Origin of the sequence: Devosia ginsengisoli, from assembly GCF_024707105.1 — a bacterium.
Classification (GTDB): Bacteria; Pseudomonadota; Alphaproteobacteria; order Rhizobiales; family Devosiaceae; genus Devosia; species Devosia ginsengisoli_A.
In genome coordinates, this window is record NZ_JANQAJ010000013.1 from 225,476 (window position 1) to 340,150 (window position 114,675).

Below are 114,675 nucleotides of genomic sequence, written 5' to 3' on the forward strand. Positions count from 1 at the left end.
ACCGAACTGGTGCGCCGTTTCCGGCAGTCGCCCAAGCCCATGTATTACCGGCCGCCCTTCCTCCTCGAGAAATGGGCCGAATACAAGCTGATCAACGGCATCGTGGAAGATTGCGATGTCGACCCGCTGGGCTTCGGCGCCTGGGGCTTCGAGGCGCTGCTGCATGACCGGCTGCCGCGCTACCAGGCGCTGGCTGATAATTTCGGCTATGTGGTCGAAGCATCGGACCTGGCCACGGTCCGCGACGGCGACGAATTCATCGATCTCATGGCCGCCGCGATCGAGCAGCGAATGCGTTAGCGCGGGCTCCGCTGGAGACGCGCACCGCCTGAATCGCTTTTCGATCAAACTCGTTCAAGAGGCTGATATGCCTATCCGAATTCCCGACAATCTGCCTGCCCGCAAGACCCTCGAAGACGAGGGCGTCTATGTGATGGATTCCGCGCGCGCCGCAAGGCAGGACATCCGCCCGCTCGAAATCGGCCTGCTCAACCTGATGCCCAACAAGGAGCGCACCGAAACCCAGTTCACCCGCCTCATCGGCTCGACGCCCCTGCAGGTGGACCTGACGCTGGTGCGCGTGACCGAGCACCAGTCCAAGAATACGTCCGAAGACTATCTGCGAACCTTCTACAAGACCTGGGAAGAGGTGCGGGAGAAGAAGTTCGACGGCTTCATCGTCACCGGCGCGCCCATCGCCAACATTCCCTTCGAGGAGGTGCGCTACTGGCCCGAAATGCTCGAAATCATGGATTGGACGCAGACCAATGTGCACCACACCATGTTCATCTGCTGGGGCGCGCAGGCGGCCTTGCACCACTTCCATGGCGCCAGTCGCTACCGCATGGCCGAAAAGGCCTTCGGCGTGTTCCGCCACAAGGTGATCAACCCGCGCTCACCCTTCCTGCGCGGCTTCTCGGACAGCCCGATGATCCCCGTGTCGCGCTACAACGACATCGACCGGACCACCCTCGGGCCGGATCTCGATGTGCTGATCGACAATGCCGACATCGGCGTCTGCATGCTGGGCGATGAAAAGCACCGCGCCGTGCATTTCCTCAACCACCTGGAATATGACAACCGCTCGCTGGCCGACGAATTCGAGCGCGACCAGAAGGCGGGGCTGGACACGCCGCCACCGCTCAACCTCTTTCCCAATGGCGACACATCGGCCACGCCGGAAAACCGCTGGCGCAGCCATGCCCATCTGCTGTTCCAGAACTGGATCAACGAGATCTACCAGACCACGCCATATGAGATGGACAGGATCGGCACTGGCGTCTGACCCGGTCGGGCTCCGCCACGGCGGAGCCCAAACGCTTGAACCGCCGCCACAAATCCCTATCTTGCGCAGGGACAAGTGAGACAAAAGCGTGCCCCAGCCACCCACGACCATCGTCGACGAACTGGGCATTGCCCTGTCCAACCTGGCCGATGCCGCCACGGGCGCCTTTACCCCGACATTGCGGCTGGGCGTGACCGGCCTCAGCCGGGCCGGCAAGACCATCTTCATCACCGCCTTGGTGCATAACCTGCTGACTGGCGGCCGCCTGCCCGGCTTCGCGCCGCTGGCCGAAGGCCGCTTCATCGGTGCGCGGCTCGCCGAATATCCCGACGCCACCATTCCCCGCTTTGCCTATGAGCAGCATCTGGACGCGTTGACCGGCAGGGTGCCGACCTGGCCGGAAAGCACGCGGCGGATTTCTCAGTTGCGCGTGGTGCTGAAATTCCAGTCCAAACACTGGTATTCCGGCATGACCGGCCCTTCCACTGTCAATCTCGACATTGTCGACTATCCCGGCGAATGGCTGCTCGACCTGCCTTTGCTGGGCCTGAGCTTTGCCGAATGGAGCGCCGAGGCGCTGGACCGCGCCGACCGCCCCGGCTCCGGCAAGGAGGCCGGACCGTTCCTCGACCTGCTTGAAAGCATCGATCCGCTCAAGGAGGCCAACGATCCCGACGCGGAGAAGCTGGCCACCGCTTTTACTGACTATCTGCGCAAGAGCCGGGAACATCAGGCGCTCTCGACCCTGCCGCCCGGCCGTTTCCTCCTGCCCGGGGACCTGGAGGGTTCGCCCGCACTGACCTTTGCCCCGCTACCACCGCAGCGGCAGGCCATTCGCGGCAACAGCCTCTACGCCATGCTGGAGCATCGCTACGAGGCCTACAAGGACCGCGTGGTCCGCCCCTTCTTCCGCGACCACTTTGCCCGGCTGGACCGACAGATCGTGCTGGTGGACGCGCTGCGGGCGCTCAATGCCGGCCCGACGGCCGTGGCGGACCTGGAGACCGCGCTGACGGCTGTGCTCGGCTGCTTCCGGCAGGGCGAGACCAATCCCCTGCTGCGGCCCTTCGTGCGCAAGATCGACCGGATATTGTTCGCGGCCACCAAGGCCGACCATGTGCATCACACCAGCCATGACCGGCTGGAAGCCATTCTCAATCGCCTCGTGGCCAATGCCGGCAAGCGCGCGCGCTTTGCCGGGGCCGAGGTCAAATCCATCGCCATGGCCGGCATTCGCGCTACGCGCGAGGGCACGATCAGCGAAGGTGGTGAAACGCTGCCGACCATTATCGGCACGCCGATGAAAGGCGAGGTGCTTGATGGCACCACCTATGACGGCAAGACGGAAATCGCCTTGTTTCCCGGTGACTTACCGGAACGGCCGGATTCATTGTTCGAAGACGGCACGCCCGTCGCGCTCAACTTCCTGCGCTTCACCCCGCCGCAGAAGCTCGACCGCAACGCCAATGGCGACGTGGTGCTGCCCCATATCCGCTTCGACCGCGCGCTCGACTATCTGGTGGGAGACTGGCTCGCATGAAACGTCCCGTCGCGCGCCCGACCGCGCAGGCTGCTGATACGCCCGAGCTCATCCGCGCGCCCCGGGCCTTCGCCCCGGCCAAGGTCGAGATAGCAGAGCCGGAATTCGACACGACACCGGATGAAACGCTGATCGCGTCCACGCCCCGCCGCATGGGCTGGGTCGGCCGGCTGGCCTGGACCGCCGGCGGCATATTGGTCTCGGCTGGGCTGGGCCTCGCTGCCGACCGGCTGATCCGCGATCTCTTCGCCGCCAATGAATGGCTTGGCTGGCTCGGGCTCGGCGTGCTGGGCGTGTTCCTCATCGCCGTGCTGGCGCTGGCCGCCCGCGAAGTTTTCGCGCTGCGCCGCCTGCGGGTGCTCGATGCGCTGAAGCGCGATGCGGCGCAGGCGACCGCCGACAACGACGGACATAAGGCGAAGCGGGTCGTCGACAGTCTTGAGGGCATCTATGCCGGCCGGCCCGACCTGGCGCGGGCGCGGCAGGGCGTGGCCGACAACCTGCCCCATATGTTCGATGGCCACGAGATGATCGCGCTGGCCGAACGGAGCCTGATGGCGCCGCTCGATGCGCGGGCGAAAGTGCTGACCGCTGCGTCGGCACGGCGCGTGGCGCTGGTGACCACGGTGTCGCCCCGCGCGCTCGTCGATATCGCCTTCGTCATCTATGAGAGCATCCGCCTCGCCGGGGCCATTGCGGCGCTCTACGGAGCCCGTCCAGGCCTGTTCGGCTTCTGGCGGCTCACTGGCGCCATCCTGGCCCATCTGGCCGTCACCGGTGGCCTGGTGCTGACCGACGGTGTGGTGGAACAACTGGTAGGCCAGGGGCTGGCGGCCAAACTCTCCGCCCGGCTGGGCGAGGGCGTGGTCAATGGATTGATGACGGTGCGCGTCGGCATCGCCGCCATGCGCGTGGTCCGCCCCCTGCCCTTCGAGACGCAGAAACAGCCCATGGTGCGGGACTTCATCCCCGAACTGACCAACGTCACTGCTGCTCAGGCAAAAAGTCCTCAGTAGACCTCATGGTGAGCCTGTCGGACCACGAGGTCGTGGCAGGATTTGGTGCGCCCGACCTCGTGGTTCGACGGGCTCACCATGAGGTCTCAGGATCGTCAGTCCTTGGCGGCGCTCGGTGCCAGGGTGACCTTGAGCCCATCGATCGCATCGCTGCACAGAATCTGGCAGCAGAGCCGGGAGTTGGAGCGGACATCGCCGACGCTGTCGAGCATGTCTTCTTCCTCGTCGCTGGGCGCGCCAACCACGTCCAGCCACTCCTTGTCGACATAGACATGGCAGGTGGCGCAGCTCATGGCACCACCGCATTCGGCCTTGATGTTGAGGCCCCAGTCGCGAATGACCTCCATGACGCGCCAGCCCTCGAGCCCTTCGAGCTCGTGGTTTTCGCCGGCCTGGTCTGTGACATGGATGATCATGGGCAGCTTCTCAATATCAGGCAACGCCGAGCTTTTTCTGCAGCTTGGTGGAGCTGGTCGTATACTGGAACACCACCCGCTCGTCCGGCGAAACGATCTTCTTGGCAGCCTGGGCCATCAGCGCCGCTTCATGGAAGCCGGAGAGGATGAGCTTGAGCTTGCCGGGGTAATAGTTGATGTCGCCAATGGCGAAGATGCCCGGCACCGAGGTTTCGAACTTCTCGGTGTCGACGACAATCGTATTGTCGTTGAGTTCGAGCCCCCAATCGGCCACCGGACCCAGCTTCATGGTGAGGCCGAAGAAGGGCAGCAAACGCGTTGCGGGCACGGAGAGATCGCCGGCATCGGTGGTCAGGTGCACGTGGTTGATCTGGCCATTCTCGCCGTCGAGCTTGGCGATCTGGCCGGTGAGGAAGTTGATCTTCCCCTCGCCCACCAGCTCCTGCATCTTGTTGACCGAGGCCGGGGCCGCCTTGAACACGGCGCGGCGGTGGACCAGGGTCAGCGAGCGGACGATGGGCTGGAGATTGAGGGTCCAGTCGAGCGCGGAATCCCCGCCCCCGACGATGACCACATCCTGGCCGCGGAAATCGTCCATCTTGCGGACGGAATAGAAAACCGATGTGTTTTCAAACGCTTCGATGCCATCCACCGGCGGGCGCTTGGGCTGGAACGAGCCGCCACCGGCCGCGATCACCACGACCTTGGCATGGAACACCTCGTCGGCATCGGTCGACAGCTTGAACGAGCCGTCCGCCTGCTTTTCGATGGTGTTGATCATGCGGTTGAAGTGGAATTCCGGTGCAAACGGCGCAATCTGGGCCATCAGATTTTCGGTCAGTTGCTGGCCGGTGACCACGGGGAAGCCGGGAATGTCGTAGATGGGCTTTTCGGGATAAAGCTCGGCGCACTGGCCGCCGGGGCGATCCAGAATGTCGATGAAATGACATTTGAGATCGAGCAATCCGAGTTCGAAAGCCGCGAACAGCCCGCAAGGGCCCGCGCCGATCACAACGACATCGGTGGTGATTTCAGTGGTCATTTCGTCTCAAAGTCCGTTTTCACCGGGACGTCAAGGGTCCCGGGTAATATGAGTAACGCGATCCACTTACCTCAGTGGACGCGTCGAAGGAAGGGGCGAGTGCCGACGGGGACTTCCGCGGTGCCGACCGGCTGATAGAACAGCGCCACCTCGGGCAGCCGGTCCTCGATGAGCGCCTGGCGGGTCGGCTCGTGCGTGACCACGAAAGCGGTGAAGCCGCAGCGCCGCATCAGCGGAATCTGGTCCTGCAACACGTCACCAACGGCCCTGATTTCGTTAACGTACTGGTAACGTTGAGCGAGCAGACGCGCGGAAGAATAGCCGCGCCCATCGGTGAAGGCGGGGAACTTGATGGCGATCGAGGCAAAGCGCCCGACATCGGCTTCCACATCCTCGATCCGGTCGCCCGGCGACACCAGCAGACCCAGCGGATGCGGGTTGGCGAGAAAGGCGTCGCGGTTGGCCAGGAAGACCGGCAGCGGGACATGGGTGTAGCTGGCCGTGGCCGGATCGCTCCCCTCGGTCCATTCATGGAACGGGTCAGCCATGAAGGCGCCGTTCTTCCACAGCGTATGGCGGGTCGCGGCAGTCATCGGCGAGGCGATCGCTCCGTTGAAATCGAAATGGATGCCGCACTCTTTCTTGTTGAGGCCGCGCCACCGTCCGGCGCGCGGGTCCTCGCCCTCGGCAACAACCGAGGTGCAGGGCGCGCAACCGATCGACTTGTAGCCCTTAGCGAACAGCGGATGCTCGGGCAAGCCGTGGTCGATCTTGTACTGGTTGACATCGGCGTCGGAGAAATAGGCCAGCGGATTGACCTTGATGCGATCGTCGCTGGTCAGTTCGAAATGCGGCAGCACGCCGCGTTCCTTGGTCTGGAAACGCTTGCGCCCGGTGACCCAGCCGCCGAACTGCTCGGTGATCGGCTCCAGCGGCTCGGTCTTGCGGATATGGCAGCAGGAATCCGGATCGGTTTCCCAGAGGTCGCCATTGGGATCGAAGCGCTTCACATCCTCCACGGCAGGCCGGATGGCATGGACGTTGATGAGACCGAGATGCTTCTTGAGCGTCTCGACATAGTCGAGCGTCTCGGGGAAGTGCTTGCCGGTTTCGAGGAAATAGACCGGCATGGACGGATCGACCTGCGCCACCAGATGCAGCAGCACGGCGGAATCGGCGCCAAAGGACGAAACGATGGCGAGGTCGCCCGGCAGCACGTCGCTGATGGCATAGCGCAGCACGCCCAGCGCATCCATGTCGTCGAACATGCCGTTGAGAGCGACGATGCCCAGCGCGCGCAGCTTGTCATGCGCGGGCTGAGCAGGGGCGAGCTTAGGCAGCGCCATAAAGGGCCTCCTTGAAGGGGGCTTCGCCGAGGCGACGATAGGCCTCGATGAAGGTTTCCTCGGCGCTGGTACGGCGGGCGATATAGGTATCGACCAGGGTCTCGATGGCGCCGGGCACATTCTCGGCTTCGAAACCGGGCCCGATGATCTTGCCCACCGAAGCGTTCTCGGTGGCGTCGCCCCCAGGGTGATCTGGTAAAGCTCGCCGCCCTTCTTCTCCACGCCCAGAATGCCGATATGGCCGACATGATGGTGGCCGCAGGCATTGATGCAGCCGGAAATCTTGATCTTGAGATCGCCGATTTCGGCCTGGCGCTGGGGCTCGGCGAATTTGCGCGAGATTTCCTGCGCGATCGGGATCGAGCGGGCATTGGCCAGGGCGCAGAAATCGAGGCCCGGGCAGCAGATCATGTCGGTGATGAGCCCGGTATTGCCCTCGGCCAGGCCAGCCGCCACCAGCGCGTCATAGACCACGCGCAAGTCGGCAATGGCGACATGGGGCAGGACCAGGTTCTGTTCATGGGTAACGCGCAATTCGTCGAACGAATAGCGCTCGGCCAGATCGGCGACGACATCCATCTGCACATCGGTCGCATCGCCCGGTGCGCCGCCGACCGGCTTGAGCGAAATGGTGACCGAGGCGTAGCCAGGCTGGCGATGCGAATTGATATTGTTGTCGAGCCAGCGGCCATAGGCCGGGTCGATGATGGATTCGTAGGCCACATCGATCTTCGTGGCCGTCTGGACCTTGAAATCCGGCGCCGCGAAATAGGTGGTGATGCGATCGACTTCCTCGGCCGGCAGGGTCAGAACGCCACCGCGCACCTGGGCGAACTCGTTTTCCACCTGGCCCTTGATGGTCTCAAGGCCCTCTTCGTGGACGAGGATCTTGATGCGCGCCTTGAACTTGTTGTCGCGGCGACCATAGCGGTTGTAAACGCGCATGATGGATTCGAGATAGGCGAGCAGATGCTCGTTGGGCACGAAGCTGTTGATCAGCTTGCCGACAATCGGCGTGCGCCCCAACCCGCCGCCGACCCAGACTTCCCAGCCGATATCGCCGGCAGCATTGGCCACGGCCTGCAGGCCGATATCGTGGAAGCGGATGGCCGCCCGGTCATTGGGCGACCCGCTCATCGCAATCTTGAACTTGCGCGGCAGATAGCTGAATTCTGGATGCAGGCTCGACCATTGCCGGATGATCTCGGCCACCGGACGGGGGTCGATGATCTCGTCGGCGGCAGCGCCGGCGAACTGGTCGGTCGTCGTATTGCGGATGCAATTGCCCGACGTCTGGATCGCATGCATTTCCACCGAGCCCAGCTCACGCAGGATCTCGGGCACGTCCTTGAGCTTGGGCCAGTTGAACTGGATGTTCTGGCGCGTGGTGAAGTGGCCATAGCCGCGATCATAGGTGCGGGCGATGTGGGCCAGCTTGCGCAACTGGCGCGACGACAGCGTGCCATAGGGCACGGCAATGCGCAGCATATAGGCATGCAACTGCAGGTAGAGCCCGTTCATCAGGCGCAGCGGGCGGAACTGATCTTCCGACAGCTCGCCCGACAGACGCCGGTTCACCTGGTCGGAAAATTGCGCGGTGCGGCCAGCAACGAAGGCCGCGTCGAATTCGTCATATCGATACATGACCGTCCTCACCCAGGCGCTGGCGCTCATAGACCTGGCCATTCAAGGTCAGCGGCGCGGTGGGGCCGGCCGCCCTTATGCGTTCGCGCAGGCGCTTGGGCACGATCCTGTCGCCGTCATGGGACACATCCTCGATCTCGAGGCTGACAATGCGGCCACCGGCCTTGGTGGCGGCCAGCGCGGCATCGCGCTCCGCGGTCTCGTCCTTCGAAAAGAGGCGCGCAGCCTGCAAGTCCTCGACCCAGCGATTGTTGGCGTCGAGATAGACCGTGCCGCCCGATATCAGTTCGTTGCCTGTCAGAATTTCCATGTCGTCACGCTACCCTGAAGCTCTGTCCGGCCAATCGGGCAGCGTCTGCCCAGTCGCCGGCCGCAACCGCTTCGCCTACGAAAATGATTGCCGGACCGTCGCTGAACGCAACCTGACCGGCCGAAAGGGCACCCAGCGTGCCCGCATAAGTGGATTTGTCGGCCCGGCCGGCATTGACCACGATGCCGACAGGCAAGCTCGGTGCCGCGCCATGCGCGACCAGCCTGGCGGCGACATCCGATGCGATGGACTTGCCCATATAGAGCGCCAGCGTGAGGCCCGACTGCGCCAGCGCGGCCCAATGGCTGAGTTCACCATCGTCGGCGCCATGGGCGGTGGCCATGATGAAGCCTGATGACACCTTGCGCAGGGTGACCGGCGTGGCGGTATCGGCGGCAGCGGCCAGGGCGGCGCTGATGCCCGGCACGATCTGCCAGGCGATGCCCGCCTTGCGCAGGGCGGCGATTTCCTCGCCGGCGCGGCCGAAGATCATCGGATCGCCCGACTTGAGGCGGGCGACGCGCTTGCCCTGCCGCGCCAGCCGCACGATCAGCGTATTGATCTGCGCCTGCGAAAAGCTGTGATGGCCCTTGGCCTTGCCGACATCGATACGCTCGGCATCGCGCCGGCCCATGTCGATGACGACTGATGGCACCAACTGGTCATGCACGATGACATCGGCTTCCTGCAGCAGCCGCTGGGCGCGCAGGGTGAGCAGGTCTTCCGAACCGGGGCCGGCGCCGATCAGCCAGACCACGCCCTGCCCTTCGGCACGGGCATGCGCGGCCAGCAGGGTTTCGGCAGCCTCGAGCCCCTGCCCCCTGATATCGGCGGCTTCCACTTCGGGCGAGGTCACCAGCGCTTCATAGAAGCGGCGGCGGGCCGGACCATCGTGAATCAGCTTCTCAGCCGCGTGGCGCAAGCCCCCGGCGAGCCTGGCGATTTTCCCGATGCGCGGCGACAGCATGGCCTCGATGCGGGCACGCACCAGCCGGGCCAGCACCGGCGCATCGCCTTCGGTGGAGATGGCGACGGTCAACGGGGCGCGGTCGACGATCGAGGGCGTGTAGAAATCGCATTCGGCCGGCACATCGACCACATTGAGCGGAATGCCACGCGCCCGCGCCTCGGCCTTGGCCAGTTCGGCATCGGGGCCTTCTTCGGCGACGAAGAGCAAGGCCGCATTCTCGAGATCACCGGGCACGAAGGCGCGCTCAATCACCTCGACGGCGAAGGCGCTGAAATCGGCCTGGATGTGGCGGGAAATAATGACTACCGAAGCAGTCGTCTTAGTTACCAATCGGACCTTGTTGAGGGCTTCATCACCACCGCCGAGGATGACGATGCGCTGACCCAGTACTTTGTAGCTCAACGGAAATGTGTTGAGTTGACCCATTGGAACCCTGATTGTGCGTAGCAGGAAAATAATCCAAACCAGCCCATCGCGGCAAGACGTTGAAATTCAATAGCTTTTTTATTTCCCTGTGAAGGGCCGGCGTGGAATGCCTCGCATGCCTTTGGCGCATAGAAGCTAAATGAATCTTCGCGCGGGGAAGCGGGAGAAATTTTCGCTCGCCCATGGCGTGCCCGAATGCCTCTAGCCCTGGCGGCTCGGCACGTGGACGACCAGCCCGTCCAGCTCGTCCTTGACCTTGATCTGGCAGGAGAGGCGGCTCTGAGCTTTCACGTCGAAGGCGAAATCGAGCATGTCTTCTTCCATCACAGACGGGCCGCCGACCGTTTCGGTCCAGGCGTCGTCGACATAGACGTGGCAGGTGGCACAGGTGCAGGCGCCGCCGCATTCGGCGACAATGCCGGGAATGCCATTCATGATGGCTGTTTCCATCACCGTGGCGCCGTTTTCGCCCTCTGTCTCGATGCGTTCGCCGTCCTGCTGGACGAATGTGATCTTGGTCATGGTGTCTTCGGGCTTGCTGATTGCATCGTATATAGGCGATGGGCGGGGATTTAAAAAGCCATAGCTTGGAAAAGCTCTAGAGCCCGAGCAAGCCTTCCAGGTAATGCCGCTCGATGCCGAACAGCGCCTTGGTTTCGGCGATCTGCCTGAGCACGGCTTCGCGATCCCGCCCTGCCCGCCCGTCCTTTTCGGCGACAACAAGATTGTTCTTGGGCGTGTGAGCGTCCGAGACGAATTCGAACACCTTGACCCGGTAGCCGCTGAGTTCGAGTAACAGGGCACGCAAAGTGTCGGTGACCATTTCCGCCTGGCGCTCGAGGAAGATGCCGTGGCGCAGCAGGACGCCGAGTTCGGCGGCCGGCTTGCCGGCTTCCATCTGGCGACGGATTTGCTTGTGGCAGCAGGGGGCGACGGCGATCAGCGCGGCACCCGCCTTGATGCCCTGATAGATGGCGTCGTCGGTGGCGGTGTCGCAGGCATGGAGCGCAATGACGGCATCGGCGCCAGCGGCGTCATAGTCGAGGATGGTGCCGGGGACGAAGCTGAGGCCGCTAAAGCCCGAAGCGGCGGCGGTGGCATTGCCGTCGGCCACCAGCTTGTCGCGCAGTTCGACGCCGATGATGTCGGCGGGGCGGTTAGCGACAGTGGCGAGGTAGTCGTAGAGAGCGAAATCGAGATAGCCCTTGCCGGCGCCCATATCGATTATGCGAGGCTTGTCGGCCTTGATGGCTTGAATCAATGGCGCGAAAATCTCGACCATCTTGTTGATTTGCCTGAACTTGTCCTGCGCGTCATTGCGGACCTGTCCGTCCTTGCCTGTGATGCCGAGGGCATGGAGCCAGGGCTTGTTCGTCTCGCCCAGCGGACGATTCTTGGCGCGGTCATGGGTGGTCGGGGGCGCGGCGCGGCCCGCCACTTCGCTGCGCTTGAGGCGGACCTTGTCGCCATTGCGCTCGAAGGTGAGGTCGAATTCGGTGGTGGCGAGGCGGGCGCTGCGGAATTCGTCGCGCAGGGCAGTGCGCAGATTGCCCAGGGCTTCGGGCTGGATTTGGTTCTTGATGATGTCGCGCGTCTTGTAGTGGAAGGTGAAGCTGAACTTCTCCACTCCCTTGGCGACGATCTTCTTGACGTCGATAGTCTTGAGGTCGGCTTCGCTGCCGTGATAGCCGCCGAGCCGGAGGCCGACCAGCGTATTGCCGGCAAAGGCTACCTTCACGGCGCCCAGGAATTCCTCGATGCGCTCGGTACTCAATGCCGTTCCTTGGTGGTGAGGAAGCGGATATTGGGGAAATCCTGCTTGGCGCGATCGGCCCACCAGGCGTTTTGCGCGAGGAAGACCGGCGCGCCGGTGCGATCCTCGGCCATGTTCATCTTCTGGGCGGTGATGAAGCGGTCGAGTTCCTTGGGATCGTCGCTCTCGATCCAGCGGGCCACTTCGTAGTTGAGGCTCTCGAAGGTGATCGGCACGCCATATTCCTTGGCGACGCGGCTGGACAGCACTTCGAGCTGGAGCTGGCCGACCACGCCCACGATCCAGTCGGCGCCGACCGTGCGGCGGAACACCTGGGTGACCCCCTCCTCGGAGAGGTCGCTGAGGGCCTTGGCCATCTGCTTGGTCTTCATGTGATCGGTGAGGCGGACGCGGCGGATGATTTCCGGGGCGAAATTGGGAATGCCGGTGACGTTGATGGTGGCGCCTTCGGTGAGCGTATCGCCCACCGACAGCGTGCCGTGATTGGGGATGCCGACAATGTCGCCGGCCACGGCCTGCTCGGCCAGCTCGCGGTCATTGCCGAAGAAGAACATGGGATTGGATACCGCCATATCCTTGCCGGAGCGGACATTCTTGAGGCGCATGCCACGGGTGAAGGTGCCCGAGCACAGGCGGACGAAGGCGATACGGTCGCGGTGGTTGGCGTCCATATTCGCCTGCACCTTGAACACGAAGCCGGTGACCTTTTTCTCGCTCGGCTCGATCGGCGCGGGAATGGCCGGCTGCGGACGCGGCTCGGGACCCCATTCACCCAGGGTGCGGAGCAATTCGGCGACGCCAATGCCCTTGAGGGCCGAGCCGAACAGGACCGGGCTCAGATGGCCGGCATGGAAGGTTTCGAGATCGAAGGGCGGCAGCATGGCCGTGGCCATTTCGAGGGTTTCGAGCGCCACCATGAAGACGGGGTCATCGACCAGTGTCTCGTTGTCGAGCAGGTCTTCGATGGCATTGTATTCGGCGACGGGCTTGCCCTGCGGGCTGAGCACGCGCTTTTCGAACAGGTCGAGATAACCGTGGAAATCGACACCCTGCCCGATGGGCCAGAGGACGGGGGTAAGGTCGAGCGCCAGCTTGCCCTGGATTTCATCGATCAGGTCGAGCGGGGCCAGGCCCTCGCGGTCCACCTTGTTGATGAAGGTGATGATGGGAATGTCGCGCAACCGGCAGACTTCGAACAGCTTCTGCGTCTGGCTCTCGATGCCCTTGGCCGCGTCGATGACCATGATGGCCGCGTCGACGGCGGTGAGGGTGCGATAGGTGTCCTCGGAAAAATCCGAGTGACCGGGCGTATCGAGCAGGTTGAGCGTCAGCCCGTCATATTCGAAGGTCATCACCGACGAGGTGATGGAAATGCCGCGCTGCTGCTCCATTTCCATCCAGTCCGAACGGGTCGAGCGCACGCCCGACTTGCCACGCACCGCACCGGCCGACTGGATGGCGCCCGCGGCGGCCAGCAGGCGTTCGGTCAGCGTCGTCTTGCCGGCGTCCGGGTGCGAAATGATCGCAAAGGTGCGGCGGGTGCGGAACGGCTCGGCATTGGGCCGGGGCGAAACCTCGGCGGCGGAGGACAAGGACATGGATTCTGCTGGACTGTTGGGGCTGCGGCAAGGGCGCAGCACGTCAATATTGGGGCGCTCTATATGCTTTGACAACCGCCCGGTCAAACCACCCCGCCGTGACGGCTGCCCTGACATTGCGCCTCGATACGGGCCGCGGTAACCTGACGCCGCAATCACCGCCGAGGTCGATCGTGCATCAGGTAGAGCACCGCCACGACGTTCATCCACTGGTCCAGTCGGTGACCCACAGCGTGTTCACCATGGCTGGGGTGGTGGAATTCCTGCCCGATCACTGCTGGGACATCACCTTCATCCGCAATCGGCAGGGCACGTTCGTGCTGCGCACCGGGCTGACCACGCGCCCCGTACACTTCGACGTGGAGCCGGGCGACGAGAACTTCGCCATCGCCTTCAAGCCTTTTGCCTATATGCCGCTCATGCCGGGCGAATTGATGCGCGACGAAGGCGTGGTGCTCGACATGGCTGGCCCCGATCGCTTCATGCTGGGAGTGCAGAGCTTTGAAATTCCGCGGCTGGATAATGTCGAGGATTTCGTGCGGCGCCTGATCGGGACCGAGGCGGTGGAAACCAACCGCCTGGTGGCCTCGGTGGTGTCGGGCCATCCCGATGCGGCGACCGAGCGCACCTTGCAGCGACATTTCCTCAAGACGACAGGCATGACGCTCAAGACTTATGGGCAGATTGCACGGGCACGGCGCGCCCTGACGGAACTGGCCGGGGGAATGCCGGCAGCCGAGGTCGCTTACGCCCTCGGCTATGCGGACCAGCCGCATCTCATTCGCTCGCTGCGCACCTTCATGGGCACGACGCCCGGACAGGTTGCCCGGGCGCCGCAAGGCGATTTCAGCGCAACTGGCTGAAGAAGGACTGCATATCCGCCACCAGCGCTTCGGAGGCATCAGCGGCGGCGAAGTGCCCGCCGCTCTCCATTTCGGTCCACTGCACGATATTGCTGAAGGAGCGTTCGGCAAAGGTGCGGACGGAGCGGAAGTCGTTGGCGAAGGAGGCGACAGCCGTCGGAACGGCGGTGGGGATTTCACGGTAGCCGCCGCCAGTCTGCGCGCCTTCGAGGAAGAAATTGCCCTGCCCGCTGCCCGAGGCCGTGAACCAGAAGATGGCGGTATTGGTCAGGAACAGTTCGCGGTCGAAACTGGTTGCCGCTTCGCCTTCGAAGCCGAAGAACAGTTCGGCATTCCAGGCCAATTGGGCCACCGGGGAATCCACCAGGCCATAGGCCAGCGTGCCGGGGCGTTTGGACTGGATATCGGCATAGCCATTGTATTTCTGGAATTTTTCCAGGTTGGCGAAGCCGGCCAGTTCGAACGGGCTGAGCGTATCCATTTCGCCCGGTGCGCCGGACGGGAAGGCGAAGACCTGTTGCAGGTGGACGCCGATCAGGCCTTCCGGATTGAGAATGGCCAATTCGCGTGACACCAGTGCGCCGGCATCGCCGCCCTGGGCGCCGTAGCTGGCATAGCCGAGACGCTTCATCAGCACATCCCAGGCGGCGGCGGTCCGCACCGGCTCCCAGCCAGGACCGGCCAGCGGCGTCGAGAAGCCGTAGCCGGGCAGCGAGGGGATGACGAGGTGGAATGCCTGCGCGCCGGGCTTGCCATGAGCCTTGGGGTCGGTCAGCGGCCCGATGACGGGCAGGTATTCGACGAAGCTCGACGGCCAGCCATGGGTCAGCACCAGGGGGATCGCATCGGGCTCGGGCGAGCGGACATGCAGGAAATGGATGGTCTGGCCATCGATCTCGGTCAGGAATTGCGGATAGGCGTTGAGGCGGGTCTCCCAGGCGCGCCAGTCATAGCTATTGAGCCACTGTTCGGCCAGTTCGCGGATGAAGTGGACGGGCTGGCCGTGGCTCCAGTCGCGGGAAAAACTATCGGGAAACCGGGCATTGCGCAGGCGCTGGTGCAGGTCATCAAGCTGGGCGGCGTCGATGGCGATCTTGAACGGGGTGATGTCGGTCATTTGTCGGTCCTCGCTGTGCTGGCTTCGACCTCCGAAGCCCTGCCCCGGTTGTAGGAAAAGGGGGCGCGGCGGGATTGAAGATTTCCGACAAACGGGGGGCGGTGGGGCCACGCCCTCGTGGTTCGAGGCGCTGAAGAAGCGCACCTCACCATGAGGGCTACTTTTAGCTCGATGTTCCAGTAGCCCTCATGGTGAGGCGCGAGCTCTTGCGAGCCTCGAACCACGAGGGCGTGCCACCAGGGTCAGGCCAGAATGGGCGCCCCAAAACCCACCACATCTGACACGCGGCGGAAACCGGCGAAGACCGCGCCGCCCCTTGCTGCCAGTTCGCGCTCGCACAGGGCGAGCAAGGCGGCGCCATCGCCCGCCGCCGCCGTGGCCATGGCAGCGGAGAGCTGGTCCGCCAGGGCAGCATCGACTGCGCGCAGGCGGCGTGGCAGCCATTTGCCGGCACCGGACCAGTGGCCTCGCCCCCAAAGCATGAGGTCGACCAGTTTGGGATAAAGCGTGACGGCGATGGCCAGCATCTCTTCCCGGTCGCGATAGCCCCGCAGGTCGTCGGCCAGGTCGGACACCTGATAGAGCAAAAATTCCAGCCGTTCCCCATTCAGCGGCGCCGGACCGGCCTTGAGCAGGCTGGCGGCCCTGGCCCTGAGCGCCGCCGCCCCTTTGACATGTGCGCCCACGATCCGGCCTTCGACGACCATGTTGATCATGACGGGTCGGCCATTTTCGACATCGCGCCCAAGAAACACGTCGAGCGTTGCCGGGTCCTGCACGAAGGCCTCGACCGGAAAGCCTTCCTCCACGAAGGATTCCCGCCAGGCGCGCTCCAGCCGGGGATAGATGACCACCATGTCGATATCGGAACCGATGGTGCCCTGCCCGCGCATGATCGAGCCGGCGACGAAGGCAAAATGCGCGCCGGCGAAGCGCGTTTCCAATGCATGGGCAGCGACAGCCAAAGCCTGGTTGGCAAGGATGCCCGGATGATATTGGTTCATCTGATATGTCCTGGTAGGCGGACATGCGGGCATTAAAAAACCCCGCTCGTGTCCGGCGGGGTTGTTGACGTCAGTCCTGATCGAAAATCAGATCACACGATGCCATTCCCCCGCAAGGCGGTGGTGGTGCGCATAATGGACATCATGTGGTTCGCGATCATGGCCGGACCCTAGCGAGGGTGCCTGCCGCGGTCAATGCCGGTTCAGGCCGGCTCGTTGCTCAGCATGCGCGCGATAAAGGTGCGGACTTCCTCGATGGCCATGCCCAGATCGGCAATGCGCTCGGGGGTCAGCGGGCGTCCGGCCTGCATTTCGACCTCGGCCGCCTTGGCGAGGTCGGCAATGGTCCAGGCGCCGACGCCACTGGCCGCGCCCTTGATGGAATGGAGGTTGATCGCCAGGTCATCGTAGCTGGCAGCCAGTTCGAGGCGCTCGAAATAGGTTTCGACCGTGGTGTCGAAGAGACGAAGGATTTCGTATTCGAGATGCTCGTCGCCCAGGCACTGCTTGGCCAGATGCACCAGGTCGATGGGACGCATGGGCCGGACATGGGAAGCCTGTTCGAGCTTTTCGACCGCTGCTGATCGCTGCGCCATTCTGGCGGCTCCTTAACTGGTGCGGCGACGCGCCCCGGGGACAATGCCGCATTGAGTGAAGGTAGAGCGGGCGGGTGAACAGGTGATTAAGGAGACCGTTTGGAAACTCTGCTCCAGCGGCCATCTGACGCGATATTCTGCGCTTCCGCTGCTCACGTACCTAACCTACGCTGTGCTCCGGTTCTCGAAAATCACGCCAGTTGACTCGCCGGAGCGAGTTTCCGAAACGGTCTCCAAGCCACATCTTCGCCTTTGTTTGGCGGTTCTGATGGCCGCGCTTCATCCCCAGAAAATTAACCTTTGGGTAAGAAAGCGTTCGGTTTGGTTCAAATTGAATGTATTACTGGGCTTTGAACCAGCGCGCGGCGGCGAGGGTTGAGGGACGATGCGGGGCATTTGCATCGAATTGCTTCCATTTGACGATGCCACCGGAAACGGGTGCAGAGTCATAACAACTCCCATGGTCCGCCTTGTTGCTGTGAAGCCGACGCGAGAGTTGTAAAGAGTATGGCGAAGAATCCGACCCCCCAAAACGATCCCGCCGCACTGGCCTTTTCGGCCGTCGAAGACGCCCTCAAGGAATCGGTGTTCAGCCTCGACAGCGCACCCCAGCAGCCGGAAAAGAAGCCGGCGGACAGCGCGCGTTCGGAACGCCTGCGCGCCGCCGACAAGATCGCCCAGCAGGCCGGCAGCGTGGCCAATGACGATCGCTTCCCGACCTCGAAAATCCTCTACAACCTGCAGAACCGCTCCTCGTCCGCCCCGACCTGGATCGCGCTGGTGCTGTCCATCGTGTGGCTGGCCGTGGCCGGCGTCGTCGCCTGGCTGCGCTATGGCCCGCAAATGGCCGATTTCAGCCGCTTCATCGGCACGATCGACTTTGTCGGCCTGCTCGCCATCATGGTGCTGCCGGTGCTCGGCTTCTTTGCCGTCGCCACCCTGTTCCGCCGCGCGCAGGACCTGCGCAACGCTGCCTCGTCCATCACCCAGGCCGCCATTCGCCTGGCCGAGCCCGAAGTCACCGCCGCCGACAAGGTCGCTTCGGTGGGCCAGGCCGTGCGCCGCGAAGTCAATGCGCTGGGCGACGGGCTGGAACGCGCGCTGAGCCGCGCCGGCGAGCTCGAAGTGATGATCCACAACGAGGTCACCGCGCTCGAACGCACCTATTCGGACAATGAATCGCGCATGCGCGCGCTGATCGCCGAACTGGCCAGCCAGCGCGAAAGCGTGCTCACCAATACCGAGCGCGTGCGCGAAGCCATTACCGAGAGCCATACCGGCCTGGTGTTCGACCTCGACATGATCAGCCAGCGCATCGCCGGCACGATCGTGGAAAGCGGCGGCAACCTGACCCGCGCGCTCGAAACGGCCGGCAATACGCTGACCAACAGCTTCGGCGAGCGCACCGAGAATTTCGTGTCGCTGGTGGACAATCGCACCACCGACTTCATCTCCTCGCTGGACAATAGCGCCAGCCGGCTGTCGCTGACCTTCGAGGATCAGACCGGCGCCATGGCCCGCGCGCTCGACGAACGCGCGGCCGAGCTCAATGCAGGCGTCGAAAGCCGCATCTCGTCGCTGACCGACGCGCTCGATGCCCATTCGGTATCGATCGCCAGCGCCATCGACTCGCGCACGCAGCAGATCGAACAGCGCACCGCCGCGCTGACCGGCTCGTTCGAGGAACGCACGCAGTCCATCACCGGCCTGCTGGAAAGCCGTACGACCGAGCTGGCCAATGCGCTCGACGAACGCACCGGGGCCTTGTCGCACCTGTTGACCGATGGCGGCGCCACCCTGCTCGAGCAGTTGCGCGAACGCGGCCATGAAGTGACCGGCGGTCTCGACATGATCGGCCAGCGCATTGCCGAGGACATTTCGTCCCGCTCGCGCGAAGCCGAAGTGCTGCTCAACGCGCTGACCCGTCAGCTCGATGAATCGGTGTCCATCCAGCTCAACGCCATGGACAGCCGCCTGCAATCGGCGGTGATCGAGATCAATGGCGCGCTGGACGATACGTCGGAACGCGCCCGCATCACGCTGGCCACGGCCGGCCAGGATCTCGCTGAGCCAGTTCGATGCCCGCCTCAACGAAATCGCCGCCATCCTCGATACGCGCCTGCACACGCTGGACAATGTCATCGGCGACAAGGGCGACAGCCTGATCGCGCGCCTCGACGAACAGGGCACCAGCTTTGCTGCCCGCGCCAATGTGCTGGAAATGGCGCTCAACGAGGAGAGCGGCCGCTTCAACGATGTCGTGGCCGAACGCACCCGCGAAATGGGCGAAGTGCTCGGCGCGCGCACCAAGGCGATCACCGAAAGCCTCACCAACCGCACCCGCGAAATCTCGGACTCGCTGGAAGGCCATGCCGGCATCATCGCCGAAGCGCTGGACGGCCGCACCAAGGAAGTGGACGAGCTGCTCGCCGCCCGCACCACCGAGATGAGCGAAGCCATCCGCGCGCGCAGCGAGGAACTGGGCGAGACGCTGACCGGCAGCACCACCGCCTTCGACCAGGCCATTGCCGGCCGCACCCAGCGCCTGGCCGATACGCTGACCGAAAAGACCACCGCCCTGTCGCTCGAACTCGACAGCCGCACCGGCACGCTGGCCAGCCAGCTCGACGAGCGCACCACGTCGCTGGTGAGCCAGATCGAGGAACGCACCACCGCCCTGACCGGCGAACTCGACAGAAGCGGCACCGAACTGCGTGGCGCGCTCGACAGTGGCACCCAGCAGTTGGCCCAGGCGGTCGGCACCCGGACCCAGCAGCTTTCCGAAGCTTTGGGCAGCCGCACCCAGGCGCTCAGCGACACGCTGGCCACCCATACCGCCTCGATCGGCGAAACCATCGGCCTGCGCACCACCGAACTGGCCGACACCATCGCCCAGCAGGGCGAGGAAGCCCGCGCCAAGATCGACGGTTCGCTGCGCACCGCCACCGACGCAATGGGCGAGCGCGTGACCACCATGTCGGCGCTGATCACCGACAAAGTCGCCGAGCTCAACAGCAATCTCGGCGAGGGCCTCGACAGCGCCATCGCCCGCATTTCCGATGCCGAGCACGGCGTCGCCGCCCGCATCGACGCGGCCAGTGCCACGGTCAGCGAAAGCGCCCGCCAGGCGGCCGAACTCATCGAGACCGGTGTCACCTCGGCACGCCAGGCCATCGGCGAGATGGTCGACCAGCGCCTGGGCACCCTGCCCGAGGCCATCACCGCCCGCGCCGATATCACGGCAGAGCGCCTCGCCGCGCTCAATGCCTCGATCAATACCTCGATCACCCAGTCCATGGCCGATCTCGAAGCCGGCGCCGACCGGATCGAGGAAACCATCGCCACCCGCATCACCGCGGCGACGCAGAACATCTCGACCGACATCACCAATACCGCCAACCGCATGGACAGCGCCGTGCGCACCGCGCTGGAGCAGATCCGCGTGGCGGCCGGCGATATCGACCAGTTGCTCACGGTCAAGGCGGTGGGCGCGGTCGATACGATCGAGACCCGCCTCAGCGACATCAACCGCTCGGTGGAAGAGCATACCAGCGCCTTTGCCGCCCTGGTCAGCGAGAAGTCCGACCAGTTGCAGGGCGCCCTCAACAATCACGGCAACCTGCTGCGCGACGCACTGGGCGAGAATGCCCGCGAAGCCGAGGCCATCATGGCCGTTTCGACCTCGCGCATCCTCACCGATGTCACCCTCGGCGCTCGGCAAGCTCAACGATTCCAACCTGCTGCTGCAGCGCGTGCTGGATGCCTCCACCGCCAACCTGGCGAATCTGGAAACATCCGTCGCCCAGCAGACCTCGACCTATTCGACGACCGTCCGCGAGGCCATCGGCCAGACCGAACAGGCCGGCGCCATGGTCAGCCAGCATGTCAACGCCCTGCAGGCCACCATTCGCGGCATGGTCGATGAATTCTCGACCGTGCTCGGCCGGCTGGATGCGGAAGCGGCCAACATGTCCCAGGCCTCCAACGCACTGGCACTCACCAGCGACGATGCCCTGCAGACACTGGAAGAGCGCCGCACCGCCATGGATTCGCTGGCCCAGAGCTTCGCCTCGCGCGCCGACGACATCGATGGCCGCATGCGTCTCTTCGCCCAGTCGATCGCCGATACGGTCAACGATACCGAACGCCGCCTGATTGGTGCCCGCCGCGCCATGGACGAAGCCCTGACCGCCACATCAGGCACCATTGCCGAAACGATCAAGGCCTCGACCGACAGCGTCACCGACGCGCTCTATGCCACCAATGAGCGCTTCACCTCGACGCTGGAAAGCAATGCCGGTCAGGTCGACCAGGCCGTGCAGCGCGCCGCCGATGCCGCCGCCGCCGCGCTCAACCAGACCGCCTCGTCGGTCCGGCTGGCGCTCAGCGACCAGGCCGCGCAGGTCAACCACGCGCTCGAGGACAATGCCGGCAAGGTCGGTGACATCCTCGTCACGACCACCAGCACACTGGCCGACACGATCGCCGACAGCTCGCTGTCGGTCCGTGCTGCCATCGACCAGACCACCGGCACGTTCCGCCAGGCGCTGGACGCCACCGCGGGCGACGTCACCAGCCGCCTGGGCGAATTCCGCGGCGCCGCCGATGCCGAAGGTCGCCGTGCCAATGCCGCCCTGCAGCAGGCCCAGCAGATGATGGTCGCCGAAATGCAGCGCGCCATCGAGGAGGCCACGGCACGCTTCAGCGATACGGCCCGCGCCATGCGCGAAACCGCCCGCGAAGTGGGCAGTGAGCTGGAAGCGACCCGCGCCGAGCTGGCGCGCGGTGTCAACGAGCTGCCCGAGGAAACCCGCGCCAGCGCCGCTGCCATGCGCCGCGTCGTGGCCGAGCAGATCGAGGCGCTGAGCGAACTCAACGCCATCGTGCGCAGCCAGCCGGCCACGCATGACCTCAACGATCGCCGCCCGGCGCGCCCTGCCCCGCGTGCGGAAATCCGCCATGAGGCACCGGCCTACCAGCCGCCGCGCCAGCCCGAACCGTCGCGCGAAATCTATGAGGAGCCGGCGCAACAGGCGACTGTCCTAGTCGATCCGATCCGCCCGGCCGCGCCGGTGCGCCGCCCCGAGCCGCAGCCGGTTGCCGAGCCCGAACCGGAAGCCCCGGTCGCCACCACCGACAATGGCGGTTGGCTGCGCGACGTGCTGCGCAACGCCACGGCCACGCAGCAGAGCACCCAGCCGCAGCAGCAGAGCGGGCTATCGGGCCTGACCGACGAAATCGCCCGCTCGATCGACGATGGCGCGCTGGCCGATGCCTGGGCCCGCTACCAGGCCGGGGAATCCAACGTGTTCTCGCGTCGCATCTACACGCTGGCCGGCCAGGGCACCTATGACGAAGTGCGCAAGAAGCTGCAGCGCGACCCCGAATTCGCCCGCACCGCGCAGGCCTATATGGGCGAGTTCGAGCAGTTGCTGAAGCGCGCCGCCGCCGGCGCCCATCCGGCCGCCGAGACGCGCGAATACCTGCTGAGCGACCGCGGCAAGGTCTATACGACCCTGGCCCATGCGAGTGGCCGGCTGAACTGAGGATTTGACCAGAATTGAAGACGGCCCCGGGAAACCGGGGCCGTCTTTGCTTGTGGTGCTGGTGCCAAAACTCCCACCTCACCATGAGGCCACGCGGGGCACAGCGACACCCCAACGCGGATCATGCCACGGTCAGATATCGGCATCCATTGTGCGGGAGATGGGTCGGTAGCGCACCCGCACCGTGGATGTGGTGTCGCTGTCCTCGGCGAGTGGCGTGAGGCGGATCGGGGCGCCATCTGGCTTGCTGTAGAGCCGGATGCCGTCACCGAGCAGGACGGGCGCGATGTGCAGGTCGATCTCATCGATGAGCCCGAGGCCGAGAAGCTGGGCGCCGATGTTCGGGGAGAACACCATGATGTCCTTGCCAGCCGCGGCGGCTAGCGCCAGTTGCACGACCTCGGCGGGTTCGCGATGCAGGAACGTCACATTCTCAACAGGCTCGGCATCTTCGGGGTGATGCGTAAGAACGAAGATCGGGCCGCGCCATGCACCACCCCAGGGACTATGGCCCCCCGGAGAGTCCCAGCCGTCGCGTCCTGCGATGATCGCGCCGGTTCGTTCGATGTATCCCTGGATCACACCCGGCTCCGCGCGATATCCACCGGTCCGCATCCAGCCCATATCGTGGTTGCGCCCTGCGACAAATCCATCCAACGACATCATGAAGTTCCACAGCACTCTTCCGTGCCGTTCCTCGTTCTGCCCGATAGCCATGCCAGTTCCCTACCAATGGTGAATTGCAACTGGTTGCAGTGTACGCCCAACCAGTTGTAACCTACAAGTGGTCTACACCCGCGTGAAGGAATGTATCTGTGGAGCAGCGCTCTGGATGTCCGATCAACCTGTCGTTGGAGGTGTTCGGGGACAAATGGTCGTTGATCGTGATCCGGGACATGATGTTCGGCAACCGGCGGCACTTCAACGTGCTGTTGGCAAACTCCAATGAGGGCATCGCCTCCAATATCCTGGTGAGTCGGCTGCAGCGCCTCGTTGAGCTGGGCATGATTACGCGCACACCCGATCCCAGTCACAAGCAAAAGGTTCTGTACAGCCTTGCCGAACCGGCGATCCAACTCGTTCCCGTGCTCGCGCATCTCGGCGCCTGGGGCCGGCGTCACCTCCCGGCGAGTCGGGAACTGTCAGTCCGCGCCGAACTTCTTGAGCGCGGTGGACCTGCCTTCTGGGACCGTTTCATGGATGAACTGCGCGAGCAGCATCTGGGCATCCCTCGACCAGAGGGAATACGATCGGCCTTCGACGAACTACACGAAGCCTACCAAACCGAACTTGCGCGGATGAACGAGCCATCTGCCTGAAACAACAGCCGGGCCGGGATGGCGCGATCGAAGCCAATGAACGACCGAAACGGGAAAAGGGCTCGGCAGGGTGAACCAGCGCGAATTGAAAAAAGGCCAGTATGATCCGAGGCCTTTCAATCGGGTTGGAGAGCGCTACGGAGTGAGGAAGGCCGTTGCGACCTCGGTGAGGAGCGGCGACTGGATCAGGTTGTAATGCGTGGTGTTGGGGATGATGGCGAGTTGGCTGGCGGGGCGCTGGGAGCCGTCGAAGCCGGCATCGCGCTGGCCGCCGCCGAGCAGCTTCCAGAATTCGACCATATGCTCGGGCCGGATCGAGTCCGCGTCGGCGAAGACCAGCAGGATCGGGGCCGTGATGGTCTTGATGTCCTCGGTCCAGTCGTGTTCGGGCTGGTTCATCTCGCCGGTCTTGCGCATCATCGTCTCCCAGTTGACAGCGGGATAGAGCTGCGCGAGCGGCGAGGCTGCGATCTGCTTGCCGATCTCGGCGGCCATATCAGGCATCTGCGCGAAGGCCTGCCGGGCCTCGGGATAGTCGCCATCGGTGCTGAAGGCGACGGAGACCGACACCAGCTTCTCGACCAGCTCCTTGTGCCGGATGGCGACCTGCAGCGCGACGGCGGCGCCGAGCGAATAGCCCATGACGCGCGCTTTGCCGATGCCGAGGTGCTGGAGCACGGCAGCGACGTCGTCGGCCATCGCCTCGGTGGACCAGGGCCCTTCGCTGTCCGAGCTGAAGCCGTGGCCGCGCAGGTGAATGGCGATCACCTTGTGGGTCTTCGCCATCGCGGCGAGTGGCGTGCCGAAGGTTTGAGACGGGTCGACGCCGCCATGCAGCAGTACCAGCGGCGGACCGTCGCCATGGATTTCGTAGTAGATTTCGGCGGCGCCGACCGGGACCTTGCCCGTGCTGCTGGTTGTGCTCATCGGATTGTCTCCTGCGGTTTGGGCAATGACGGGCGCTGCAACAAGAGCCGCAGCGGCAAAGGCGAGGGTTACGAGAGTGCGCCGCAGCACGATGGTTCCTCCTGAAATCAGTACGTCGCGAGGTGCCGCTCGAGCTTGTCGAAGGCCTGGTTGGTGCCCTGGAAGAAGCCGCCGTTGACGGCGACGGCGAGGTCCGCGGCGCTGTCGAACACGGCGCGCATGGTGAAAATGGTTTCGTTGCCGAGCGCTTCGAAGGTGAGAGTGGCGAGATAGGTCGGTGGCAGGTTGCCGCGCCGGACCGCCTCGGGCGAGCGCAGAGGCCGGTAAATGATGCGCTCGGGCGCAAGGATCTCGACGAAGTGGTAGCGCACGGGATGCTCGGTGCCGTCGGGCCTCCGCATGGTGACGTGCCACTCGCCGCCGGCGCGGAATTCGAGCTTGGTGATATCGGAGGTGAAGGTCTCGGGCCCCCACCACTGGGCGAGCAGGTAGGGATCCTCGAAGGTGCGCCAGACGAGGCTGCGCGGCGCCTTGAGGCGGCGCGTTATGACGAGTTCGCGCTGTTCCAGCGGATCGTGAGCCATGGCGCGCCTCAATTCTTCCTGGCCGTTGGATCGGCCGCCTGCAGGCGCTCGAGCAGCCCGTCGAGCCGGTTGAGGCTCGTATCCCAGAATCTCGAAAACTCCTCGATCCAGCTGACGGCCTCGCGCAGCGGCTGCGCCTCGAGCCGGCAGGGCCGGAGCTGGGCGTTGCGGCCACGGCTGATGAGGCCCGCGCCTTCCAGGACCTTGAGATGCTTGCAGACCGCCGGGATGCTCATCTCGAACGGCGCCGCGAGCTCCTTGACCGACGCTTCCCCATCCATCAGCCGCATAAGGATGGCCCGGCGGGTGGGATCGGCGATAGCCGAGAGGGTGAGGCTGAGCTGGTCGGGCTGCACGTCCGCTCCTAACTAATCGGTTAGCTAACTTATTGGTTAGATACGGTAGCCAAGAAAGTGTGTCAAGAAAGGTGAGGTCTCACAGGCTGTCGTCGCGCGGCGGCCGGAAGTGGGCATTGGAGTATTGAAGCCTGCGACAGCATCGGGTCGAAAGCTGCCTCGGGCTGCCCTACCCCACCAGCGACTTCGGCGGGCGGAGCTTCAGGGACAGTAGCACGCAGCCGACGGCCAGCAGCGAGGTGACGGTGGAGTAGAAGAAGGCGTAAGCCGCAAAATGCTCCACCAATACGCCAAAGATGACCAGCGCCAGCATGGCCATGGCCATGTTGAGCATATTGGCGAAGCCCTGTGCCTCGGCGGCATTGGCCTCGTTGGTCCAGTTGGCGATGAAGTGCACGACACCGAAATAGCCCATGCCGAAGCTGAAGGCGTGGAGGAGCTGCGTGAAGAACAGCACTTCCACCGGCGGATTGAACGCCATGATGGTGAAACGCACCAGGCCGGCCAAAGCCGCCACCAGGATCATATTGCGAGCCGTGACCCGTCCGCCGAAGCGCCGCCAGGCAAACATGAGGATGGCTTCGCCCACCGCCGCTATGCCCAGCAGCGGCCCGAGGAAATAGCTCGGAATGCCGTTTTCGTGCCAGAGCAGCGCGCCGAAACTGCCGATCACCGAATTGCTGGAATTGACCAGTGCGAAGGCCAGCAGCGGCAGCACGAACCAGAGCTTGAGGGAATCCTTGAGCCGGCTGGGTTGCTGGGCGAGATTTGCCGGATCGGTATTGGCCAGTGTCGGCTTGGGCGACGGCGCACGAAAGCGCGGCAGCAGATAGGCCAGCGCCGCCCGCACCCCGACGGTGATGACATAGAGACCGACAAAGGCACCTGATCCCAACAGGTTCAGGAACAGGCCGAGCCCGCCCGCGGCGAAGACATAGCCCACCGTGGCCCAGGCCCGGACGACGCCGAAATCGGTGCCGTTGCGGCGCGTCATGCGCACGGTGGCCGCATCGATGACCGGCGCGACCAGGCCATTTGAGGTGGCGCACAGCGCCCAGACCAGCAGGATGCCCCAGAATTCGGAAACGAAGAACAGCGGCAGCGGCGCCAGTGCCGAAGCCAGCGAGATGACGATCAGCGCCGTACGCCAGTCATCGGCCTTGTCGGCAACGCGGCCAACGATGATGTTGAGCAGCAGCAGGCAGAAGGTGGGCAGCGCGTTGATGATGCCGATCTGGTCGGCGGGAATGCCGTGCTCGCTGAGCCAGATGCCGAGAAAGACCGACGCCACGCCGCCCGGAATATAGACGGTGAACTGGTATAGCGAGGCGCGCAGCTCGGGACTGGCCGAGCGCGAAAATGCCGAAAACATGGAAAACCGACTCCGGGCAAATCAGCGCCCGGAACCCTTGGTGCCTCGCATCGGCGGGCAACGCAAGCGGCTTGTTGCCGCTTTACTGTTATCCGGCTTGGGCCAGCCGCTGCAGCCCGGCGCGGAGCGGTTCGAGGCCCGCGAAAAACTGCGCCGCACTGGCCGCCCAGGTGAAACGCTCGCCATGGGCGCGGGCATCGGTCCGATCCAGCGTGAGGGCGCGGGCGACGGCGATATTGAGGTTTTCATCGAGCGCGCCGGCCTTGGGATCATCAAGCACATCGCGCGGGCCGGTGACCGGAAAGGCCGCGACGGGTGTGCCGGAGGCCAGCGCCTCGGTGATGACATTGCCGAATGTATCGGTGTGGCTGGGAAAGACCAGCACATCGGCGCTGCGGTAAAGCTCACCCAGTTCCTCGCCATGGCGATAGCCGAGGAAGACGGCGTCGGGATAGGCTTTCTGCAGGCGGGCACGATCGGGGCCGTCGCCAACCACGATCCTGGTGCCGGCAATGTCGAGATCGAGAAACGCCTCGACATTCTTTTCGGCAGCGACGCGCCCGACATAGAGCAGGTGCGGTCCGGGCAGATCGGCGAACAGCGTCTTGGGGCCGGGCCGGAAGCGGGTGCCGTCGACACCCCGGCTCCACAGCATCAGCCGGTCGAAGCCGCGCGCCAGGAGATCGTCGTGCAGTGAAGGAGTCGGGACCATGGTCCGGGCGGCCGCGGCGTGGAACCAGCGCAGATAGCCATAGCTCCATTCCTGCGGCACCGGCACGCGCATGGCCACATATTCGGGAAAGCGGGTATGGAAGCTGGTGGTGAAACCGAGGCGATGATTGAGGCAATATTGCCGCGCCAGCAGGCCCAGCGGCCCTTCGGTGGCGATGTGGATATGGTCCGGCGCGGCGGCCTCGATCTGCCGCGACACCGCGCCCAGGCTCGCCAGCGAAATCCGCACTTCGGGATAGGACGGCACCGGCAGCGTCCAGAACCGCTCGGGCGTGAGAAAGGCTATGTCATGCCCCGCCTCGGCCAGCTCGCGGGCGATGCTTTCGAGCGTACGCACCACGCCATTGATCTGCGGCCGCCAGGCGTCGGTGACGATGAGGATGCGGCGAGAGGGAATTCCGATGAATGAATGGGGCACGGCAGCACCGCGACAAGGTTCGACTGCGCAGCAGGCTCGCCTGAGTCCAAGTCGGTGGCGTGAACGGAGCGTGACGGTTGGCTGACAGCGCCGCGTGTTCTTTAGGCTGTCTGTGGCTCCCGTCACCCCACCCTCAATCCCTCCCCATCAAGGGGAGGGAGGCGCATGGGCGAAGTTTGAGCTTGAGCACACGCTGGTTGCAGAGCTAGCTCGCGGCGCGGCGGAGGCGGAACTTGCGGGGTTCGCCGGCGACCATTTCGGTCCACTTGACCAGCTCGAACGCACCATCGACATTCTCGACGATGGCGGTGCAGCTCTCCACCCAGTCGCCGGTATTGATATAGTGGATGCCCAGGCGATCATGCATGTCGGCAAAGTGGATATGGCCGCAGATGACGCCGTCGACGCCCGATTCCTTGGCCTCGTGCACCAGCGCTTCCTCGAAGCGGCCGATGACCGAGACGGCATTCTTGACCTTCTGCTTGGCCCAGGCGCTGAGCGACCAATATTGCAGCCCCAGCCGGCGCCGCACCCAGTTGATGGCGATATTGACGCGCAGGGCGGCGTTATAGGCCCAGTCGCCGACATGGGCGAGCCACTTGGCATTCATCACCACCACGTCGAACTGGTCGCCATGAATGACGAGATAGGTCTTGCCGCAAGCCGAGGTGTGGACGGTGCGGTCGACGAATTCGACCTCACCGAAATAAGTGCCGAGATATTCGCGCAGGAACTCGTCGTGATTGCCCGGCAGATAGACGACGCGCGTGCCGGCATTGGCCTTGTCGAGCAGGATCTGCACCAGCACATTATATTCGCCGGGCCAGTGCCAGGACTTGGCCAGACGCCAGCCATCGAGGATATCGCCGACCAGGTAGATGGTCTCGGCATCATGCGCGCGCAGGAATTCGATGAGCTGCCCAACCCGGATCGGCTTCATGCCCAGATGGACGTCTGAAATGAACATCGCCCGGACCTGTCGGACTTCGCGATCATCCGTCATCAAGCAACGACTCCTGCTTCGTGGGGGCGCACTTTATCCGCGGATGAAGCAGGTGGAAACCGTTGGCGGAGAGAAGGTGGGGAAAGCGGAGGACACGCCTTCGTGTCACCGCTTTCAGCGTATCCGGCCTTTCAGCGCCACGATCCGCGCATGGCTCTGCTCGATCCGCGCCGCGAAAGCCGGGTCGGCTTCGGCCTCGGCGAGCAGGATATCGAGGATTTCCTGGCCCAGGCTCGCGCGGTAATCGGCGGTATTGGAGAACAGCAGCACATCCGTGCCGGCGCGGACGGCCTGGATCACGGTCTGCTCGAGCGTGAAATGATCGCGGATGGCGCCCATTTCGAGATCGTCGCTGATGACGACGCCATCATAGCCCAGCTCGTCGCGCAGCACGCCAGTGATCCATTGCGGCGAAAGCGAAGCGGGCGTCTGGGTGCCTGTATCGGCATAATCGGCGTGGTAGAGGTGGCCTACCATGACCATGTCGACCAGACCATCCGCTATCAGGGCGCGATAGGGATCGAGCTCGGCCTGCTGCCAGGTCTGGGTAATGTCCACAAAGCCCTCGTGGCTGTCAGCGGTGGACGATCCGTGGCCAGGGAAATGCTTGAGTACGGTGAGCAGGCCCGCGGCATGATGCGCCCTGACAAAGGCCGCGTCATATTCGGCCACCACGGCCGGATCCGCGCTGAAGGCGCGGCCAAATCTGGCGATGACCTGGTTGTTCGGGTTGAGATTGACGTCGGCGATGGGACCGAAATTGACGGTGAAACCGAGTTCGGCGATCGAAGCGGCCATTTCGGCATAGACCGCCTCGGCCTCCTGCGGAGAATCGGCGGCGGCGATGGCGGCGGCATTGGGGATTTCCTTGAAGCCGACATCCCTGGTCAGCCGCTCGACCGCCCCACCCTCCTGATCGAGGGTGATGAAGGGCGGCAGGTCGGGCGACGCGGCGCGGAAGGCGGCATTCATCGCCGCGACGGCATCGAGGCTCCGGACATTGACCTTGAGCAGCATGACGCCACCCAGCCGGCCGGCCGCAATCTCATCGCGCAGGCCGGCAACGGGCGCATCGTCGACATCGTCGCCCTGGAAACCGACGACGATCATCTGGCCGGCCATCTGTTCGAGCGTGGCGGCATGCGCCCAGGCAGGCAGCAGCAGCGGAAGCAGAACGGCGGCGAGGCGGAAAAACGGGGTCACGAGGATGGTCCGGGCAAGAATCACTGCTGCGACCTTGATCGGCAAATGCCGCCGAATCAATGGCGGCGCCGGCCGCGTCAATACCATACTCACCCCTCATTTAGGGGGTGCGGAGCCGGGGGCAGGCATGCCAATCTGGCATTGGTGACCTGGCGCATGGGCCGTTTTCAACCTTCAGCCCATGAAGCCGTTGCCTGTGATCGGGCGGGGATCTTGGGTTCCCCGCCCGTGATTTTTTGAAGGTTTGGGCACGATCCGTTGGCTAGGCGGGCGGCCCTTGTCATTTTGAACGGCCACATCGGTGCGTGTGGCTCACCCCACCCTCAATCCCTCCCCATCAAGGGGAGGGCGGCGCCAGATCGACCTTCAAGGATCATCTCGAATATCTTCCCGCCCAAGGAGCGAGCTTCCCTCCCCCTTGTGGGGAGGGAATGAGGGTGGGGGTATTTGGCCTGGATGCGGCTCCCGGAACCTAGCGGTTCTGGCGGTTCTCGATCAGGTCGTTGACCACGGCCGGATCGGCGAGCGTGGAGGTGTCGCCCAGCGAGCCGAAGTCGTTCTCGGCCACCTTGCGCAGGATGCGGCGCATGATCTTGCCGGAACGGGTCTTGGGCAGGCCCGGCGCCCACTGGATCAGGTCCGGCGTGGCAATGGGGCCGATTTCCTTACGGACCCAGGTCTTGAGCTCGGCCTTGAGGGCCTCGTCGCTGGCTTCGCCGGCCATCAGGGTGACATAGCAATAGATGCCCTGCCCCTTGACGTCGTGCGGATAGCCCACCACTGCGGCCTCGGAGACCTTGGGGTGGCTGACCAGCGCGCTTTCCACCTCGGCCGTGCCGAGGCGGTGGCCCGAGACGTTGAGCACGTCATCGACGCGGCCGGTGATCCAGTAATAGCCATCCTCGTCGCGGCGGCAGCCGTCGCCGGTGAAGTAATAGCCCTTGTACTGGGTGAAGTAGGTCTCGACGAACCTTTTGTGGTCGCCATAGACGCTGCGCATCTGGCCCGGCCAACTGTCCTTGATGGCCAGCACGCCCTCGGCCTTGGTCTCTTCCTGCACCACGCCTTCGGGCGACAGGACGACCGGCTGCACACCGAAGAAGGGCACGGTAGCCGAACCGGGCTTGGTGGCAATGGCGCCGGGGAATGGCGCGATCATGTGGCCGCCGGTTTCGGTCTGCCACCAAGCATCGACGATCTCGCACCGGCCCTTGCCGACATGTTCGTGATACCAGCGCCAGGCTTCCGGGTTGATGGGCTCGCCCACCGTACCTAGGAGGCGCAATGTCGGCATGTCGTATTTGTCGGCAAACTCGGCCCCTGCCCCCATCAGCGCACGGATCGCGGTGGGCGCGGTGTGGAACACGTTGACCTTGTGCTTTTCCACCACCTGCCAGAAGCGCGAGGCGTCCGGATAGCTCGGAATGCCCTCGAACATCAGCGTGGTGGCGCCATTGGCCAGCGGGCCATAGACGATATAGGTGTGGCCGGTGACCCAGCCCACATCGGCCGTGCACCAGAACACTTCGCCATCGCGATAGTCGAAGCTCAGTTCGTGGGTTAGCGAGCCCCAGAGCAGGTAGCCGCCGGTGGTATGCAGCACGCCCTTGGGCTTGCCGGTGGAACCGGACGTATAGAGGATGAACAGCGGGTCTTCGGCGCTCATCGGCTCGGGCGGGCAGTTCGCATCCACCTTGGCCACTTCGTCGTGATACCAGACGTCGCGGCCCTCGACCATGTTCACCGGATTGCCGGTGACCTTGACCACGATGACGCGGTCGACGCCGCTGACCTTGGCCAGCGCATCATCGACATTCTTCTTGAGCGGCACGGTCTTGCCGCCACGGCGGCCTTCATCGGCCGTCAGGATGATGCTGGAACCGCAGTCGGAGACGCGGCCGGCAATCGAATCCGGCGAGAAGCCGCCAAAGATCACCGAGTGAACGGCACCGATGCGCGAACAGGCCAGCATGGCCACCGCGGTATCGATGATCATCGGCATATAGATGGTGACGCGGTCGCCCTTCCTGACGCCATTGGCCTTGAGCACATTGGCGAAACGGCAGACCCGGTCATGCAGCTCGCGATAGGTCACCTTGCTGTCGGTGCCGGGCGAGTCGCCTTCCCAGATGATGGCGGTCTGGTCGCCACGATCAGCCAGATGCCGGTCGAGACAGTTGTAGGAGACATTGAGAATGCCGTCCTCGAACCATTTGATCGAAATATCCGGATAGGCAAAGCTGGTATTCTTGATCCTGGTCGGGAATTTCACCCAATCAAGGCGCTTGGCCTGCTCCGCCCAGAACCCGTTGGGGTCGCTGATCGAGCGCGCATACATCTCGTCATACTGGGCCTTGGTGGTCCGGGTGCGTGCGATCGCGGCCGCACTTGGCTGGAATACGAGCTGCTCGCTCATACTATCCTCCCTTGTCTCTCCCTGACCCCGTTCTAATGACCCACCCCGCCCCCGGCAAGGCCTTGACTCTGCGACTTAATGGGTAGCGCACAGACTACCGCCCATTAACTGCATCCGGCCTAGGATGCTTCCGCGCCGGTCGGGTTTTGCCGGGACCGGACGCAAAGGGAGTGCCATCATGGCCGAGATGACCATTCGGGCCGCCGGGCCGGCCGATATCGACCTGGTCCACCGCGAACTGATGGACGTGATCGCCACGTCCCCATATTACAGCGACCGCTTCAAGGCCCACGAAATGGGCCGGCTGAACAAGAATTTCCTGCGCACCCTGCTGGCGCTCGACCCCTGGCACATCATGATCATGTGCGCTGACGGCGAGGCGGGCGGCGCCATGGTTTCCGGTCCCGAATGCGGCGCCATCTTCCGCTATTGGGGCTGGGTCTTTCCCAGCCATCGCCAGACCAAGCTGGGCATGTTCGCCATGCGCGCCTTCGACGAGCACTGGGACAATGGCCGCTTCCACAAGGCCTATACATTCGTGCGGCCGGAAAACGAGGTCACGCGCCTGCTGCTCAAGCGCTATGGCTACAAGGAAACCTGCCTGCTCGAAAAGCACATCTTCGGGCAGGATTACCTGCTGATCGAAAAGCCCTATACCAAGGTCACAGACGATTATGACAGCGGCGCCAATATCGGCCGGCTCGGCCTGCTGAAGCGGAAACTGGGACTGGCAGGCTAACCTGGTGCTTTGAAAGTAGACCTCATCCTGAGCTTGTCGAAGGACGAGGTCGTGGCAAGCAAGCCTCCACTCGCCCGACCTCGTGGTTCGACAAGCTCACCATGAGGTCTCTATTCCGCCGGCACGGCCGCGGCGCGGCGGGCGCGGAACCACTGCATAATCGAGACATCGAGTTTGGCGGTGCGCAAAGCCACCCACCACAGCCCCACCGACCAGATGGTGATGGCTATGATGGCCGAAAGTGCCGCGCCCATCAGCCCGAACGAGGGCACCAGCAGCCAGTTGCACAGCACCAGCGTGACCACGCCCATGCCCACCGAAGGCAGGCTGGCATAGGGGCGGTCGTGAATGGACAGGACCAGCGAGGCCGGCCCCATGACCGATCGCACGACCAGCGCCAGCGACAGCACCGCCAGCGGCGCAGCACCGGCCGAAAAACTCGGGCCGAACAGCATCAGCGCGAACGGCCCGGCAACGGCTATGCCGGCGAACAGCACGACCGAAATGATGCTGGCGACGAAATTGGCATCACCCACCTTGCGCTTGAACGCCTCGCGGTCCGCATTGGCCTCGCTTTCGAACATGTCGGGCAGCGTGACCGCATAGACGGCCGAGACGGCGAAGGAGGTCAGCGCGAAAATACGGGTGCAGATGCCGAAGATCGCCAGTTCCTCGCGGCTGAGGGCATGGCTCAGCAGCAGCAGGTCGATATCGAAGAAGAAATCCGTGGCCAGCGAGATCAGCACCCATGGCAGGGCGAAACGCCACCAGCGCGCGGCCTCGACCGGGCGTTGCGGGGCCGTATCGGGAATGCGGTTCAGCGAGGTCACGACGAAGGCGAAATGCACCAGCGCGATCACCACATAGCCGGCCGCCACGAGCCACAGCATCGCCGAAAAGCCTTCCACCGGCACGGCGAAGCCCATGGTGACAAGGAAGGCGGCGATGACGACGATGGGACGGAACATCGTATCGGCGAAAAAGCCGGCAAACGGCCGCTTGAGCCCGACCAACAGCGCGCCGTTGACATAGACCATGGCCGTGGCGAAGGCGAGCAAAGCCACCGGAATGAAATGGTCGGCCAGCACGCTGCCGCCCTGTCCCAGCATGTCCAGCAGCGGATGGCCCAGCAGCAGGATCAGTGCGAGCGTGGCGACGACATGGCCATAGGCGCGGGCAATGAAGGTGATGAACTGCCGGCGCTCACCGCGCGCCCGGTATTCGGCGGCGAAATAGGTGCCGACGGTGTGGAAGCCCAGCGGCATGACCACGGCGATCAGGTTCACCGTGGCGATGATGAGCAGATATTCCCCAAGCAGCTCGGGGCCCCAGATCCGCGCGATCAGCGCCTGGACCAGGAAGATGAGCCCGGCGCCCGCCAGCCGTGCGCCGAAAATGACTGATGACTGCGATGCAAGGCGGCGATGCAGGCTCATTCCCCCGCCTCGTCGCGCCCCGGTCTGGTCTGGGTCGCCTTGGTCTTGGGATTGCGCCAGCCATCGACGGTACGGCGCACGGCGTGGAGCGCGTCGCGAAGGGCAAAGGCGCCGGTGCCGAGCAGCAGGGCCAATGGCCGGCTGGCATAGTTGGCGACAGGGGGCACGGGCTGAATGACGCCGGCCTCGCCCACCATGCCCTTCTTGAACTGGTGCAGGCCCTGGAACCCGTCGGTGCCACCCAGGTCGTACCAGGTGGCCCTGGTATTGTCGCGCAGCCAGCGGATGACGTGCCAGTGCATGAAATAGCCGGCGCGCAGGGGCAGCGCCTTGTCGTTGGTGGCGCCATAGAGATAGACGGCCCGGTCGCCCGCCTTGAAGATCAGCGCGCCGGCGACCAGTTCGCCCTCGTGGCGCACGAAGAACAGTTCGGGCCGCAAAGCCGGCACGTCGACGGCCATGAGCGCCGGCACGGTTTCATAGGCCGAGTGGTCGGCGAACTGCTTGCGGTCGGTCATGGCGGCATAGAGCGTGTCGAAATCGGCGATGCGCGCGGGGTCGGCATGTTCGAAGCTGAGCCCGGCCTTTTCCGACTTGTTGAGCTGGCGCCGCCAGGTCTGGTTGAAGCTCTTGCGCTGTTCTTCGTCGCTGAGGCGCAGGTTGACGATATAGCGCGCGGGAAAGCCCAGTTCGGACCCGCGCTTGAAGCCGCGCGCCACTAGCCGCTCATATTCGCGATTGACCGGATGGATCGACGCGCGCGGCAGCACCGACAGCATCTGGCCGCGCTCATGGGCATATTCGGCCACCATGGCCTCGACCATGCCGGCATGAATGGCATCGGCATCGGGGCGCGAAACGTCCTTCAGCATCGGGGCCCATTTCGAGACGGCGATGCGCGCCAGCCCGAGCGGAAGCGACTGCACCATGATCAGCGCGCCGCCGACGACTTCGCCATCGAGCAGGAACAGCATGGGCTCCTGCTTGACCGAGGGCCAGCGCGTCGCCGCGAAAGCATGCATCTGCTCCTGGCAGACCTCGTCGAATCCGGCAATGGTCCGGTCCCACTCGGCGCCATCGACAATGCGGGTCTGCAGCCGGCGCACGGCAATGCCGCTGGTGCGCTCCGCCTTATGGCTGGCGTCGGATGCCAGCCGATCAGCGATAAAGGACATTGTGGCTACTTCCCGCTCATATGACTTGAGCGGAAAGCTAGACCTGGCAGGTGAGCAAATCCCTATTGCGGCACGACAAATGCCGCAAACCTCGCTCCGTGGTTACCAAAGGCTAATGGGCAACCGCAGCAGCAGCACCGACGGCATGCGGCGTATAGACGAAGGGAATTTCCGGGATGGCGACGAAGGCGCCAAGCCCTTCGAGCGTCATGCGGAGGGCCACGAACAGGATGATCAGCAGGCCGACCCAGGCGATCCAGCGATGCTTGTGCAGCAGGCCGGCGATGAAAGTGGCGGCAACGCCCATCATCACCACCGACAGCGCCAGACCGATGATCAGCGCCTCGAAATGGTGCTGCGCCGCGCCGGCCACGGCCAGCACGTTGTCGAGCGACATGGAAACGTCGGCAATGATGATCTGGATGACGGCCTGGCGCAGGGTCTTGCGTGGCGCCTTGCCGGCCACCGTGCCATCGGCGTTCTTGTCGGTATCTTCGAGCGCTTCCTGCGCCTCGTGCTCGTCGGCCTGCGAAACGGTAAGCTCGCGGAACATCTTCCAGCACACATAGAGCAGCAGCACGCCGCCGGCGATGAGCAGCCCGCCGCCGAGCGAGAGAAGCTGGGTGGTGATGAGCGCGAAGAAGATGCGCAGCAGCGTCGCCGCGAGAATGCCGATGAGGATCGCCTTGCGGCGCACGTCCGAGGCAAGCCCCGCTGCGGCCAGGCCGATCACGACAGCATTGTCGCCAGCCAGAACCAGGTCGATAAGAATGACCTGAACGAGCGAGCTCAGGAAACTCGGGTCAATGCCGAACATGGGTGGGATATCCTCAGGCGGGTAAGCAATGATCCGCCTATACCCCCTCACCCGGGACTGCAAGCGAAACACGACAGGGACCGACCAAAGTCTGAGGATTCCGGCCAAAGGCGCACGATGCCGACAGGTTGATGACAGACAGATACGGCTTCAGGGCGTTATGTGCGTGCCGTTCGCGTCGAAGCTGGCCAGGTAATCGATAAGGGTGTCGATCTCGGCGCGGTCGGTCATGCCGGCAAACGCCATGCTGGTGCCGGGCAGGAAATGCTTCGGCAGCTTGAGAAAGCGCGTCAGGGTTTGACGGTTCCACTCCACCCCGCTGTCCCGCGCCGCCAGCATGGCCTGCGAATAATTGTAATCGTCGAGGCTCCCCAACGGACGCCCCACGACACCGTTGAGCCGTGGCCCGACCTTGTTGACGGCATCTTCGCCGATCGCATGGCAGGCCAGGCATTTGTTGAACACCGAAGGCGCTTCCTGCGCCACCACAGGCATGACCATGAGGCACAGAGCCGAAACCAGCAGGAACCGCATTGTCCCCTCCCGTCCACGACGAGTGGTCAATGTGCCGTAAATCGCGGGAATTGGCGATAGGCAAACCGAAGCGGGCCTGCCTGCAAACCATGCTTATGAATGAGGAACTTTGGTGGGCGAGCACGGATTCGAACCGTGGACCCGACGATTAAGAGTCGTCTGCTCTACCAGCTGAGCTACTCGCCCCAATGCCGGAGCTTCCAAAGTGGCGCCTCTCTAGCAAAGTGATTCCGTGCTGTCCAGCACCCGCCAGCACTTTCCTTGCATGGATTGTCACGAGAGTGTCACGGGCGGCAGACCCGTTGAGGAGCCGGTGGCGCCGGCGGAAATCCGGCCAGCGCCACGGATGGATCAATCGAAATTGGCCTGGCGCTCGCGGAAACTTGCGAAATCCAGAACATTGCTGGGCCTGGATGCCGGCTCCTGCCGGGTTTCATCCATGAGGGTGATGGTCCGTTCGATGATATAGCGCAACTGACGCGAGCGACTGTCAACGCCCTGCAGGATCGTCGCGGCGCGCTGCAGGTGATCTCGGGCGAGAACGTAGGTGGGCGGCATGGCACGAAGCTCCTTTGAGGAATCAGATTTTTGGGAGCGCCAGGGAGGTGACGCGAGCCAAAGGTGCGCGCGCATGCCTTCCTCAAACTTGCCAGAACGCCCGGCTTTTGATTCAAAAACGACCGATTGCGCAGCCTGCCGGAGAGGCCTTGTTTCCGTAGGCATGGAGCGTCGCGAGCACTGGGGGCGGCCTGTGTAAAAACCTGCCCCAATTCCGTCGCGATTGGCGAAGCGGCCCGAAAGCGGCAGAATCAGGGCGGAATTTGCGGGCCTGGCCAGAGAATCGCGTGCGCGTTTGAATCGCTTTCCGGCAGGTCGAGGGCTTGGCTAGGATGGCCCGGCCAAGAACAGCGAGTCGCAGCCCGTGCCCCGTCCAACCCTGTCGCCCATTGCCGCCGGCCTCGACGAAACCGTGCCCTTTGTCGGCCCCGAGGCCATCGTCCGGCAAAGCGGCGTGCCGCTGCGCGCGAGAATCGGCGCCAATGAAAGCCAGTTCGGTCCCGCCCCTTCCGTTCTCGCCGCCATGGCGGCGGCGGCCCGCGAGAGCTGGCATTACGGGGACCCGGAAAACCACGATCTGCGCGCCGCCATAGCCGACCATCTCGGCATTGCCTTCGCCAATGTGATGCCCGGCGAGGGCGTGGACGCGATCCTGGGCATGGCCGTGCGCCTGTTCGCGGCACCCGGCAGCACGGTGGTCACCTCGCTGGGCGGCTATCCCACCTTCAACTACCACATCCACGGCTATGGCGCGCAGATGCATACCGTGCCCTATATCGGGGACCGCGAGGATATCGACGGCCTGGCCCGTGCCGCGCGAGAGACGCAGGCGGCGATGGTGTATCTTGCCAATCCCGATAATCCGATGGGTAGCTGGTGGGACGCCGCCTCGGTAGAGCGGTTCATATCAGCCGTACCCGACACAACGATGATCGTGCTCGACGAGGCCTATGGCGAATTCGCGCCATCAGGCACGCTGCCACCGCTCGACATGGAGCGGCCGAACCTGCTGCGCATGCGCACCTTTTCCAAGGCCTATGGCCTGGCTGGTGCCCGCGTCGGCTACGTCTTCGGCGAAGCGCGCAACATTTCGGCCTTCAACCGCATCCGCAACCATTTCGGCATCAGCAATGTGGCGCAGGCGGCTGGCATCGCGGCACTGGCCGATGGCGCCTTCCTGCAGCAGTCGCTGGCCGAAATCCGGCGCTCGCTGGACGATACTGCCGCCATCGTGCGGCGGCACGGATTGATGCCGCTGCCGACGGCGACCAATTTCGTGGCAGTCGATTGCGGCCGCGACGGTCCCTACGCACAGGCCATTCTCGATGGCTTGGCGGCGCGGGGCGTCTTCGTGCGCAAGCCGGTGGTGGCGGGACTCAATCGCTGCATCAGGATCAGCGCCGGAACCGATGCCGACCGGGCCTTGCTCGACCAGGCGCTGGGCGAGGTGGTGGCGGAGTTGGCCCGGTAGCCCCCATGATGAGCCTGTCGAACCATGAGGCGTGGCACGATGGCTCCACTCGCTCGACCTCGTGGTTCGACAAGCTCACCATGAAGTCAATTCCCATCGCGCCGACGTTCTCAAAACAGATCGACCGTCGCCAGCAATCCCATATGGTTGGAGCCGAAGGCTTCGGGCGTCGGTGCGATCTCGCGGATCAGGGCGGGGCCGCGGGTGAACATATTGTCTATCGGCACGCCCAGCGGCGCGATCTCGACGGGCCAGGTGGCGGGGTAGCCTGATGGTGGCACCAGGGCCAGGTCGCTGGCAAAAGCAGCGATCTGCGCCGACCAGGCAGCGGCATTGAAATCGCCCGCCAGTAGCACCGGGCCTTCGATGGCGCCGATGACCGCCCGGGCCTGGTGCAGTTCAAACACGGCGACATTGTCGAAATAGGGCTTGGTCAGGTGCAGGGCGACGATGGTGACGGGCCGCCCTTCGATGATTGTCGCCGCGGTCAGCAACCGGCGGCGGTTGAGACCCTCGAGCCGCAATATCCTCGTATCGGCCAGCGGTGTGCGCGAAAAGATCGCCACGTCGCATACAGCCAGCGTGTCGCAGCCCAGCCGATAGGGGTAGCGGGCGGCAACGGCATCCAGCCCTGTCGCGCCGAGACCGGATGTCTCCATCAGCACCAGAATGTCGGCATCGCTGTCGACGACGAATGTCGCGGCGTCGGCCCTGCGCCGGTTGTCCTTGAGGATGTTGAAGCTGAGCGCGCGGAAACTGGCCTGCGGCGCATCGTTCTCCAGCGGCGCGCGGCGCTGCTGCTGACCCAGCACGATGGCGGCCCCCTGGGCCAGGCTGAGGCCAACCAGCCCGACCATGACAAGCGCCCGCAGCCGGGCCCCGGCCAGCGCCAGCCCCAGGGGCAGGAGCAGCAGCGCCCCGCCAATATGGAAGCGCAGCGTGCTCAGCAATTCCTGCCCCGGCACGCCGAAATCGACGCTGACGGCAAATAGGAGCAGCGCCGCCACAACGGACAGGCCGGTCAGCAGACCACGGATTTCCGACGCTATGTTCAGACCGACGCCCCCCGGTTCGACAGACCAGTGGTGACCCAGTCGGCCGACACATGCAAGCCCGGCGCGAGACCGGCCCGCTCAGATCAGCTTGCGCATCTGGATGCAGTCGCTGGCAATATCTGCGAGTTCGCTCTCGTCCCACACATGCCGATGCCAGCCGGTGGCTTCGTAATAGCCAACGGCCGGCCTTGCGGCATTGACCAGCAACACTGTCGCGCCGAAGGCTCGCGCCCTGTCCTCGACCATCCGGCCGAGCACGCGCCCATGGCCCTTGCCCTGCTCCGCGGCCGTGATGGCCACAAGCCGGAATATCGCCATGCCGTCGCCGCGGATATCGAGGCGCGTCGTGCCCAGCGGGTGACCGTCATTCTTGAGCAGGTAGGGGTACATGCCGGGCAGGCGCTCGCCCGGATAGTCGGGGTCATAGACGCCGTGCCGGCCGCGCGCCTCGAACAGCTCCTGCCGGCGGATGGCGTGATAGGCCGCCCAATCTTCCGGCGCGACCACGTCGATGAGTTCGTATCCCATCATCGTCCTCCCTGCCCCGGCCACGATGGGTCGGGGCACGAAGCGCGTGTCGATGTCAGCCGGCCATGGCGCCTTGAGCCGAAGCGCCGCGATCGATGAGCAGGCGGTTATAGGCGTTGAGATAGGCGCGGGCCGAAGCCACCAGCGTATCGGGCTCGGCGGCATTGCCCGAAACAATGCGGCCGTTCATTTCGAGGCGCACATGGGCGCTGGCCTGCGCATCGGTGCCGCCGGTGACGCCATCGACGGCATAGAGCACCAGATGCGGCTCCTGGCCCACACCTGCCTTGATGGCGTTGAAGATGGCATCGACCGAGCCGGTGCCCTCATAGACCACGCTGGTTTCCTCGCCATCGATGGAGAGCGTCATGGTGCATTTGTGGTTGCCGCCGGTCTTGGAGACGACTTCCATGTCGACCAGCCGAATGCGGTCACCCACCGAGCCGACCTCGTCATCGACCAAAGCCACGATATCGGCGTCATAGACGTGCTTCTTGCGATCAGCGAGGTCCTTGAAACGCACGAAGGCTTCCTGGAAGGCATTGTCGCCAAGCTCGTAGCCCAGTTCCCTCAACTTGTCCTTGAAGGCGGCACGGCCCGAATGCTTGCCCATGACCAGGGTGGTTTCCTTGATGCCGACACTGGCCGGGGTCATGATCTCGTAGGTCTCGGCATTCTTGAGCATGCCGTCCTGATGGATGCCGCTTTCATGCGCGAAGGCATTCTTGCCGACGATGGCCTTGTTGTACTGCACCGGGAAATTCGCCGCCGCGGAGACGACCTTGCTGGCGCGGGCCAGATGGGTGCTCTCGATCTCGGTGTGATAGGGCATGGCGTCGCCGCGGGTGCGCAGGGCCATGACGATCTCTTCGAGCGCGGCATTGCCGGCGCGCTCGCCCAGCCCGTTGATGGTGCATTCCACCTGCCGCGCACCGCCACGCACGGCGGCCAGCGAATTGGCAACGGCCAGGCCCAGATCGTTGTGACAATGGGCCGAGAAGATCGCCTTGTCGGCGCCGGGCACCATGGTGACGATGTCGCGGAACATCTTCTCATGCTCGTCGGGCACGGCATAGCCGACCGTATCGGGCAGGTTGATCGTGGTGGCGCCGGCCTTGATGGCGGTCTCGACGCAGCGCTTCAAAAATTCCAGCGGCGTGCGGGTGGCGTCCATGGCCGACCATTCCACATCGTCGATGAGATTGCGCGCCTGCGTCACGGTGCGGGCGATGATCTCGATCACCTCGTCCTCGGTTTTCTTCATCTGGTGGGCCAGATGAATCGGCGAGGTGGAGACGAACGTGTGGATGCGGCCGCGGCGGGCATGGCGCACGGCCTCGCCGGCCCGGTCGATATCGGCAGTGATGGCGCGGGCGAGACCGGCGACAGTGGAGCGCTTGACCTGCTTGGCCACCGCGACGACGGCTTCGAAATCGCCATTGGAGGCAATGGGGAAGCCGGCCTCGATGATGTCGACGCCCATATCGTCGAGCGTTTCGGCGACCTGCAGCTTTTCTTCCAGCGTCATGGTGGCGCCGGGCGATTGTTCGCCATCGCGCAAGGTGGTGTCGAAGATGAAAACGCGGTCTTTATTGGTGTCGGAAGCGGCGGACATTTCTTCTCAAAATCCTATCGGGCGGCCCAGAGTCAGAGCTCTGCAGGCCGGACATTGACTGTGCGGCTTATGGCGTTATCCCCTGACGACCCGCTCGTTCGAGCTGCCGGTGATCAGGGGCTGATAAGAAGGAGAAGAAGCGCAGCAGGCAGCAAAAGCAGGCCGGCAGCCAGCATCAGGACGCGAGCGCGTTCCTGGCGTTGGGCGACGGCGATGGCAATTGCGCGCTTGCGCTGCATGGGTTCAGTTCCGATTTGCCGGCAAGAATGCGCGAAACTGCATCGCCGTGCAAGCCCAAGCTGCGGTAGATATTGATTTTTCGCTGTGAGACTTGCGTCTAATTGAATGCAAACACAGCCGAAAGCACGGTCGCGGCCAGAGCAATGCCCGCAACCCGCCCGGCGATACCTGCCATGCGCCCCGCCTCGGCGTCGCCACCATGCGCCTTCCTGAGGTTGATGCCACCGACAATCGTGGCACCCAGCAGCACCAGCACCAGGGCCATCTTGATGCCGAACCAGGTCATGCTGGGCGCCGAGAAGTCCCACTTGAGCCAGAACAGCAGGATGCCGGTGATGATGAGCCCGCCCAGGGCGCCGCGAGCGGCACGGGAAATACGGGTGACAATGTCGAACAGCGCCTCGCGCGTCGGGCCTTCGGCCGTGGCGAGCTTGCCACCGATGATCGGCATCGCCACCGAACTCGCCCCGCCGCCGACCAGCGCCAGCAGATGAACCCAGAACAGAAGATTGACCAGAATATCCATGCTGCCGCCTCAACGCAGTTGCCCGAGGACAATAGCAGTTTTGCCGGTGCGGGTCACGTCGCGGCGGCAGCGGACCGTACCCACCGCCTAGTCGTCGAGATCGAGCACGCCTTCACCCACGATGACGGCGTCCCCGCCGATGCCGCCATGGACCAGCACGTCATTATCCTTGCGGAGCTGGATGGTGATGCGGCAGGGGCGGCCCATTTCATGGCCCTGGCGCAGGGTGAAATCCGCCGACCCGGTCGCCAGGTTGGCATGTTCCGCCAACAGCCCAATCAGCGCGGCCGCCGCCGAGCCCGTGCCGGGATCCTCGCCGATATCCATGCCGAACATGCGCGCCGCCAGGTCATTGTCGGGTTCGTCCGGAGTCAGCGTGAACACATAGGCCGAGTGATGGTCGTGGCTGAAAACGTTGTTCCAGAGCCCCTGATTGACCTTGATCTTGCGCAAGACACCGACATCGCGCACCGGCACCATATGAAAGGTGACGCCGGCGGAGAACACGGCCGGTTCATAGACATCGCAGCCGATATCCTCGACCTCGATGCCCAAGGCCTGGGCCATGCCGAGCCTGTCGGTGAGCGATGCAATGCGCGACGGCAGGCGCGGCAGTGCAAAGCGGGCCTCGCCGGAGCGCTTGTCGGTCTTTTCGAACAGGGCGGTGATGAGACCGACCTTTTCCTCCAGCCGCACGGCGCTGACCTTGTTCTGCAGGCCCAGCACCACGGCGGCGCCTACCGTCGGATGGCCGGCAAAAGGCAGTTCGGCGTGCGGCGTGAAGATGCGGATGGCCGCGGTGTTGCGCTCGGCCTTGGGCTTGAGGATGAAGACCGTCTCGCTGAGATTGAACTCGCGGGCAATGGCCTGCATCTCGCCATCGAGGAGCCCGTCGGCCTTGAGGACCACGGCGAGCTGGTTGCCCTTGAGCCGCTCGCGCGTAAAGACGTCCAGCAGCAGATAATTGAGCTTCACTACGGCCCCTATTCTGCCGGCAGGGCGTAAACCGCCCGGTCGAGCCCCAGATGATCGCAGAGCGCGGCGACCGCGACGCCATGATCGCTGCGACCGGGCAGCCCCGAAATGGTGAGGCACCCGATGATGCCGGCGCCCTTGACGCGAATGGGGAAGCCGCCGCCGGCAATGACATAGTCCGCCGGGTCGGCACCCGATTGCGGGCTGAACGGCGCTTCACCCCGCTCCAGCACCAGCCGGTAGCTGGCGCGCTGGAAACGGCGCACGGAATTGATCTTGCGGCGCACCCATTCGGCATTGTCGGCGCTGGTGCCCGATGTGGCGGCAAAGAACATCTGCCGGTCCCAGGTGCGGATATCGACCACCAGCGACAGGCCTTCGGCCAAAGCGCGATCGCGAATGGCGCTGCCCAGCTTGAAGGCAACCTTCTCGTCGAATTCGGCAAGCACGAGCTCCTGCTCCTGCTTCTTGACGAGGGCGATATCTTCGGCGGCGGCCATGGTCAGGTGTCCTTGCTACGAGATTGTCGGGAAACGACGGGTCCGGTTCTAGACCAAGTTTTCCCGGCGAAGAAGTAATGATTCAGGTCGCGAAAATCCTGCCCGCAAAGTAGGCCTCGGCCACCGCCACAGCATAGGGCACGGCGCCTGCCGCTTCGGCCTCGGCATGCGAGCGGATGGCGACGATATCGGCGAGTTCCCGATGCTCCTGCCGGTCGAGATTGGCGCGGATGCGGGCGACAAGCCATTCGGCCGGGTCGGCAAAGCGGAATATCCGGCCGAAGGACAGCCGCGGCCCGTCGAACACAATGACCATCCCGCCCGCTACAGCTTCGTCGGTGCGCAGGCCGGTTTCCTCTTCCAGCTCCAGCGCGAGGCAGCGCGCTACATCGACCCGGCCGTCGGGCAATACGTCGCGCGGCTCGAGCGAGCCGCCGGGCGGATAGACCCGGCCGGCATTGGCCGTCTGGCCACCCATGACGCCGTAGATCAGCGCATTGTCGCTGCTGACGATCAGCGCCCAGCCGAAGGCATGGCAGATGCCGATCCCGGGAAAGCCCTGCTGGCGCCACAGCATGAAGGCCGAATAGGCATCCTCCCGCGCCTCGGCGCGGAACACCCCGCCCTCGACGCCGGGCATGCCGCCACCGGGCGCCGAGAGGCCCAGGATACGGCCATCCCACAGATGCGGATTGGCTTTGGTGGCATCGCGCCAGTAATCGGCCACGGCCGCGCGCTGGCTCTCGCTCAGCGGCCACAGGCCGGGCACGCTGACAATGTCGATCTGGGTGACCGGAACGATGCGCATGGGCTGAAACACAGCGGCCGGGGTTTCCCCCGGCCGCTGCATGTCTCTGCTAGTTCTTGGCCTTGTCGACCAGCGCGCCGGCCTTGATCCAGGGCATCATGTCGCGCAGCTTGGCGCCGATTTCCTCGATCGGGTGCTCGTCGGCCAGGCGACGGGTCGCCTTGAAGCGCGAACCACCAGCCTTGTGCTCCTGCATCCATTCGGAAGTGAACTTGCCCGACTGGATGTCGTGCAGCACCTTCTTCATCTCGGCCTTGGTCTCCGAGGTGATGATGCGCGGGCCGGTGACATATTCGCCCCACTCGGCGGTGTTGGAGATCGAGTAGTTCATGTTGGCGATGCCGCCCTGGTAGATCAGGTCGACGATCAGCTTCACTTCGTGCAGGCACTCGAAATAAGCCATTTCGGGCGCATAGCCGGCTTCCACCAGCGTCTCGAAGCCGGCGCGGATCAGTTCCACGAGGCCACCGCACAGCACGGCCTGCTCGCCGAACAGGTCGGTTTCGCATTCCTCGCGGAAATTGGTCTCGATGACGCCCGAACGGCCGCCGCCGACGCCTGAAGCATAGGCCAGCGCGATATCATGGGCATTGCCCGACGCGTCCTGGTGCACGGCGATCAGGCACGGCACGCCGCCACCCTTCTGGTATTCGCCGCGCACGGTGTGGCCCGGGCCCTTCGGCGCGATCATGATCACGTCGACGGTCGACTTGGGTTCGATCAGGTTGAAATGCACGTTGAGGCCATGAGCGAAAGCCAGCGCGGCACCGTCGCGGATGTTGGGCTCGATATGCTGCTTGTAGATATCGGCCTGCAGCTCGTCGGGAGTCAGCATCATGATGACGTCGGCCCACTTGGCGGCATCGGCAACCGACATCACCTTGAGGCCTTCGCCCTCGGCCTTCTTGGCCGAAGCCGAACCCGGGCGCAGCGCCACGGCAATATCCTTCACGCCGCTATCGCGCAGGTTCAGCGTATGGGCATGGCCCTGCGAACCGTAGCCGACGATCGCGACCTTCTTGGATTTGATGATGTTGAGATCGGCATCCCGATCGTAATAGACGCGCATGGGTATCTCCCTGGAAATGCAGTTTATGGGTTGGCTTTCGCCCCATAGAGGGCAAAGAACTGGTCGGTGGCGGCCTTCACATCGGCTTCGATATTGGCCACGACATTGGTCTGGGTCAGCGCCTTGTCACCCAGCAGCAGGCGGATCTGCACGTCGCGGACGACCAGACCGAAAAAGGTGCGATAGGCATCTTCGCTGGAATCGAAGCGCAGCAGGCGCGCATCGCGCCCGGCTTCGAGAATGGGCTTGAGCCGGCGGCGAATGGCCAGCGGGCCGTTTTCCAGCACGATGATGCCCAGGCTGTCCTTTTCCTGGGCGGCATGGGTCACGGCCGTGCGGTTGAGCGTGATGGAGACTTCGCCGGTGATGACTGTCAGCAGGTCACGGGCGAACTGCTCGATGGAAAGGCGTAGCGCCTTGGCATTGAGGTGGGAGCGATCGACCACCGGCATGCGCACCTTGGCCGCCTGCCACTGCACCGTGGCGGTGAGCAGCCCGTCGCGGTCGCCGAACCACTTGTAGAGGGTTTCCTTGGAGCACGAGGCGCGCCGCGCCACGGCCGTCATGGTCAGACCATCGCCATTTTCGACGAGCAGGTCCAGCGCCGCCGTCAGCACAGCCTGCTGGCGCGGTGTGAACGTCTCTTCGTTGACCTTGATGGTCAATGCCATGGCTTGGTCCCCACACGGCCGAGTGGTTTCGGCCAATTCTCGTGCAGGCGTACCGTACGGTACGGTTCGATGCAAGCCCTATTTGTGCGGGAATAACCCGGCGGTGGGCTATCGTTTGAAGTTTTCGGCGAAGAAGGCCAGCGCGGCCGCCCGCATGCGGGGCGTTTCCTGGTGGCCAATGCCGGGTTCACTGACCTTTTGCAGCATGCCGGGCGCATTGGCATAGGCCGGCTCCAGTTCGGCCCAGGCCCGGCTGACGGCTGCCGGCGGTGTCAGGCTGTCGGCCTCGCCGAGGCAGATCAGTTGCGGGCGCGGCGCGATGAGGGCGGCGATGCGGCCGCCATCGGCTTCATTCAACAGGCCCGGCACGGTGAGGTAGATACCGTGGCCGTCATGCGCGCCAAGTTCGATCATGGTGCGGAAATCGGCGAAGCAGCAGAGATGCGCCACCGCCGCGATGCGCTCGTCCATGGCGGCCAGCCAGTAGCTGAGCACGCAGCCCATGGAGATGCCGAAGGCGCCGATGCGCGCCGGGTCGACGTCCTCGCGACCCGCGAGGTAGGTCAGGGCGGCGGAGTGGTCGGACAGCATCTGCCCGAACAGCGACTTGCCACGCCAGAGCAAGGCCTTGGCGGCAAAACTTTCGCTGACCGTGGCGCGCTCGCCGAAGACCGACATATCGATGCAAAGCGTCACATAGCCGGCACGGGCAAAGACCGGACCAAGCGGATCGAGCAGGTATTCGCGACCATCGAGCAACTCGCTGGCGCCAATGGCGTAGCCGCCGCCATGCGAGTGGCCATAGAGGATGGCCGGCAGGCGGCGGGAATTGTCGGCCGGCCTGGTCAGGATGCCGCGTACATCCTCGTCGCCCAGTTGCAGGCGCAGGTGTTCGATCACATAGCCGTCCATGGGCTCGATGCGGCGCGACAGCAGCGAAACACCCGGCTCAGCGAGGCCGATGAGTTCACGGAAGCGGCTGCGGGTGATCGCCATGCCTATGCCCTCCCCGCTTCCGCATCATTGCGGGCGCCGACCCACCGATTGAAGCGGGCCAGCGCCAGGCCGAAGCCGATCAGCAGCAACCCGCCACCCAGGATCGACAGCGGCTGGGCGCCCAAGGCCATGAACCACTGCGTGAAGAAGTGGATGGCGCCGAACACGGCCACGGAATTGACCACCCAGCGGCGATTGGCAAACACCGCCCAGGTGCCAAAGGCCAGCAGCGCAATGGCCCAGGCCACCGAGAAATAGACGCCCGGCCAACCCAGCAGGTCATCGCCAAACAGCGAGCCGATGAAAAAAGCGGCGTTGACCAGCAGGATTGCCGTGCGCATGGCGATGATGGCCAACCGCTCATAGGCCGGAGCGAGACGCAGCGACAGCAGATAGAGGGCCAGAACCAGCGCCGACAGGGCCAGGATGGCAACGGCGAGGTAATGCGTCGGTGTCCACAGATCGACATCGATGGTGATCGTAGCAGCAAAGGCGAGGACGGCCAAAGCCGCCAACAGGCCGGAGGTTGCCAGCACGGCCGCGACGGCCGTGGCAGCGGTCAACGCAATCCGCACCCACAGATGTTCGCCGAAGAGACCGCCCACGCCACCCAGCAGCGCCAGCGCGCCGATAACCATGACGATCTGCGCGAATACGGACCAGCGCGTCACGCCTGCGAGGCGCAGCCAGAACCCGGCCGCGAACAGCACGGCGCCTAGCGCGATGGCCGTTTCCAGTGTCGGCACCAGCACGCCGACACCGGTCGCCACGGCCGCGGCGCCAAGCGCGAACAGCACATTGCTGCCCAGCTCGCCCGTGTCCTTGGCGGCAAAGCCCTTGAGCCGTTCGGCCTCGGCCGCACTCAGCTTGCCTTCGGCCACCAGGGCGTCGAGGTCGAGCGTGATCTTCATACCGGTCTCTCCATCCGAGCCGGACCCTAGCCTGCGACGCGGCGGCGGGAAAGACCGCTTGCATGCGCCAGCCGCAACCTAGCATCACTTCATCGGCACTTGCCGATGAAGTACGAACAGGGCATTTATGCAGCGCTATTCAGACCAACCAAGAGCCGTTCATGTCCAAGCTGTTCTCCCCCGCCACCCTGCGCGGCCTTACCCTGCGCAACCGCACGGTCGTCGCTCCCATGTGCCAGTATTCGGCGCAGGACGGCTTTGCCAATGACTGGCATTTCGTCCATCTCGGGCGTTTTGCGCTGGGTGGTTTCGGGCTGGTCATGCTGGAGGCGACCGGCGTGCTTCCGGAGGGTCGCATCAGCTATGGCGATCTCGGCCTGTGGAAGGACGAGCAGATCGCCCCGCTCGAGCGCATCGTCACCTTCCTGCATAGCCAGGGCGCGGCAGCCGGCATCCAACTGGCCCATGCAGGCCGCAAGGCTTCGACGGCGATTGCCTGGCGCAATGGCTTCGACGAAACCGAGGAAGAAAAGGCGGCATTGCATTTCGAGAGCTGGACGCCCGTCGCGCCCAGCGCCCTGATCCATGCCGAGGACAAGGGCTTCACGAGGCCCGAAGCGCTGGATGAGGCCGGCATTCGCAACATCATCGACGCCTTCGTCGCGGCGGCGAAGCGTGCCGACCGGGCCGGCTTCGATACCGTCGAAATCCACGCCGCGCATGGCTACCTGCTCAACCAGTTCCTCTCCCCGCTCGCCAACAAGCGCACCGATCGCTACGGCGGCAGCCGGGAAAACCGCATGCGCCTGCTGCTGGAAGTGACCGAGGCCGTCCGCGCCGTCTGGCCGGAAGAAAAGCCGCTGCTGGTGCGTCTGTCGGTCAGCGACTGGCACCCCGATGGCTGGCAGGTGGAAGACAGCGTCGCGCTGACAAGCGAACTCAAGGCGCGCGGCGTGGACGCCATCGACGCTTCGAGCGGCGGCTTCGAAGGCGCAGTCATTCCGGCGGCGGCCGATTACCAGGTGCCCTTTGCGACCGCCATCCGCAATGAAGGCGGTCTGCCCTGCATGGCGGTGGGCCTGCTGGGCGATGCCCGGCGCGCCGAGGAGATCATCGCCAATGGCGAGGCCGACTTCATCGCCCTGGCCCGCGGCGCGCTGGATGATCCCAACTGGCCGGTACATGCCCGCCACGAACTGGGCGCCAGCGACTATGATCTGTGGCCCAAACAGACCAATCGCGTGCGCGAGCGCGACCGCTCGCTGCGCCAGCGCAGCTTCGCCGCATCCTGATCGCCGGGAATTTCCGCCAAACAACCTTCGCGGCAACGCAAATTTGCCGCGATTACCCGGCCACTCTTGTCCATCGTCAACGCCGTCACCAGATGAGCGTGAACAGGGAGAAGTTCGATGGACACCAAGGCCGCAATCCTCGCCCTCATGAGCGTCTGGGGCATCGGCACCTGTGCCACCCTGCCCGCCAATGCGCAGGACGTTGACGACGCCACCGAAGACGTAGTCGACAATGTCGGCGACAGCGAAAACCCGCTGCTCAACAAGGTCTGGGTCCGTACGGACGCCGATCCGTCCCTGCCCGGCCCCATGCAGATCTTTCTCGGCGACGGCACGCTGGTGAGCGACAGTTGCTGGGAAACCTATCGGCTGTCCAAATGGCAGCAGGTCTCCGACAGCGCTATCAGTTGGGACGAGGACGGCATGACCATCAATGCCGATATTGCCAGCCTCAGCGACACCGAACTGGTGCTGAGCCTCAAGCTGGGCAGCGACGTACAGGAACAGCATTTCACCGTGGCGGAAGTGCCCTATGTCTGCCCGGATATGGTGAAGTAAGCGGCCTAGACCCTAAACCCGTGGGCCCCTTTTCAGGCCCAATTTCTTCAGCGGCGACAAGAGCGACCCGGCCACCAATGCGGCCAGGAACTGTGGCGCCGGGGGTATGCGCGCGATGAACGACACGAAGAGATCGCGGATCACCGGCAGCGTCTTGCTGTCCGACTGGTAGAAGGGCGTGAACATCGCGCTCATCAGTTGATAGAGCCGCACATGCCAGCACCGCAGCCGCGCGTAGTGGGCCAGTGCCGCCTTGAGATCGTCGGGGTGCTTCTGCAGCCCGAGATACAGCGCCCGCGCATCGAGCAAGGCCATATTCGCCCCTTGCCCCAGTTGTGGGCTGGTCGAATGGGCGCTGTCGCCCACAAAGGCCAGGCCCCGGGCCACCGGCACAGGCATCGTATAATGCGCGTAGCGCGCCAGCGTCAGGTCGGAGAATTCCGCGATATTGTCGAGATAGACCGCGGTTTCCGGCCACTCCGCCAGAACCGCCTTCTTCCAGGCGACGATACCCTTGGCCTTGACCGCCTCGAAATCCTCGACCGGCAGGCTCCAGAAGAAAGCCGCAAGGTCCTCGCCGCCTGGTGCCGCCTTGCCAATAGGCAACACGCCCACCATGACGCTGGCCGCCCGATAGCGCTGCAGCAAGGCTGTCGCGTCAAAGTTTTCGCCGCGCCAGGGCAGGCTGGCCCAGACGGCGCCAAAGCGCAAAGTGCGACTGCGCCCAGGCTTGTCCGACAGCGATTTCAGCGGCGACCCCGCCCCCAGGCAATCGACCACCAGATCAAATGCCTCGGTCTCGCGCCCGTCGGCAAGCATCAGGCTGCGCCGGCCATCCTCCGCGTCGCGCGCGGCCATGACACCACACCCGACCCGGATGGCAATGCCGGCCGCGAGCACCGCTTCATGCAGCACATGGAACAGGGCCGCCCGATGAATGCCAAGGCCTCGCCCGGCTTTGGGCAGCGCGCCATAACGGACGTCGAGCACCACGCGCCGGCCCTGACCTTCGGTGCCGCAGAGCCGATCGATCGGGGTGCCCAGCGCGCGGGTCGCTTCGAACAGCCCCAGATCGTGCAACACGGCCTGTCCGGTGGGTTGCAGGATGATGCCCGAACCAATCGGTCGCGGTTCGGCAAAGCGTTCCAGAACGACGACGCGATGACCAAGCCTTTGCAGATAAAGTGCCGTGGCCAGCCCTGCGGGGCCCGCACCGCACACTGCGATGTCCAGTGCTGCCGCCAAACCCTAAAGCACCACCTGCGTCCCGATCTCCACCACGCGCCCGGTCGGAATGTGGAAATATTCCGTCGCGTCGCTGGCATTGCGGGCCAGCCGCGTGAACAGCCGGTCCTGCCAGTAGCGCAGCGGGCTGCCCGATTTCGGGCCGGGCTTCAGCGAACGGCGGGACAGGAAGAACGAGGTCGACATGATGTCGAACTTCCAGCCCAGCTTGCGACCCAGGGCCAAGGCCTTGGGAAGGTTAGGGCTTTCCATATAGCCGAAGGTCACGACCACACGGCTGAACAGCTCGTTATAGGCGTCGATGGTGACCTTCTCGTCATCGGGCACACGCGGCGAGGCCGAGGTGCGGACGGTCAGGATCACATTCTGCTCGTGAAGTACCTTGTAGTGTTTGAGGCTGTGTAGCAGCGCGGTAGGCGCGCCCTCGATATCGCTGGTGAGGAACACCGCGGTGCCCGGCACCAGGGTCGGCTTTTTCTTGGCCAGGTTATCGACCAGGAACTGCAGCGGTACCTCGTCGCGGCGGGTCTTTTCCGACAGCCGCTGCCGCCCGGCCATCCAGCTCCACATGACCAGCGCCACCATGGCGGCGACCACCGCCGGCACCCAGCCGCCCTGGAACAGCTTGGCGGCATTGGCAATGAAGAAACCGCCATCGATGATGGCGAAGACCACGCCGAAGGCGATGACGGCGGCCGGATGCCACTTCCAGTTGCGCCACATCACTACCACAAGCAGCATCAGCGTCATGACCATGACGCCGGACACGGCGATGCCGTAGGCATGCGACAATTCGCTGGAGCTGCCGAAGGCCAGCACCAGCAGCAGCACGCCGACCATCAGCATGGTGTTGATCTGCGGCATGTAGATCTGCCCGCTCTGCGTCTCGGACGTGTGCAGCACCATCATGCGCGGCAGCATGTTGAGCGCGATGGCCTGCTGGGCGAGGCTATAGGTGCCCGAAATCACCGCCTGGCTGGCAATGATCGTGGCCGCCGTCGCCAGCGCCACGAAGGGCCCCAGGGCCCAGTCCGGCTGCATTTCGAAGAAGGGGCTCTGCACATTCTCGATCCCCGCTTCGAGCACGAAGGCCCCCTGCCCGAAATAGTTGAGCAGCAGGCAGGGAAACACCAGCGCGAACCACACGATGACGATCGGCTTGCGACCGAAATGCCCGAGATCGACATAAAGCGCCTCGGCACCGGTCACCGCCAGGAAGATGGCGCCGAACACGACGAAGGCAAGGCCGATATGGGTGGTGACGAATTCGATACCCAGCCACGGATTGAGCGCCCACAGCACCCCCGGATAGGCGATGATATGGACCAACCCGGAAAAGCCGAGCACCAGGAACCACAGCCCGGTCACCGGCCCGAAGATGATCGACACCTTGGCCGTGCCGAAGCGCTGCACGAAGAACACGCCGACAATGATGACCAGCGTGATCGGCACCACCCAGCGTGCCATGCCCGGCGCGACCAGTTGTACGCCCTCCACCGCCGAGAGCACCGAAATGGCCGGCGTGATGATGGCGTCGCCGAAGAACATGGCCGCGCCCATCACGCCCATCACGGTGATCCAGACCGGCGGATTGGTGAAGGTCTTGCGCGCCAGCGCCATCAGCGACAGCGTGCCGCCTTCGCCATTATTGTCGGCGCGGGTGACGAAAAACACGTATTTGACCGCCACGGTCAGCGTCAGCGCCCAGACGATCAATGAGAGCAGGCCCAGGATTTCGCTGTCGCTCGACGTAACGCCGGGGCGGACATTCATCGCCTGGCGGAAGGCATAGATCGGGCTGGTCCCGATATCGCCATAGACGACGCCGAGCGCGCCCATCAGCAATATGGGAAGATCTTTGCGGGAATGGGAGTGGCTGGTGAGGTCGCTCGCATCGACGCCGGCGGGGGAACCGCCAGCTGCGTTCGTCTGCGTCATGAACCTTGTGCTCTCTTGGTCAAAGGCGGGCGCCGCTATACACCGCCCCATCGTCACACACAACACGCTCCCCCAACAATGGTTCAAAACCAGCAGGGGCCGCCCCTCGCGGAGCGACCCCTGCCGGTAAACGAAGATATGGAGGTCTTCGTAAGGCTTATTCGGCGGCCTGGGCGGTGACGGCCTCGCCTTCGCGGGCGGCCTTGGTGGCGGCGCCCCACCAGACGAGCTGGTCGAGCATGTCCTTGGCCGAGTTGCCGATCGAGGCTTCGATATCGGTCAGCGTCTTGGTGCCACCGAAACCGGGATGCACGGCCATGAAGTCGGCGCCGGCGATATGCACGGCCGAACGGGTCGAAACCATCTGCAGCTCGACACCGATGGTGCGCAGGTTTTCGATGGCGCGGGCACCGCCAACCGAACCGTAACCGACGGCGCCGAACACCTTCTTGTTCCAGTTGGTATAGGCCTGGTCGATGGCGTTCTTCAGCGCGCCGGTGATGGCGCGGTTATATTCGGCAGTGACGAAGATATAGCCGTCGAATTCGCTGATCTTGTTCTGCCACTTGATGGCATTCTCGTTGACCGACGGGACCCAGGCATTGGAGGCCATCTCGTCGAAGAACGGCAGGTCGAAGTCGCGGATATCGACGATCTCGGCGTCGATCTCGGGACGTTCATTGGCCTTGTCGAGGATCCACTTCGCCGGAATCTCACCAAAGCGGGTCGGGCGGGTGGACGAAATAATAACGGCAATCTTGAGTTTGGACATTGGAAGCCCTCCTTGGTAACAAATCGTAACTGAGGCGATATATGTGCCTTAGTGGATTCGTCACAAGGAGGCACTTTGTTGTGGCGCGGAGACACCGGGCTGCCTAGGGAACATTTGTGTAAGTATTGGAGATAGCTGGATTTTCTCCGCCTTATGGCGGCAATCGATCCCTCGCTCATCACCATAGGCACCGCTCGCTGACGGAGCGTTCGACATACGACAACAATCGCATGGGCACCCCCATGAATCCGGGTTGGCGACCGCCGGACGGCGGCCTAAGCCAACCGCGGGGCATATTCATCGGAGGGATATCATGAAGACGGCTTCGGCAGCCTTGGCGCTGACCATCATGGCCATGGGCACGATCGACGCGGCAGCGCTGGATCGCCGCGTGCGCATCAACAACAACACATCCTACGACATCGTCGAGTTCTATGCATCAAACCAGGGATCGCGCTCATGGGAAGAGGACATCCTGGGCCGCAGCATCCTGCCGTCAGGCCATAGCGTCGTCATCAACATCGATGACGGCACCGGCTACTGCAAATACGACTTCCTGGCCGTCTTCGAGGACGGCGAGGAACTGGTCAAATACGGCAACAATGTCTGCGAGTTGAGCCAGTTCAACTACACAGACTAGGCCGGGCGGCGCTGGCCCGCGCCAGCGCCCCTCCCCTAGCTTCCCAATACGGCCCGATATTGCCGCACCGCCTCGGCGAAGCCCACCAACAGCGCATCGGCCGTGAGTCCATGGCCGATGGACACCTCGTCCACACCAGGCACGGCCGACTGGAATGCCGGCAGGTTGGTCAGCGTCAGGTCATGCCCGGCATTGACCCCGAGCCCGGCGGCCCTGGCCGCCTGCGCCGTATGCGCCAGGGCAGCCAGCTCACGCACGGCGCGGTCGGGATCGTCGTAGCAACCGCCATAGGGCCCGGTATAGAGCTCGATACGGTCGGCGCCCGTCGCCCGTGCCGCCGCAACGCCCTCGGTGCCCGCATCGGGATCGCAGAACAGCGATATGCGCCGATTCGGCGCCTTGAGGCGCTGCACCACCGCGGTGAGGAAATTGCCCTTGCCGCGGAAATCCCAGCCATGGTCGGAGGTCGCCTGCGCCGGATCGTCCGGCACCAGCGTCACCTGCTGCGGGTTCACCTGATCGATCAGGGTGAAGAAATCCTCGCTCGGATAGCCCTCGATATTGAATTCGGCTTCGGGATATTCGGAGCGCAGCAATGCGGCGAGATCGAACACGTCGCTGCGCCTTATATGCCGCTCATCGGGGCGCGGATGCACGGTCACGCCGCTGGCACCGGCATCGAGCACCACCCGCGCCAGGCCAACCACGCTCGGCCATGGCAGGTCACGCCGGTTGCGGAGCTGGGCGACGGCATTGAGATTGACGGAAAGAAGGGGCATGGGCGGGCCTGCACGAAATTTCGTGCAGGCTTACACTATGGCGGGGCCGGTGCCCAATCGAACCTTGTGATAGGACCGATCAGGCTGGCCGATTACATGCCCTGCTGTCCGCGCGAGATGGCGGCAAGGCCGGTACGCACCACCTCGACCAGGCCGAGCGGCTGCATCAGGCCAATGAAGCTGTCGATCTTGCCGGGCTTGCCGGTGACTTCGAAGACGAAGCTCTCGACCGTGGCATCGACGATCTGGGCGCGGAAGGCGTCGGCCAGCCGCAGCGTTTCGGCGCGGTGATCGCCCGAGCCGGCCACCTTGATCAGTGCCAGCTCGCGTTCCAGTGAAGCGCCTTCCGTGGTCAGGTCATGCACCTTGTGGACCGGCACGAGGCGCTCGAGCTGCAGCTTGATCTGCACCAGCGTGCGTGGCGTGGCGGTAACGACAACGGTGATGCGACTAAGTCGCCTTCCGTGTTCGGTCTCACTGACGGTCAGGCTTTCGATATTGTAGCCACGGGCCGAGAACAGGCCCACGACGCGGGCCAGGATACCCGGCTCGTTATCGACCAGCACCGAAAGGGTGTGCCGCTCGATTTCCTGGGTTTCCTTGGTGATGAAATAGGCCGAGCCGGTCGGCTGCAGATGTGCGTTCATGTGCTTTTCTCCTCTGCAGCGCCCTAGACGAGCGCCCTTCCCTTCTCGTCAATGATGTCGCCGATATTGGCCGTATCGGGCAGGATGATCTCGTTATGCGGCTTGCCTGACGGGATCATCGGCAGGCAGTTCTCGTCCTTCTCGACCAGCACGTCGAACAGGACCGGGCCGTCATAGTCGAGCATTTCGGCAATCGCGGCGTCGAGTTCGGCCGGATTGTCGCAACGGATGCCCTTGCCACCATAAGCCTCGGCCAGCTTGACGAAGTCGGGCAGCGATTCCGAATAGGAATGGGCGTAGCGGCTGCCATGCAGCAGGTCCTGCCACTGGCGGACCATGCCCATGCGCTCGTTGTTGAGGATGAAGATCTTGATCGGCAGGCGGTACTGCACCGCCGTCGACAGCTCCTGCATCGTCATCTGCACCGAGGCTTCGCCGGCAATGTCGATCACCAGCGCATCGGGATGGGCAACCTGCACGCCGACCGCGGCCGGCAGGCCATAGCCCATCGTGCCCAGGCCGCCGGAGGTCATCCAGTGGTTCGGCTTGTCGAAGTGGAAATGCTGGGCCGCCCACATCTGATGCTGGCCGACCTCGGTGGTGATGAACACTTCCTTGCTCTGCTTCTTCGTCGCCTCATAGAGCCGCTGGATAGCGTATTGCGGCTTGATGACAGTGTCGGAATTCTTGAAATTGAACGAACCGACATCGCGCCACTTCTGGATCTGCTTCCACCACGGCGCGATGGCCTCGCTGCGCGGCTGGTTGGTCTTGCTGCGCCACACGCGGACCATTTCGGACAGCACGCGCTCGCAATCGCCGATCACAGGCAGATCGACATGCACGACCTTGTTGATCGAGCTGGGATCGATATCGACATGGATCTTGCGGCTGTTGGGCGAGAAGGCATCGACCCGACCGGTAATGCGGTCATCGAACCGCGCGCCGATATTGATCATCACGTCGCAATCATGCATCGCGAGGTTAGCTTCGTAACTGCCATGCATGCCCAGCATGCCCAGCCATTGCGGATTGGACGCCGGGAAAGCGCCGAGCCCCATCAGCGTGGACGTCACCGGAAAGCCGGTCAGCTCGGCCAGTTCGCGCAGATGTTCGGAGGCCTGCGGCCCGGCATTGATGACGCCGCCGCCGGTATAGAAGATCGGCCGCTCGGCCTTGAGCATGAGGTCGACTGCGGCCTCGATGGCATCAGCGTCGCCATCCATCTGCGGGCGGTAGCTCTGGTGGCGCAGGGTCTCGAGATCGGGCTTGTAATAGTCGCCGAGCGCGAACTGGATATCCTTGGGAATATCGACGACAACAGGGCCGGGGCGACCCGTCGTGGCGATGAGGAAGGCCTCATGCATGATGCGCGGCAGGTCTTCGACCCGCTTCACCAGGTAATTGTACTTGGTGCAGGAACGGGTGATGCCGACCGTGTCGCATTCCTGGAAGCCATCGGTGCCGATCAGCGTGGTCGGCACCTGCGCGGTGATGCAGACCAGCGGGATGGAATCCATCAGCGCGTCGGTGAGGCCGGTGACTGCATTGGTTGCGCCGGGGCCGGAGGTGACCAGAACGACGCCCGGCTTGCCGGTGGAGCGCGCATAGCCTTCGGCCATGTGGGTCGCGCCCTGCTCATGCCGCACCAGGATATGCTGCACCGCATCCTGCTGGAACATCGCGTCATAGATCGGCAGGGCCGCGCCGCCCGGATAGCCGAAGATATGTTCGACTCCCTGGTCGGCGAGCGCCTGGATCACCATTTCCGCGCCGGTCATTTTTTCGGCCATCGTCAATTCCTTCCTAAAGTCCGGCCCAGTCTCGTAGCGGCGAAAACCGGGCAATAAAAAAGGCCCCATCGGGACCTGTTTTCAGCGCACCAGCTATCGCGCGGGGTTTTACCCCACGTTGCCGATGCGCCTACCTACTACGAGAATGAGTGCCCGCACGGGACCTCTCCATGAAACTTGCGGTCGCATTGATAGGTGCAATGCCGCGAAGGTGTCAATGGGCCTGCCGCAGATTGTCGGATTGCCGCTCCGCTCTGAACCAAAAACCGTGGAGGAGCATTCCGTCTATGCGCAAAACAGGTGGCCATTGCATCAGACAATGCTATTGGCGCGGGATATGGTTTCATGACGGTTTGATGACAGATGGCCAAGAGCGTCCTCGACAAGGATTTGCAGCGGGTTTCCGGGCTGGAAGACGCCACCCAGGACCTGTCCCGCGCGCTGGCGACGCCCGGCATTGCCCTGGTCTTCCTGCTGCTGGCAGCAGTCTGGGCCAGCTATGCCGTGGCCGATGGGCCGATGAGCTATCTCGTGGTCATCGCCGCGGCCATAGCCGGCTACATGGCGCTCAATGTCGGCGCCAATGACGTTGCCAACAATATGGGGCCGGCCGTCGGCTCCAAGGCCCTCACCATGGGCGGCGCGCTGCTCATCGCCGCCATATTCGAGGCGGCCGGGGCGCTGCTGGCCGGTGGCGACGTGGTCAATACCGTGGCGCGGGACCTGTTGATCGGCGATGCCATTCCCCCGGCCCAGTTCGTATTGCTGATGATGGCGGCGCTGCTGGCTTCGGCGCTCTGGGTCAACCTGGCGACCTATATCGGCGCCCCGGTCTCCACCACCCATGCCGTGGTGGGTGGTGTCGTCGGCGCCGGCGTCGCCGCGTCGGGAATCGGCAGCGTGGCATGGCCGGTCATTGGCACCATCGCAGCAAGCTGGGTTATCTCCCCCGTCATGGGCGGCTTCTTTGCCGCACTATTGCTGCTGCTGATCAAGCACACCATTACCGACCGCATCGACAAGGTGTCCGCCGCACGGATCTGGGTGCCGATCATCGTCGCCGGTATGACCGGCATTTTCGCCATGTATATCGCCACCAAGGGCCTGAGCCGAATCTGGAGTCCCGAACTGTCGGTCGTGCTGGTGCTGGGCGTCGGCTTTGCCGCCCTGGGCTGGATCGGCGCCATGCCGCTGGTTCGCCTGCAGTCCATCGGCATGGAAAACCGCAAGAAACACGTATCGACCCTGTTCCGCCTGCCGCTGGTGGTTGCGGCGGCCTTGCTGTCCTTCGCCCATGGCGCCAACGACGTGGCCAATGCCATCGGCCCTTTCGCCGCCATCGTGACCACGCTCCAGTCCGGGCAGATGGAAGCCTCGGGTCTGGCCCTGCCCTTCTGGGTATTGGCCATCGGCGCCATTGGCATTTCGCTGGGCCTGGCGCTGTTCGGACCCCGCCTGATCCGCACCGTGGGCGAGCAGATCACCAAGCTCAACGAAATCCGCGCCTATTGCGTGGCCCTGTCGGCCGCGGTGACGGTGCTCGTGGCCTCGGCCCTGGGTCTGCCGGTCTCATCGACCCATATCGCCGTGGGCGGCATTTTCGGGGTCGGCTTCCTGCGTGAATATTATTCCCGCCGCGATCTCGATTTCGCGGCCGTTCCCATCCACGCCAAGCATGTCGATCCGGCCGCGCTGAATGCCACGCCCGAAGACGCCCTGTCGCGCGAGCGCAAGAGCGAGCGGCGCAAGCTGGTGCGCCGGCAGCACGTGACCGGCATCGCCGCGGCCTGGATCATCACCGTGCCAGCCTCGGCCGTACTGGCCGCCATACTGTTCTGGATCCTCGATCTGGTGATCGGCTAGCGCGTCGGAGCTAGGCTGACGGCGCCTGCGACGGGCCGCCCTGAGAGTCCCGGCGCAATTGCGTCTGCAGCTTCACCGCCAGGCGCGACAGGGCGCTGTCATTGAGCAGCCGCCGCGCCTCGGGCAGCACGGCCCAATGGCGCAGGCGCTGGTCCATTTCCTTCCAGGTGTCGAGCTGGGTCTCCACAAGCAGCGGATAGAGATCGACATCGACCAGGCTCGACCCGTCGACACTGGCGCTCGACCGGTAGCTGCCGACCGGCTTGGTGCCGATCTGGCCGTTGACGCCGGCTTCCTCGAGCGCTTCCAGCGCCGCGCTCTCCCAGGGCGTCATGCCCGGCTCGATATCCCCCTTGGGAAAAATCCAGCGACCGGTACGCCGCGAGGTGATCAGCAGGAAGACCACGCGCCCCTCGACGATGGAATAGGGCAGCGCGCCGGACTGCCGCTGGCCGGGCATGGTTTCCACCTTCGGACTCCAGTGGCTCAGGAATTCGCGCAGCATGGCACTCTCCATCGGATCGACGGCCCGGACAGTCGCATAACGGGCCTGCTTCTGTCGATGCACCGGCCAGCAAAAAGGGCCCCGTAGGGCCCTTCGAAAAACACGACGCCGGCGATTACGGCAGCAGGGTCAGGTTGGTGGCCGAAATCTTGCCGTCGCGGCCGGTTTCGAGCTCATAGGTCACCTTGTCGCCTTCATAGAGGCCCTGCAGGCCCGAGCGCTGGACGGCGGAAATGTGGACGAACGCGTCCTTCTCGCCATTCTCGGGCGAGATGAAACCGTAGCCCTTGGTGGTGTTGAAGAATTTGACGGTACCAGTGATGGTAGCCATGAACTTGTCCTCGCGAGTGGACGCCGCCGAGGCGGCTAAGGGTTGAAAACGGGCTATTCTGGCCCGGCCTAAACGATTCACAGATCAGGAGGTAGCCAAGTTCCCGGCCTCTCCGCCGGTCGATCAGATAGCGCTGCAAGATGTGTCGTCACCAAAAAATATGTCGGCTATCTGTCAGAAATTCAAGGCGTTTCACTGGTCGATGAAAAGCCCCCGATCCAGGAGGGACTCCGGATCGAGGGCCCTGGCGCCCTAGGGCGCGTGCAGCATGGGGCGATGCTGCAACTTCTGTTAGCCGCGCGGGCAGGTGTCGCGATAGCGGCTGCCATCGGCACGTTCGTAGATGCAGATATTGTTGCTGCCGGATACACGGCCGAGCACATTGCCTGCTGCTGCGCCGGCCACGGCGCCAACGCCAGCCCCTACCAGTGTGCCAACCGCGCTACCGCCGGTAACGCCGGCGCCAACCACGGCGCCGCCAAGGCCGCCAACGACAGCCCCCTGTTGAGTGGTGGTGCAAGCGGCAAGCGACAGGCAGGTTGCGGCGATGATCAGGAATTTGTGCATGGGAAACCCTCCAAAAACTATCGAGGGCAAGAATGCGGCACACCGGCATTTGGTTCCGGCTTCATTTTAACTAATTGTGATCGGCTCCGTTCCAGGCCAATCCAGCCACCACGATGGCGAGCCAGCCGCCGATCATACCGAGGCCACCGAGCGGCGCCGCGCCGGGGAACAGGCCATGCCCGAGCCATTCGCGCATGCCGAGATCGCCGATAAAGATAATCGTGCCCGCCGCCAGCAATGCCGCCGCGATGGCAAGCAGCCGGCCCCGCCCCGCCAGCCCCAGGGCCAGCAGTGCCGGGCCATGCGCCAGCCCGATAGCGGCAATGGCGCCCAGGTTCCGCGAATCGCCATGCGACGCTGCCGCCGCGGCCATCACCCCCATCGCACCGATGAGCCCGGCCAGAGCCAGGGTCAGCCGCCGCATTGCCTCATGTCGTCCGCGCATTTCCGGGTCTCTCCGCCTGCCCCTCTTCCGCTACCGGGTGGTTTCCTCTAGAGCAATCCCCCGCGAGTAGGACATTGAGATGAACGAACCAGCCACGGTTGCGTCCGGCGCAGCCGACGCCAGCCTTTCCAGTTCAGCCAGTTGGGGTGCCGAGCTGCGCGCCACCTTCGCGCTGGCCTGGCCGCTGGTCATCGCGCAACTGGCACAGAATGCGCTGACGGCAACCGACGTCATCATGCTGGGCTGGCTCGGCCCGACCCATCTCGCCGCCGGCACGCTGGCGACCACGTTCCTCATGCCGTTCCTGGTCTGCGGCATCGGCATCGTTGGCGCCGTGGCGCCACTGGTGGCCCAGGCGCGCGGCGCACGAGACATCAAGGCCGTGCGTCGCGTCGTGCGGCAGGGCATGTGGGCAGCCATCCTGCTGGCCGCGCTGTTCACGCCCATCCTGCTGCAGATCCGTCCCATCTATGCCGCGCTCGGGCAGGACCCCACGATCACGCTGATGGCCGAGCAATACATCCAGGTGGGTGTGTGGATGCTGTTTCCGGCGCTCACCATCATCGCACTGCGCTCCCTGCTGTCGGCTTTCGACGCGACGCGCATCATCCTGCTCGTCACCGTCGGCGGCGTGTTGTTCAACGCCGTTGCCAATTACGGGCTGATCTTTGGCCATTTCGGCCTTCCGCGCCTCGAATTGCGCGGCGCCGCCATCGCGACCGTACTGGCCAATATCGTCATGTTCGGGCTGATGCTGGCCTATGTGCTGCGCCAGCGCCGCTTCAAGCGCTTCTATGTGCTGATGCGCTTCTGGAAGCCGGATTGGCCGCGCTTCCGCGAAATCTTCCGCATCGGCACGCCCATCGGGCTGACCGTGCTGGCCGAGGTCGGCCTCTTCACCGCCGCGGCACTGCTGATGGGCCTGCTCGGCACCGACGAAGTCGCCGCCCACGCCATTGCCCTGCAATGCGCCTCCATGGCCTTCATGGTGCCCCTGGGGCTGGGCATTGCTGCCACCGTCCGCACCGGCATGGCCTATGGCCGGGGTGACCCAGAGGGCATCCGCAAGGCCGGCTGGACCGCCTTTGCGCTGGGCACGTCCTTCATGGCTGTTTCCTGCGTGCTGTTCCTCACGCTGGGCCCGTCCATCGTCTCGCTGTTCCTCGACCCGCGCGTTCCGGAAAATGCCAATGCGCTGGCGCTGGCCGCCACCTTCCTGGCCGTAGCCGGCCTGTTCCAGCTCGTCGATGGCGCCCAGGTTGTCGCCGCCCATGCGCTGCGCGGCCTGAGCGACACCAAGGTCCCGATGGTCTTCGCTATTCTGGGCTATTGGGCCATCGGCCTGCCCACCGCCTGGCTGTTCGGCTTCGTCATCGGCTGGCGCGGCGTCGGCATCTGGCTCGGCCTGGCTGCCGGTCTCGCCGCCGTGGCCGTGGTGCTGGTCACCCGCTTTGCCATGCGCGAACGGCTGGGCCTGCTGCGCCCGCGCTAGATTTTGCGCCGCGGCCAATCGCCGAAGCGGTTGCGGAACCACGTCCGCTGCCTCTTGGCATATTGCTGGGTAGCGATGGTCGCCCGCGCGATTGCCTCGTCGCGCCCCAACATACCATCGAGCCAGTCGCCGATCTCGCGCACGCCAATGGCCTTCATGACAGGCAGCGACGGATCGAGGTCGAGCGCGCGCAGCGCCTTCACCTCCTCCACCGCCCCGCCATCGAACATCGCTTCAAAACGCCGCGCGATCCGCTCGCGCAGCACGTCGCGATCTGGGTCCAGCACCAGGCGTTCGATATCGACGCCCTCGAGCAGCCCCGCCTGCGGCGCATCCTGGAAGCTGGACAGCACCCGTCCCGTGGCTCGCTTCACAGCCAGGGCGCGGATCAACCGCTGCGGATCGGCGACCTTGAGCCGTTCGGCGGTCACGGGATCCTCGCGTTGCAGCAAGGCCAGCCGCTGCTCGCCATCCAGCGCTTGAATCTCTTGTTGAACTTGAAGCGCCAGTGCCGCCGGGACTTCCGGAATATCGGCGAATCCGTTTAGCAGCGCATCGAAGTAAAGCCCCGTACCACCAACGAAAATCAACAGCCGCGCCGGATCGCTCGCCGCGATGGTCGCGCGCACCGCGCCAAGCCACTGCCCGGTCGAAAACCGTGTCGCCGCCGGCACCGTGCCATAGAGCCGATGCTCGGCCAGCGCCATTTCTCCGTCGCTCGGTCGGGCCGTCACCACAGCCAGCGTGTCATAGACCTGCATGGCATCGGCATTGACCACGATACCGTCCTGCTGCTGGGCCATGGCGAGCGCCAGCGCCGACTTGCCGCTGGCAGTCGGACCCGCTATCAGGACGACGCGCCTGCGACCGCTCACGCATTCCTCCAAAAAGTAGACCTCATGCCGGTTCTCTGCCTCATCGCCGATCCCGCCGATTCCGAACTAGATCCGGCGCTGGCCGCTGCCGTGGTGAAGCAAACCGGCGGCGAACTCAACTGGCTCAATCATTCCATTGCCTGCGAGATCATCGAGCCGAAGTCAACCGATGCGCTGGCCATTGCCCGCGAGATCATCGGCACTATCAGGGTCGATGCCGCGCTGGTTCCGACGGACAATCGCCGCAAGCAGATCCTCGTCGCCGACATGGATTCGACCATGATCAACGAGGAATGCATCGACGAACTCGCCGCCGCCCTCGGCATCAAGGACCAGGTGGCCGCCATCACCGACCGCGCCATGCGCGGCGAGCTCGATTTCGGCCAGGCGCTCGACACGCGCGTCGCGTTGCTCAAGGGGCTGGAGCGCAAGGTGATCGAGGAAATCCGCCGCGAGCAGATCACGCTGGCGCCGGGCGGGCGCGCGCTGATCCAGACCATGAAGGAATATGGCGCCTATACCTCGCTGGTTTCGGGCGGCTTCACCTTCTTTGCCGACTATTTCGCCAAGCGCATCGGCTTTCATGAAGCCATCGCCAATGTGCTCGAATTCGATGGCGACCGCCTGACCGGCACGGTGGCCAAGCCCATCGTCGACAAGAACACCAAGCGCGAGCGCCTGACGGCCCTGGCCGCCGAACGCAATCTGCCGCTCAGCCAGACCATCGCGGTGGGCGATGGCGCCAACGACCTCGACATGATCCGTATCGCCGGGTTCGGGGTGGCCCTGCATGCCAAGCCCGCCGTCGCCGCCGAGGCCGGTATCCGCATCGACCACGGCGACCTGACCGCCCTGCTCTACCTGCAGGGCTATAGCGACGAAGACATCGTGCGCTAACACTTCCTTCGGCCAACAAAAAGCCGGCGCATTGCTGCGCCAGCTTTTGCATTTCCGGTGAGACGCCTACTGGGCTGGTGCCGCAGCAGGCTCCTCGGCAGGGGTCGGGACTTCGGTTCCGATCGTCGGGGTCAGTTCGGAACCGTCTTCCAGCGTGACGCTGGGAATGGTGGTTTCCTCAATGCCCAGGCCATCCAGCGCCGGTTCGTTGGTCGGCGGTGCGGTGATCGGCGCCGCCGTCGGCTGGATCGGCGTGGCCAGGTCTGTATTGGCCGCCGGCAATTCACCATTGGAGCCGAAATAGCGGAAGAACTCGCTATCGGGAGACAGGATCATGGTCGTGCCGGTGTTCACCAACGCGTTGCGATAGGATTCCATCGAGCGATAGAACTCGAAGAATTCCTGATCCTGGCCATAGGCGGCTGCGAACAGCCGGTTGCGCTCCGCATCGCCCGTACCACGGATGATTTCCGCATCGCGCGTCGCCGCGGCCACGATTTCAACCGCCTGACGATCGGCAATAGCCCGCAGGCTCTGTGCCTGTTCCTGACCGCGGGCGCGCAGCAGCGCCGCTTCGGCCAGGCGTTCGGCGCGCATACGCTCGAAGGTGGTTGCCGAAACATCGGCGTCGAGATCTGTGCGCAGGATACGCACGTCCACCACGTCGATACCGAGATTGGCGAGATCGGGGCGGATAAGGTCGCGCGTTTCCTCCATCATCTGCCCGCGTTGATCGGACAGGGCGGCACTGAATTCACGCAGACCGTAAACCTGACGCAGAGCCGCATCGAGGCTGGCGCCGATACGGGCTTCCGCAACCGAAAGCTGGCCCGTGGCACGCTCACGGAACAGGCGCGGGTCGGAAATGCGGTAGGTCAGGAACGCATCCACCTGGTAGAAGGCGTTGCCCGACACCTGCACGCGCATATTGGCGATATCGTAGCGCAGCAGGCGATCTTCGATCACCTGAACCGTGTCGACGAAATCCGTCGGAATCTTGAAATAGATGCCCGGTTCGGTGCGGACGTCGGTGATCTGGCCAAAGCGCATGACGATGGCCTGGTCGCGCTCGTTGACCACGTAGATCGACGAGAAAAACACATAGAGGGCGGCGAGGATGACAACGCCAATGATGATCAGACGATTGTTCATGGCTTAGTTCCCCGTCGTCGTGTTGGTCGTGGCGCCGGGCCGCAGTTCAGGCAGCGGCAGATAGGGGATTACCCCCTGGCCACCGGCTCCGGTTTCCACCAGCACCTTTTCCGAACTGCTCATCACCTGCTCCATGGTCTCGAGGAACAGGCGCTTGCGCGTCACTTCGGGGGCGTTGACATATTCGGCATAGATGGCGTTGAAGCGCTCGGATTCACCGGTCGCTTCCTGCACCACGCGGTTGGTATAGGCGGCGGCTTCTTCACGCAGGGCCGCGGCACGCCCGCGGGCATCGCCCAACAGGGTATTGGCGTAGGATCGCGCCTCTTCCTGCAGGCGCGTTTCGTCCTGCCGGGCACGCTGCACTTCATTGAAGGCGTCGATGACTTCAGACGGCGGACCGGCATTCTCGATCAGGATCTGCGTCACGTTCACGCCCAGACCATAACTGTCGAGCGTCGTGCGGATGATCCGCAGCACTTCCTCGGAAATACCGCTACGGTCGTCACTATAGATGTCCTGGGCCGGACGACGACCGACCACTTCACGCATGGCGCTTTCAGCAGCGAAGCGGACCATCGATTCCTGATCGCGGACGTTGAACAGATATTCCTGCGGATTGTCGATCGCCCAGAACACCGAGAATTGCACATTCACGATATTCTGGTCGCCCGAGAGCATCAGTCCATCGCTTGCGGCCTGCGACTGGCGCGAACCGTTGGCAGTGGCCGTTCCGATCTGGGTCTGATTAAGCGTGGTCGTCACGCGTTCGACGGTGTCGACCGGCCACAACAGGAAATGCAGGCCCGGGCCGGCAAGCTCCGGCTTGGGCTTGCCGAAACGCAGTTCGACGCCAACTTCCTGCGGCGCCACGGTATAGACCGAATTGGCGCCCCAAAAGGCGAGCACGGCGAGAATGCCGCCGATAATGGCCCAGCGGCCACCGGGAATCCCGCCCTTGAACTGGTCGCGACCGCGGTTGAGAATGTCCTCGAGATTGGGCGTATTGCCGCCACCCGGACGCCGTGGGCCACCGCCGCCACCACCGGGCGCCTGCCCCCAGGGGCCGCCATTATTATTGCGGCCACCCCCGCCTCCGTTACTCTCCCACGGCATCGCGTCCCTTTCGGATAATTTCGTTTCGTTGACGACTTATATAGGCAAGGGCTTCAACCGATCAATGCGCGCTGTCCTGTCGTCGCTCGTACACTTTGACGCGGTGGTCTAAAAAAGGGTCGGGTGATCCACCAACGCATCATCGTCAGCAGGTTGGCTTTCTATAAATTCCGACCATTCTTCTAGACGGTCAATTATATGGGAACTCGTTGGCATGAATTCTTCCTTAGACCTCATCCGATGTTCAAATTTTCGTCGGGCGTAATGGGTTATTCGAAAAGAAAAATCATCGTGTTCCCCGGATGGAAACTCTCTCTCTTCACGAGTCCGCCACTCCGACGGTAGAAAAGTATAATCAAATTTGGCATCGCCATTCATATGTCCAGTATATACGTCAGTAAGCCAAAATTGATTTATATATTTTTGAAACTCTCCGAAAATTACCTCGCCACCAATTATAAAAAATTCCGGCTGAAGCGTAAATATAGAATGGACATCAGCTAGAAGAAGCGCCGTTTCTGGATCTTTTGCCCACTTAACATTCGCGTAATCATCAAAAATCTGTCGCGACAAAACAATATTAAGTCGATTTGGCAGCGGACGACCAAGCGACTCAAACGTGCGGCGCCCCATGATGACTGCGTGCCCCGCAGTCAATTTCTTGAAATGCTGTAAATCTGTGCGAAGGTGCCATGGAAGCGTATTGTCCACGCCGATAATGTGGTCTGGATGGCTCCGTGCAACGATGGACGTCGCTGAGGGCATCTTCACGCGTGGTGGAGTGGGCATGGACAACCTAGCAGATGGGCAAGACTGAAGTTCGCCGGTTCATCGCAGACCCGGCCTTGGGTCACAAGACACAATAACCGGTTAATTCGAACCGAGGAGTAGCAGTGCGTCACCATCGACCCGCACCTTGGTCCATTCGTCCTGCATCACCCCGCCCTGCGCCTTGTAGAATTCGATGCTGGGCTCGTTCCAGTCGAGCACCCACCATTCGAACCGTCCCAGCCCCTCGGCCACGCAGCGCCGAGCCAGATTGACCAGCAACGCCTTGCCGATCCCCTTGCCCCGCATGGATGGATCGACGAACAGGTCCTCCAGCCAGATGCCATGCCGGCCCTGGAAGGTGGAATAGGTATAGAACCACAGCGTGAAGCCGACCGGCTTACCCTCCCATTCGGCGATCTCGCAGAACACCTTGGGCGCGGACCCGAACAGGTCACGCAGGATATCGGCCTCGGTCGCCTCGGCCTCATGGCTCAGCTTTTCATATTCGGCCAGCGCGGCGATGAAATGGACAATGAGCGCAGCATCGGCTGCGGTGGCCGGACGGATAGTGAGTTGGTCGGTCATCAATTCGTCGGCTGCCGCTCGAGGATCAGGATATTCAGCTCCTCTTGCGGCCAGAAGTCTTCCTTGACCATCTCGAACGTGGTCGGGCCGGTCTTCTTGACACCTTCCCCGCAGAACGAGACGAGGTTGTCGGTACTGCCCTTGTCGACCACGAGGCGGAACTTGCCGATGGCGCCCCCGCTCCAATTGCCGCCAGTGGTGAGAATGTAGGAAATCCAGCTCTCGTAGAATGGCGCCGACCACGGCTCGTCCGGGTTGGCCAGCGTCTTGCGGACGGCTGCCAGGAAGCTCTCGTCGGTGCAATATTTGGCTGCATATTCGGCCGCCGGATCGTAGCCCTCATAAGGCTCGCCGAGGAAGCTGACGCCCACCGTGCCGCCGACGCTGGGCTTGTAGCGATGCTCGACCGTCACGGTCTCGCCCGCCGGAAACAGCCCTTCCCAGGTATAGGTCGCCTTGTAGGTCCAGGCCGGCCAGTAATGCTTTTCCCAGCCTTCGCCGGCGTCATATTCGTCAGGCGCCACCAGGCCGAGATGCAGCAGGCGCTGGGTCGTCTCGTCATCCAGCGCATCGGTCGCGTCGCTGGCCTCGCTGGTGATCGGCACCAGCGGCAGGCCGAGCTGCTTGATCATCTTGGTGCGATCGACGCCGAAGGCATAGGCATATTCATGCAGTTCCGTCTCGACATGCTTGCCGTCGAGCGTCGTCTCGAACTGGAAAAGGTTATCGTCCGGCCCCACTGGAAAAGCCACCGGCGACCAGAAATCGGGCACGATATCGGGCATCGGGAAGGCGACGAGAATATTCTGGTCGGCATCGCCATCATTGCGGAACTGATAGACGACGCGGATTTCATCCTTCGAGATGAACAGCTCCTCGCTCTCCATCACGATGTCCTGGTTGGTGATGAATTCGAGCCCGCCAGTGGTCAGCACCGCCGACGTGTCATTGGCCAGTGCTGGACCGGCAGCCAGCAATGCACCGCAAAGCAGCAGAAACCTCATCCCGTCCTCCCGATATCCGCGCCATTGCTTAGCACGGCGTCAGCCACTGCGTCCAAGATACTGAAACCACTTGCGCTCCAGCGCCGCATCGAGGTCGATGCCATTCTTGTGGGCGAACAGCAGCAGCGTAGCCAGCACGTCCGCAGCCTCGTCCTCCAGCGCCTGGCGGATGGACGGCGCATCGGCACCCTTCGTCCGCCCACGTCCGGTGGTCCTGAGATATTCGGCCGTGAGCTCGCCGACTTCTTCCTGCAATTTGAGCAGATACCAGTCGTCGTCACGCGCTATGGCATTGCGTGACGCATAAGTATCCGAGACTTCGACCACCAAGGGCGTCAGGTCGGCCAGCCTGCGGCTCAAACCGAAACCTCGGCCTTGATATGGGGATGGGGATCGTAGCCCTCGAAGGCAAAATCCTCGAACACGAAATCCTCGAGCCGCGTCACATCGGGATTGATCTTCAGTACCGGCAGCGCCCGCGGCTCGCGCGTCAGTTGCAGCCGCGCCTGTTCGAAATGGTTCGAATAGAGATGCACGTCGCCGAAGGTGTGGACGAAGTCGCCGACGCCCAGCCCTGTCACCTGCGCCACCATATGCGTCAGCAGGGCATAGGAGGCGATGTTGAACGGCACGCCCAGGAACGTATCGGCCGAGCGCTGGTAGAGCTGGCAGCTCAATTTGCCATTGGCGACATAGAACTGGAACAGGCAGTGGCAGGGCGGCAGCGCCATCTCGTCCACCTCGGCCGGGTTCCAGGCCGAAACGATGTGCCGGCGCAGATCCGGCTTGGTGCGGATACTCTCGATCACATTGGCGATCTGGTCGATCTTCCGTCCGTCCGGCGCCGGCCAGCTCCGCCATTGCGAGCCATAGACCGGCCCGAGGTCGCCATTCTCATCGGCCCATTCGTCCCAGATCTTGACGCCGCGCTCCTGCAGCCAGCGCACATTGGTCTCGCCACGAATGAACCACAGCAGCTCATATATGATGGATTTGAGATGCAGCTTCTTGGTGGTCAGCAGCGGAAAACCTGCATTGAGGTCGAACCGCATCTGATAGCCGAACAGCGAACGCGTGCCGGTGCCGGTGCGGTCGGCCTTGTCGGCGCCGTGTTCCAGAATGTCGGAGAGGAGTTTGAGATAGGGCTGCATACCCCCAGTCTAGTCGATTCGTCCTTCCTCGCCTTGTCGGCAAATGCAGCTTTCCCACGAGGGGAAAACGTCCCGTAGCCGCAGGTAATAGAATACCACCATCAGCCCTGACATTCGGTGTCAGGATGTCCTGCTATCCAGTGCCGCCAACACCAAGGAGAACGATCATGCCCATTGAACACATCAGTCCCGATGGAATGTACAAAAGCCCCGTTTTCTCGCAGGGCATCATCCTGCCACCCGGCGCAAGGCTGTTGCTGATCGCGGGCCAGAACGGCGTCAACGCCAAGGGCGAGATCGTCGGCAAGGGCGATGTCGTGGCGCAGACGAGGCAGGCGCTGGACAATCTGCAAATGGTGCTGGCTGCCGCCGGCGGGCGGCTCGAAGACCTGGTCAAGACCACCATCATCATGCAGCAGGATATCGACCTCGGCGCCGCCTTCGGCGTGTGGATGGGCGTGTGGGGCCAGCGCCCCAATCCGCCGACCGTGACGGGCTTCCGCGTGCCCGGCCTCGCCAATCCCGATTTCCTCATCGAGATCGAGGCGCAGGCGGTGCTGCCGTGAGCCCGGTGCTGCGGCCGCTGCGCAAGCGCGAGGACATGCCCGATTTCGTCCAGAAGGCGCTCGACGAGCGCGGGTTGCGCGACGCCTATGATGCCCGCCCGCCCTATCAGCGCAATGACTACCTGCTCTGGATCAACAAGGTGAAGCGCGAGGACACCAAGCAGAAGCACCTGGCCCAGATGCTCGATGAGCTTGAGGCCGGCGGCGTCTATATGGGCATGAAATGGAACGGCTGAGGCCTAGCACCAGCCCTCCTTGTACCCCCGCCAGTGATGCGCAAGCCCTTCGGCCACCATTGTATCGCCGATCGACTGGCCGCCCCGCACCACCACGCGCAGCTTGCGGCCATAGACATCTTCATCGCGATCGGCAAGTTGCAGCTCGAATGATCCAGCGCTGAGCAGCTCGCGCAGCCGCGTGGTCGCACGCCTGCCAAGAGCCGCCTCGGCGGCGCAAGCCGGCGAACTCACCTCCGGCGTATTGATGTCGGCAATGCGTATCTTGACCCCGGCGAGCCAGAACGTATCGCCATCCACCACGCAGTCGATACGAACGCTGCCGGCACAAACGGCGAAGGTTTGCGGTACGGCTACGACATTGCTGCTCGCCGGTGGATTGAGCAGCCTTGCCAGGTCCTGCTCCGGAAGTGCCCCCAGCAGCGCTCCACCCAATCCGCCGACCACCAGAAAAGCCGGAACGAGAATCCAGTTCGACAGCGCGCGGCGCCCGCCTGCTTTCGTCACCAGGCGCAGCGATGTTCTTGATGCCATGGCCCCCTCCCATCACGTGGATGGCAGGATGGCTGGCAAGCGTTAAGTCGGGTTCAACACGCAGGGGACAATACGCGGTCACCGCGCGCGCGTGATTTGCATCCCGCCCCGACCGCGCCTATATAGAACCTGCTCGCAAGAGCTATGGCGATAAACGGTCATCGTAATAAACCTTTCGGACCCGGGGGCAGTACCCGGCGCCTCCACCATCTACCCCACGAGGGGGCAGCCAATGGGGGCGAAACAGGATCGACGAGGGCGTAAAAGGTGTGCTTTTGCTCGGTGAGGTACCACCGTTATCGGTCCAAAACTTATAGTTGCTAATGACAACCATAAGGCTCCGGTCGCTCTCGCCGCGTAAGCGGTGCTAGCACTGGGAATTTAAGTCCTCCGCTCCTAGCCGGGCGACAGGCGGGGTCCGCAGGCACCTGGCAACAGAAGCCTGCACCTTCCCCTTCATTCTCTGCATCGCGCTGTGCCTTTGTTCTTGAATTCTCGTGGAACGTGAGGCTGATATGGGCCGTTCGGGATTCTATCCCCTGTAACTGAAAGGTAGCCGATGGCCGAAGACCACATGCGATACGACATTCTCGCCCAGGAAGCCCTGCGCGGCGTCGTGCGCAAGGTGCTGGCCGAGGTCGCCAAGACCGGCCTGCCCGGCGAGCATCACTTCTTCATTTCCTTCGTCACCCGCGCGCCGGGCGTGCGCCTGAGCGAGAAACTGCTCGGCCAGTACGACAAGGAAATGACCATCGTCATCCAGAACCAGTATTGGGACCTCAAGGTCAACGAGACCGGTTTCGAGGTTGGCCTCAGCTTTGACGGCATTCCCGAAACGCTGGTGGTCCCCTTCTCGGCGGTCAAGGGGTTCTTTGATCCCTCCGTCCAGTTCGGCCTGCAATTCGATCCGGCAACCGCGCCGGGCGCCGCAGCGGTCGAAGCCGACGCGGATGCCGAAGTGGAAGCCACCGCCGAAGCCGGTGCGGTCGAAGCGGGCGAGGAAAAGCCCGGCGAAAAGGTCGTCAGCCTCGACGCCTTCCGCAAGAAGCCCTGACACGGTCCTTGATGGACAAACGTTCCCTGTCCATCGCTGGCCATCGAACCTCCATCGCGCTGGAGCCCGAATTCTGGGCAGCGCTTGATGCCATGGCCGCCGAAAAATCCCAGACCATGGCAAGCCTGATCCGCGATATCGACGAGGTCAGGCAAACGGCCAACCTCTCCTCGGCCGTAAGGCTGGCCGTGCTGCGCTGGTATCAGGACAAGGCCGCAGCCGGTTAGCCGAGTAGCCCTCATGGTGAGCTTGTCGAACCATGAGGCTTTCTAAAACAGCGGCTGGTTGACGCCCGACCCCAGGGGCCGGTTCACCGGAGGTGGCAGGCCCAGATCCAGTGGCCCTTGCGGCGGCGGCAGGGTTTCGATCGACGGTCTGGTCTGCGGCGGCTGTTGCTGTTCCAGCCGCCTTGCCTCTTCTTCCGCCGCCTGTCGCGCGGCCTCCTCGGCCGCAAGCCGGGCAGCCTCCTCGGCAGCTCGGCGGCGCTGCTCCTCGATCAGCCGGTTGCGCTCCTCGGCAGCGGCGCGCTGCCGCTCGGCATCTTCGGCCCGCAGGACTTCGAGGCGCTCCACTTCCATTTCATTGGCCCGCACCAGCACCGCGGCGACCATCTCGCCCAGGTCCAGCGTCACCACTGGCGCCAGCAGCGTCCCGGCCAGCCGCGTGATGATGCGCGACGTATCGGGGCCGACCAGGCCGCTGCTGTCAGCGAAGTCGCGCGGCGTCATGACGAAGCTGCCATTGAGCCCCAGATCGGCGAGCGTCAGGTTGAGATCGCCCGCCAGTCCGGCGCCCTCGCCATTGACGATGACATTGGCCAGCCGCACCACGCCGCCGGCAATGGAGAAAGCGCCGGTGGCCTGGGGCGCGGTGAATGGCCCCTGCCCCAGCGCCAGCCCCATAATGGTGCTCATCGCATCGGGCTCCATTTCGAGCACGTTTTCGAGCCCGGCCACGGTCGCATAAACCTCGGGCGACAATTGCTGCACCGCAAGGCCGCTCAGCGTGACATTGCCTTCGCCCGCCATGACGCTCATCAGCTCGGCGAGGCTCGCGCCCGTTGCCTCGAACCGTACCCCGCCATCGAGCAGCCCGCCCAGCATGTGGGCAACGGCCGGAGGGGCGACCATGTCACTCGGCACCGCCGCCACCGTCATGCGGCCGCTGACGGTCTTGTCGACCAGCGGGCCTGCGCAGCAGATGGTCATGTCGAGGCCAAGCGTTCCGAGATCGGCCACCGCCTCGAACCGCGCCAGCCGCGTGCGGGTCTCGTCCCAGCTCAACTCGAAGCTGGTCCTGCCCAGCCGCTCCTCGCCGCCAGCCGCCAGCGCGCCGGCCGTCACCGAAACCGTACCCCGCGTCTGCCGCGCCTGGTCGCCCAGCGTAATCGGTCCCTCCGGCCAGCTATCGCTGCCACCGACCAGTGCCGCCGGCCCGAACAGCGTCACGGCAAGGCCTTCGACCGATACCAGGTCCACCGCGATCTCGCCCGATACCGCGGCCGTGCTGCCCGTGCGCGATAGCGAGAGCGCTCCGCTGAAGTCGGTTTCCCCCGACGTCCCGCTGATCTCGCTCAATCGGGCCAGCCGCTCGCCCTCGAAATGCAATTGCGCGCTGCCCTCAGCCATGGGCAGGGTCAGGCCCCGCGCGCCCACGATCCGGGCCAGCCCGCCGGCATTGTCCAGGGCAATGTCCAGCCGCCCCGTCCCCTGGATTTCGCCATTGTCCAGCGACACCAGATTGCCGGCATAGCTGATGCTCTCGTCGCCCAGGCTGGCGGTGATATTGCTGTCGAGGCTGTTATTCGGCGTGCCCTGCAGGCTCAGGCTGACAAGCATGGAGCCATCCCCGGCAAAGAGCGGCGCATCGCCGAACCCGATCTGGCGGGTCAGCCCCGCAATATCGGTGGATTCAAGCCCCCCCCGTCACCCGTAGCCGCGCCGTGGCCAGCGCCCCGATGCCGCCACTGAGCTCGGCCCGCAGATTGAGGTCGCCGGCGCCCAGCGACCCCGCCAGCGTCACCGTCTGGCCGCCATCGATCAGCTCGCCGATATCGACCAGCAGGTCCGCCGGAGCCGAGGCGGCGAGAAATCCGCGCCAGCTTTGCGGCACATTCAGCAGGTCGTAAAACCCCCGCAGGGCCGGCGCATCGCTGCCATCCACCCGCACCATGCCCGACCCCGACACATCGGGCTCGGCGACCGTTCCGCCCGCCGTCAGCGTCGCGTCCACGCCCACGCCGCCCCAATTCTCGGCCGAAAGCCGCGAGAAGCTGACTTCGCCGCTGCGCCACTGTCCCTCCGCCACCAGCCCGGTACCGTCGAGCCCGAGAACCCGCGCATTCTTGCCGGTCAGCGAGAAACTGCCATAGGGGAAGCTGATGCCGAAGGCCGGCTCGGCCGCGATATCGGGCAATAGCGCGCCCACCAGCGCGCTGCCCCTCTGCCCCAGCTCATCGAAATGCGCCACCAGGTCGAGCCGCTTTTCGTCGCCGAAGCCGAGACGGATTTCCACGCCATGGGTGCGCCCCGCAAGCGTCAACACACCATTGACGAGGCCGAAGGCGTCCCCGGCCAGCATGACGCGACCGGTGAGCGCACCGGGTTCGTTGAACAGCACATTGTCGTCGCCCGGCTTGCGCCAGAGCGCGGCCAGCCCATCAAGGCGATTGCTCGCCAGCGAAACGTCACCGGCAAAGGCCGGCCGCTCGCTTTCGCGGGTCAGTTGCCCGCTGGCCCGCAATTCGGTATCGCCCGGCAGTTGCGCGATGAATTGCTCGATGGTCCAGCCCGCCCCATCGGTGCGCGCATCCATGCGCACATTGCGCAGCGCAAAGCCACGCAGGCTCACCTCGGCCAGGTCGATCCCCACACGCCCGGCCATGGGCGGGATGAGCGGCGCCGGCAGTTCCGACAACAACCGCACCGCCTCATAGGGCAATATGGATGCGTCCTCCTTGGCGTCGCGCGGCGGCAGCGAGAAGACGCCGCCCGAAATCACCGCGTCGAAGCTTCTGACATCGCCGAGCTGGATGCTGGCCGCACCGGTCAGCCGCGTACTGGCCCGGTTCTCGTCCGGTCGCAAGGTATAGCCGGACAGCACGACCCGGTCGGTGGACGCGGTAACCTTGCTTTCCAGCACCAGGTCGCCGCGAATATCGGTCGCGACATCGGTGGCCTCCGGCTTCTGGCGATAGACCATGTCGCCGTCGAATTTCGGCGCCATGCCGGGCTCCAGCAGCCCTTCCAGCGAGAAGGAGAAACCCGCCGATTGCGGCTGCAGGAACAGGGAAACCCGCGCCTTGCCGGCATCATCGACCAGGCTCGAATTGAACCGGACGCCATAGGACTGGTCGCGATAGGACCCATTGCCCTGGAACGAGAATGGGCCGCTGAACCCACCAAGACGCAGCTCGCCGGTGACATCGCTGGCAACGAACGTCTCGCCGGAACGGCGATCCATCAGGCGCACCGTGGCATCGACTACGCTGGTCTGCCCGAGCCCGACCCCGCCAGTGCCTGCAGCCAGCGCCACGCCACTGCCGAAAAAGCCGCTCTCATCCACGGTGAAATCGATCACCGGCTGGCGCAGCACGAGGCTGGTGACGTTGTAGTTGTCGCGCAGGAAATCCATCAGCGCGAACTCGGCTTCGACGCTGTCTACCGTCGCCGCCGGTTCCTCGGGCGAGCCCACCAGCACATCGGAAAACCGCAGCCGGGGCTGCGGCAGCAGCGTGAAGTCGATCTCGCCGCGCACCGTGACCGGCGTGCCGAGGACGTCAGTCGCCAGCTCTTCCATCCGCCCGCGATAATCGCTCCAGCGGATGAAATGCGGCGCGATGAAAGCGCCGGCCAGCACGATGATCGCCAGCAGGCCGACGACGATGTAGATGCGATTGAGCACTGTGCGTGACTATCCGATTTCCCGCGGCAGAGTGTAGGCAAGCCGGCTCCCGGCGCAACCCCGCCATTGCCGCGATACAGAGCAGATTTGTCGCGCCCAAAACGAAGCGGCCGGACCTTTCGGCCCGGCCACTCTCATTGCTGTGGCAACGCCTTAGAGCGCGCCGATGGACCAGAAGAAGGTTTCGCCCGACGAGTCGTCGACGCCATCATTGTCGGTGATCACGAAGCCGTTGCCGGCGGCGTCGACCGCGAAGCTCTCGACCTTGTCGACCACATAGCCGTTGTTGGCGGCGAGGTCGGGCACGAGGTCACGCACCAGTTCCTTGCTGACGGTGGGCAAATCGCCGCCCAGTTCGGCCGGAACCAGCTCGCTTACCGGCACGCGGTAGAGCGCCTTGAGCTTGGCATTGCCGGCGATCTGGTTGTCGCGTTCGATGATATAGGCGTAGTCGCCGTGGACGGTGATTTCGCTGAGCCCGACCCAGCCGCCTTCCGGCGCGGCTTCGAGCGGGTAGCGCACCGCGCCCCATTCCTCGGTGTCGGTATTGTAGGAAACCAGCTTCACGAAGCCCTTTTCGTCATCCTTCCACTCGCGCTGGATGGCGATCCACAGCGTGTCGCCGATCTTGGCCACGCCTTCCGAACCCGAACGGGTTTCGCCGGCCAGCAGGGCCGCCGGATAGGCGATCTCGTCTTCGATCTCACCATCGGCATTGACGTGGAACAGGGCATGCGGGGTCAGCACAGCGGTGTCGCCCTCCGAAGCCAGCCAGAAGCCGCCTTCGCCATCCAGCGTGATGCCTTCGAGATCGAGTTTCTGGGCAGGGACGCCATTGCGGGTCACCACGGTCTTCTTGACGATGCGGGCCGGCTTGGCGGTCGCGTCGATCTCGTAGATATAGGCTTCGCTGAAGGCGCTGTCGCTGACGGCATAGAGGATGCCCGGCTTTTCGGCATCGCCCACGGCGCCCGAAAGTGCGGCCCAGCCGATCGGCTTACCGTCGGCATCGAGGTCCGACATGATCTGGGGATAGGCCGGCTCGCCTTCGCTGAGCTCGAAGATCATGACATGGGCACCGGCCAGCCCGTCGGGGCTGAGGTCGGTTTCATTGGCGGTCACGTAGAGATTGCGCGACGGAATGGCCAGCGCACCCTCCGGGCCAAGGCCCGACGGGATCGACTGCCAGTATTCCGGCACATCGCCGGTATCCTTGTAGATCGCGACCAGCGAGGACCGTTCCTGGTTGACGAAGATGAACTTCGTCTCGCCGAACGTGCCCACTTCCATGCCTTCGGGCTCGATACCCTTGGCGTCCGAACGGCCTTCTGGATAATGGCCGAGCTGGGCGGCGATATATTCCATCGACGGGCCGCTCTCATAGAGTTCGGTGCCATCCTTGTGGAAGATGGTGAAACCACGCGAGCCGCCTTCATAGTCGCCTTCATTGGCGATGATGATGCGGTTCTCGTCGAGCCACTGCACGGCATCGGGCTCGCGCTTGCGGCCCGGCTGGTTCTCGGTGAAGCTAAGGCGACCATCGTCGGTGGCGTCGATGCCTTCGAGATCGACCGTACCGGCGCTGAAATCATTGATGATTTCACCGGTTTCGCCGTTGAGGATGACGATGTGGTTGTTTTCCTGCAGCGTCACGGCCAGTTCGTTGAGGCTGTTGAAATCGGTATATTCCGGCTCGGCATCCTCACCGGCAAAGTCGGCCACGCCGGCCAGTTCGGTGACGCGCATCGTGCCGCAATCGACCGTGCCGTCGGCCACGTCGAAGAAGGTGATATTGCCGCTCGGCAGTTGCGGGATCACGCCGTCATTGAACTCTTCATTGCGCTGGTTTTCCATCGAGATGGCGATCAGCGAGGCGTCGGCATTCTTGGCAATGGCGTCGGGCTGCCCGCCGAGATCGCAGGTGATCTCGATGGTCTTGCTGGCAATGTCGATGACCGAAAGATAGCCTGATGGCGCGGTGAAATCCTCGGTCGTATCCGACGTCACCAGCGCCTTGTCGCCGATAACGGTGACCGAGGTCGGGCCGCCATCCAGCGCCACGAAGCCTGCGGCCTTGGGAGCGGTCGGGTCGGTGATATCGACAAAGCCGATGCCGCCCAGCAGGGCGTTGGAATAGACCAGCACCATGCCGTCTTCGGTGGCGGTGATGATTTCGGCCGAGTTCTCGACGCCGGCTTCGGCGTCGGGATTGTTCAGTGCCACCGGGAAGCTGGCAATGCGGTTGAAATATTCGGCCGCGGCGACCGAAGCTGTCGTGGCCAGCAATGCGGCGGTGATCGCAACCAGATGTCTTGGCTTAAGCATGATGGAGCCCCTGTTGGAATAGGCTCCGCATAGGGCGGCGGAAAGACAGCGCCGTGACACAGCCATGACGTATCGGTGACAGTGCGCCGTTCTATACACCCGGCCCGCCAGACCCTATATTGCCAACGAGAACAAAATAAGATTCGTCAATCCCCGCGCTGCGTCTGCCGGCCCCGGCACGCGGCGATGGAAAGGCCCCTAATGCCCGGTGTACCCCACCCAATCGACCGCCCCTCGTCGGGGCCGATCACCAGCCAGTTCGGCCGGCAGCAATCGCCTGATTATCTCAAGGGCCTCAATGAGGAACAGCGCGAGGCGGTGCTGACCGTTGACGGGCCGCTGCTGGTGCTGGCTGGCGCCGGTACGGGCAAGACGCGTGTCCTGACCACCCGCATTGCCCATATCCTCACCACCAAGCGCGCCTGGCCGTCCGAAATCCTGTCGGTGACCTTCACCAACAAGGCAGCGCGCGAGATGAAGGAACGCATCGGCCATCTGGTCGGCGCAGGCGTCGAGGGCATGCCCTGGCTTGGCACGTTCCACTCGATCGGTGCCCGCATCCTGCGCCGCCATGCCGAACTGGTCGGCCTCAAGTCCGATTTCACCATTCTCGATACCGACGACCAGATCCGCCTTATCAAGCAATTGCTCGATGTCGAGAATATCGACGAGAAACGCTGGCCGGCCCGCCAGTTCGCCGGGATGATGGATACCTGGAAGAACAAGGGCCTGCTGCCCAAGGACATTTCCCCGGCCGAGAGCGGGTCCTATGCCAATGGCCGCGGCGCCAGGCTCTATGCCGACTACCAGGCGCGGCTCAAGGTGCTCAACGCCGCAGATTTCGGCGACCTGCTGCTCGAAAACATCCGGCTGTTCAAGGAATATCCGGATGTGCTGGCCGACTATCATCGGCGCTTCAAATACATGCTGGTCGACGAATACCAGGACAGCAACACCGCTCAATATCTCTGGCTGCGGCTGCTGGCGCAGGGCAAGCCGGCCAGCGAGGCCAATATCTGCGTCGTGGGCGACGACGACCAGTCCATCTATGGCTGGCGCGGCGCCGAGGTCGACAACATCCTGCGCTTCGAGAAGGATTTTCCCGGCGCCAGGGTCATCAAGCTGGAACGCAATTATCGCTCGACCTCCAACATCCTCAAGGCCGCTTCCACGCTGATCGCCTTCAATGAGGGCCGGCTGGGCAAGACGTTGCAGACCGATGTGGGCGAAGAGGGCGAGCCGGTTTCGGTGACCTCCGTCTGGGACAGCGAGGAGGAAGCCCGCACCATTGGCGACGAGATCGAAAACTATCAGCGCCAGGGCGAAGACCTCAATTCCATGGCCATCCTGGTCCGCGCCTCATTCCAGATGCGCGAATTCGAGGAACGCTTCATCACGCTGGGGCTGAACTATCGCGTCATCGGCGGCCCGCGCTTCTATGAGCGCAAGGAAATCCGCGACGCCATCGCCTATCTGCGCGTGGTGTCCAACCCGTCCGATGGTTTGAGCTTCGAGCGTATCGTCAATACGCCCAAGCGCGGGCTGGGCGACAGCACGGTGCAGTTGCTGCACAACGCGTCACGCTCGGCCAATGTGTCGCTGCTGGCAGCCACGCGCATGCTGCTCGAAACCGAGGAGCTCAAGCCCAAGCAGCGCACGACGCTGCGCGAGCTGGTCGGCCAGTTCGACAATTGGTCGGCGCGGCTCAATGCCATTCCGCATTACGAATTGGCCGAACAGATTCTCGACGAAAGCGGCTATACCGCCATGTGGCAGGCCGACAAATCGCCGGATTCGCCTGGACGGCTGGAAAACCTCAAGGAACTCGTGCGCTCCATGGAGGAATTCGAGACGCTGGGCGGGTTCCTGGAACACATTTCGCTGGTCATGGACCGCGACACGGCCGAAGCCGAGGACGCCGTTTCGATCATGACGCTGCATTCGGCCAAGGGGCTGGAATTCAACACGGTTTTCCTGCCCGGCTGGGAGGAAGGCCTGTTCCCCAGCCAGCGCACCATGGACGAAAGCGGTCGCGCCGGGCTCGAGGAGGAACGGCGGCTGGCCTATGTCGGCATCACTCGCGGCCGCAAGCGCGTGCGACTGTCGGTGGCGCAGAACCGCCGCATCCACGGCCTCTGGCAATCGGCCATTCCCAGCCGCTTCCTCGATGAGTTGCCGGCCGATGCCGTCGAGGTCACCGATACCGGCTCATCTTATGGCGGCTACGGCTATGGCGGCGGCGCCACCAGCAGGTTCAACAAGGCCGATCCGTTCGAAAGCGTCTACGAAACGCCCGGCTGGCAGCGCGCTCGCGCCCAGCAGTCGAGCCGCAAGAGCGCCGGTCCCCTGACCATCGACGGCGACCTCGTCGCCCGCTCGGTGGACCTGGGCAATGACCGCTCCGCCTTCGGGCTGGGCGAGCGGGTGTTTCACCTGAAATTCGGCTACGGCGCCATCGCCGAAATCGAGGGCAACAAGCTGACCATCGATTTCGAGAAGGCGGGGCGCAAGAAGGTGCTGGAGAGCTTCATCAAGAAGGGGTGAGGCTCCCCGCTACCCCCGCCACGATGTCATCCCGGCGAAGGCCGGGATCCATCCCGAGATGACAGCCTGTCAATGATCGAAGGAACGAACCACCTTGCGGCTGTGGCTCGATCTCAGGATGGATCCCGGCCTTCGCCGGGATGACACGGCGGTTGCGGCACCCCGGTGCCCCACGACTCGGCTTACCGCTACGGAAACCGCTTCCCGATCTCCGCCACATAGGCCTGGGCCAGCTTCTCGAATGTCGCCGCATCCAGCGCGACCGCCTGCCCCACCGCAATCCCCGCCACGGCCTTGTCGGCCTTGTATTTGATCGTCTTGTTCTCCTTGAGCACCCCGTCATGTTCCATGATGGAATCGCTCAGCATCCGCACCTCGTTGAGCGGGTTGCCGTCCTTGCCTTCGGCGCCGCGCATGCGGTGCATGAAGTGGTGGTCGAGGGCGAGCAGCATGGAATTGAAATAGCCCGGCGCAAAACCGGCCAAAGCCGCTTCCGCCTTGGGATTGCCCTTCACCGCCGCCGCGAGCGCGGCATAGGCGGCGAGTTGTTCCTCCACCTTGGCGGCGGTGAGTTGCACATAGACTTCCGGGTAGCTGGTGACGGCGAGCACGGTGAAACATCCTTTGTCTGCAGCCGGAAACCCGGCCTTCGCTCCATGTCGGCCAGCTTTCCCGCACTTCGACATTTTTGGCCAAAGATTTCTGCACCGGCCTTTTGTGCGGACGCATGGCGGCTTATCTCTTGGCCCAGCACAGCAGGAGAGACCGCATGATCATCTCGACCACGCCTACGCTCGAAGGCCGCCCGGTGCGGGAGTATCTCGGCATCGTCACCGGCGAGGTGATCGTCGGCGCCAATATTTTCAAGGACCTGTTTGCCGGCATCCGCGACATCGTCGGCGGCCGGGCCGGCGCCTATGAGGGCGCCCTGCGCGATGCCCGCCGCCAGGCCTATGAGGAACTGCGCTACGAGGCCGAACGCATGGGCGCCGATGCCGTGGTCGGCGTCGATCTTGATTATGAAGTCGTCGGCCAGGGCGGCTCCATGCTGATGGTTTCGATCTCGGGGACCGCGGTGAAGCTGTAGGTTTTTGTTGGGATACCCCCTCCTGGCCTCCCCCTGACAGGGGGAGGAACAGACCGGGTGTTTGGCACTATTTTGTCCAACCCCACTGTGCGGCTCCTCCCCCTATCAGGGGGAGGTTGGGAGGGGGTATCCGCTTACCTAGAGCCCCACGCCGCCGAGCGGCTCGGTCTCGAATCGCTCGCCGAAGCCGGCGATCAGCGGCCGGGCCTGCGCGATGGTGGCCTGTACCTGGGGCAATTGCAGCGAGCCGGCATGGCTTTCCTTGCTGTCCCAGGCCTCGGTGATCCAGAGTCCATCCTCGTTATCAGGGTCGCGCGCGATGATGTAGCTCAGGCAACCGGGCATGGCGCCGACATTTTCCAGCAGGATCGCCAGCAAGTCCTCGCGCTTGCCCGGCGCCGCCAACATCTTCCCGATCAAGCCATACATCCCTGTCCTCCACCGAATCTACACCACTCCGCCAGCGCGGGGATAAGTCAGATTGACCTCGCAGCGGACATGGCGCAACTAAGCGTCAAATCCTGTCAGGAGAGTGCCATGCAAGTCGATCAGCTTTCCTCCCCTCCCCCTCACCAAGGACCAGGCTTATGCCCTGGTCGATGCCGTGATGGAGCGGGACGACCTGGCGCTGACTGCCTCGGCGCATGAGAATGAAGAAACCGGCGAATGGATTTTCGAGGCCACCTGCGACAGCCCGCCCGATATTGATTCCTTTGTTGAACTGGCCCGGCAAGCCCTTGGCGGCACTGTGGAATTTTCGGTGGTGCCTATCGACCCTGATATCAACTGGGTGGCCAAGTCGCTGGAAGGCCTGGCGCCGGTCATTGCCGGCGGCTTCTATGTCTATGGCAGCCACGAGACCGGGCAGGTTCCCGGCGGGCTGACGCCGATGAAAATCGATGCGGCACAAGCCTTTGGCACGGGTCACCACGAAACCACGACCGGATGCCTCGAAGCCATCGATAAGGTGCTCAAGCGCCGCCGGCCCCGCCATATGCTCGATGTCGGCACCGGCACCGGGGTTCTCGCCATCGCTTTGGCCAAGCGCACGCGGACCGCTGTGATCGCCAGTGATATCGACCCGGTTTCGGTGACCACCACCATCGAGAACGCGGCGCAGAACGGGGTCGGCAAGCTGATCGTCGCGCTGGAGGCAACCGGGGTAAACCATTCCACCATCATCCGAAATGCGCCCTATGACCTGATCGTGGCCAATATCCTCGCCGGTCCGCTGGCCGCTTTGGCCCCCGCCATCGGGCGCATCGCCGGCAAGGGAGCGACGATCATCCTGTCGGGCATTCTGGAGCATCAGGCGCGCGGCGTGATCAACGCCTATGCCCGCCAGGGCATGGTGCTGAACCAGAAATTGCAGCGCAAGGACTGGACCACGCTGATCCTGGAAATGCCGTAACGCGAAGGCCGAATGCGTTAGCAGACTGTTAGCATCGACGAAGCCGACGTGTGAATCGAACAGCGGTAGAACGAGGCGGCGTCGAAGCTCAAAAGCCCTCATGGTGAGCTTGTCGAACCAGGAGGGCGGGCGAGTGGAGCTATCGTGCCACGCCCTCGTGGTTCGACACGCTCACCATGAGGGCTGCTGGGGGCCCGAACATATCTCAGAAAAGCAAAATCCCCGAAGCGGGCTCCGGGGATCGACAGATCGTCAGCAATAAACTGCAGCGCCTTACGGGCGCTTGGTGAATGCGCCGATCAGCTGGTGCTGCATGCGGTAGCTGACCTGGCGGCTCGATTCACGACCGCGGGCGTCAATGACGGACCCCAGGGCCTTGCGGAAATCGTTCTTGCTCTCGGTCATCTCAGTCTCCATGCACTCATGACGATGGTCTGTTGCCATCGTCGTGATCCATTTAGCCTCACGCGTAAGGTTTGGTTAGGCCCTCTGGGTCAGACCAGCCCTGCGAAACGCGCAAGTCCCGTTACTGCTTCGTTAATTTTTCGTTCAGCTTGCCGTAGTCGCGCTCATAGCGCGCCACATACTGGCGGGCCTGGCGCTCGCGGCCAGCGATCAATGCGTCGAAAGCCCGGCTCAGGAAATTCTTGTCGCGTTCCATCTTCGCTCTCCTTCGTTCAGAGACTAAGGTAGGTCGAAGCTGGCGATTTACTACGCCCCAAACTTCACGACAGCCATGACCGGAACGCAACCCGGCCCAAGGATACACCATGACAGCCCAAAGTTTTCCGCCCGCCAAATTCCAGAGTTTCGAGGAAAAGGCCGACAAGAAAACGGTGGCGCCCCGTCTCGCCGCCCTGCGCCAGGCGATGGCAAAGGCGGGCGTCGATGCCTTCCTGATTCCGCGCGCCGATGCCCATCGCGGCGAGTCCGTTCCGGCCTCGGATGCCCGGCTGGCCTATATTACGGGGTTTACCGGCTCGGCCGGACTGGCGGTGGTGGGGGCGAAGAAAGCGGGTCTGTTCGTCGATAGCCGCTATACGCTCCAGGCGCCCGCCCAGACCGATACCAGTAAGGTCAAGGTGCATGAATGGCTGCTGGGCGGCATTTCGCCTGACGTGGCCAACTATGTGCCCAAAGGCGGGAGTATTGCATATGACGCATGGCTCCATACGCCTGCCGAGATCCGGGACCTGGTCGCCAAGCTGGAGGGACGGGCAAAGCTCGTGCCCGGCCCCAACCTGGTGGACGCCATCTGGGCCGACCGCCCTGCTCCGCCGGTTTCGCCGATCGAATTTCTCGGCCACAACCGCGCCGGCCAGACTGCGCCGGACAAGATCGCTGAAATCCAGCAATCCATTGCCGGTGACCAGGCCGATGCCGTGGTGCTGACCCTGCCGGAATCGATCTGCTGGCTGCTCAACATGCGCGGCCGCGACGTACCCAATACGCCCTTTGTGCTGGGCTTCGCCGTGGTGCCGAAAAAGGGCCAGCCGACGCTCTATCTCGATCCGGCCAAGATCACCGACGAGCTGAAGGCTGCATTGGCAGGCGTGGCGAAAGTGGCAAGTCGCAAGACCCTGCCCGTCGCCTTGGCGCGGCTGGGCAAGGCTGGCAAGGCAGTGATGATCGATCCTGCCACTGCCCCCGAGGCCATCGTGGCGGCGCTGAAGGAGGCCGGGGCCAGGCTGGTGGAAAAGCGCGATCCGGTGCTGCTGCCCAAATCGCGCAAGAACCAGGCCGAACTGTCCGGCATGCGCGAGGCCCATCTGCTCGATGGCGTAGCGCTGGCCAAATTCCTCGCCTGGTTCGACAGTGCCGCGCCCAAGGGCGGACTGACCGAAATCGGCATCGTCACCGCGCTCGAAGCCTTCCGTCGCGAGGAGGAAACCTGCGTCGATGCCAGCTTCGACACCATTTCCGGCGCCGGGCCGAACGGGGCCATCGTGCATTACCGGGTGACCGGCAAGACCGACCGTGTGCTCAATCCCGGCGAACTGATGCTGGTGGATAGCGGCGCGCAATATCTGTCGGGCACGACCGACATTACCCGCACCCTCTCGACCGGCAAGCCCAGCGACGAGGAACGCGACCGCTATACGCGCGTGCTCAAGGGCATGATCGCCATATCCATGACGCGCTTTCCCAAGGGCACGACCGGGGCACAGATCGATGTGCTGGCACGGCAATTCCTGTGGCAGGCCGGCCTGACCTATAATCACGGCACCGGGCATGGCGTGGGCGCCTATCTCGGCGTGCATGAGGGGCCGGTGGGCATTTCCCCGCGCTACACGACGCCGTTCGAGGTGGGGAATGTGATCTCCAACGAGCCGGGCTATTACAAGGCCGGCGCCTACGGCATCCGCACCGAGAACCTGATCACCGTGGTGGAGAGCCCGGAATTCCCCGGCTATCTGGAATTCGAGACGCTGACCCTGGCGCCGATCGACAAGAGGCTGATCCGCAAGTTGCTGCTATCGGAGGCAGAGCGGGCATGGCTGGATGCGTATCACCACCGGGTGTGGAAAGAGATCGGGCCGCGGGTGAAGGGCAAGGTGAAGGACTGGCTGAAGGAGGCGACTGGGGCGCTGTGAGGGGCGCCTAGACTAGCTGGCTGAAATTGCGCTGGTGCTTATCGCCCCACCCCACCCTCGGTCCCTCCCCATCAAGGGGAGGGAGGCGCCAGCACAGAGACCAGTGTTCATCGTCTCCCTCCCCCTTGTGGGGAGGGATTAAGGGTGGGGGTGGGCCACCCACTCAGGAGCTAGGGCGCCCCTCAATACCCCGCAGCCGCCTCGGCGAAAATCTCGGTCAGCCGATATTGATTGTCCGGATTGGTTGAAACCACATCGTCGATCTTCCAGCCGCCGTCTTCCAGCACCAGCTCATAGCTCAGCGCACGGGGCTCGCCGAAATTGCGGAAGGTCACGTCGACCGAAGCATAGTCGCCGGCAATGCCGGGAGCGCCAATGACAAGCTCCGTAATGTCGTAATCCTGCCCGTCGATATAGGGATCGAAGCTGATGGCGCCCATTTCGCCTTCGCCGGCCAGCTCGACATCGTTGTCGTAGAGCGCCTGCAGGGCTCGCGAGCGGAACTGGCTCTCGTCCTCGGAGAAGGTGTCGCTGAAATAGGGTTCGTAAAAGGCTTCGAGCAGCGCCTGCGGCGTCTCATAGGGCTGTGCGGCGGCAAGGCCGGTCAGGGCCAGGAACATTCCGGTGGCGAAAGCGGCTAGGCGCATCGAGAACTCCGAGGATCAGTTGAACCAGAGGGCAAAGCCCGGCCAATTGTCGCCGAAAACGCGGTTGGCGTCGGCAAACGCATCGGCATCGGCGATGGGGCCTTCCTTGAGATAGGGCAGCGCGCCGAGGCCGGTGAACAGCATGACCAGGTCAGTCTCGGTGGCCGTCTCGAAATAGGCCTTGAGATCAAAACCCTGCTTGAAGCGCCAATGCGGCAGCAGCAATTCGCCATTGAGGATCTCGTCGAGCCTGTCGAGCGTGGCCAGCCAGGCAGCGACGGTTTCTTCTGTCACCGGCGTATCGGGCACCAGCGAGGTCTGGTGCGGGCCGGGGACCAGCTCCTTGTCATCGTCGGTCTCGGCCAGGATCAGCTCCCAGTTCTTGCGCGACAGGGCGGTGATGGACAGCAGGCGCTCGCGCACCCCCGCCAGCCGCGCCGCATCGGTGACCGGGAAATCGGCTGTGTGGATGGCCGCGATGATGTCGGCGATGAAGGTGTCGCTATCGGGGTCCATGAACAGCGTGCCGCCGCGCGAATAATCCTGCATGGGCAGATCGGCTTCGGGGAAGACCCGGTGCAGATAGGCGTCGTAGAATTGCGAGAAATCATGCGCCAGCAGCAGCTCGGCCGGGGTCGAGATAATGGTGCTGTAGCCGGCCAGCCAGATGGCATCGGCATTATCGAAGCCGATGGTCAGGTCCGGGGCCGCAGTATCGGGCTTGGTCTTGCTCTTGCCTGATGGAGGCGGGCCATCGGGCGCGGGAATATCGGTGAATTCACCGAGCGGGCCGAGCAGCGACGCCAGCGTCTCGCCTGGCTCGGCCGTGCCATTGCCGTCAAGATCGATGCGCACTTTGAGCGGATCGATGGGAATGACGAAGCCCGTGCCCATATCGGCCATTTCGAAATGGCCGCGCGCCACGTCGAGCAGGCTGGTGAATTCCTCGAGGATGTCACGCAGGCCCTGATAGGTCAGCGGCTCCGGATCGGGATTGGCCGGGCGCGCGGGGGCATCGAGCCCCATGCCGAACAGCATGGCCATGGCCGGAGAATTGGGCGCGGTGGCGCCATGGCGGTAAAGCGCCTGGGCCGTACGCTCATAGGCGGTGACCAGATCGAGCATGCCGAGCGCAAAGCAGGCATCGGCATTGTATTCGTCGCAGCGTTGCAGGGCGAGGTCGCCGATCTCAGCCAGCGTGCCGTCATAGAGGCGCTGGGCGAGCTGGTCGCCGACTTCGCTGGCGGAGGCCGCAGCCGGCAACATCATGGCGGCCATGGCGACCGCAGAAAAACCCCTCATCACACTCTCCCTCGTGACGTCTCGGTAACGCTATTTGCCGACGCGTACGAACCACTCGTCTTCGCTGATGACCTCGACGCCAAGCGCTTCGGCCGTTTTCAGCTTGGAGCCGGCGCCGGGACCGGCGATCAGGATATCGGTTTTCGCCGATACCGAGCCCGCCACCTTGGCGCCAAGCCGTTCGGCCATAGCCTTGGCTTCCGATCGTGTCATTTTTTCGAGGGAGCCGGTGAAGACCACAGTCTTGCCGGCCACGACGCTGTCGGCCGAGACATTGACGATATAGGGCTTGGGGTGGACCTGGGCCAGGAGGGCATCGAGCACGTCGTCATTGCGCTGGTTGCCGAAGAAACCGACCAGCGCCTCGATGACCGTGCCGCCAATGCCATCGACGGAGGGGAAGACGCTTTTGGGGTCTTCGGCGGCGGCGGTTTCCTTGCCCACCTTGATCAGCTCATCCATCGTGCCGAAGGTGCGCGCCAGGGCGGCGGCCGTGGTCTCCCCGATATGGCGGATGCCCAGCGCAAAGATGAAGCGGTCGAGCTCGGGCTCGCGGCGGGCGTCGATGGCGGCGAAGAGCTTGTCGAGCCCTTCGTAGTTGCGGTCTTCGACGGCGCGGACATTCTTGCGCACCTTGCCCGAGGCAGCTTCGCGGATTTTCGCCTGTTCCTCGCGGCGCTCGGCCAAAGCCTGCTGCACGGCGGGGCGGCGTTCATGCAGGGTGAAGATGTCGGCAGCGGTGCGCACCAGACCCTTGGAAAAGAACAGCTCGATATTTTCCGCGCCCAGCCCCTCGATATCGAGCGCGCCGCGCGACACGAAATGGCGCAGGCCTTCCACCGCCTGGGCCGGGCAGATCAGCTCGCCGGTGCAGCGGCGGCGGGAATCCTCCTTGCCGGTCTTCTCGTTGAGCTCGCGCGTGGCGGGCGAGCCGCAGACCGGGCAGGTATGCGGGAACTGGTAGGGCACGGCATCGGCGGGGCGCTTTTCCAGCACCACGCGGACGATCTGGGGAATGACATCCCCTGCCCGCTGGATGACCACGGTATCGCCGATGCGGATATCGATGGGTTCGTCGCCGCGGATCGGCAGGCCATTGCTGTCGATGCCGGCAATATAGTCCTCGTTGTGGAGCGTGACATTTTCCACCACCACGCCACCCACCGTCACCGGCTCCAGCCGCGCCACCGGCGCCAGCGTGCCTGTACGGCCGACCTGGATATCGATGCGCCTGACCGTGGTCGTCGCCTGCTCCGCCGGGAATTTATGGGCCACGGCCCAGCGCGGCTCGCCGGTGACGAAACCCCAGCGGCGCTGCAATTCGAGCTGGTCGACCTTGTAGACGACGCCATCGATATCGTAGCCCAGCGAGGAGCGCTGCTCCTCGATCAGCTTGTACTGGGCGATGAGTTCATCCACCGACTTCGCCCGCACCATCAGCGGGCTGACCTGGAAGCCCCACTCGGCGAATTTCTGCACCGCGTCATACTGGGTCGGTGCCGGGTCCTCTGACGTAAAACCCCAAGCATAGGCGAAGAAGCGCAAATTGCGGCTGGCGGTGATGGACGGCTCCTTCTGGCGCAGCGAGCCGGCCGCGGTATTGCGCGGATTGACGTAATCCTGCCCGCCGGCCGCGGCCGAGCGGGCCTTGAGCGCCTGGAATTCGGCATAGGTCATATAGACCTCGCCGCGGATTTCGATGGTCTGCGGCCAGCCCGAGCCGGCCAGACGCTCGGGAATATCCTTGATGGTGCGCAGATTGGCCGTGATGTCCTCGCCGACGGCGCCGTCGCCGCGCGTGGCGCCCTGCACGAAGACGCCGTTCTCGTAGCGCAGGGAGGCCGAGAGCCCGTCGATCTTGGGCTCGGCGGTGAAGGCGATTTCCAGCCCCTCGTCGCGCTGGAAGAAGCGCCGGCCGCGCTCGATGAAATCAACCACATCCTCATCGGTATAGGCCTTGGCGAGGCTGAGCATGGGCACGGCATGGCGCACCTTGGCAAAGCCTTCGGCCGGCGGCGCACCGACCGACATGGAGGGACTGTCCTCGCGTACCAGATGGGGGAAGGCTTCCTCGATGGCGTCGTTGCGGCGGCGCATCGCGTCGTAGGCCGCATCGGTGATCTCAGGCGCGTCCTTTTGGTGATAGGCGATATCGGCCTCGGCAATGGCCGCGGCCAGCCGCGCCAGTTCGGCATCGGCTTCCGGCTCGGTGAGATCGTCGACGGGTTTTTGGGACAGGTCGGTCATTGGAATACTCGGCGGCGATTATTGTTTCTGGCGAAGAGGATACCCCCTCCCAACCTCCCCCTGATAGGGGAGGAATCCGGCTGGCGGGTGTGGCGCGATAGTGCCACAAGCTCGATCGGCTCCTCCCCCTATCAGGGGGAGGTTGGGAGGGGGTATCCCCTACCCGACTTCGCTCAGCAATTTGCTCGCCGCCGCCCGGGCTTCATCCGTCACCTTCGCGCCGGCCAGCATGCGCGCGACTTCCTCCTGCCGCGCAGATACGTCCAGCGGCTTCACATGCGTGCGCATGAAGGCGCCTTCGCTGACGGCCTGTTTCTCGATCAGCAGGTGTCTTTGCGCCCGCGCGGCCACTTGCGGGGCGTGGGTGACGGCGAGGACCTGCACCTTGCCGGCCAGCCGGGACAGGCGGCGGCCGATGGCATCGGCCACGGCGCCACCGACGCCGGTGTCGATTTCGTCGAAGATCAGCACCGGGGCCGAGCCGCGATCGGCCAGCACCACCTTGAGGGCGAGCAGGAACCGGCTGAGCTCGCCGCCCGAGGCGACCTTGAGCAAGGGGCCGGCGGCGGTGCCGGGATTGGTCTGCACATGGAAGGCGATCTGGTCGAAGCCGGAAGCGGCAATGCGCGCCTTGTCGATCTGGTGATCGACGATGAATCGGGCCGAACCAAGCTTGAGGTCGGGCAATTCCACGCCCACCGCCTTGCCGAGGGCGGCAGCGGCCTTGGCGCGGCCGGCGCTAAGGGTTTCGGCCAGCTTGCGATAGGTTTCCAGCGCTTGGGCTTCCGCCGCCTCGAGGGCGGCCAGTCGGGTTTCCCCGCTTTGCAATGTGTCCAGATCGGCGCTGTATTTTTCCAGCACCTCGCTCAGCCCGTCGCAACTGGTCTGGTGCTTGCGGGCGGCAGCGCGCAGGGCGAAGAGACGTTCCTCGACGCTTTCCAGCTCGGCCGGGTCATAGGCCATTTCGCGCTTGAGGTCTTCGAGCGCATCGCTGGTGCGATCGAGCGCCACCAGGGAGGCGTCGAGCGTATCGACGATGGGCTGGAACAGGGCCTGCCCGCCATCGATCTTGCGCATCAGGCGGCGCATCAGGCTGGCCAGAGCCGGCGTGGGCGCCGATGGGCCATTGAGCATCTCGTCGATTTCCACCACATCGGAGGCGGAGCGCTCGACCTGCTGCAGATGCTGACGACGCTCGGCCAGCTCTTCTTCCTCGCCCGCGACCGGCCTGAGCTTTGACAGCTCCTCCACGGCGTGGCGGGCATAGTCTTCCGCGGCCAGTGCCTGGGCCACCAGGGCCTTCTGCGCCACCACGGCATCCTGCGCATCGCTGAGGTCCTGCCAGGCGTCGCTCACCTTGGCTGCGGCGGCATCGAGCTCACCGAAGGCGTCGAGCGCCGCGCGATGGGTGGCGACGTCGACCAGGGCCCGGTCATCATGCTGACCGTGGATTTCGACGATCTGGCTGCCGACCTTCTGCAACAGGGCGGCGGAGACCGGCTGGTCGTTGATAAAGGCGCGGGTGCGGCCATCGGCAAACTGCACGCGGCGCAGGATGACATCCTCGTCGTCGGGAATGGCATTGTCGCGCAGGGCGGCGCGCGCCGGATGGTCGGCGGCCAGTTGCAGCACGGCGACCACCTGCCCGCTCTCCTGCCCGCTGCGCACCAGCGAGGCATCGCCCCTGCCCCCCAGCGCCAGCGTGAGCGCGTCGAGCAGAATGGATTTGCCGGCACCGGTCTCGCCGGTGAGGACCGTCATGCCGCCATCGAGCGCCAGGTCGAGCTGGTCGATGAGGACGATGTTGCGAACCGAAAGCGCGTTCAGCATGCGCGGACTATTCCCGGACTTCGATCAACCAACGTGGATGGACATCATTTACCACCACTGCATCATTCCCGCGAAGGCGGGAATCCACCTTATCCGCGGGGAAGAATGGCTTCCCGCCTTCGCGGGAATGACACAGCAGATGGAAGTCTCCCAAAAACGAACCGGGGCGCATATTAGCGCCCCGGAACAAACTAGCAACAAATTCCTTCGGAACCGTTAGTTCCGCAGGCCCGCCATCCAACTACCGCTGTTCACGGCAGGGGCCAGGCCCTGCTTGGCCAGCAGGTCATAGGCCTGCTTGTACCAGGTGCTGGACGGGTAATTGTGGCCCAGCACGGCGGCGGCGGTCGCCGCCTCGTTGGTCAGGCCGAGCAGCAGGTAACCCTCGGTCAGGCGGAACAGAGCTTCCTCGACATGGGTCGAGGTCTGCCAGGTTTCCACCACGACGCGGAAGCGGTTGATGGCGGCGGTATATTGGCCATTGCCGAGATAGTAGCGGCCGACCGACATTTCCTTGCCGGCGAGCTGGTCGAAGGCGACGAGCAGCTTTTCGCGCGCATCCTCGGCATATTCGGACCTGGGATAGTTTGAAATCACCAGATTGTAGGTCTCGATCGCATCGGCCGAGAGCTGCTGGTCTCGGGTGATATCCTTGATCTGGGCGAAGTATGAATTGCCCTTGAGATAGAGCACATAGGCCGCATCGGGCTTGTTGGCATAGAGCGCCATATAGCGGTCGGCAGCCAGGATGGCCTCGTCGAGCTTGCCGCTGCGATAATTGGCATAGACCTGCATCAACTTGGACTTTTCCACCAGCGGGTCACGCGGATGCTGGCGGTCGAGCGTTTCCAGCGACTTGATGGCCGTGGCGTAATACTGGCGATCCATATCGTCCAGCGCCTTCTGATACAGCGAGGCGGCCGGAATGATCGGCTCTTCCTTGATCTTTTGCGGACCGAACATGCTGCAGCCGGCCAGCATTGCGGCGAGCAGGGCAACCGTGAGGAACCGGGCGGCCCGGCCGGTGAGACCACCAATAGCGTCAACTGTCACGAACTGCCCCGTCCTTATAACGAAAACCGCTTGCCTGCGGCGTAGTTAGCAAATGGATCAAAACTGTGGCGCCGCGCGCCGGTCCCATCGGGATCAGCGTACGGACCGCAGGTAATGATTGACCGCCAACCCCTCGGGCTGATCATCGAACGCCTCGAATTCGAGCGGCAGGTCCTCGGCCTCGACTATCTCATAATTGGCTTCGCTGGAAAAGAGACCGGTCAACACATGCGCGTTGAGCGCGTGCCCGCCCTTGTAGGAGCGGAAACGGCCCCAGATCGGCAGGCCGCCGAGCGACAGATCGCCGATGGCGTCGAGCAGCTTGTGGCGCACGAATTCGTCTTCATAGCGCAGCCCGCCCGGATTGAGGATGCGGTCCTCATGCACGGTGATGGAATTGTCGAGGCTGGAGCCGAGCGCATAGCCGGCCTGGCGCAGGATCTTGGCATCGCGCACGAAGCCGAAGGTGCGGGCGCTGGACACGTCTTCGTAGTAGCGGCGCGGCGTCCAGTCGAAAATCATGCGCTGGCGGCCGATGACCTTGGAGTCGAAATCGATCTCGAGGTCGAGCGCGCGGCCGTTATAGGGCTCGAGCGCGGCAAAGGCGTCGTTGTTGCGCACGGTGACCGCACGCATGATCTTGAGGAACTTGCGCTGCGCCGGCTGGATTTCGAGGCCGACCTGCAGAATCGCTTCGGCAAAGGGCCGCGCGCTGCCATCCAGAATCGGACATTCGCCGCCATCGAGGGTAATGAGCGCGTTATCGACGCCCATGCCTGATAGCGCCGACATGACATGCTCCACCGTGGCGACGCTGACGCTATCGCCCAGATCGAGCGTAGTGCAGAGCGTGGTGCGGGTGACACGCGAAAAATGCACGGGAACCGGGGCTGTCGTGGTGCCATCGCTCTTGACGCGGCAGATGGTGATTCCGGTATCGGGAGCGCCTGGGCTGATGGTCAGGGTCACCGGCTGGGCACTATGCACGCCATATCCGGAAAAGCTGGTCGCGGCCGCGACTGTACGCTGGCGCGTGGACAATTTGTTCATACGCGAAATAACTCCGACCCCAAGCCCGAACGCCCGAAAACTGTGTTAGCCAAAAAAAAACTCGGCGCGAAAGCCGCGCCGAGCAATGTTCTCCGGAATTTACGAACCGCCTGTTAACCGTGCTTGCGCAGGAAGGCCGGAATTTCCAGGCTGTCCTTCTGCGGTGCCGGCGCCGGCTGGCGGCCATGGGCATCGAGATTGCCACGGGCACCCTCGACGGCGGGGGCAACCCGCGAAGTCCTTGCGCCACCTGCCTCAATGGCGCTGCGCGCAGCGGCGTCGTCGGCGGCTGAATAGGGCACTTCCTCACGAGCTGGCGCCTGCGGCTGGCCCAGGTTGAGACCCACATTGGAGGCCAGTTTCTTGAACAGCGCGCGTGCGTTGCGCGGCTCGGAATCGTGACGTTCCTGTTGCTCCTGTGACCGCCTCGCAACAGCAGGCAGTTCCTCGGTGCGCGGCATGCGGCGCTGACCCTCGGGGCGAGCGGCGTGGGACGGCACATAGACGCTGGGCACCGGCTCGTCGGCCATGGCGGGCGCATCGTCGGCTTCCTGCACGCTCTCGGCGGCCGGGATATAGGGCTCGACGAAAACGCCATCGTCTTCCATGTCATAGGGCGCGGGCGCCGGAGCGGACATGCTGAAGGCTTCGGCCACGGCGGCCTCGACCTGATGTTCGATGGCCTGCGCCGGAGCGGGCGTCGCCAGGGCGGCGCGCTCGGCGGAAACACGGGTCGGCTCGACCGGCACATGGCGGCGCACTTCGAGCGGCGTGCGCGAAGCATGCGGCTTGGCCGGCTCCAGCGCCTGGACCATGGTGGCATCGGTGCCGGTGGCGACGACCGAGACGCGCAGCGTGCCGGTCAGGCTCGGATCGTAGGTCGCGCCCAGGATGATATTGCAATCGGTGTCGACTTCCTCGCGGATGCGGCTGGCTGCCTCGTCGACTTCGTACAGCGTCAGGTCCGGACCGCCAGTGATGGAGATCAGCAGGCCCCGCGCCCCCTGCATCGACACATCGTCGAGCAGCGGATTGGCAATGGCGGCTTCGGCGGCGTGGCGGGCACGATCTTCGCCCGAAGCCTCGCCGGTCCCCATCATCGCCTTGCCCATGCCGCGCATCACGGCGCGCACGTCGGCGAAGTCGAGGTTGATCAGGCCTTCCTTGACCATCAGATCGGTGATGCAGGCGACGCCCGAGAACAGCACCTGGTCGGCCATGGCGAAGGCATCGGCGAAGGTGGTCTTCTCGTTGGCGACGCGGAACAGGTTCTGGTTGGGGATGACGATCAGCGTATCGACATGGCGATGCAGCTCATCGATCCCGTCTTCGGCCAGGCGGGCGCGGCGATTGCCTTCGAAATTGAACGGCTTGGTGACAACGCCAACCGTGAGGATCCCCTGCTCGCGGGCCGCGCGGGCCACGACCGGCGCCGCGCCGGTCCCGGTGCCGCCGCCCATGCCGGCGGTGATGAACACCATATGCGAACCGCTGAGGTGATCATTGATCTCGTCCCAGCTTTCCTCGGCCGCCGCACGACCCACTTCAGGGTGCGAACCGGCACCCAGGCCTTCGGTAACACCGACGCCGAGCTGGATGATCCGCTGCGCCTTGGACAAGGCCAGAGCCTGGGCATCGGTATTGGCGACGACGAAATCGACACCGTCGAGCCCGGATTCAATCATGTTGTTGACGGCATTGCCGCCGGCGCCGCCCGTGCCGAACACGGTAATGCGGGGCTTGAGTTCCTGGATATCCGGGATGGTGAGGTTGATCGTCATGGAAGGCCCCATAGTGGCGTGATTGGTAAAGATTTACCCTCCCAAACGTTAACCGGCCCCTAACAATTGTCTCACCGGTGTTAACGTGAACGCAATTTGCGACACTCCCCGGTTACGCATTGAGGGTCCGTTAACCACGCGAAAAACCCCGACAAGCCCTGTTGACACCGTGTATATAACCATTTAGCAATATAACATATTGGTTCTGGACAAAGGCTCCGGCGCCTATCGAGGAGAATGAAAAATGACCAAGATCATGCCCTGCCTGTGGTTCGACAACCGCATCGACGACGCCATCAAGTTCTATACCGAGACCTTCAAGAGCGCGAAGGTGCACGACGTGGTGCGCCAGGACCCCAAGGGGCCGGCCTTTACCGCCGTGATCGAGCTGGAAGGACAGAAGTTCCTGCTGCTCAATGGCGGGCCGCAGTTCAAGTTCAACGAGGCGGTGAGCTTTTCCATCGACTGCGCCGACCAGGAAGAGGTTGACTATTTCTGGAACAAGTTCGTCGGCGAAGGCGGCGAGGAAAGCATGTGCGGCTGGTGCAAGGACCGCTTCGGCCTCTCCTGGCAGGTGGTGCCCAAGCAGATGTTCGATACCGTCTATGGCAAGGACCCTGTAGGCGCCAACCGCGCCATGCAGGCCATGCTGCAGATGCGCAAGCTTGATGTCGCCCAGTTGCAGAAGGCCTATGCGGGCGGTTGATCCTCTCGTCCGCGAGAGGGATGTTCAGTCTGTGGCTCCCGTCACCCCACCCTCATTCTCTCCCCATCAAGGGGAGGGAGGCGCCAGCTCCGATGCCCGTGTTCATCGTCTCCCTCCCCCTTGTGGGGAGGGATCAAGGGCGGGGGTGGCCACACGCACCGGACTGGCGGAAAGATCCTAGTTCACTTGCGAGGTAGAGGTGGCACGCCCCCTCCTTCCCGCCGCTACAGCCAGCCGCGCCGCTTGAAATAGAGGAAGGGCAGCACGGCCGAAGCAACCATCAGCCCCAGCGAAAAGGGATATCCGAAGTCCCAGTGCAGTTCGGGCATGATATCGAAGTTCATGCCATAGACCGAGCCGATCAGCGTCGGCGGCAGCAGCACCACCGCCACGACCGAGAAAATCTTGATGATCTGGTTCTGCTCCAGGTTGATCAGCCCCAGCGTGGCATCGAGCAGGAAATTGATCTTGGTGGAGAGCGTGCGGGCATGCTCGCCCAGCGACAGCGCATCGCGCTGGATCAGCTTGGACAATTGCCTTGCCTCGCGCGCCGCCTTGGTTGTCCCCTCATTGGAGGCGCCGTGATAGGCGGTGAGCCGGGACACGCTGACCAGGCTTTCCTGCACCATGGTCAACAGCTCGGCCTTGCCGCCGATCTGTTCGATGATGGAGCGCAGGTCCTGCTGGAATTTCTCGGCGGTCGAGCTTTTCTTTCGGAACACGTCGCGGGAAATCTGGTCGATTTCATTGCCCAGCCGCTCCAGCGCATCGGCGGTGCGGTCGGTCATCGCTTCGAGCAGGCCCAGGAACACTTCGGCCCCGCTCTTGCAGGCCACGCTTTTCGGCTTCACCGCCCGCATCGCATAGGCTGCGAACGGCCGGGGATCGGCAAAGCGCACGCTGACCAGCGTATTGCCCTTGAGAATGAAGGTGATGGCTGTCTTGATCGGGTCTTCGGTATCGAGTCCCGATAGCGCCGTCATGGTCATGAACTCCGCGCCGTCCTCGGTATAGAGGCGCGAGGATAGCTCGATTTCCTCCATCTCGGCCTTGGTGGGGATTTCGATGGCCAGGAGGTTGTTGACCAGCGCTTCTTCCTCCGGCGTGGGATGGAGCAGGTCCAGCCACACCAGATTGGTGGCGCTGCTCAATTCCGCAGCGGGAACTTCAACGAGCCGGGCAAGGGTATTCTGATAGCTGCGCAGCATGGGCAAACTCCTGAGGCATAGACCGCACGCGGCCGCCTCACAGGGTTGCCGTCAGTGTCGGGGGGGCAGCGAAAATGGGCGACGTCGAACTTCGACTGTCGGGATTCATGGTGTTTCTCGATTTTTGATACGGCCGGGCCGTCAACACGCCTCTGTTGCGCCGAGCGCCTGCCGGTGTCAACCGCTAGAGCATCGCGCAGAAAAGTGGGAACCGGTTTTCGGCAAAAGGCGATGCAACAACAAAGGATAGAGCGGCACTTTTGCGTTCGACAGAACGCACGCCGCTCTAGAAGCTTGTGCGCAGCCAGTTGCCGACGCGGGCGAAATAGCCGTCGGTGCCGGTGAGTTTGCGGCTGCCGCGCGGCTCGGCATATTCCTGGGCGCAGACCTGCGGATAGATCAGCATGCCGGCGACGCTGGCAAAGGCAGCGCCCTTGGCCATTTCGGGCAGGCCGGCAATGCCCATGGGGCGGCCATTGCGCACATTGCGGGCCAGGATACGCCGGGCGACTTCCGGCAGGCCGGTCATTTCACTGGCGCCGCCCGTCAGCACGAAGCGGCGGCCGCAGACATCCATCATGCCGGTGGCCTGCATGCGGTCGCGGATGGCGGTGAGGATTTCCTCGATGCGCGGGCGCATGATGCGGGTCAGCACCGACCGGGCCACCTGCCCCGGTGCCTCGTCATGGCTGGCGCCGACCGGCTGGATGGGGATCAGGTCGCGTTCATCGGCCTGGCCGGGCAGCACCGAGCCGTAGAAGGTCTTGAGGCGTTCGGCATCGGCCACGCTGACCGAGAGCTGGCGGGCAATATCGAGCGTCAGGTGGTGGCCGCCAATGGCGATGGCATCGGCATAGACCAGATGGCCGTCGTTGAAGACGGACACGGTGGTCGTCGCGCCGCCGAAGTCGATGCAGGCCACGCCGAGCTGGGCTTCGTCATCGACCAAAACGGCCAGGCCCGAGGCATAGGGCGTGGCGATCAGCGCTTCGATCTGCAGGTGGCAGCGATGCAGCACCAGTTCGAGATTGCGCATGGCCAGGGTTTCCGAGCTGACCACGGCGACATCGACGCCGAGCTTGTCGCCGACCATGCCCTTGGGGTCGCGAATGCCCTTCTGGCCGTCGATCGCGTAACCGATCGGTAACGCGTGAATGATGGAGCGCTCCGGCCGCACCGAGCGCTCGTTGACGGCGCGCAGCACGCGATGGATATCGCCCTTTTCCACTTCCTGCCCGTCGAGCGAGACGGCGGCGGAGAAGGTCTCCGAGCCAAGACGCCCGGCGGTGACGTTGACGATGACGGTTTCGAGCGTCAGCCCCGCCGCGCGCTCGGCCATGCCGACCACGGAGCGGATGGCCTGCTCGGCCTTTTCGATATCGGTGACGACGCCGCTCTTGACCCCGGAGGACGGGCCATAGCCAAAGCCGATCACCTCGGCCTGGTGCGAGCGCCCGCGCAGCGCCTTGCCCTCGGCGCGCGGGGTGAGGCGCGCGATGACGCAGCAGATCTTGGTGGAGCCGATATCCAGCACGGCAACCAGCGTGGTCTTGCCGGGCTGGACAGGGCGAAGCCGGGAGGTCATGGCGTCGGTCATCATTGCGGAAGTGTCGTCGGTTGGGGAAACGTGGTCGATGGCAGGTTGCGCGGCGGCAGCGGATAGGGCTGGGCCGACCGGGCGCGTTCGGCAATGGCGGCCTTGCGCGCCTTTTTCCTCGGCCGCCAGTTCCTCGTCGGTCTTGGTGGGACGCACGGCAACCAGCGTATCGACGCGCATGTCGATGACGGTCACGTCGCGGTCGAGCAACTGGTATCTGGCCTGGTAGGATTCCAGGTTCCGCAATGCGCGGGCGACGCCCAGTTCGGGCAATTGCACGCGCAGGCCGGTATCGTAGATCAGGTCCCAGCGGCGGTCGGCAATGCGCGACAGCGCCACCAGCCCATCCTGCAGCGCCGGATGCTGGTCGAGCGCGCGGATCATCACCATGGCATCGTCATTGGCGCCGTCGCCCACCACCAGCGGCAGGTCGCTATAGGCGCCATGATCCTCGCCGATCTGTTCGCCCGCGCCATCGACCAGGAAAGTGATGCCATCGACCCGCCAGCGGGCGACCGGTAGCTTTTCGGTTACCGTTACGATGACGTCGCCGGGATAGGTCTTGCGCACGGTGACGCCGGCAACGGCTGGCAATTCGGCGATGCGCTGGCGAGCGGCTTCGACATCGAAGCTGACCGTGGAGGTATGCGGCTCGATGCCGAGCGCGTCGAAAATGGCCTGTTCGCTGGTGAGCGTCTGGCCGGAAATGGAAATCTCGCCGATGGCAAGGCCCGCAGCGGCGAACCGACCCTGCGCCACATCGCCCAGCGCGATGGCGCCGATGCCGATGGGCTCGCGCAGTTCATAAATGGCGATGGCGGCGCTCAGCAGGGCCGCAACGGCCACGCCGCGCATGATGGCCTTGCGATGCAGCACCCAGGCGCGGCCGAGATTGTTGGCGAGCTTGCGCCGGGGCGAGCGGACAGGAACAGGCAATGCGCGGGGATCGACCACCCTTGCGCCGGCGAGAAAGGTCTCGCTCTTTACCTGTTGCAACTCGCGTCCTCCACCATCCAGGCGACCAGCTCTTCGTAGGAATGCCCGGCATGCACAGCCTGCTCGGGCACCAGCGACGTCTCGGTCATGCCCGGCTGGGTATTGATCTCAAGACAGACCAGTTCCCCGTCGGGACCGGCAGCGTCGTTGTAGCGGAAGTCACACCGCGTCACGCCCCGGCAACCGAGAGCCGCATGCGCGGCAAGGCTTAGCTTTTGCACTTTGTCGTAAATTTTAGGTTGAAGCTGCGCCGGAATAATGTGGACCGATCCGCCTTTAGCGTATTTGGCCTCATAATTGTAAAAGCTCAGATCGGTGACGATCTCGGTGACGCCAAGCGCCACGTCGCCCATCACGGCGCAGGTCAGCTCCCGGCCGGGAATGTAGCGCTCGACCATGATCTCTTCGCCGCAATTCCAGTCTTCGCGCAGGATTTCCTGCGGCGGATGGCTGGTGCCTGTCTTGACGATGAACACGCCGAAACTGGAGCCCTCGGCAATCGGCTTGATGACATAGGGCGGCGCCATGACATGGCTGCGCGCCGCTTCGGGCCGCGACACGATGACGTGATCGGTCACCGGAATGCCGGCGGCCTTGAGCATGATCTTGGCCTGGTGCTTGTCCATGGCCAGCGCCGAGGCCAGCACGCCCGAATGGGTATAGGGGATTTCCAGCAGTTCCAGCACGCCCTGGATCATGCCGCTTTCCCCGAACGGACCATGCAGCGCGTTGAAGGCGACATCGGGCTTGAGCTCGAGCAGGACATTGGCGATGTCACGCCCGACATCGACCTCGGTCACCCGGTAGCCGGCGCGGCGCAGGGCCGACGCGCACTGCGCCCCGCTGCTGAGCGAAACCGGCCGCTCATTGGACCACCCGCCCATGAGGACGGCGACATGCTTGGTCATGGAGAGGTCCTTGCATTTGGGCTGCGGAAAGAACCCCCACCCTCACTCCCTCCCCCTTGTGGGGAGGGAGTGAGGGTGGGGGTGATGCCGCAGTCAGCCACGATCATACCGGGTCTTTACCAATCAGCGCGCCAAGCTCGCCCGGCAGGGAAGCGGCCCATTGGGTGATGTTGCCGGCGCCCAGACACACGACATAATCGCCATCCTCGGCGCGGCCGGCGATGAGCCGGGCCAGGTCTTCCGGCTTGTCGAGCACGCGGGCATCGCGGTGGCCCAGGGCGATGATGCGATGCACCAGTTCCTCATGGGTCACCCCGGCAATGGGCTGCTCGCCGGCGGCATAGATCGGCGCCACGATGACCGTATCGGCATCGTTGAAGCAGGCGGCGAAATCGTCGAACAGGTCGTGCAGGCGGCTATAGCGATGCGGCTGCACCACTGCGATGACGTCGCGCCTGGTCGACTGGCGCGCCGCGCGCAGGGCCGAGGCGATTTCGACTGGGTGATGGCCGTAATCGTCGATAATGGTGATGCCGCCCACTTCGCCGGTCTTGGTGAAGCGGCGTTTGACGCCCGAAAAGCCCTTGAGCCCCTTGCGGATGGCATCGGCCGGCACACGCAGCTGGTCGGCCACGGCGATGGCGGCGGTGGCATTGAGCGCATTATGCTCGCCCGGCATGGGCAGTTCGAGCCCGTCGATGCGCAACTGCGTCTGGCGGATGCGGTCGCGGATTTCGACGGCGAAATGGCTGATGCCATTGACGGTGTTGAGTTCGACCAGCCGCACGTCGGCCTGCGGATTGGTGCCATAGGTGATGACGCGGCGATCCTGGATTTCGCCGACCAGCGCCTGCACCACGGGATGGTCGAGGCACATCACGGCAAAGCCGTAGAAGGGGACATTTTCCACGAACTGGCGGAAGGCGCGCTTGACGCCCTCGAAGTCGTGATAGTGGTCGAGATGTTCGGGGTCGATATTGGTGATCACCGCCACGTCGGCGGGCAGCTTGACGAAAGTGCCGTCGCTCTCGTCGGCCTCTACCACCATCCAGTCGCCGCCGCCCAGCCGCGCATTGGTGCCATAGGCATTGATGATGCCGCCATTGATGACGGTGGGGTCGAGTTCGCCTGCATCGAGCAGGGTGGCGACCAGCGTCGTCGTGGTGGTCTTGCCATGCGTACCGCCAATGGCGATGGCATTCTTGAAGCGCATGATCTCGGCCAGCATCTCGGCGCGGCGCACCACCGGCAAAGCGCGGGCGCGGGCCGCCATCAGCTCGGGATTATCCTTCTTGATGGCCGAGGAGATCACCACGACTTCGGCTTCACCCAGATTGTCGGCCGACTGGCCGATATGGATGGTGATGCCCATGTCGCGCAGGCGCTGCACATTGGGATTGGCCGCAGCATCCGAGCCCTGCACGATATAGCCCTGATTGTGCAGGATTTCGGCAATGCCGCTCATGCCGATGCCGCCAATGCCGACAAAATGCACCGGGCCGAGGGTTTCCGGCATGTTCATGAGCGTGGGTCCACTTCGATATTCTTGCCGGAAAGCATCTCGGCCAGGTCTGCCAGCTTCTCGACGGCGCGCGGCTGGCCCAGCGCGCGGGCCGCATCGGCGGCCTGGGTGAGCGTCGCGGGGTCGGTGAGCAGCGTCGTCAGGCGAGTGGCAAGCGATTGCGGTGAAAGCGTGGCCTGCTCGGCGATCCAGCCGCCGCCGGCCGCCTCCACCACCAGCGCATTGTTTTTCTGATCGGCATCGAGCGAGCCGGGCAGCGGGATCAGGATGGACGGGCGACCCAGCACGGTGAGCTCGGCAATGGTCGAGGCGCCCGACCGGCCGATGACCAGATGGCTGCCGGCAATGCGCTCGGGCAGGTCGGTGAAGAAGGCCGCCAGCTCGACATTGATCTTGGCCTGCCGATAGGTCTCGGCCACGCGATCGAGGTCATCGGCCCGGCATTGCTGCACGATGCGCAGCCGGGGCCGCAGGCTGTCGGGCAGCAGCGCCATGGCGGGCGGCACGATTTCGCTCACGGCCCTGGCCCCCTGGCTGCCGCCGAAGATCACCAGCCTGATCGGGCCATCCGCCGTCAGCGGGGGATATGGCGTGGTGGCCACGGCGCGCACCCTGTCGCGCACCGGATTGCCGGTCACGACCTTTTCAAGGTTCAGCGTATCGGCAAAGCGGGTTTCCGAAAAGCTCATGGCCAGCATGTCGGCAAACCGGCCCAGCGCCCGGTTGGCCCGGCCCATGACGGCATTCTGCTCGTGCAATATGCCGGGAATACCGAGCAGGCTCGCCGCCACGAAGGGCGGGAAAGTGGGATAGCCGCCAAAGCCGATCACCGCATCGGGCTTGATCCGGTTCAGCTTGCCGAAGGCCACGGCAATACCGCGCAGGATGCGGAAGCCGCCCGTGACGAATTTGAACGGGTTACGCAGCGAGGGCGTGGCCGAAGGCACGATGTGAACCTGGCTGGCCGGAAAATCGCCGCCATAGCTCGCCACCCGATGGTCGGTCATCAACTCGACCTTGTGGCCGCGCCGGATCAGCTCCTGCGCCAGTGCCATGGCCGGGAAGAGATGCCCGCCCGTGCCGCCTGCCATGAGAACGAAAGTCTTCATTCGGCAGGCGCCAGCGGCGCCACGGCGCTCTTGTAGCTGGGCAGGCCGGTGGCCATGCGCTCCTCGGGCTTGGTGCGGGTAAAGGCCAGCATCAGCCCCATGCCGAAGGCAATGGCGATCATCGAGGTGCCGCCATAGGAAACGAAGGGCAGCGTCATGCCCTTGGGCGGGATGAGGTTGAGATTCACGGCCAGGTTGATACCCGATTGCATGGCGAACTGGATCGCCAGGGTCGAGGCGGCCAGGCGCGCGAACAGGCTCGTCTGCCTTTGCGCCCCCATCATGGCGCGCAGCACGATGAAGGCGATCAGCGCCACCAGCACGAGGCAGAACAGGATACCGAATTCGCCGGCCGCAGCCGAGAAGACATAGTCGGCATGGGCGTCGGGGATGAGCTTCTTGGCGATGGATTCACCCGGACCACGACCGAACCAGCCGCCTTCGAGCAGCGACTGCAGGGCGCGGTCGATCTGGTAGGTATTGCCGCCCCCTTCCGGGTTGAGGAAGGTATCGATGCGGCGCGACACGTGCGGAAACAACGCATAGGCGCCGAACAGCAGCGCCCCGGCGGCACCGGCCAGCCCGAAAATGATGAACCAGGAAATGCCTGACAGGAACAGCAGCACGGCATAGGTGCCGAGCACCAGCGCCGTCTGCCCGATATCGGGCTGCAGCAACAATCCCCCGACAATGGCACCCATGATCAGCGTGGCGATGATCTTGCCCGGCACGTTCTTGTGGATCATCGATTCCGCGAATAGCCACGCGCCCAGCACGGCAAAGGCCGGTTTGACGAATTCGGACGGCTGCAGGGACTGGCCGGCAAAGGAAATCCAGCGCCGCGCGCCCTTGACCTCGGTGCCGAAGCGCAAGGTCGCCCAGAGCAGCAGCAGGCTGACGGCAAGCGTCACCAGCGCCCAGATGCGCGCCTGGCGGTGGCTGAGAAAGGAGGTGACGATCATCACGCCCAGCGCGGGCACGCAGAACATGGCGTGGCGGATGATGAAATGCCACGGCGACAGGCCGAGGCGCTCGGCCACCGGTGGGCTGGCGGCGAAGCTCAGCACCATGCCGCAGGTCATCAGCAGGATCAGCGCCCCCAGCAGTTCCCGGTCTATCGACCACCACCACTCCGCCAGAGGCGTCTTTTCGGCACGGGAAAACATCATGGGAAAGCCGGCTACTCGATACAAATCGATTTGAATTGTAGCAGGCGGTTGGTTACCGATTTCCGAATCGGAAATGCATTTTGCGAAACAGAACGGCCCCGCGCGAAGGCGGGGCCGTCCAGGCAGGAGGACTGCCGATCAGTAGACGTAGACGGTCAGGCGCGAACCGGAGCGATCGACGCCCAGAACCCGGTTGGCACCATAGCTGGTGCGGCTGAGGGCCGCCGCCACGAGCGCATCGGACTGCACGGCATATTGCAGCTGATCGAACTTCTGCTGGCTACGCAGCATCTGCGCCAGTTGCTGGCGATCGGTCGGGCAGAGCTGCACCGGGACGATCTCGATGTTGGAGGCCCGGTTCCAGCCCGAGAACGAGGTGCGCTCGAACAGCGTCCACGCCTGGTTGGGGTTGAAGCCGGTGCAGTTTACGCCGCCGCCGGTGCTGGCCACGGCCGTTCCGCCGCCGCCGTTACCGCCATTGCCGTTTCCACCGTTACCGCCGTTTCCACCGTTGCCGCCGCCGCCGCCATTGCCGCCGCCGCCGCCGCCATTGCCGCCGCCGCCACCGTTGCCGCCGCCGCCATTGTCACCGCCACCGCCATTGCCACCGCCGCCACCGCCACCGCCGCCGACATTGATATCGACGCCGACCAGGCCATTGCTGCCGCCGACATTGACATTGGCATCAACCGCGCCGCCGACATTGGCATTCACGTCGAGCAGGCCATTGCTGCCGCCACTGCTGACATTGGCCGTGACCAGGCCATTACCGCCCGAGCTGGGCAGCACATTGGCGTCGAGGATATTGCCGCCCCCGCCACCGAGCCCGAGATTGACGACACCGGAATTGCCGGCCTCGCCGCTACCCAGAGTGATGAGGGCTCCGCTATCGCTATCGCCGAGGATGCCCAACAGGCTTTGCGCCGCCGCCGGCTGCGCAAATACACTCGCCGCAAGCATCACCGCGGCCAGGCTCGTAAGAACGTTGCGTCGCATAATTTTTTCCTCCGAAAACTTAAGTACCAGACAAGAACTAATTACGTCATGGCATAAGCCGTCGCACTCCGAACAAGCACACAAAGTTGCGCACCCATACATAGACTCACGTCCGACTCATCGCTCAAAACGATTTCATAAAATCGACTCTATGCAAGTAAATCTAGACTGTAAGATTATACTTTAGTGTTATTCAATAATTGATATTATTTTAGTATCCGATCGGAACAAAACCCCCGTACGGCAAGGCGCAGGGGTCGAGCGGCCCGGAAATGGGGGGATTGCGGTGGGCTACAGGCCGGCCTTGCAACCCGTCTCTTCCCCGACGGGGGAAGCGGCAGACGTGGCAATGGGCGTGCAAACAGAAACGCCGCCCCCTCAGGAGGGAGCGGCGTCTGGTTGGTTTCGCGCCTTATCGGCGCCCGCCGATGCGGCTCAGCGTAGCTTCAGCGAGCTCAGCCCGATCAGCGCCAGCACGAAGGAGATGATCCAGAACCGGATCACCACCTGGCTCTCGGTCCAGCCGAGATGCTCGAAATGGTGGTGGATCGGCGCCATGCGGAACACCCGTTTTCCGGTGAGGCGGAACGAGGCGACCTGGACAATGACCGAGACAGTCTCAAGCACGAACAGGCCCCCGATAATGGCCAGCACGATTTCATGCTTGGTAATGACGGCGATGGAGCCCAGGGCGCCGCCCAAAGCCAACGAGCCGGTATCGCCCATGAAGATCTGCGCCGGAGGCGCGTTGAACCACAGGAAACCGAGCCCGGCCCCGATCAGCGCGCCGCAGACCACCGACAGCTCGGCCGTGCCGGGCACGTAGTTGAGGAACAGGTAGTCCGAGAAGGTGACGCTGCCCACGAGATAGGCGATCAGCGCGAAACAGGCGGCCGCCACCATGACCGGCACGATGGCCAGGCCATCGAGGCCATCGGTGAGGTTGACCGAATTGCCCGCCGCCACCACGACGAAGCCGCCGAACAGGATGTAGAAATAGCCCAGGTTGAGGGCCAGGTCCTTGACGAAGGGGAAGAGCAGCGAGGTGCCATAGGCGCCCTGCGCCAGTTGCGAAGTGGCAAAGGCGGCGATGCAGCCGATCAGCGCTTCGAGCAGCAGGCGCTGCTTGCTGCCGAAGCCGGCATGGCTCATGCGCTTGACCTTGAGATAGTCGTCATAGAAGCCGATGGCGCCGAAGCCGATGGTGACGAACAGCACCACCCACACATAGCCATTGCCCAGATTGGCCCAGAGGAGCGTGGAAATCACCGCGCCCGACAGGATCATCAGTCCGCCCATGGTGGGCGTGCCCTTCTTGGTCAGCAGATGGGTCTGCGGGCCGTCTTCGCGGATCGGCTGGCCCCGGCCCTGCTTGAGGCGCAGCATGGCGATCATGCCCGGCCCGAACAGGAACACGAAGAACAGGGCGGTGATCACCGCCCCGGCGGTGCGGAAGGTGATGTAGCGGAAGACATTGAAGGCCGTGAGCGCGTCACCCAACTGGCCGAGAAAGTACAACATGAAACGAAGGGTCCTCGTTGGGTGGGATCAGGTGTCTTCGAACCGTTTACGGACCTTGTCGACAATGCCCGCCAGCCCCACGCCGTTCGATCCTTTGACCATAAGAGCGTCGCCATAGGCAAGGTCGTTGAGCACGATCTCCGCCATGTCAGCCGCCGTCTGTGTATGGGCGGCAACATGGCTGGAGCCAAGGGCGTCGGCCAGCGCAGCCATGCTGGTGCCCACCAGATAGATGCGCTCGGCGCCCGAGGCGATGACATCGGGGGCGAGGCTGGCGTGCAGCTCGGCCGATTGCGGCCCCAGTTCGAGCATGTCGCCCAGGATGAGCAGCTTGCGTCCGTCAGGCGCGGTCTGCGCCGCGAACACGTCGAGCGCCGCCGTCATCGAGGCGGTATTGGCATTGTAGCTTTCGTCGATCAGCAACAGCGGCTTGTCGGCCGGGCCGAGCAGCAGGCGTTGCCCGCGGCCGGGCTGCGCACCGAAGCCGGCCAGCGCCCGCAAGGCCACATCGGACTCGACGCCGGCCAGATGCGCGACCGCCAAGGCCGCCGTGGCATTGGCGACCATGTGGCGGCCGGGCACGTTGAGCACCAGCGCATGGCGCTCGCCATTGTGTTCGACGGTGGCAAAGCTGCGATCGGCGGCGGTCTCGATATCGAGAATGCGCCAGTCGACGCCACGAGCCTCGCCATAGGTGACGATATTGCCGACACCGGCCGCATTGGCTTCGTCGAGCAGCACGGCAAGCTGCGGGTGGTCGGCATTGAGCACGGCGGTGCCACCTGGCTCCAGCCCGGCGAAGATTTCCGCCTTGGCGCGGGCGATGCCGTCAAGCGAGCCGAAGGCCTCCAGATGCGCCGCCGCGACCGTGGTGATGACGGCGATATGCGGCCGGACCAGTTGCGCCAGCGGAGCGATTTCGTCGGGCGCACTCATGCCCATTTCGAACACGCCGAATTGCGCCCGCTCGGGCAGGCGCGCCAGCATCAGCGGCACGCCCCAGTGATTGTTGAAGCTCTTGATCGAGGCATGGGTCTGGCCCGCCGCCTCGAACACCACGCGAATGGCCTCCTTGGTCGTGGTCTTGCCGACGCTGCCGGTGACACCAACCATCAGAGCCCGGCTGCGGGCACGGGCGGCGCGGGCAATGTCGCGCAGACCTTCGAGCGCATCGGGCACCACGATGCGGCGCTCGCCCTCGCCCCGGCTGACCAAAGCCGCCACCGCGCCGTTTTCCAGCGCCTTGTCCACGAAATCATGCCCATCGAAACGGTCGCCCTTGATAGCGACGAACAGCGCATCGGGCCCCAGCTCGCGGGAGTCGATGGAGACGGAATTGATAGGCGTGTCACCGGCGATAGCACTGCTGCCGCCGGTCGCGGCAAGGATATCGGCGATGGTGTAGAGGGGGGTCATCGGCGGTCCCGAACCAAAACGCTAAACTCGCAGCTCTGCTATCAGTTGTTCCGTGGCGCGTTCCAGGCCCGCCGCGTCGGCAACGTCGATCAACCGCCATCCATGCGCTTTGGCGGCCTCATGAAGTTCCAGGCTGTCACGCAGCGAACGCGTGATGAACTTGTCGATGAGACGCTTCCGGCGCGCATCCTGCTGCCCATAGCCGCTCGCGCGCCTCATGCGTTCCGCGAGGAATTCGGGATCGGCATAGAGGCAGACAGCCTGTAGCTCGGCATCATCGAGCACCGCCAGATTTTCCGGTCGCAGCGCCGACCCTTCCAATACGAACCCGCCGCCAGCCGCCTTTTCCTCGGCGATGGTGCGCGCGAGAAGCGGCCAGAAGTTGGTGTGATGCACGCGCAGGAACCAGTAGATGGTCTCGTCGGACAGCGTTTCGTAGAATTCTTCGACGGGCGCGGGAATGCTGGGCCATGGCCGGCCCGGATGCCGCCCCAGCGCGTCGGTGGACGTGACCCGCCAATCAAGAGCCTCGCCCAGCCGTTGCGCCAGCGTTGACTTGCCACAGTGGGAACTTCCGCCGATGACGAGGCCTCGCGTCCGCATCCCTACCCCTTGATCGCTTCCGCCACCACTTCATGGTCGGAGAAATGCGTCTTCGTCGTACCGACGATCTGATAGTCCTCGTGGCCCTTGCCGGCAACGAGCAGGACGTCGCCGGATTTGAGTCCCTTGACCGCCTCCGATATCGCCGTCTTGCGGTCGCCGATTTCCCTGGCGCCCTTGGCCGCGGCGAGGATTTCCGCACGAATGGTGGCGGCATTCTCGGTGCGCGGATTATCGTCGGTCACGATCACATCATCGGCAAGCTCGCTGGCGATTGCGCCCATTTGGGGGCGCTTGCCCTTGTCGCGATCCCCGCCGCAACCAAAGACCACGATCAGCTTGTTGGTCGCATAGGGACGCAGGGCTTCCAGCGCCGTCCTGAGTGCGTCGGGCGTGTGCGAATAGTCGATGAAGACAGCCGCGCCATTATGCTCGGCCACCAGTTCCAGCCGCCCCTTGGCGCCCACCAGCTCGCTAAGCGCCGGAAAGGCCTGCGCCTTGTCGACGCCGCTCGACATGGCCAGGGCCGCCGCCACGATGGCGTTGGAGACCTGGAATTCGCCGGTCAGCGGCAGGTGAAAGCTCATTTTCTCGCCGACATGGCGCACTTCGACGCGCTGGCCATAGCCCTCGGGCTTGATGCCGAGCACTTCGATATAGGCGCCCTCGCGGCCCACGGTCAGCAGCGTCGCGCTGGCGCCGAGCGCCGCGAACATAAAGGGTTCGTATTCGGGATCGTCGACATTGACGATGGCCGCGCCGCCATCGACCAGCAGGTCGGTGAACAGCCGCAGCTTGGCATTGCGATAGGCGTCCATGTCGGCGTGATAATCGAGATGGTCGCGGCTGAGATTGGTGAAGGCAACGGCCTCGAAATGGATGCCGTCGAGCCGGCGCTGGTCGAGCCCGTGGCTGGAGGCTTCCAGCGCCACATGGTTGATGCCCTGGGCCTTCAGCGCCCGCATCGACTGGTGCAGCGTGCGTGAATCCGGCGTGGTCAGGCTGCCGTCGATATGGCGGGTGGCCGTATCCACACCCAGCGTACCGACGCTCGCACCGGCAATGCCGGCATAGTGCCAGATCTGGCGCACGAAGGACGCAACCGAGGTCTTGCCATTGGTGCCGGTGACCGCGACGGTGATTTCCGGCTGCGGCTCGAAAATGCGCGAGGCGGCGCGGGCATAGGCGGCCCGCACATCCTTGACGATGATGACAGGCACGCCCGGATCGCCCACCGGCGCCGTATCGCTGATCACAGCCAGCGCGCCACGCTTGACGGCATCGGGCACGAACTGGTTGCCATGCACATTGGCACCCGGCAGGGCGAAGAAGATGTCGCCCGGCTCGATCCGCCGGCTATCGGAATTGAGGCCGAAGACCGCACCCAGACCCTTCTTGGGACGGGCGCCGGAGCCTTCGAGCAACTGTGTTACGCTGAGTGACACGGCGGAGAATCCTTCTGGATCAAGCTATCTGAGAGCAGGAGGAACGAGATTCCGGTCCAGAATCTCGGAGAAATCGGGCGCGATGCCAAGCATCGGCGCGACGCGCTGCACGATGCGGCCGGTGACCATGCCGGCATTCCAGCCGGCCGTCGTGCCGGTCGTTACACTTTCCGCCCTGGGCTCGTCGACCATGATGACCATGGCATAGCGCGGATTGTCGAGCGGAAAGGCCGAGGCGAAGAAGTTGGTGACCTTGGTGGACGAGTAGCGGCCATCGACCACCTTTTCGGCCGTGCCGGTCTTGCCGCCGACGCGATAGCCCAGCGCTTCCTTGTTCATCTGGCTGCCCGACCCTTCCAGCGCATTGAGCCGCATCAGGTAGCGGATCGCCTCGCTGGTGGAAGGCTGCAGCACGCGGCGATAGAGCGTCTCGGCCTCGGCCAGGTCGCGCTTGTAGAGCGTCGGGGCAATATAGTTGCCGCCGTTGACGAAGGCCGAATAGGCCGTGACCATATGCAGCGGCGAAACCGACAGCCCGTGGCCGAACGACGCCGTGGCGGCGCCGACTTCGGACAGTTCCTTGGGTACGGTCGGCAGGCGCATTTCCGGCAATTCGAACGGCACGCGCTGGTCGAAACCCACCGTGGAGAGGAAGGCACGGAACGCATCCTTGCCCATAGCCTGCATGACGCGGATCGTGCCGATATTGGACGAGTATTTGTAGACTTCCGGCAGGCTGAGAATGCGGTGCTTGCCGTGGAAATCGTCGATGGTGAAGCGGCCGAAGCGGATGCCGAAACGCGCATCGAACTGGTCGGTGATCCGCACCAGCCCGCTATCCAGCGCCCCGGCCATGGTCACGGTCTTGAAGATGGAGCCCGGCTCGAAAATGCCTGACGTGATGCGGTTGAAGCTGTCCTTGACCAGTGCGGTGGCTGGCTCGTTGGGGTTGAAATCGGGCAGCGAGGCCAGCGCGATGATCTCGCCGGTATAGATGTCCATCATCACCCCGCCGGCCGCGATGGCCTGGTAACGGGTCATGGCATCCACGAGTTGTTCGTGCATGATATGCTGCACGCGCATGTCGATGCTGAGGGCTACCGGCGCCAGCGCATTGCCGCGCGCCAGGCCCAGATCCTGCAACAGCGCGACATTCTCGCCATCCATATGCTTCTCGATGCCGGCAATGCCCTGATTGTCGATATTGGTCGACCCCAGAATATGGCTGGCCTCGGTCATGCCGGGATAGAAGCGCTTGGACTCGGTGATGAAGTCGATGCCCGGGATACCCAGCCGCATGACCTGATCCTGGATGGCCGGCGACAGCTCGCGCTGCACCCAGACAAAGCCCTTGTCGCCGGTGAGCCGGTTGCGCAGCCAGGCCTCGTCGAGATCGGGCAGCACGGTGCGCAGCTTGCGCACGGCTTCCTCGACATCGATGATGCGGCGC

General features: G+C 63.9%; 107 protein-coding genes, 1 tRNA gene, 1 other RNA gene and 2 pseudogenes (2 of these 111 only partly in view). 25 read left to right on the plus strand and 86 right to left on the minus strand.

Annotated elements, in window-relative coordinates; all coding sequences use genetic code 11:
• The 4 genes from NVV79_RS21200 to NVV79_RS21215 all read left to right on the plus strand — a co-directional run.
• A protein-coding gene (locus NVV79_RS21200; RefSeq protein ID WP_303993820.1) for an ATPase crosses the window boundary here: on the plus strand, positions 1-300 show its 3' end. 567 nt of this gene lie to the left of the window's left edge; the window shows 300 of its 867 coding nt (coding positions 568-867); its start codon lies off the left edge, out of view; its stop codon occupies positions 298-300.
• A gap of 67 nt (positions 301-367) precedes the next feature.
• Positions 368-1,285, plus strand: a complete 918-nt coding sequence (gene metA / locus NVV79_RS21205; RefSeq protein ID WP_303993823.1) for a homoserine O-succinyltransferase — start codon at positions 368-370, stop codon at positions 1,283-1,285.
• Positions 1,286-1,373: 88 nt separating this feature from the next.
• Positions 1,374-2,825 (plus strand): YcjX family protein, encoded by a 1,452-nt coding sequence (locus NVV79_RS21210; protein ID WP_303993826.1) that lies wholly within the window; start codon positions 1,374-1,376, stop codon positions 2,823-2,825.
• Complete coding sequence (locus NVV79_RS21215) at positions 2,822-3,841, plus strand: YcjF family protein (RefSeq protein ID WP_303993829.1); 1,020 nt, start codon at positions 2,822-2,824, stop codon at positions 3,839-3,841. The genes NVV79_RS21210 and NVV79_RS21215 overlap by 4 nt, the downstream gene beginning before the upstream one ends.
• Positions 3,842-3,936: 95 nt before the next feature.
• Here NVV79_RS21215 and NVV79_RS21220 read toward each other — a convergent pair whose 3' ends face one another.
• From NVV79_RS21220 to NVV79_RS21260, 9 genes and pseudogenes are all read right to left on the minus strand, one after another.
• Positions 3,937-4,257: a 2Fe-2S iron-sulfur cluster-binding protein gene (locus NVV79_RS21220; protein ID WP_303993831.1), complete on the minus strand. Its 321-nt coding sequence runs from the start codon at positions 4,255-4,257 to the stop codon at positions 3,937-3,939.
• 16 nt (positions 4,258-4,273) lie between these two features.
• The gene (locus NVV79_RS21225; RefSeq protein WP_303993834.1) at positions 4,274-5,299 is read right to left on the minus strand and encodes an NAD(P)/FAD-dependent oxidoreductase; all 1,026 of its coding nucleotides are present in this window, start codon (positions 5,297-5,299) and stop codon (positions 4,274-4,276) included.
• A 71-nt stretch (positions 5,300-5,370) separates the two neighbouring features.
• Complete coding sequence (locus tag NVV79_RS21230; protein ID WP_303993837.1) at positions 5,371-6,645, minus strand: phosphoadenylyl-sulfate reductase; 1,275 nt, start codon at positions 6,643-6,645, stop codon at positions 5,371-5,373.
• Positions 6,632-8,289: pseudogene (locus tag NVV79_RS21235) on the minus strand (nitrite/sulfite reductase). The gene NVV79_RS21230 and the pseudogene NVV79_RS21235 overlap by 14 nt, the downstream one beginning before the upstream one ends.
• Positions 8,276-8,599 (minus strand): DUF2849 domain-containing protein, encoded by a 324-nt coding sequence (locus tag NVV79_RS21240; RefSeq protein ID WP_303993838.1) that lies wholly within the window; start codon positions 8,597-8,599, stop codon positions 8,276-8,278. The pseudogene NVV79_RS21235 and the gene NVV79_RS21240 overlap by 14 nt, the downstream one beginning before the upstream one ends.
• 4 nt (positions 8,600-8,603) lie before the next feature.
• The gene (gene cysG, locus NVV79_RS21245) at positions 8,604-9,971 is read right to left on the minus strand and encodes a siroheme synthase CysG (protein ID WP_303993840.1); all 1,368 of its coding nucleotides are present in this window, start codon (positions 9,969-9,971) and stop codon (positions 8,604-8,606) included.
• A gap of 225 nt (positions 9,972-10,196) precedes the next feature.
• Positions 10,197-10,517 (minus strand): 2Fe-2S iron-sulfur cluster-binding protein, encoded by a 321-nt coding sequence (locus NVV79_RS21250; RefSeq protein WP_303993842.1) that lies wholly within the window; start codon positions 10,515-10,517, stop codon positions 10,197-10,199.
• Between the two features lie 76 nt (positions 10,518-10,593).
• Positions 10,594-11,769: an SAM-dependent methyltransferase gene (locus tag NVV79_RS21255; protein ID WP_303993844.1), complete on the minus strand. Its 1,176-nt coding sequence runs from the start codon at positions 11,767-11,769 to the stop codon at positions 10,594-10,596.
• Positions 11,766-13,367 (minus strand): peptide chain release factor 3, encoded by a 1,602-nt coding sequence (locus NVV79_RS21260; protein ID WP_303993847.1) that lies wholly within the window; start codon positions 13,365-13,367, stop codon positions 11,766-11,768. The genes NVV79_RS21255 and NVV79_RS21260 overlap by 4 nt, the downstream gene beginning before the upstream one ends.
• A gap of 98 nt (positions 13,368-13,465) precedes the next feature.
• Here NVV79_RS21260 and NVV79_RS21265 point away from each other — a divergent pair, with 98 nt between their 5' ends.
• Entirely contained in the window at positions 13,466-14,230 is a 765-nt protein-coding gene (locus tag NVV79_RS21265; RefSeq protein ID WP_303993850.1) for a helix-turn-helix domain-containing protein, read from the plus strand.
• On the opposite strand, the gene NVV79_RS21270 is transcribed toward NVV79_RS21265, so the two are convergent.
• From NVV79_RS21270 to NVV79_RS21285, 4 genes are all read right to left on the minus strand, one after another.
• Positions 14,214-15,347 carry an epoxide hydrolase family protein gene (locus NVV79_RS21270; RefSeq protein WP_303993853.1) on the minus strand — a complete coding sequence of 378 codons (1,134 nt, stop codon included), beginning with the start codon at positions 15,345-15,347 and terminating at the stop codon, positions 14,214-14,216. The genes NVV79_RS21265 and NVV79_RS21270 overlap by 17 nt on opposite strands.
• A 242-nt stretch (positions 15,348-15,589) precedes the next feature.
• Complete coding sequence (locus NVV79_RS21275) at positions 15,590-16,351, minus strand: nucleotidyltransferase domain-containing protein (RefSeq protein WP_303993855.1); 762 nt, start codon at positions 16,349-16,351, stop codon at positions 15,590-15,592.
• Between the two features lie 203 nt (positions 16,352-16,554).
• Positions 16,555-16,947, minus strand: a complete 393-nt coding sequence (locus tag NVV79_RS21280; protein ID WP_303993857.1) for an Hpt domain-containing protein — start codon at positions 16,945-16,947, stop codon at positions 16,555-16,557.
• 279 nt (positions 16,948-17,226) lie between these two features.
• The gene (locus NVV79_RS21285) at positions 17,227-19,053 is read right to left on the minus strand and encodes a hypothetical protein (RefSeq protein ID WP_303993860.1); all 1,827 of its coding nucleotides are present in this window, start codon (positions 19,051-19,053) and stop codon (positions 17,227-17,229) included.
• Between NVV79_RS21285 and NVV79_RS21290 the strand changes: the two genes are divergently transcribed.
• Complete coding sequence (locus NVV79_RS21290; protein WP_303993863.1) at positions 18,947-20,872, plus strand: hypothetical protein; 1,926 nt, start codon at positions 18,947-18,949, stop codon at positions 20,870-20,872. The genes NVV79_RS21285 and NVV79_RS21290 overlap by 107 nt on opposite strands.
• Before the next feature lie 1,753 nt (positions 20,873-22,625).
• On the opposite strand, the gene NVV79_RS21295 is transcribed toward NVV79_RS21290, so the two are convergent.
• The gene (locus NVV79_RS21295; protein WP_303993866.1) at positions 22,626-23,210 is read right to left on the minus strand and encodes a dihydrofolate reductase family protein; all 585 of its coding nucleotides are present in this window, start codon (positions 23,208-23,210) and stop codon (positions 22,626-22,628) included.
• Between the two features lie 98 nt (positions 23,211-23,308).
• Here NVV79_RS21295 and NVV79_RS21300 point away from each other — a divergent pair, with 98 nt between their 5' ends.
• Complete coding sequence (locus tag NVV79_RS21300; RefSeq protein ID WP_303993868.1) at positions 23,309-23,812, plus strand: helix-turn-helix domain-containing protein; 504 nt, start codon at positions 23,309-23,311, stop codon at positions 23,810-23,812.
• Between the two features lie 135 nt (positions 23,813-23,947).
• On the opposite strand, the gene NVV79_RS21305 is transcribed toward NVV79_RS21300, so the two are convergent.
• From NVV79_RS21305 to acs, 8 genes are all read right to left on the minus strand, one after another.
• Positions 23,948-24,739, minus strand: a complete 792-nt coding sequence (locus NVV79_RS21305; protein ID WP_303993871.1) for an alpha/beta fold hydrolase — start codon at positions 24,737-24,739, stop codon at positions 23,948-23,950.
• A gap of 107 nt (positions 24,740-24,846) precedes the next feature.
• Positions 24,847-25,323, minus strand: coding sequence for an SRPBCC domain-containing protein (locus tag NVV79_RS21310; protein ID WP_303993874.1), 477 nt, complete (start codon positions 25,321-25,323; stop codon positions 24,847-24,849).
• 8 nt (positions 25,324-25,331) lie between these two features.
• Complete coding sequence (locus NVV79_RS21315) at positions 25,332-25,679, minus strand: helix-turn-helix transcriptional regulator (RefSeq protein WP_303993877.1); 348 nt, start codon at positions 25,677-25,679, stop codon at positions 25,332-25,334.
• Positions 25,680-25,848: 169 nt separating this feature from the next.
• Positions 25,849-27,051, minus strand: a complete 1,203-nt coding sequence (locus NVV79_RS21320) for an MFS transporter (protein ID WP_303993879.1) — start codon at positions 27,049-27,051, stop codon at positions 25,849-25,851.
• A gap of 88 nt (positions 27,052-27,139) precedes the next feature.
• Positions 27,140-28,201: a glycosyltransferase family 1 protein gene (locus NVV79_RS21325; protein ID WP_303993881.1), complete on the minus strand. Its 1,062-nt coding sequence runs from the start codon at positions 28,199-28,201 to the stop codon at positions 27,140-27,142.
• A 205-nt stretch (positions 28,202-28,406) separates the two neighbouring features.
• Positions 28,407-29,204 (minus strand): UDP-2,3-diacylglucosamine diphosphatase, encoded by a 798-nt coding sequence (locus NVV79_RS21330; protein ID WP_303993884.1) that lies wholly within the window; start codon positions 29,202-29,204, stop codon positions 28,407-28,409.
• A 114-nt stretch (positions 29,205-29,318) separates the two neighbouring features.
• Entirely contained in the window at positions 29,319-30,407 is a 1,089-nt protein-coding gene (locus NVV79_RS21335; RefSeq protein WP_303993886.1) for a glycoside hydrolase family 3 N-terminal domain-containing protein, read from the minus strand.
• Between the two features lie 472 nt (positions 30,408-30,879).
• On the minus strand, positions 30,880-32,823 hold the full coding sequence (gene acs / locus NVV79_RS21340) for an acetate--CoA ligase (RefSeq protein WP_303993887.1): 1,944 nt from the start codon (positions 32,821-32,823) through the stop codon (positions 30,880-30,882).
• A gap of 178 nt (positions 32,824-33,001) precedes the next feature.
• On the opposite strand from acs, the gene NVV79_RS21345 reads away from it, so the two are divergent.
• The gene (locus tag NVV79_RS21345; protein WP_303993890.1) at positions 33,002-33,562 is read left to right on the plus strand and encodes a hypothetical protein; all 561 of its coding nucleotides are present in this window, start codon (positions 33,002-33,004) and stop codon (positions 33,560-33,562) included.
• Positions 33,563-33,672: 110 nt separating this feature from the next.
• On the opposite strand, the gene NVV79_RS21350 is transcribed toward NVV79_RS21345, so the two are convergent.
• From NVV79_RS21350 to NVV79_RS21375, 6 genes are all read right to left on the minus strand, one after another.
• The gene (locus tag NVV79_RS21350; protein ID WP_303993892.1) at positions 33,673-34,998 is read right to left on the minus strand and encodes a lipopolysaccharide biosynthesis protein; all 1,326 of its coding nucleotides are present in this window, start codon (positions 34,996-34,998) and stop codon (positions 33,673-33,675) included.
• Positions 34,995-36,173 (minus strand): GNAT family N-acetyltransferase, encoded by a 1,179-nt coding sequence (locus tag NVV79_RS21355; RefSeq protein ID WP_303993896.1) that lies wholly within the window; start codon positions 36,171-36,173, stop codon positions 34,995-34,997. Before NVV79_RS21355 ends, NVV79_RS21350 begins: the two co-directional genes overlap by 4 nt.
• Positions 36,174-36,285: 112 nt before the next feature.
• Positions 36,286-36,990 carry a YjbE family putative metal transport protein gene (locus NVV79_RS21360; protein ID WP_303993900.1) on the minus strand — a complete coding sequence of 235 codons (705 nt, stop codon included), beginning with the start codon at positions 36,988-36,990 and terminating at the stop codon, positions 36,286-36,288.
• Between the two features lie 150 nt (positions 36,991-37,140).
• Positions 37,141-37,524: a cytochrome c family protein gene (locus NVV79_RS21365; RefSeq protein WP_303993902.1), complete on the minus strand. Its 384-nt coding sequence runs from the start codon at positions 37,522-37,524 to the stop codon at positions 37,141-37,143.
• Between the two features lie 110 nt (positions 37,525-37,634).
• Positions 37,635-37,710, minus strand: a tRNA-Lys gene (locus tag NVV79_RS21370).
• Between the two features lie 165 nt (positions 37,711-37,875).
• Positions 37,876-38,082: a hypothetical protein gene (locus tag NVV79_RS21375; RefSeq protein WP_146289622.1), complete on the minus strand. Its 207-nt coding sequence runs from the start codon at positions 38,080-38,082 to the stop codon at positions 37,876-37,878.
• Positions 38,083-38,446: 364 nt separating this feature from the next.
• On the opposite strand from NVV79_RS21375, the gene NVV79_RS21380 reads away from it, so the two are divergent.
• Positions 38,447-39,553, plus strand: coding sequence for a pyridoxal phosphate-dependent aminotransferase (locus tag NVV79_RS21380; protein ID WP_303993906.1), 1,107 nt, complete (start codon positions 38,447-38,449; stop codon positions 39,551-39,553).
• 110 nt (positions 39,554-39,663) lie between these two features.
• Here the strand turns inward: NVV79_RS21380 and NVV79_RS21385 are convergent, their stop codons facing one another.
• The 12 genes from NVV79_RS21385 to NVV79_RS21440 form a co-directional block, all read right to left on the minus strand.
• Complete coding sequence (locus NVV79_RS21385) at positions 39,664-40,560, minus strand: endonuclease/exonuclease/phosphatase family protein (protein WP_303993908.1); 897 nt, start codon at positions 40,558-40,560, stop codon at positions 39,664-39,666.
• Between the two features lie 126 nt (positions 40,561-40,686).
• Positions 40,687-41,136, minus strand: coding sequence for a GNAT family N-acetyltransferase (locus NVV79_RS21390; protein WP_303993911.1), 450 nt, complete (start codon positions 41,134-41,136; stop codon positions 40,687-40,689).
• Between the two features lie 55 nt (positions 41,137-41,191).
• Complete coding sequence (locus NVV79_RS21395; protein ID WP_303993914.1) at positions 41,192-42,751, minus strand: 2-isopropylmalate synthase; 1,560 nt, start codon at positions 42,749-42,751, stop codon at positions 41,192-41,194.
• A gap of 113 nt (positions 42,752-42,864) precedes the next feature.
• Positions 42,865-42,990 carry a hypothetical protein gene (locus NVV79_RS21400; RefSeq protein ID WP_303993916.1) on the minus strand — a complete coding sequence of 42 codons (126 nt, stop codon included), beginning with the start codon at positions 42,988-42,990 and terminating at the stop codon, positions 42,865-42,867.
• A gap of 98 nt (positions 42,991-43,088) precedes the next feature.
• Entirely contained in the window at positions 43,089-43,517 is a 429-nt protein-coding gene (locus tag NVV79_RS21405; RefSeq protein ID WP_303993919.1) for a hypothetical protein, read from the minus strand.
• A gap of 87 nt (positions 43,518-43,604) precedes the next feature.
• On the minus strand, positions 43,605-44,492 hold the full coding sequence (locus NVV79_RS21410) for a PhzF family phenazine biosynthesis protein (protein WP_303993922.1): 888 nt from the start codon (positions 44,490-44,492) through the stop codon (positions 43,605-43,607).
• 8 nt (positions 44,493-44,500) lie between these two features.
• A complete protein-coding gene (locus NVV79_RS21415) occupies positions 44,501-44,992 on the minus strand; it encodes a heme-degrading domain-containing protein (protein WP_303993924.1) in 492 nt (163 codons plus the stop codon).
• A gap of 82 nt (positions 44,993-45,074) precedes the next feature.
• On the minus strand, positions 45,075-45,800 hold the full coding sequence (locus NVV79_RS21420; RefSeq protein WP_303993928.1) for an NUDIX hydrolase: 726 nt from the start codon (positions 45,798-45,800) through the stop codon (positions 45,075-45,077).
• 49 nt (positions 45,801-45,849) lie between these two features.
• A complete protein-coding gene (gene ilvC / locus NVV79_RS21425; protein ID WP_303993931.1) occupies positions 45,850-46,869 on the minus strand; it encodes a ketol-acid reductoisomerase in 1,020 nt (339 codons plus the stop codon).
• Positions 46,870-46,892: 23 nt separating this feature from the next.
• The gene (locus NVV79_RS21430) at positions 46,893-47,540 is read right to left on the minus strand and encodes a TetR/AcrR family transcriptional regulator (RefSeq protein WP_303993934.1); all 648 of its coding nucleotides are present in this window, start codon (positions 47,538-47,540) and stop codon (positions 46,893-46,895) included.
• Between the two features lie 108 nt (positions 47,541-47,648).
• Positions 47,649-48,536, minus strand: coding sequence for a S9 family peptidase (locus tag NVV79_RS21435; protein ID WP_303993937.1), 888 nt, complete (start codon positions 48,534-48,536; stop codon positions 47,649-47,651).
• A 2-nt stretch (positions 48,537-48,538) separates the two neighbouring features.
• Positions 48,539-49,447 (minus strand): hypothetical protein, encoded by a 909-nt coding sequence (locus NVV79_RS21440; RefSeq protein WP_303993939.1) that lies wholly within the window; start codon positions 49,445-49,447, stop codon positions 48,539-48,541.
• A 161-nt stretch (positions 49,448-49,608) separates the two neighbouring features.
• Here NVV79_RS21440 and NVV79_RS21445 point away from each other — a divergent pair, with 161 nt between their 5' ends.
• Both NVV79_RS21445 and NVV79_RS21450 read left to right on the plus strand, forming a co-directional pair.
• Positions 49,609-50,739, plus strand: coding sequence for an NADH:flavin oxidoreductase/NADH oxidase (locus NVV79_RS21445; RefSeq protein WP_303993941.1), 1,131 nt, complete (start codon positions 49,609-49,611; stop codon positions 50,737-50,739).
• A gap of 117 nt (positions 50,740-50,856) precedes the next feature.
• Positions 50,857-51,297 (plus strand): hypothetical protein, encoded by a 441-nt coding sequence (locus tag NVV79_RS21450; protein ID WP_303993943.1) that lies wholly within the window; start codon positions 50,857-50,859, stop codon positions 51,295-51,297.
• 12 nt (positions 51,298-51,309) lie between these two features.
• Here NVV79_RS21450 and NVV79_RS21455 read toward each other — a convergent pair whose 3' ends face one another.
• The 3 genes from NVV79_RS21455 to NVV79_RS21465 all read right to left on the minus strand — a co-directional run bounded on the left by NVV79_RS21455 (position 51,310) and on the right by NVV79_RS21465 (position 55,252).
• The gene (locus tag NVV79_RS21455; protein WP_303993945.1) at positions 51,310-52,518 is read right to left on the minus strand and encodes an NAD(P)/FAD-dependent oxidoreductase; all 1,209 of its coding nucleotides are present in this window, start codon (positions 52,516-52,518) and stop codon (positions 51,310-51,312) included.
• Between the two features lie 27 nt (positions 52,519-52,545).
• On the minus strand, positions 52,546-54,381 hold the full coding sequence (locus NVV79_RS21460) for a potassium transporter Kup (protein WP_303994364.1): 1,836 nt from the start codon (positions 54,379-54,381) through the stop codon (positions 52,546-52,548).
• 256 nt (positions 54,382-54,637) lie between these two features.
• Positions 54,638-55,252: an NADPH-dependent FMN reductase gene (locus NVV79_RS21465; protein ID WP_303993946.1), complete on the minus strand. Its 615-nt coding sequence runs from the start codon at positions 55,250-55,252 to the stop codon at positions 54,638-54,640.
• A gap of 313 nt (positions 55,253-55,565) precedes the next feature.
• Here NVV79_RS21465 and NVV79_RS21470 point away from each other — a divergent pair, with 313 nt between their 5' ends.
• Entirely contained in the window at positions 55,566-55,892 is a 327-nt protein-coding gene (locus NVV79_RS21470) for a hypothetical protein (protein ID WP_303993949.1), read from the plus strand.
• A gap of 35 nt (positions 55,893-55,927) precedes the next feature.
• Here the strand turns inward: NVV79_RS21470 and NVV79_RS21475 are convergent, their stop codons facing one another.
• The 3 genes from NVV79_RS21475 to NVV79_RS21485 all read right to left on the minus strand — a co-directional run bounded on the left by NVV79_RS21475 (position 55,928) and on the right by NVV79_RS21485 (position 59,111).
• On the minus strand, positions 55,928-56,671 hold the full coding sequence (locus NVV79_RS21475) for a pyridoxine 5'-phosphate synthase (protein WP_303993952.1): 744 nt from the start codon (positions 56,669-56,671) through the stop codon (positions 55,928-55,930).
• Between the two features lie 92 nt (positions 56,672-56,763).
• Positions 56,764-57,318 (minus strand): acetolactate synthase small subunit, encoded by a 555-nt coding sequence (gene ilvN, locus NVV79_RS21480; protein WP_303993955.1) that lies wholly within the window; start codon positions 57,316-57,318, stop codon positions 56,764-56,766.
• 23 nt (positions 57,319-57,341) lie between these two features.
• Complete coding sequence (locus NVV79_RS21485) at positions 57,342-59,111, minus strand: acetolactate synthase 3 large subunit (RefSeq protein WP_303993958.1); 1,770 nt, start codon at positions 59,109-59,111, stop codon at positions 57,342-57,344.
• Positions 59,112-59,474: 363 nt separating this feature from the next.
• Here NVV79_RS21485 and NVV79_RS21490 point away from each other — a divergent pair, with 363 nt between their 5' ends.
• Entirely contained in the window at positions 59,475-60,974 is a 1,500-nt protein-coding gene (locus NVV79_RS21490) for an inorganic phosphate transporter (RefSeq protein WP_303993961.1), read from the plus strand.
• Between the two features lie 10 nt (positions 60,975-60,984).
• Here NVV79_RS21490 and NVV79_RS21495 read toward each other — a convergent pair whose 3' ends face one another.
• The 4 genes from NVV79_RS21495 to NVV79_RS21510 form a co-directional block, all read right to left on the minus strand.
• Positions 60,985-61,479, minus strand: a complete 495-nt coding sequence (locus NVV79_RS21495; RefSeq protein WP_303993964.1) for an NUDIX hydrolase — start codon at positions 61,477-61,479, stop codon at positions 60,985-60,987.
• 115 nt (positions 61,480-61,594) lie between these two features.
• Positions 61,595-61,810, minus strand: coding sequence for a cold-shock protein (locus tag NVV79_RS21500; protein WP_303993967.1), 216 nt, complete (start codon positions 61,808-61,810; stop codon positions 61,595-61,597).
• 291 nt (positions 61,811-62,101) lie between these two features.
• Positions 62,102-62,377 (minus strand): hypothetical protein, encoded by a 276-nt coding sequence (locus NVV79_RS21505; RefSeq protein ID WP_303993970.1) that lies wholly within the window; start codon positions 62,375-62,377, stop codon positions 62,102-62,104.
• 70 nt (positions 62,378-62,447) lie between these two features.
• Positions 62,448-62,822, minus strand: a complete 375-nt coding sequence (locus NVV79_RS21510) for a DUF423 domain-containing protein (RefSeq protein WP_303993973.1) — start codon at positions 62,820-62,822, stop codon at positions 62,448-62,450.
• A 79-nt stretch (positions 62,823-62,901) separates the two neighbouring features.
• Between NVV79_RS21510 and NVV79_RS21515 the strand changes: the two genes are divergently transcribed.
• Positions 62,902-64,314: an MATE family efflux transporter gene (locus NVV79_RS21515; RefSeq protein WP_303993976.1), complete on the plus strand. Its 1,413-nt coding sequence runs from the start codon at positions 62,902-62,904 to the stop codon at positions 64,312-64,314.
• Here the strand turns inward: NVV79_RS21515 and miaA are convergent.
• Positions 64,311-65,189 (minus strand): tRNA (adenosine(37)-N6)-dimethylallyltransferase MiaA, encoded by an 879-nt coding sequence (gene miaA / locus NVV79_RS21520; protein ID WP_303993979.1) that lies wholly within the window; start codon positions 65,187-65,189, stop codon positions 64,311-64,313. The genes NVV79_RS21515 and miaA overlap by 4 nt on opposite strands.
• Before the next feature lie 24 nt (positions 65,190-65,213).
• Here miaA and serB point away from each other — a divergent pair, with 24 nt between their 5' ends.
• Entirely contained in the window at positions 65,214-66,086 is an 873-nt protein-coding gene (gene serB, locus NVV79_RS21525) for a phosphoserine phosphatase SerB (protein ID WP_303993982.1), read from the plus strand.
• Between the two features lie 66 nt (positions 66,087-66,152).
• Here serB and hflC read toward each other — a convergent pair whose 3' ends face one another.
• The 7 genes from hflC to NVV79_RS21560 form a co-directional block, all read right to left on the minus strand.
• A complete protein-coding gene (gene hflC / locus NVV79_RS21530) occupies positions 66,153-67,238 on the minus strand; it encodes a protease modulator HflC (RefSeq protein ID WP_303993985.1) in 1,086 nt (361 codons plus the stop codon).
• Between the two features lie 3 nt (positions 67,239-67,241).
• Complete coding sequence (hflK, locus tag NVV79_RS21535) at positions 67,242-68,354, minus strand: FtsH protease activity modulator HflK (RefSeq protein WP_303993988.1); 1,113 nt, start codon at positions 68,352-68,354, stop codon at positions 67,242-67,244.
• 108 nt (positions 68,355-68,462) lie between these two features.
• On the minus strand, positions 68,463-69,143 hold the full coding sequence (locus NVV79_RS21540) for a dihydrofolate reductase (RefSeq protein WP_369684754.1): 681 nt from the start codon (positions 69,141-69,143) through the stop codon (positions 68,463-68,465).
• A gap of 81 nt (positions 69,144-69,224) precedes the next feature.
• Positions 69,225-69,710: a GNAT family N-acetyltransferase gene (locus NVV79_RS21545; RefSeq protein ID WP_303993994.1), complete on the minus strand. Its 486-nt coding sequence runs from the start codon at positions 69,708-69,710 to the stop codon at positions 69,225-69,227.
• A complete protein-coding gene (locus tag NVV79_RS21550) occupies positions 69,710-70,714 on the minus strand; it encodes a DUF4424 domain-containing protein (protein ID WP_303993997.1) in 1,005 nt (334 codons plus the stop codon). Before NVV79_RS21550 ends, NVV79_RS21545 begins: the two co-directional genes overlap by 1 nt.
• Positions 70,715-70,753: 39 nt before the next feature.
• On the minus strand, positions 70,754-71,074 hold the full coding sequence (locus tag NVV79_RS21555; RefSeq protein WP_303994000.1) for a MazG nucleotide pyrophosphohydrolase domain-containing protein: 321 nt from the start codon (positions 71,072-71,074) through the stop codon (positions 70,754-70,756).
• A complete protein-coding gene (locus NVV79_RS21560; protein WP_303994003.1) occupies positions 71,071-71,865 on the minus strand; it encodes a thymidylate synthase in 795 nt (264 codons plus the stop codon). The genes NVV79_RS21555 and NVV79_RS21560 overlap by 4 nt, the downstream gene beginning before the upstream one ends.
• A gap of 167 nt (positions 71,866-72,032) precedes the next feature.
• On the opposite strand from NVV79_RS21560, the gene NVV79_RS21565 reads away from it, so the two are divergent.
• Both NVV79_RS21565 and NVV79_RS21570 read left to right on the plus strand, forming a co-directional pair.
• Entirely contained in the window at positions 72,033-72,431 is a 399-nt protein-coding gene (locus NVV79_RS21565; protein WP_303994006.1) for a RidA family protein, read from the plus strand.
• On the plus strand, positions 72,428-72,667 hold the full coding sequence (locus NVV79_RS21570) for a YdeI/OmpD-associated family protein (RefSeq protein WP_369684755.1): 240 nt from the start codon (positions 72,428-72,430) through the stop codon (positions 72,665-72,667). The genes NVV79_RS21565 and NVV79_RS21570 overlap by 4 nt, the downstream gene beginning before the upstream one ends.
• 3 nt (positions 72,668-72,670) lie before the next feature.
• On the opposite strand, the gene NVV79_RS21575 is transcribed toward NVV79_RS21570, so the two are convergent.
• Complete coding sequence (locus NVV79_RS21575; RefSeq protein WP_303994009.1) at positions 72,671-73,201, minus strand: thermonuclease family protein; 531 nt, start codon at positions 73,199-73,201, stop codon at positions 72,671-72,673.
• Positions 73,202-73,293: 92 nt separating this feature from the next.
• On the opposite strand from NVV79_RS21575, the gene ssrA reads away from it, so the two are divergent.
• The 3 genes from ssrA (at position 73,294) to NVV79_RS21590 (ending at position 74,482) form a co-directional block, all read left to right on the plus strand.
• Positions 73,294-73,650: a transfer-messenger RNA gene (ssrA, locus tag NVV79_RS21580) on the plus strand.
• Positions 73,651-73,760: 110 nt separating this feature from the next.
• Entirely contained in the window at positions 73,761-74,255 is a 495-nt protein-coding gene (locus NVV79_RS21585) for an SspB family protein (RefSeq protein WP_303994012.1), read from the plus strand.
• An 11-nt stretch (positions 74,256-74,266) separates the two neighbouring features.
• Positions 74,267-74,482: a ribbon-helix-helix domain-containing protein gene (locus NVV79_RS21590; RefSeq protein ID WP_303994015.1), complete on the plus strand. Its 216-nt coding sequence runs from the start codon at positions 74,267-74,269 to the stop codon at positions 74,480-74,482.
• A gap of 42 nt (positions 74,483-74,524) precedes the next feature.
• Here the strand turns inward: NVV79_RS21590 and NVV79_RS21595 are convergent, their stop codons facing one another.
• From NVV79_RS21595 to NVV79_RS21605, 3 genes are all read right to left on the minus strand, one after another.
• Entirely contained in the window at positions 74,525-76,093 is a 1,569-nt protein-coding gene (locus NVV79_RS21595; RefSeq protein ID WP_303994018.1) for a hypothetical protein, read from the minus strand.
• 73 nt (positions 76,094-76,166) lie between these two features.
• On the minus strand, positions 76,167-78,158 hold the full coding sequence (locus NVV79_RS21600; protein ID WP_303994021.1) for an AsmA family protein: 1,992 nt from the start codon (positions 78,156-78,158) through the stop codon (positions 76,167-76,169).
• A gap of 153 nt (positions 78,159-78,311) precedes the next feature.
• Positions 78,312-80,483, minus strand: coding sequence for an esterase-like activity of phytase family protein (locus NVV79_RS21605; protein WP_303994024.1), 2,172 nt, complete (start codon positions 80,481-80,483; stop codon positions 78,312-78,314).
• A gap of 201 nt (positions 80,484-80,684) precedes the next feature.
• Between NVV79_RS21605 and NVV79_RS21610 the strand changes: the two genes are divergently transcribed.
• Positions 80,685-83,027 (plus strand): ATP-dependent helicase, encoded by a 2,343-nt coding sequence (locus NVV79_RS21610; protein ID WP_303994027.1) that lies wholly within the window; start codon positions 80,685-80,687, stop codon positions 83,025-83,027.
• Between the two features lie 188 nt (positions 83,028-83,215).
• Here the strand turns inward: NVV79_RS21610 and NVV79_RS21615 are convergent, their stop codons facing one another.
• Complete coding sequence (locus NVV79_RS21615; RefSeq protein ID WP_303994029.1) at positions 83,216-83,638, minus strand: hypothetical protein; 423 nt, start codon at positions 83,636-83,638, stop codon at positions 83,216-83,218.
• A gap of 158 nt (positions 83,639-83,796) precedes the next feature.
• Between NVV79_RS21615 and NVV79_RS21620 the strand changes: the two genes are divergently transcribed.
• Positions 83,797-84,114, plus strand: coding sequence for a heavy metal-binding domain-containing protein (locus NVV79_RS21620; RefSeq protein WP_303994031.1), 318 nt, complete (start codon positions 83,797-83,799; stop codon positions 84,112-84,114).
• A 138-nt stretch (positions 84,115-84,252) separates the two neighbouring features.
• Here the strand turns inward: NVV79_RS21620 and NVV79_RS21625 are convergent, their stop codons facing one another.
• Positions 84,253-84,543, minus strand: coding sequence for a putative quinol monooxygenase (locus NVV79_RS21625; RefSeq protein WP_303994035.1), 291 nt, complete (start codon positions 84,541-84,543; stop codon positions 84,253-84,255).
• Positions 84,544-84,646: 103 nt separating this feature from the next.
• On the opposite strand from NVV79_RS21625, the gene NVV79_RS21630 reads away from it, so the two are divergent.
• Positions 84,647-85,525 carry a 50S ribosomal protein L11 methyltransferase gene (locus NVV79_RS21630; protein ID WP_303994038.1) on the plus strand — a complete coding sequence of 293 codons (879 nt, stop codon included), beginning with the start codon at positions 84,647-84,649 and terminating at the stop codon, positions 85,523-85,525.
• 273 nt (positions 85,526-85,798) lie between these two features.
• On the opposite strand, the gene NVV79_RS21635 is transcribed toward NVV79_RS21630, so the two are convergent.
• Positions 85,799-85,930: a hypothetical protein gene (locus NVV79_RS21635; RefSeq protein WP_263574796.1), complete on the minus strand. Its 132-nt coding sequence runs from the start codon at positions 85,928-85,930 to the stop codon at positions 85,799-85,801.
• A gap of 121 nt (positions 85,931-86,051) precedes the next feature.
• Positions 86,052-86,186 (minus strand): hypothetical protein, encoded by a 135-nt coding sequence (locus NVV79_RS21640; RefSeq protein WP_303994044.1) that lies wholly within the window; start codon positions 86,184-86,186, stop codon positions 86,052-86,054.
• A gap of 109 nt (positions 86,187-86,295) precedes the next feature.
• Between NVV79_RS21640 and NVV79_RS21645 the strand changes: the two genes are divergently transcribed.
• Positions 86,296-88,119 carry an aminopeptidase P family protein gene (locus NVV79_RS21645; RefSeq protein WP_303994047.1) on the plus strand — a complete coding sequence of 608 codons (1,824 nt, stop codon included), beginning with the start codon at positions 86,296-86,298 and terminating at the stop codon, positions 88,117-88,119.
• 182 nt (positions 88,120-88,301) lie between these two features.
• Here the strand turns inward: NVV79_RS21645 and NVV79_RS21650 are convergent, their stop codons facing one another.
• The 7 genes from NVV79_RS21650 to ftsZ all read right to left on the minus strand — a co-directional run bounded on the left by NVV79_RS21650 (position 88,302) and on the right by ftsZ (position 98,029).
• Positions 88,302-88,766, minus strand: coding sequence for a DUF3828 domain-containing protein (locus tag NVV79_RS21650; RefSeq protein ID WP_303994048.1), 465 nt, complete (start codon positions 88,764-88,766; stop codon positions 88,302-88,304).
• Between the two features lie 15 nt (positions 88,767-88,781).
• Entirely contained in the window at positions 88,782-90,068 is a 1,287-nt protein-coding gene (locus tag NVV79_RS21655; RefSeq protein ID WP_303994050.1) for a hypothetical protein, read from the minus strand.
• A gap of 30 nt (positions 90,069-90,098) precedes the next feature.
• The gene (ligA, locus tag NVV79_RS21660) at positions 90,099-92,306 is read right to left on the minus strand and encodes an NAD-dependent DNA ligase LigA (RefSeq protein WP_303994366.1); all 2,208 of its coding nucleotides are present in this window, start codon (positions 92,304-92,306) and stop codon (positions 90,099-90,101) included.
• A gap of 168 nt (positions 92,307-92,474) precedes the next feature.
• Positions 92,475-94,145, minus strand: coding sequence for a DNA repair protein RecN (gene recN / locus NVV79_RS21665; protein WP_303994052.1), 1,671 nt, complete (start codon positions 94,143-94,145; stop codon positions 92,475-92,477).
• Positions 94,146-94,361: 216 nt separating this feature from the next.
• The gene (locus tag NVV79_RS21670) at positions 94,362-95,198 is read right to left on the minus strand and encodes an outer membrane protein assembly factor BamD (RefSeq protein WP_303994054.1); all 837 of its coding nucleotides are present in this window, start codon (positions 95,196-95,198) and stop codon (positions 94,362-94,364) included.
• A 93-nt stretch (positions 95,199-95,291) separates the two neighbouring features.
• Positions 95,292-96,248, minus strand: a complete 957-nt coding sequence (gene lpxC / locus NVV79_RS21675) for a UDP-3-O-acyl-N-acetylglucosamine deacetylase (protein ID WP_303994057.1) — start codon at positions 96,246-96,248, stop codon at positions 95,292-95,294.
• Between the two features lie 113 nt (positions 96,249-96,361).
• Complete coding sequence (gene ftsZ, locus NVV79_RS21680) at positions 96,362-98,029, minus strand: cell division protein FtsZ (protein WP_303994060.1); 1,668 nt, start codon at positions 98,027-98,029, stop codon at positions 96,362-96,364.
• A gap of 244 nt (positions 98,030-98,273) precedes the next feature.
• Between ftsZ and NVV79_RS21685 the strand changes: the two genes are divergently transcribed.
• On the plus strand, positions 98,274-98,735 hold the full coding sequence (locus tag NVV79_RS21685; protein ID WP_303994063.1) for a VOC family protein: 462 nt from the start codon (positions 98,274-98,276) through the stop codon (positions 98,733-98,735).
• A 224-nt stretch (positions 98,736-98,959) separates the two neighbouring features.
• Here the strand turns inward: NVV79_RS21685 and NVV79_RS21690 are convergent, their stop codons facing one another.
• The 13 genes and pseudogenes from NVV79_RS21690 to NVV79_RS21750 form a co-directional block, all read right to left on the minus strand.
• A complete protein-coding gene (locus tag NVV79_RS21690) occupies positions 98,960-99,943 on the minus strand; it encodes a magnesium transporter CorA family protein (protein WP_303994065.1) in 984 nt (327 codons plus the stop codon).
• Between the two features lie 286 nt (positions 99,944-100,229).
• Positions 100,230-101,528 carry a cell division protein FtsA gene (gene ftsA, locus NVV79_RS21695; protein ID WP_303994368.1) on the minus strand — a complete coding sequence of 433 codons (1,299 nt, stop codon included), beginning with the start codon at positions 101,526-101,528 and terminating at the stop codon, positions 100,230-100,232.
• Positions 101,529-101,726: 198 nt separating this feature from the next.
• Positions 101,727-102,395: pseudogene (locus NVV79_RS21700) on the minus strand (cell division protein FtsQ/DivIB); the annotation flags it as partial.
• Between the two features lie 128 nt (positions 102,396-102,523).
• Entirely contained in the window at positions 102,524-103,444 is a 921-nt protein-coding gene (locus NVV79_RS21705; protein WP_303994067.1) for a D-alanine--D-alanine ligase, read from the minus strand.
• 103 nt (positions 103,445-103,547) lie between these two features.
• Entirely contained in the window at positions 103,548-104,966 is a 1,419-nt protein-coding gene (gene murC, locus NVV79_RS21710) for a UDP-N-acetylmuramate--L-alanine ligase (RefSeq protein WP_303994070.1), read from the minus strand.
• On the minus strand, positions 104,963-106,075 hold the full coding sequence (gene murG, locus NVV79_RS21715; protein WP_303994073.1) for an undecaprenyldiphospho-muramoylpentapeptide beta-N-acetylglucosaminyltransferase: 1,113 nt from the start codon (positions 106,073-106,075) through the stop codon (positions 104,963-104,965). The genes murC and murG overlap by 4 nt, the downstream gene beginning before the upstream one ends.
• Positions 106,072-107,241, minus strand: coding sequence for an FtsW/RodA/SpoVE family cell cycle protein (locus tag NVV79_RS21720; RefSeq protein ID WP_303994370.1), 1,170 nt, complete (start codon positions 107,239-107,241; stop codon positions 106,072-106,074). The genes murG and NVV79_RS21720 overlap by 4 nt, the downstream gene beginning before the upstream one ends.
• Before the next feature lie 141 nt (positions 107,242-107,382).
• Complete coding sequence (locus NVV79_RS21725) at positions 107,383-108,240, minus strand: hypothetical protein (protein ID WP_303994075.1); 858 nt, start codon at positions 108,238-108,240, stop codon at positions 107,383-107,385.
• 435 nt (positions 108,241-108,675) lie between these two features.
• A complete protein-coding gene (gene mraY / locus NVV79_RS21730) occupies positions 108,676-109,761 on the minus strand; it encodes a phospho-N-acetylmuramoyl-pentapeptide-transferase (protein WP_303994077.1) in 1,086 nt (361 codons plus the stop codon).
• A gap of 27 nt (positions 109,762-109,788) precedes the next feature.
• Positions 109,789-111,177, minus strand: a complete 1,389-nt coding sequence (gene murF, locus NVV79_RS21735; RefSeq protein WP_303994080.1) for a UDP-N-acetylmuramoyl-tripeptide--D-alanyl-D-alanine ligase — start codon at positions 111,175-111,177, stop codon at positions 109,789-109,791.
• Between the two features lie 21 nt (positions 111,178-111,198).
• On the minus strand, positions 111,199-111,780 hold the full coding sequence (locus NVV79_RS21740) for a hypothetical protein (RefSeq protein WP_303994082.1): 582 nt from the start codon (positions 111,778-111,780) through the stop codon (positions 111,199-111,201).
• 2 nt (positions 111,781-111,782) lie between these two features.
• Positions 111,783-113,225, minus strand: a complete 1,443-nt coding sequence (locus tag NVV79_RS21745) for a UDP-N-acetylmuramoyl-L-alanyl-D-glutamate--2,6-diaminopimelate ligase (RefSeq protein WP_303994084.1) — start codon at positions 113,223-113,225, stop codon at positions 111,783-111,785.
• A gap of 24 nt (positions 113,226-113,249) precedes the next feature.
• Positions 113,250-114,675, minus strand: the 3' portion of a protein-coding gene (locus NVV79_RS21750; RefSeq protein ID WP_303994086.1) for a penicillin-binding transpeptidase domain-containing protein. The gene runs 668 nt beyond the window's last position; only the last 1,426 of its 2,094 coding nucleotides appear in the window; the start codon falls outside the window, past its right edge; its stop codon occupies positions 113,250-113,252.

Bases quoted from the DNA above. Each gene is read 5' to 3' on its own strand.
- metA (WP_303993823.1), top strand. From the start codon at position 368: ATGCCTATCCGAATTCCCGACAATCTGCCTGCCCGCAAGACCCTCGAA.
- NVV79_RS21215 (WP_303993829.1), top strand. From the start codon at position 2,822: ATGAAACGTCCCGTCGCGCGCCCGACCGCGCAGGCTGCTGATACGCCC.
- NVV79_RS21220 (WP_303993831.1), bottom strand. From the start codon at position 4,257: ATGATCATCCATGTCACAGACCAGGCCGGCGAAAACCACGAGCTCGAA.
- NVV79_RS21225 (WP_303993834.1), bottom strand. From the start codon at position 5,299: ATGACCACTGAAATCACCACCGATGTCGTTGTGATCGGCGCGGGCCCT.
- NVV79_RS21230 (WP_303993837.1), bottom strand. From the start codon at position 6,645: ATGGCGCTGCCTAAGCTCGCCCCTGCTCAGCCCGCGCATGACAAGCTG.
- NVV79_RS21240 (WP_303993838.1), bottom strand. From the start codon at position 8,599: ATGGAAATTCTGACAGGCAACGAACTGATATCGGGCGGCACGGTCTAT.
- NVV79_RS21250 (WP_303993842.1), bottom strand. From the start codon at position 10,517: ATGACCAAGATCACATTCGTCCAGCAGGACGGCGAACGCATCGAGACA.
- NVV79_RS21260 (WP_303993847.1), bottom strand. From the start codon at position 13,367: ATGTCCTTGTCCTCCGCCGCCGAGGTTTCGCCCCGGCCCAATGCCGAG.
- NVV79_RS21270 (WP_303993853.1), bottom strand. From the start codon at position 15,347: ATGACCGACATCACCCCGTTCAAGATCGCCATCGACGCCGCCCAGCTT.
- NVV79_RS21275 (WP_303993855.1), bottom strand. From the start codon at position 16,351: ATGAACCAATATCATCCGGGCATCCTTGCCAACCAGGCTTTGGCTGTC.
- NVV79_RS21280 (WP_303993857.1), bottom strand. From the start codon at position 16,947: ATGGCGCAGCGATCAGCAGCGGTCGAAAAGCTCGAACAGGCTTCCCAT.
- NVV79_RS21290 (WP_303993863.1), top strand. From the start codon at position 18,947: ATGGCGCGCTGGACGATACGTCGGAACGCGCCCGCATCACGCTGGCCA.
- NVV79_RS21285 (WP_303993860.1), bottom strand. From the start codon at position 19,053: ATGGCGGCGATTTCGTTGAGGCGGGCATCGAACTGGCTCAGCGAGATC.
- NVV79_RS21295 (WP_303993866.1), bottom strand. From the start codon at position 23,210: ATGGCTATCGGGCAGAACGAGGAACGGCACGGAAGAGTGCTGTGGAAC.
- NVV79_RS21305 (WP_303993871.1), bottom strand. From the start codon at position 24,739: ATGAGCACAACCAGCAGCACGGGCAAGGTCCCGGTCGGCGCCGCCGAA.
- NVV79_RS21310 (WP_303993874.1), bottom strand. From the start codon at position 25,323: ATGGCTCACGATCCGCTGGAACAGCGCGAACTCGTCATAACGCGCCGC.
- NVV79_RS21320 (WP_303993879.1), bottom strand. From the start codon at position 27,051: ATGTTTTCGGCATTTTCGCGCTCGGCCAGTCCCGAGCTGCGCGCCTCG.
- NVV79_RS21330 (WP_303993884.1), bottom strand. From the start codon at position 29,204: ATGACGGATGATCGCGAAGTCCGACAGGTCCGGGCGATGTTCATTTCA.
- acs (WP_303993887.1), bottom strand. From the start codon at position 32,823: ATGAGCGAGCAGCTCGTATTCCAGCCAAGTGCGGCCGCGATCGCACGC.
- NVV79_RS21345 (WP_303993890.1), top strand. From the start codon at position 33,002: ATGGCCGAGATGACCATTCGGGCCGCCGGGCCGGCCGATATCGACCTG.
- NVV79_RS21350 (WP_303993892.1), bottom strand. From the start codon at position 34,998: ATGAGCCTGCATCGCCGCCTTGCATCGCAGTCATCAGTCATTTTCGGC.
- NVV79_RS21355 (WP_303993896.1), bottom strand. From the start codon at position 36,173: ATGTCCTTTATCGCTGATCGGCTGGCATCCGACGCCAGCCATAAGGCG.
- NVV79_RS21360 (WP_303993900.1), bottom strand. From the start codon at position 36,990: ATGTTCGGCATTGACCCGAGTTTCCTGAGCTCGCTCGTTCAGGTCATT.
- NVV79_RS21365 (WP_303993902.1), bottom strand. From the start codon at position 37,524: ATGCGGTTCCTGCTGGTTTCGGCTCTGTGCCTCATGGTCATGCCTGTG.
- NVV79_RS21375 (WP_146289622.1), bottom strand. From the start codon at position 38,082: ATGCCGCCCACCTACGTTCTCGCCCGAGATCACCTGCAGCGCGCCGCG.
- NVV79_RS21390 (WP_303993911.1), bottom strand. From the start codon at position 41,136: ATGGGATACGAACTCATCGACGTGGTCGCGCCGGAAGATTGGGCGGCC.
- NVV79_RS21395 (WP_303993914.1), bottom strand. From the start codon at position 42,751: ATGTCCGCCGCTTCCGACACCAATAAAGACCGCGTTTTCATCTTCGAC.
- NVV79_RS21400 (WP_303993916.1), bottom strand. From the start codon at position 42,990: ATGCAGCGCAAGCGCGCAATTGCCATCGCCGTCGCCCAACGCCAGGAA.
- NVV79_RS21405 (WP_303993919.1), bottom strand. From the start codon at position 43,517: ATGGATATTCTGGTCAATCTTCTGTTCTGGGTTCATCTGCTGGCGCTG.
- NVV79_RS21415 (WP_303993924.1), bottom strand. From the start codon at position 44,992: ATGGCCGCCGCCGAAGATATCGCCCTCGTCAAGAAGCAGGAGCAGGAG.
- NVV79_RS21420 (WP_303993928.1), bottom strand. From the start codon at position 45,800: ATGCGCATCGTTCCGGTCACCCAGATCGACATTGTCAGCGTGCCCGGC.
- ilvC (WP_303993931.1), bottom strand. From the start codon at position 46,869: ATGCGCGTCTATTACGATCGGGATGCCGATCTCAACATCATCAAATCC.
- NVV79_RS21430 (WP_303993934.1), bottom strand. From the start codon at position 47,540: ATGGCATTGACCATCAAGGTCAACGAAGAGACGTTCACACCGCGCCAG.
- NVV79_RS21435 (WP_303993937.1), bottom strand. From the start codon at position 48,536: ATGGCGATCACCCGCAGCCGCTTCCGTGAACTCATCGGCCTCGCTGAG.
- NVV79_RS21440 (WP_303993939.1), bottom strand. From the start codon at position 49,447: ATGAAGATCACGCTCGACCTCGACGCCCTGGTGGCCGAAGGCAAGCTG.
- NVV79_RS21445 (WP_303993941.1), top strand. From the start codon at position 49,609: ATGTCCAAGCTGTTCTCCCCCGCCACCCTGCGCGGCCTTACCCTGCGC.
- NVV79_RS21450 (WP_303993943.1), top strand. From the start codon at position 50,857: ATGGACACCAAGGCCGCAATCCTCGCCCTCATGAGCGTCTGGGGCATC.
- NVV79_RS21460 (WP_303994364.1), bottom strand. From the start codon at position 54,381: ATGGGCGCGCTCGGCGTCGTCTATGGCGATATCGGGACCAGCCCGATC.
- NVV79_RS21465 (WP_303993946.1), bottom strand. From the start codon at position 55,252: ATGTCCAAACTCAAGATTGCCGTTATTATTTCGTCCACCCGCCCGACC.
- NVV79_RS21470 (WP_303993949.1), top strand. From the start codon at position 55,566: ATGAAGACGGCTTCGGCAGCCTTGGCGCTGACCATCATGGCCATGGGC.
- NVV79_RS21475 (WP_303993952.1), bottom strand. From the start codon at position 56,671: ATGCCCCTTCTTTCCGTCAATCTCAATGCCGTCGCCCAGCTCCGCAAC.
- ilvN (WP_303993955.1), bottom strand. From the start codon at position 57,318: ATGAACGCACATCTGCAGCCGACCGGCTCGGCCTATTTCATCACCAAG.
- NVV79_RS21485 (WP_303993958.1), bottom strand. From the start codon at position 59,111: ATGGCCGAAAAAATGACCGGCGCGGAAATGGTGATCCAGGCGCTCGCC.
- NVV79_RS21490 (WP_303993961.1), top strand. From the start codon at position 59,475: ATGGCCAAGAGCGTCCTCGACAAGGATTTGCAGCGGGTTTCCGGGCTG.
- NVV79_RS21495 (WP_303993964.1), bottom strand. From the start codon at position 61,479: ATGCTGCGCGAATTCCTGAGCCACTGGAGTCCGAAGGTGGAAACCATG.
- NVV79_RS21500 (WP_303993967.1), bottom strand. From the start codon at position 61,810: ATGGCTACCATCACTGGTACCGTCAAATTCTTCAACACCACCAAGGGC.
- NVV79_RS21505 (WP_303993970.1), bottom strand. From the start codon at position 62,377: ATGCACAAATTCCTGATCATCGCCGCAACCTGCCTGTCGCTTGCCGCT.
- NVV79_RS21510 (WP_303993973.1), bottom strand. From the start codon at position 62,822: ATGCGCGGACGACATGAGGCAATGCGGCGGCTGACCCTGGCTCTGGCC.
- NVV79_RS21515 (WP_303993976.1), top strand. From the start codon at position 62,902: ATGAACGAACCAGCCACGGTTGCGTCCGGCGCAGCCGACGCCAGCCTT.
- serB (WP_303993982.1), top strand. From the start codon at position 65,214: ATGCCGGTTCTCTGCCTCATCGCCGATCCCGCCGATTCCGAACTAGAT.
- hflC (WP_303993985.1), bottom strand. From the start codon at position 67,238: ATGAACAATCGTCTGATCATCATTGGCGTTGTCATCCTCGCCGCCCTC.
- hflK (WP_303993988.1), bottom strand. From the start codon at position 68,354: ATGCCGTGGGAGAGTAACGGAGGCGGGGGTGGCCGCAATAATAATGGC.
- NVV79_RS21540 (WP_369684754.1), bottom strand. From the start codon at position 69,143: ATGCCCACTCCACCACGCGTGAAGATGCCCTCAGCGACGTCCATCGTT.
- NVV79_RS21545 (WP_303993994.1), bottom strand. From the start codon at position 69,710: ATGACCGACCAACTCACTATCCGTCCGGCCACCGCAGCCGATGCTGCG.
- NVV79_RS21550 (WP_303993997.1), bottom strand. From the start codon at position 70,714: ATGAGGTTTCTGCTGCTTTGCGGTGCATTGCTGGCTGCCGGTCCAGCA.
- NVV79_RS21560 (WP_303994003.1), bottom strand. From the start codon at position 71,865: ATGCAGCCCTATCTCAAACTCCTCTCCGACATTCTGGAACACGGCGCC.
- NVV79_RS21565 (WP_303994006.1), top strand. From the start codon at position 72,033: ATGCCCATTGAACACATCAGTCCCGATGGAATGTACAAAAGCCCCGTT.
- NVV79_RS21575 (WP_303994009.1), bottom strand. From the start codon at position 73,201: ATGGCATCAAGAACATCGCTGCGCCTGGTGACGAAAGCAGGCGGGCGC.
- NVV79_RS21585 (WP_303994012.1), top strand. From the start codon at position 73,761: ATGGCCGAAGACCACATGCGATACGACATTCTCGCCCAGGAAGCCCTG.
- NVV79_RS21590 (WP_303994015.1), top strand. From the start codon at position 74,267: ATGGACAAACGTTCCCTGTCCATCGCTGGCCATCGAACCTCCATCGCG.
- NVV79_RS21595 (WP_303994018.1), bottom strand. From the start codon at position 76,093: ATGCTTGTCAGCCTGAGCCTGCAGGGCACGCCGAATAACAGCCTCGAC.
- NVV79_RS21605 (WP_303994024.1), bottom strand. From the start codon at position 80,483: ATGCTTAAGCCAAGACATCTGGTTGCGATCACCGCCGCATTGCTGGCC.
- NVV79_RS21610 (WP_303994027.1), top strand. From the start codon at position 80,685: ATGCCCGGTGTACCCCACCCAATCGACCGCCCCTCGTCGGGGCCGATC.
- NVV79_RS21620 (WP_303994031.1), top strand. From the start codon at position 83,797: ATGATCATCTCGACCACGCCTACGCTCGAAGGCCGCCCGGTGCGGGAG.
- NVV79_RS21625 (WP_303994035.1), bottom strand. From the start codon at position 84,543: ATGTATGGCTTGATCGGGAAGATGTTGGCGGCGCCGGGCAAGCGCGAG.
- NVV79_RS21635 (WP_263574796.1), bottom strand. From the start codon at position 85,930: ATGACCGAGAGCAAGAACGATTTCCGCAAGGCCCTGGGGTCCGTCATT.
- NVV79_RS21640 (WP_303994044.1), bottom strand. From the start codon at position 86,186: ATGGAACGCGACAAGAATTTCCTGAGCCGGGCTTTCGACGCATTGATC.
- NVV79_RS21645 (WP_303994047.1), top strand. From the start codon at position 86,296: ATGACAGCCCAAAGTTTTCCGCCCGCCAAATTCCAGAGTTTCGAGGAA.
- NVV79_RS21650 (WP_303994048.1), bottom strand. From the start codon at position 88,766: ATGCGCCTAGCCGCTTTCGCCACCGGAATGTTCCTGGCCCTGACCGGC.
- NVV79_RS21655 (WP_303994050.1), bottom strand. From the start codon at position 90,068: ATGAGGGGTTTTTCTGCGGTCGCCATGGCCGCCATGATGTTGCCGGCT.
- recN (WP_303994052.1), bottom strand. From the start codon at position 94,145: ATGCTGAACGCGCTTTCGGTTCGCAACATCGTCCTCATCGACCAGCTC.
- lpxC (WP_303994057.1), bottom strand. From the start codon at position 96,248: ATGAACAAATTGTCCACGCGCCAGCGTACAGTCGCGGCCGCGACCAGC.
- ftsZ (WP_303994060.1), bottom strand. From the start codon at position 98,029: ATGACGATCAACCTCACCATCCCGGATATCCAGGAACTCAAGCCCCGC.
- NVV79_RS21685 (WP_303994063.1), top strand. From the start codon at position 98,274: ATGACCAAGATCATGCCCTGCCTGTGGTTCGACAACCGCATCGACGAC.
- NVV79_RS21690 (WP_303994065.1), bottom strand. From the start codon at position 99,943: ATGCTGCGCAGCTATCAGAATACCCTTGCCCGGCTCGTTGAAGTTCCC.
- ftsA (WP_303994368.1), bottom strand. From the start codon at position 101,528: ATGACCTCCCGGCTTCGCCCTGTCCAGCCCGGCAAGACCACGCTGGTT.
- NVV79_RS21705 (WP_303994067.1), bottom strand. From the start codon at position 103,444: ATGACCAAGCATGTCGCCGTCCTCATGGGCGGGTGGTCCAATGAGCGG.
- murC (WP_303994070.1), bottom strand. From the start codon at position 104,966: ATGAACATGCCGGAAACCCTCGGCCCGGTGCATTTTGTCGGCATTGGC.
- murG (WP_303994073.1), bottom strand. From the start codon at position 106,075: ATGAAGACTTTCGTTCTCATGGCAGGCGGCACGGGCGGGCATCTCTTC.
- NVV79_RS21720 (WP_303994370.1), bottom strand. From the start codon at position 107,241: ATGTTTTCCCGTGCCGAAAAGACGCCTCTGGCGGAGTGGTGGTGGTCG.
- NVV79_RS21725 (WP_303994075.1), bottom strand. From the start codon at position 108,240: ATGCGACGCAACGTTCTTACGAGCCTGGCCGCGGTGATGCTTGCGGCG.
- mraY (WP_303994077.1), bottom strand. From the start codon at position 109,761: ATGTTGTACTTTCTCGGCCAGTTGGGTGACGCGCTCACGGCCTTCAAT.
- murF (WP_303994080.1), bottom strand. From the start codon at position 111,177: ATGACCCCCCTCTACACCATCGCCGATATCCTTGCCGCGACCGGCGGC.
- NVV79_RS21740 (WP_303994082.1), bottom strand. From the start codon at position 111,780: ATGCGGACGCGAGGCCTCGTCATCGGCGGAAGTTCCCACTGTGGCAAG.